Source organism: Bradyrhizobium sp. STM 3557 (assembly GCF_045571465.1).
Lineage (GTDB): Bacteria > Pseudomonadota > Alphaproteobacteria > Rhizobiales > Xanthobacteraceae > Bradyrhizobium.
Genome location: NZ_CP120697.1, coordinates 7,018,967 through 7,133,767, shown reverse-complemented (window position 1 = coordinate 7,133,767; position 114,801 = coordinate 7,018,967). Strand labels below are relative to the sequence as shown.

General features: G+C 60.6%; 105 protein-coding genes and 3 pseudogenes (2 of these 108 only partly in view). 58 read left to right on the top strand and 50 right to left on the bottom strand.

Translation table 11 applies throughout. From position 1 onward, the window contains the following. The 4 genes from P6U24_RS33005 to P6U24_RS32990 form a co-directional block, all read right to left on the bottom strand. Positions 1-5,641, bottom strand: the 5' portion of a protein-coding gene (locus P6U24_RS33005) for a DUF3320 domain-containing protein (RefSeq protein WP_407156581.1). The gene continues 335 nt to the left of window position 1, outside the view; the window shows 5,641 of its 5,976 coding nt (coding positions 1-5,641); its start codon is at positions 5,639-5,641; the stop codon falls past the left edge of the window. 677 nt (positions 5,642-6,318) lie between these two features. Then, entirely contained in the window at positions 6,319-9,615 is a 3,297-nt protein-coding gene (locus P6U24_RS33000) for a UvrD-helicase domain-containing protein (protein ID WP_407156580.1), read from the bottom strand. Next, positions 9,612-12,320: a PD-(D/E)XK nuclease family protein gene (locus P6U24_RS32995; protein ID WP_407156579.1), complete on the bottom strand. Its 2,709-nt coding sequence runs from the start codon at positions 12,318-12,320 to the stop codon at positions 9,612-9,614. The genes P6U24_RS33000 and P6U24_RS32995 overlap by 4 nt, the downstream gene beginning before the upstream one ends. Before the next feature lie 177 nt (positions 12,321-12,497). Next, a complete protein-coding gene (locus P6U24_RS32990; RefSeq protein ID WP_407156578.1) occupies positions 12,498-12,875 on the bottom strand; it encodes a hypothetical protein in 378 nt (125 codons plus the stop codon). Between the two features lie 169 nt (positions 12,876-13,044). Here P6U24_RS32990 and P6U24_RS32985 point away from each other — a divergent pair, with 169 nt between their 5' ends. Beyond that, positions 13,045-13,980: a Ku protein gene (locus P6U24_RS32985; protein ID WP_407156577.1), complete on the top strand. Its 936-nt coding sequence runs from the start codon at positions 13,045-13,047 to the stop codon at positions 13,978-13,980. Positions 13,981-14,401: 421 nt separating this feature from the next. On the opposite strand, the gene dinB is transcribed toward P6U24_RS32985, so the two are convergent. From dinB to P6U24_RS32965, 4 genes are all read right to left on the bottom strand, one after another. Continuing rightward, entirely contained in the window at positions 14,402-15,520 is a 1,119-nt protein-coding gene (gene dinB / locus P6U24_RS32980; protein WP_407156576.1) for a DNA polymerase IV, read from the bottom strand. A gap of 94 nt (positions 15,521-15,614) precedes the next feature. Next, positions 15,615-15,881, bottom strand: coding sequence for a hypothetical protein (locus P6U24_RS32975; protein WP_407156575.1), 267 nt, complete (start codon positions 15,879-15,881; stop codon positions 15,615-15,617). 133 nt (positions 15,882-16,014) lie between these two features. Next, positions 16,015-16,677 carry an SOS response-associated peptidase gene (locus P6U24_RS32970; RefSeq protein WP_407156574.1) on the bottom strand — a complete coding sequence of 221 codons (663 nt, stop codon included), beginning with the start codon at positions 16,675-16,677 and terminating at the stop codon, positions 16,015-16,017. 21 nt (positions 16,678-16,698) lie between these two features. Further along, positions 16,699-16,905, bottom strand: coding sequence for a hypothetical protein (locus P6U24_RS32965; RefSeq protein WP_407156573.1), 207 nt, complete (start codon positions 16,903-16,905; stop codon positions 16,699-16,701). Between the two features lie 113 nt (positions 16,906-17,018). Between P6U24_RS32965 and P6U24_RS32960 the strand changes: the two genes are divergently transcribed. From P6U24_RS32960 to P6U24_RS32925, 8 genes are all read left to right on the top strand, one after another. Then, complete coding sequence (locus P6U24_RS32960; RefSeq protein ID WP_407156572.1) at positions 17,019-17,513, top strand: hypothetical protein; 495 nt, start codon at positions 17,019-17,021, stop codon at positions 17,511-17,513. A gap of 24 nt (positions 17,514-17,537) precedes the next feature. Beyond that, positions 17,538-18,056, top strand: a complete 519-nt coding sequence (locus P6U24_RS32955) for a thermonuclease family protein (protein WP_407156571.1) — start codon at positions 17,538-17,540, stop codon at positions 18,054-18,056. Between the two features lie 733 nt (positions 18,057-18,789). Further along, positions 18,790-19,752 (top strand): ArdC family protein, encoded by a 963-nt coding sequence (locus tag P6U24_RS32950; protein WP_407156570.1) that lies wholly within the window; start codon positions 18,790-18,792, stop codon positions 19,750-19,752. 106 nt (positions 19,753-19,858) lie between these two features. Next, the gene (locus tag P6U24_RS32945) at positions 19,859-21,976 is read left to right on the top strand and encodes a ParB/RepB/Spo0J family partition protein (RefSeq protein ID WP_407156569.1); all 2,118 of its coding nucleotides are present in this window, start codon (positions 19,859-19,861) and stop codon (positions 21,974-21,976) included. A gap of 192 nt (positions 21,977-22,168) precedes the next feature. Beyond that, positions 22,169-26,494, top strand: a complete 4,326-nt coding sequence (locus tag P6U24_RS32940; RefSeq protein WP_407156568.1) for a strawberry notch-like NTP hydrolase domain-containing protein — start codon at positions 22,169-22,171, stop codon at positions 26,492-26,494. Further along, entirely contained in the window at positions 26,494-27,552 is a 1,059-nt protein-coding gene (locus P6U24_RS32935) for a toprim domain-containing protein (RefSeq protein ID WP_407156567.1), read from the top strand. Before P6U24_RS32940 ends, P6U24_RS32935 begins: the two co-directional genes overlap by 1 nt. Positions 27,553-27,895: 343 nt before the next feature. Then, positions 27,896-28,819 carry a DUF2493 domain-containing protein gene (locus P6U24_RS32930; RefSeq protein ID WP_407160672.1) on the top strand — a complete coding sequence of 308 codons (924 nt, stop codon included), beginning with the start codon at positions 27,896-27,898 and terminating at the stop codon, positions 28,817-28,819. A 145-nt stretch (positions 28,820-28,964) separates the two neighbouring features. Then, positions 28,965-29,144: a hypothetical protein gene (locus P6U24_RS32925; protein WP_407156566.1), complete on the top strand. Its 180-nt coding sequence runs from the start codon at positions 28,965-28,967 to the stop codon at positions 29,142-29,144. A 305-nt stretch (positions 29,145-29,449) separates the two neighbouring features. On the opposite strand, the pseudogene P6U24_RS32920 reads toward P6U24_RS32925, so the two are convergent. Continuing rightward, positions 29,450-29,555: pseudogene (locus P6U24_RS32920) on the bottom strand (DUF736 family protein); the annotation flags it as partial. A 428-nt stretch (positions 29,556-29,983) separates the two neighbouring features. On the opposite strand from P6U24_RS32920, the gene P6U24_RS32915 reads away from it, so the two are divergent. Next, positions 29,984-30,304, top strand: coding sequence for a DUF736 domain-containing protein (locus tag P6U24_RS32915; protein WP_407156565.1), 321 nt, complete (start codon positions 29,984-29,986; stop codon positions 30,302-30,304). Between the two features lie 105 nt (positions 30,305-30,409). Here the strand turns inward: P6U24_RS32915 and P6U24_RS32910 are convergent, their stop codons facing one another. Next, a complete protein-coding gene (locus tag P6U24_RS32910) occupies positions 30,410-30,637 on the bottom strand; it encodes a helix-turn-helix domain-containing protein (protein ID WP_407156564.1) in 228 nt (75 codons plus the stop codon). A gap of 216 nt (positions 30,638-30,853) precedes the next feature. On the opposite strand from P6U24_RS32910, the gene P6U24_RS32905 reads away from it, so the two are divergent. From P6U24_RS32905 to P6U24_RS32875, 7 genes are all read left to right on the top strand, one after another. Next, the gene (locus tag P6U24_RS32905) at positions 30,854-31,141 is read left to right on the top strand and encodes a DNA -binding domain-containing protein (RefSeq protein ID WP_407156563.1); all 288 of its coding nucleotides are present in this window, start codon (positions 30,854-30,856) and stop codon (positions 31,139-31,141) included. A gap of 138 nt (positions 31,142-31,279) precedes the next feature. Then, positions 31,280-31,471, top strand: coding sequence for a transcriptional regulator domain-containing protein (locus P6U24_RS32900; RefSeq protein WP_407156562.1), 192 nt, complete (start codon positions 31,280-31,282; stop codon positions 31,469-31,471). Beyond that, on the top strand, positions 31,431-32,051 hold the full coding sequence (locus tag P6U24_RS32895; RefSeq protein WP_407156561.1) for a DUF2285 domain-containing protein: 621 nt from the start codon (positions 31,431-31,433) through the stop codon (positions 32,049-32,051). The genes P6U24_RS32900 and P6U24_RS32895 overlap by 41 nt, the downstream gene beginning before the upstream one ends. A 133-nt stretch (positions 32,052-32,184) precedes the next feature. Next, a complete protein-coding gene (locus P6U24_RS32890; RefSeq protein WP_407156560.1) occupies positions 32,185-32,463 on the top strand; it encodes a helix-turn-helix transcriptional regulator in 279 nt (92 codons plus the stop codon). Between the two features lie 54 nt (positions 32,464-32,517). After that, positions 32,518-32,982 (top strand): DUF2840 domain-containing protein, encoded by a 465-nt coding sequence (locus tag P6U24_RS32885; protein WP_407156559.1) that lies wholly within the window; start codon positions 32,518-32,520, stop codon positions 32,980-32,982. Continuing rightward, on the top strand, positions 32,979-33,488 hold the full coding sequence (locus P6U24_RS32880) for a S26 family signal peptidase (protein WP_407156558.1): 510 nt from the start codon (positions 32,979-32,981) through the stop codon (positions 33,486-33,488). The genes P6U24_RS32885 and P6U24_RS32880 overlap by 4 nt, the downstream gene beginning before the upstream one ends. Before the next feature lie 2 nt (positions 33,489-33,490). Then, positions 33,491-34,243 carry a lytic transglycosylase domain-containing protein gene (locus tag P6U24_RS32875; protein ID WP_407156557.1) on the top strand — a complete coding sequence of 251 codons (753 nt, stop codon included), beginning with the start codon at positions 33,491-33,493 and terminating at the stop codon, positions 34,241-34,243. A gap of 235 nt (positions 34,244-34,478) precedes the next feature. Here P6U24_RS32875 and tnpC read toward each other — a convergent pair whose 3' ends face one another. From tnpC to tnpA, 3 genes are all read right to left on the bottom strand, one after another. After that, the gene (gene tnpC, locus P6U24_RS32870; RefSeq protein ID WP_407154078.1) at positions 34,479-36,008 is read right to left on the bottom strand and encodes an IS66 family transposase; all 1,530 of its coding nucleotides are present in this window, start codon (positions 36,006-36,008) and stop codon (positions 34,479-34,481) included. Positions 36,009-36,077: 69 nt separating this feature from the next. Continuing rightward, positions 36,078-36,431, bottom strand: coding sequence for an IS66 family insertion sequence element accessory protein TnpB (gene tnpB, locus P6U24_RS32865; protein WP_407154079.1), 354 nt, complete (start codon positions 36,429-36,431; stop codon positions 36,078-36,080). Next, complete coding sequence (gene tnpA, locus P6U24_RS32860) at positions 36,428-37,330, bottom strand: IS66-like element accessory protein TnpA (RefSeq protein WP_407154080.1); 903 nt, start codon at positions 37,328-37,330, stop codon at positions 36,428-36,430. The genes tnpB and tnpA overlap by 4 nt, the downstream gene beginning before the upstream one ends. 259 nt (positions 37,331-37,589) lie before the next feature. Between tnpA and P6U24_RS32855 the strand changes: the two genes are divergently transcribed. From P6U24_RS32855 to P6U24_RS32840, 4 genes are all read left to right on the top strand, one after another. Next, on the top strand, positions 37,590-39,317 hold the full coding sequence (locus P6U24_RS32855; RefSeq protein ID WP_407156556.1) for a relaxase/mobilization nuclease domain-containing protein: 1,728 nt from the start codon (positions 37,590-37,592) through the stop codon (positions 39,315-39,317). Positions 39,318-39,406: 89 nt separating this feature from the next. Continuing rightward, positions 39,407-41,383: a conjugal transfer protein TraG gene (locus P6U24_RS32850; RefSeq protein WP_407156555.1), complete on the top strand. Its 1,977-nt coding sequence runs from the start codon at positions 39,407-39,409 to the stop codon at positions 41,381-41,383. 9 nt (positions 41,384-41,392) lie between these two features. Beyond that, positions 41,393-41,803, top strand: coding sequence for a CopG family transcriptional regulator (locus tag P6U24_RS32845; RefSeq protein ID WP_407156554.1), 411 nt, complete (start codon positions 41,393-41,395; stop codon positions 41,801-41,803). Between the two features lie 372 nt (positions 41,804-42,175). Next, a complete protein-coding gene (locus P6U24_RS32840; protein ID WP_407156553.1) occupies positions 42,176-44,230 on the top strand; it encodes an MFS transporter in 2,055 nt (684 codons plus the stop codon). A gap of 68 nt (positions 44,231-44,298) precedes the next feature. Here the strand turns inward: P6U24_RS32840 and P6U24_RS32835 are convergent, their stop codons facing one another. Further along, positions 44,299-44,586 carry a multiprotein-bridging factor 1 family protein gene (locus P6U24_RS32835; protein WP_407156552.1) on the bottom strand — a complete coding sequence of 96 codons (288 nt, stop codon included), beginning with the start codon at positions 44,584-44,586 and terminating at the stop codon, positions 44,299-44,301. 208 nt (positions 44,587-44,794) lie between these two features. Here P6U24_RS32835 and P6U24_RS32830 point away from each other — a divergent pair, with 208 nt between their 5' ends. From P6U24_RS32830 to P6U24_RS32770, 13 genes are all read left to right on the top strand, one after another. Then, positions 44,795-45,316, top strand: coding sequence for a hypothetical protein (locus P6U24_RS32830; protein WP_407156551.1), 522 nt, complete (start codon positions 44,795-44,797; stop codon positions 45,314-45,316). Then, the gene (locus P6U24_RS32825) at positions 45,313-45,492 is read left to right on the top strand and encodes a hypothetical protein (protein WP_407156550.1); all 180 of its coding nucleotides are present in this window, start codon (positions 45,313-45,315) and stop codon (positions 45,490-45,492) included. The genes P6U24_RS32830 and P6U24_RS32825 overlap by 4 nt, the downstream gene beginning before the upstream one ends. A 461-nt stretch (positions 45,493-45,953) precedes the next feature. Then, entirely contained in the window at positions 45,954-46,874 is a 921-nt protein-coding gene (trbB, locus tag P6U24_RS32820) for a P-type conjugative transfer ATPase TrbB (RefSeq protein ID WP_407156549.1), read from the top strand. Further along, entirely contained in the window at positions 46,871-47,197 is a 327-nt protein-coding gene (locus P6U24_RS32815; RefSeq protein WP_407156548.1) for a TrbC/VirB2 family protein, read from the top strand. Before trbB ends, P6U24_RS32815 begins: the two co-directional genes overlap by 4 nt. Continuing rightward, complete coding sequence (locus tag P6U24_RS32810) at positions 47,197-47,460, top strand: VirB3 family type IV secretion system protein (protein WP_407156547.1); 264 nt, start codon at positions 47,197-47,199, stop codon at positions 47,458-47,460. Before P6U24_RS32815 ends, P6U24_RS32810 begins: the two co-directional genes overlap by 1 nt. Positions 47,461-47,468: 8 nt before the next feature. Continuing rightward, the gene (gene trbE / locus P6U24_RS32805) at positions 47,469-49,910 is read left to right on the top strand and encodes a conjugal transfer protein TrbE (RefSeq protein ID WP_407156546.1); all 2,442 of its coding nucleotides are present in this window, start codon (positions 47,469-47,471) and stop codon (positions 49,908-49,910) included. Continuing rightward, positions 49,907-50,641: a P-type conjugative transfer protein TrbJ gene (gene trbJ / locus P6U24_RS32800; protein WP_407156545.1), complete on the top strand. Its 735-nt coding sequence runs from the start codon at positions 49,907-49,909 to the stop codon at positions 50,639-50,641. Before trbE ends, trbJ begins: the two co-directional genes overlap by 4 nt. Next, positions 50,641-51,012, top strand: coding sequence for a putative entry exclusion protein TrbK-alt (trbK-alt, locus tag P6U24_RS32795; protein WP_407156544.1), 372 nt, complete (start codon positions 50,641-50,643; stop codon positions 51,010-51,012). The genes trbJ and trbK-alt overlap by 1 nt, the downstream gene beginning before the upstream one ends. Positions 51,013-51,015: 3 nt before the next feature. Next, positions 51,016-52,221 carry a P-type conjugative transfer protein TrbL gene (gene trbL / locus P6U24_RS32790; RefSeq protein WP_407156543.1) on the top strand — a complete coding sequence of 402 codons (1,206 nt, stop codon included), beginning with the start codon at positions 51,016-51,018 and terminating at the stop codon, positions 52,219-52,221. Then, a complete protein-coding gene (trbF, locus tag P6U24_RS32785) occupies positions 52,221-52,901 on the top strand; it encodes a conjugal transfer protein TrbF (protein ID WP_407156542.1) in 681 nt (226 codons plus the stop codon). Before trbL ends, trbF begins: the two co-directional genes overlap by 1 nt. 29 nt (positions 52,902-52,930) lie before the next feature. Beyond that, positions 52,931-53,884: a P-type conjugative transfer protein TrbG gene (trbG, locus tag P6U24_RS32780; protein ID WP_407160671.1), complete on the top strand. Its 954-nt coding sequence runs from the start codon at positions 52,931-52,933 to the stop codon at positions 53,882-53,884. Then, a complete protein-coding gene (locus P6U24_RS32775; protein WP_407156541.1) occupies positions 53,881-55,059 on the top strand; it encodes a TrbI/VirB10 family protein in 1,179 nt (392 codons plus the stop codon). Before trbG ends, P6U24_RS32775 begins: the two co-directional genes overlap by 4 nt. A 14-nt stretch (positions 55,060-55,073) precedes the next feature. Then, positions 55,074-55,313 carry a DUF2274 domain-containing protein gene (locus tag P6U24_RS32770; protein WP_407156540.1) on the top strand — a complete coding sequence of 80 codons (240 nt, stop codon included), beginning with the start codon at positions 55,074-55,076 and terminating at the stop codon, positions 55,311-55,313. Here the strand turns inward: P6U24_RS32770 and P6U24_RS32765 are convergent. Beyond that, on the bottom strand, positions 55,289-56,239 hold the full coding sequence (locus tag P6U24_RS32765; protein ID WP_407160670.1) for a LysR family transcriptional regulator: 951 nt from the start codon (positions 56,237-56,239) through the stop codon (positions 55,289-55,291). The two genes, P6U24_RS32770 and P6U24_RS32765, sit on opposite strands and share 25 nt — an antisense overlap. 1,146 nt (positions 56,240-57,385) lie before the next feature. Here P6U24_RS32765 and P6U24_RS32760 point away from each other — a divergent pair. The 3 genes from P6U24_RS32760 (at position 57,386) to P6U24_RS32750 (ending at position 60,898) form a co-directional block, all read left to right on the top strand. Further along, complete coding sequence (locus P6U24_RS32760; RefSeq protein ID WP_407156539.1) at positions 57,386-57,610, top strand: dodecin; 225 nt, start codon at positions 57,386-57,388, stop codon at positions 57,608-57,610. A 967-nt stretch (positions 57,611-58,577) separates the two neighbouring features. Then, positions 58,578-59,438 carry a hypothetical protein gene (locus tag P6U24_RS32755; RefSeq protein WP_407160669.1) on the top strand — a complete coding sequence of 287 codons (861 nt, stop codon included), beginning with the start codon at positions 58,578-58,580 and terminating at the stop codon, positions 59,436-59,438. Between the two features lie 986 nt (positions 59,439-60,424). After that, positions 60,425-60,898: a cytochrome b gene (locus P6U24_RS32750; RefSeq protein ID WP_407156538.1), complete on the top strand. Its 474-nt coding sequence runs from the start codon at positions 60,425-60,427 to the stop codon at positions 60,896-60,898. Positions 60,899-61,515: 617 nt separating this feature from the next. On the opposite strand, the gene P6U24_RS32745 is transcribed toward P6U24_RS32750, so the two are convergent. The 9 genes from P6U24_RS32745 to P6U24_RS32705 form a co-directional block, all read right to left on the bottom strand. After that, the gene (locus P6U24_RS32745) at positions 61,516-61,743 is read right to left on the bottom strand and encodes a hypothetical protein (RefSeq protein WP_407156537.1); all 228 of its coding nucleotides are present in this window, start codon (positions 61,741-61,743) and stop codon (positions 61,516-61,518) included. A gap of 48 nt (positions 61,744-61,791) precedes the next feature. Then, positions 61,792-61,938 (bottom strand): hypothetical protein, encoded by a 147-nt coding sequence (locus P6U24_RS32740; RefSeq protein WP_407156536.1) that lies wholly within the window; start codon positions 61,936-61,938, stop codon positions 61,792-61,794. Positions 61,939-62,455: 517 nt separating this feature from the next. Further along, entirely contained in the window at positions 62,456-62,782 is a 327-nt protein-coding gene (locus tag P6U24_RS32735) for a hypothetical protein (RefSeq protein WP_407156535.1), read from the bottom strand. A 591-nt stretch (positions 62,783-63,373) separates the two neighbouring features. Continuing rightward, a complete protein-coding gene (locus P6U24_RS32730; protein WP_407156534.1) occupies positions 63,374-63,793 on the bottom strand; it encodes a cupin domain-containing protein in 420 nt (139 codons plus the stop codon). A gap of 306 nt (positions 63,794-64,099) precedes the next feature. After that, entirely contained in the window at positions 64,100-65,362 is a 1,263-nt protein-coding gene (locus P6U24_RS32725; RefSeq protein WP_407156533.1) for an MFS transporter, read from the bottom strand. Between the two features lie 209 nt (positions 65,363-65,571). Next, complete coding sequence (locus tag P6U24_RS32720; RefSeq protein ID WP_407156532.1) at positions 65,572-65,976, bottom strand: YybH family protein; 405 nt, start codon at positions 65,974-65,976, stop codon at positions 65,572-65,574. Between the two features lie 225 nt (positions 65,977-66,201). Then, entirely contained in the window at positions 66,202-66,543 is a 342-nt protein-coding gene (locus P6U24_RS32715; RefSeq protein WP_407156531.1) for a hypothetical protein, read from the bottom strand. Positions 66,544-67,481: 938 nt separating this feature from the next. Continuing rightward, a complete protein-coding gene (locus P6U24_RS32710) occupies positions 67,482-68,462 on the bottom strand; it encodes a LysR family transcriptional regulator (RefSeq protein WP_407156530.1) in 981 nt (326 codons plus the stop codon). Between the two features lie 797 nt (positions 68,463-69,259). After that, positions 69,260-74,062 (bottom strand): AAA family ATPase, encoded by a 4,803-nt coding sequence (locus P6U24_RS32705; RefSeq protein WP_407160668.1) that lies wholly within the window; start codon positions 74,060-74,062, stop codon positions 69,260-69,262. Between the two features lie 164 nt (positions 74,063-74,226). Here P6U24_RS32705 and P6U24_RS32700 point away from each other — a divergent pair. After that, positions 74,227-74,383 (top strand): annotated as a pseudogene (locus P6U24_RS32700) (IS5/IS1182 family transposase); the annotation flags it as partial. Positions 74,384-74,486: 103 nt separating this feature from the next. On the opposite strand, the gene P6U24_RS32695 reads toward P6U24_RS32700, so the two are convergent. Beyond that, positions 74,487-74,894 carry a globin domain-containing protein gene (locus P6U24_RS32695; protein WP_407156529.1) on the bottom strand — a complete coding sequence of 136 codons (408 nt, stop codon included), beginning with the start codon at positions 74,892-74,894 and terminating at the stop codon, positions 74,487-74,489. Positions 74,895-75,116: 222 nt separating this feature from the next. Continuing rightward, positions 75,117-76,127, bottom strand: a complete 1,011-nt coding sequence (locus P6U24_RS32690; protein WP_407156528.1) for a helix-turn-helix domain-containing protein — start codon at positions 76,125-76,127, stop codon at positions 75,117-75,119. Between the two features lie 327 nt (positions 76,128-76,454). Here P6U24_RS32690 and P6U24_RS32685 point away from each other — a divergent pair, with 327 nt between their 5' ends. Both P6U24_RS32685 and P6U24_RS32680 read left to right on the top strand, forming a co-directional pair. Beyond that, a complete protein-coding gene (locus P6U24_RS32685; RefSeq protein ID WP_407156527.1) occupies positions 76,455-76,991 on the top strand; it encodes a PAS domain-containing protein in 537 nt (178 codons plus the stop codon). 329 nt (positions 76,992-77,320) lie between these two features. Next, complete coding sequence (locus tag P6U24_RS32680; protein ID WP_407156526.1) at positions 77,321-77,779, top strand: molybdopterin-dependent oxidoreductase; 459 nt, start codon at positions 77,321-77,323, stop codon at positions 77,777-77,779. A 45-nt stretch (positions 77,780-77,824) separates the two neighbouring features. Here the strand turns inward: P6U24_RS32680 and P6U24_RS32675 are convergent, their stop codons facing one another. The 3 genes from P6U24_RS32675 to P6U24_RS32665 form a co-directional block, all read right to left on the bottom strand. Then, positions 77,825-78,217 (bottom strand): response regulator transcription factor, encoded by a 393-nt coding sequence (locus P6U24_RS32675; RefSeq protein WP_407156525.1) that lies wholly within the window; start codon positions 78,215-78,217, stop codon positions 77,825-77,827. 346 nt (positions 78,218-78,563) lie between these two features. Then, complete coding sequence (locus P6U24_RS32670) at positions 78,564-79,220, bottom strand: response regulator transcription factor (protein WP_407156524.1); 657 nt, start codon at positions 79,218-79,220, stop codon at positions 78,564-78,566. A gap of 221 nt (positions 79,221-79,441) precedes the next feature. Then, on the bottom strand, positions 79,442-80,569 hold the full coding sequence (locus tag P6U24_RS32665; RefSeq protein ID WP_407156523.1) for a helix-turn-helix domain-containing protein: 1,128 nt from the start codon (positions 80,567-80,569) through the stop codon (positions 79,442-79,444). A 2,103-nt stretch (positions 80,570-82,672) separates the two neighbouring features. Between P6U24_RS32665 and P6U24_RS32660 the strand changes: the two genes are divergently transcribed. From P6U24_RS32660 to P6U24_RS32630, 7 genes are all read left to right on the top strand, one after another. After that, positions 82,673-83,446 carry a heme ABC transporter permease gene (locus P6U24_RS32660; RefSeq protein WP_407156522.1) on the top strand — a complete coding sequence of 258 codons (774 nt, stop codon included), beginning with the start codon at positions 82,673-82,675 and terminating at the stop codon, positions 83,444-83,446. A gap of 7 nt (positions 83,447-83,453) precedes the next feature. Next, positions 83,454-83,609 (top strand): heme exporter protein CcmD, encoded by a 156-nt coding sequence (ccmD, locus tag P6U24_RS32655; protein ID WP_407156521.1) that lies wholly within the window; start codon positions 83,454-83,456, stop codon positions 83,607-83,609. Further along, positions 83,606-84,229 carry a DsbE family thiol:disulfide interchange protein gene (locus P6U24_RS32650; protein WP_407156520.1) on the top strand — a complete coding sequence of 208 codons (624 nt, stop codon included), beginning with the start codon at positions 83,606-83,608 and terminating at the stop codon, positions 84,227-84,229. Before ccmD ends, P6U24_RS32650 begins: the two co-directional genes overlap by 4 nt. A gap of 214 nt (positions 84,230-84,443) precedes the next feature. Then, the gene (ccmI, locus tag P6U24_RS32645; protein ID WP_407156519.1) at positions 84,444-85,136 is read left to right on the top strand and encodes a c-type cytochrome biogenesis protein CcmI; all 693 of its coding nucleotides are present in this window, start codon (positions 84,444-84,446) and stop codon (positions 85,134-85,136) included. A 3-nt stretch (positions 85,137-85,139) separates the two neighbouring features. Next, positions 85,140-85,592, top strand: coding sequence for a cytochrome c maturation protein CcmE (gene ccmE / locus P6U24_RS32640; RefSeq protein WP_407156518.1), 453 nt, complete (start codon positions 85,140-85,142; stop codon positions 85,590-85,592). A 41-nt stretch (positions 85,593-85,633) separates the two neighbouring features. Then, positions 85,634-87,631 carry a heme lyase CcmF/NrfE family subunit gene (locus P6U24_RS32635; RefSeq protein ID WP_407156517.1) on the top strand — a complete coding sequence of 666 codons (1,998 nt, stop codon included), beginning with the start codon at positions 85,634-85,636 and terminating at the stop codon, positions 87,629-87,631. Further along, the gene (locus tag P6U24_RS32630; RefSeq protein ID WP_407156516.1) at positions 87,628-88,104 is read left to right on the top strand and encodes a cytochrome c-type biogenesis protein CcmH; all 477 of its coding nucleotides are present in this window, start codon (positions 87,628-87,630) and stop codon (positions 88,102-88,104) included. Before P6U24_RS32635 ends, P6U24_RS32630 begins: the two co-directional genes overlap by 4 nt. Positions 88,105-88,199: 95 nt before the next feature. Here P6U24_RS32630 and ccmB read toward each other — a convergent pair whose 3' ends face one another. The 5 genes from ccmB to P6U24_RS32605 all read right to left on the bottom strand — a co-directional run bounded on the left by ccmB (position 88,200) and on the right by P6U24_RS32605 (position 91,969). Next, entirely contained in the window at positions 88,200-88,862 is a 663-nt protein-coding gene (gene ccmB, locus P6U24_RS32625; RefSeq protein ID WP_407156515.1) for a heme exporter protein CcmB, read from the bottom strand. A gap of 130 nt (positions 88,863-88,992) precedes the next feature. Continuing rightward, the gene (ccmA, locus tag P6U24_RS32620; RefSeq protein ID WP_407156514.1) at positions 88,993-89,625 is read right to left on the bottom strand and encodes a heme ABC exporter ATP-binding protein CcmA; all 633 of its coding nucleotides are present in this window, start codon (positions 89,623-89,625) and stop codon (positions 88,993-88,995) included. Positions 89,626-89,977: 352 nt separating this feature from the next. After that, positions 89,978-91,327 (bottom strand): 5-aminolevulinate synthase, encoded by a 1,350-nt coding sequence (gene hemA / locus P6U24_RS32615; protein ID WP_407156513.1) that lies wholly within the window; start codon positions 91,325-91,327, stop codon positions 89,978-89,980. A gap of 167 nt (positions 91,328-91,494) precedes the next feature. After that, on the bottom strand, positions 91,495-91,647 hold the full coding sequence (locus P6U24_RS32610) for a hypothetical protein (protein WP_407156512.1): 153 nt from the start codon (positions 91,645-91,647) through the stop codon (positions 91,495-91,497). Further along, on the bottom strand, positions 91,637-91,969 hold the full coding sequence (locus P6U24_RS32605) for a hypothetical protein (protein WP_407156511.1): 333 nt from the start codon (positions 91,967-91,969) through the stop codon (positions 91,637-91,639). The genes P6U24_RS32610 and P6U24_RS32605 overlap by 11 nt, the downstream gene beginning before the upstream one ends. Positions 91,970-92,469: 500 nt before the next feature. On the opposite strand from P6U24_RS32605, the gene P6U24_RS32600 reads away from it, so the two are divergent. From P6U24_RS32600 to P6U24_RS32575, 6 genes are all read left to right on the top strand, one after another. After that, positions 92,470-93,141, top strand: a complete 672-nt coding sequence (locus P6U24_RS32600) for a cytochrome P460 family protein (protein WP_407156510.1) — start codon at positions 92,470-92,472, stop codon at positions 93,139-93,141. Positions 93,142-93,152: 11 nt separating this feature from the next. Next, a complete protein-coding gene (locus tag P6U24_RS32595) occupies positions 93,153-93,722 on the top strand; it encodes a cytochrome P460 family protein (RefSeq protein ID WP_407156509.1) in 570 nt (189 codons plus the stop codon). A 72-nt stretch (positions 93,723-93,794) separates the two neighbouring features. Then, a complete protein-coding gene (locus tag P6U24_RS32590; protein ID WP_407156508.1) occupies positions 93,795-94,889 on the top strand; it encodes a hypothetical protein in 1,095 nt (364 codons plus the stop codon). A 246-nt stretch (positions 94,890-95,135) separates the two neighbouring features. Further along, on the top strand, positions 95,136-95,681 hold the full coding sequence (locus tag P6U24_RS32585) for a carboxymuconolactone decarboxylase family protein (RefSeq protein ID WP_407156507.1): 546 nt from the start codon (positions 95,136-95,138) through the stop codon (positions 95,679-95,681). Between the two features lie 45 nt (positions 95,682-95,726). Next, a complete protein-coding gene (locus tag P6U24_RS32580; RefSeq protein ID WP_407156506.1) occupies positions 95,727-96,095 on the top strand; it encodes a hypothetical protein in 369 nt (122 codons plus the stop codon). Positions 96,096-96,809: 714 nt separating this feature from the next. Continuing rightward, the gene (locus tag P6U24_RS32575) at positions 96,810-97,043 is read left to right on the top strand and encodes a DUF6894 family protein (protein ID WP_407156505.1); all 234 of its coding nucleotides are present in this window, start codon (positions 96,810-96,812) and stop codon (positions 97,041-97,043) included. Between the two features lie 45 nt (positions 97,044-97,088). Here the strand turns inward: P6U24_RS32575 and bfr are convergent, their stop codons facing one another. The 4 genes from bfr to P6U24_RS32555 form a co-directional block, all read right to left on the bottom strand. Next, positions 97,089-97,577 carry a bacterioferritin gene (bfr, locus tag P6U24_RS32570; protein WP_407160667.1) on the bottom strand — a complete coding sequence of 163 codons (489 nt, stop codon included), beginning with the start codon at positions 97,575-97,577 and terminating at the stop codon, positions 97,089-97,091. Between the two features lie 124 nt (positions 97,578-97,701). Next, on the bottom strand, positions 97,702-97,965 hold the full coding sequence (locus P6U24_RS32565; RefSeq protein WP_407160666.1) for a bacterioferritin-associated ferredoxin: 264 nt from the start codon (positions 97,963-97,965) through the stop codon (positions 97,702-97,704). A gap of 156 nt (positions 97,966-98,121) precedes the next feature. Further along, entirely contained in the window at positions 98,122-98,991 is an 870-nt protein-coding gene (locus P6U24_RS32560; protein ID WP_407156504.1) for a caspase domain-containing protein, read from the bottom strand. 630 nt (positions 98,992-99,621) lie between these two features. After that, a complete protein-coding gene (locus P6U24_RS32555) occupies positions 99,622-99,933 on the bottom strand; it encodes a hypothetical protein (RefSeq protein ID WP_407156503.1) in 312 nt (103 codons plus the stop codon). A 509-nt stretch (positions 99,934-100,442) separates the two neighbouring features. Between P6U24_RS32555 and P6U24_RS32550 the strand changes: the two genes are divergently transcribed. Then, on the top strand, positions 100,443-101,507 hold the full coding sequence (locus P6U24_RS32550; RefSeq protein WP_407156502.1) for a sensor histidine kinase: 1,065 nt from the start codon (positions 100,443-100,445) through the stop codon (positions 101,505-101,507). A gap of 300 nt (positions 101,508-101,807) precedes the next feature. Further along, positions 101,808-102,041, top strand: a complete 234-nt coding sequence (locus P6U24_RS32545) for a DUF6894 family protein (protein WP_407156501.1) — start codon at positions 101,808-101,810, stop codon at positions 102,039-102,041. 790 nt (positions 102,042-102,831) lie between these two features. On the opposite strand, the gene hemC is transcribed toward P6U24_RS32545, so the two are convergent. The 7 genes and pseudogenes from hemC to P6U24_RS32510 form a co-directional block, all read right to left on the bottom strand. Next, the gene (hemC, locus tag P6U24_RS32540; RefSeq protein WP_407156500.1) at positions 102,832-103,722 is read right to left on the bottom strand and encodes a hydroxymethylbilane synthase; all 891 of its coding nucleotides are present in this window, start codon (positions 103,720-103,722) and stop codon (positions 102,832-102,834) included. A gap of 616 nt (positions 103,723-104,338) precedes the next feature. Next, positions 104,339-104,785, bottom strand: coding sequence for a cytochrome C (locus P6U24_RS32535; RefSeq protein ID WP_407156499.1), 447 nt, complete (start codon positions 104,783-104,785; stop codon positions 104,339-104,341). 13 nt (positions 104,786-104,798) lie between these two features. Further along, positions 104,799-105,041, bottom strand: a complete 243-nt coding sequence (locus tag P6U24_RS32530; RefSeq protein ID WP_407156498.1) for a hypothetical protein — start codon at positions 105,039-105,041, stop codon at positions 104,799-104,801. A 9-nt stretch (positions 105,042-105,050) separates the two neighbouring features. Next, positions 105,051-106,382 (bottom strand): c-type cytochrome, encoded by a 1,332-nt coding sequence (locus tag P6U24_RS32525; RefSeq protein ID WP_407156497.1) that lies wholly within the window; start codon positions 106,380-106,382, stop codon positions 105,051-105,053. Further along, positions 106,379-107,779 (bottom strand): cbb3-type cytochrome c oxidase subunit I, encoded by a 1,401-nt coding sequence (locus tag P6U24_RS32520; protein ID WP_407156496.1) that lies wholly within the window; start codon positions 107,777-107,779, stop codon positions 106,379-106,381. Before P6U24_RS32520 ends, P6U24_RS32525 begins: the two co-directional genes overlap by 4 nt. Next, a complete protein-coding gene (locus P6U24_RS32515) occupies positions 107,776-108,087 on the bottom strand; it encodes a hypothetical protein (protein WP_407156495.1) in 312 nt (103 codons plus the stop codon). Before P6U24_RS32515 ends, P6U24_RS32520 begins: the two co-directional genes overlap by 4 nt. Positions 108,088-108,381: 294 nt before the next feature. Then, positions 108,382-108,435: pseudogene (locus P6U24_RS32510) on the bottom strand (hypothetical protein); the annotation flags it as partial. 723 nt (positions 108,436-109,158) lie between these two features. Between P6U24_RS32510 and P6U24_RS32505 the strand changes: the two are divergent. After that, a complete protein-coding gene (locus tag P6U24_RS32505; protein WP_407156494.1) occupies positions 109,159-109,479 on the top strand; it encodes a hypothetical protein in 321 nt (106 codons plus the stop codon). A 19-nt stretch (positions 109,480-109,498) separates the two neighbouring features. Here the strand turns inward: P6U24_RS32505 and P6U24_RS32500 are convergent, their stop codons facing one another. Beyond that, entirely contained in the window at positions 109,499-109,876 is a 378-nt protein-coding gene (locus P6U24_RS32500) for a c-type cytochrome (RefSeq protein ID WP_407156493.1), read from the bottom strand. Between the two features lie 615 nt (positions 109,877-110,491). Between P6U24_RS32500 and P6U24_RS32495 the strand changes: the two genes are divergently transcribed. Next, a complete protein-coding gene (locus tag P6U24_RS32495) occupies positions 110,492-110,650 on the top strand; it encodes a hypothetical protein (protein WP_407156492.1) in 159 nt (52 codons plus the stop codon). 35 nt (positions 110,651-110,685) lie between these two features. On the opposite strand, the gene P6U24_RS32490 is transcribed toward P6U24_RS32495, so the two are convergent. The 3 genes from P6U24_RS32490 to P6U24_RS32480 form a co-directional block, all read right to left on the bottom strand. Continuing rightward, positions 110,686-111,108: a hypothetical protein gene (locus P6U24_RS32490; protein WP_407156491.1), complete on the bottom strand. Its 423-nt coding sequence runs from the start codon at positions 111,106-111,108 to the stop codon at positions 110,686-110,688. Between the two features lie 648 nt (positions 111,109-111,756). Then, complete coding sequence (locus tag P6U24_RS32485) at positions 111,757-113,046, bottom strand: tyrosine-type recombinase/integrase (protein ID WP_407156490.1); 1,290 nt, start codon at positions 113,044-113,046, stop codon at positions 111,757-111,759. A gap of 519 nt (positions 113,047-113,565) precedes the next feature. After that, complete coding sequence (locus P6U24_RS32480; protein ID WP_407156489.1) at positions 113,566-113,862, bottom strand: hypothetical protein; 297 nt, start codon at positions 113,860-113,862, stop codon at positions 113,566-113,568. A gap of 157 nt (positions 113,863-114,019) precedes the next feature. Between P6U24_RS32480 and P6U24_RS32475 the strand changes: the two genes are divergently transcribed. Next, a complete protein-coding gene (locus tag P6U24_RS32475) occupies positions 114,020-114,622 on the top strand; it encodes a TetR/AcrR family transcriptional regulator (protein ID WP_407156488.1) in 603 nt (200 codons plus the stop codon). A 134-nt stretch (positions 114,623-114,756) separates the two neighbouring features. Here P6U24_RS32475 and P6U24_RS32470 read toward each other — a convergent pair whose 3' ends face one another. Next, positions 114,757-114,801, bottom strand: the 3' end of a protein-coding gene (locus P6U24_RS32470; RefSeq protein ID WP_407156487.1) for an MFS transporter. The gene runs 1,374 nt beyond the window's last position; 45 of the gene's 1,419 nt are visible here — the last part of the coding sequence; its start codon lies off the right edge, out of view; its stop codon occupies positions 114,757-114,759.

Genomic DNA, 114,801 nt, shown 5'->3' with positions numbered 1-114,801 from the left:
CGTGTGCGCGTGCAAGCCGCTCGACCAAGACATCCAGATAAATGGGCCCCTCGATGGATACGACGTGGTCGACCATTTCGCGGAGCTTCGAGCGGTAGTCCACGTCGTAGAATCTCTCGCGCTCCGGAGAGACGGCATTGGCCGGATCGGCTTTCACGTAGGGAACCATCGCCGCCGGAGCCGATGTGTCGCTAGCCGGACCCTTCGCGTAGAGCTTCGCCGGTTGCTCGACAGAATTTGATTCTTCCGGAATTGGCGTTGCGGTGCCGTATCCGTCGTTCTGTCCGTTTCCGTTCTTCGGCTCGGCGGGAGGCCCGAACGGGATAACCTTTCGTTCTTCGTCGGGAATCGGTCCGGCGTCCACCTCGACCGGTGCTACCTCGGGTTGGAGCTCCGCCTCCGTGGCGACGCGCGAAGCTCGATCCTCGGCCAAATCGGCTTCCAGCCGTGCGTGGATCTTGTCGAGCGCCGAGCGGGCGTCCATCCACCATTCGGTACTCCAGATGCGGCGGATCCGCCACCCGAGATCGGCGAGGACCATCTGGCGTAGTCGGTCGCGGTCGCGTGCCGTCGCCGAGCGGTGGTAGGTCGCACCATCGCATTCGACCCCTGCGAGGTAACGTCCCGGGAAGTCCGGATGCACGATACCGAGATCGACCCGGAAGAATGATACGCCGACCTGCGGGTGAACGACCCAGCCCTTATCTTCGAGAGCCTTCATCACCGCATCTTCGAATGGCGAATCCGTGCCGCGACCTGTCGGTGCGAACGCTTCGGCGATCGCCCGGGCTCCCTGCTCGGCGAATTCGAGGAAGTGCTTGAAGTCGGTCACGCCGCGCGAGCCCGTCCGCCCGAGATCGATCTGTTCGGGACGCAGTGTCGCGAACACGAGAAGCTCACGGCGCGCGCGCGTCACGGCGACGTTCAGACGGCGGTGCCCGCCTTCGCCGTTGAGCGAGGAGACCTGTGCGGTCACGCGGCCGGTTTTGTCGGGGCCTACGGCGACCGAGAAGATGATGACGTCGCGCTCATCTCCCTGGACGTTCTCAATGTTCTTGATCAGCAGTGGCTCGGGCGTCTGCGACTTATCGAAATGCCGTTCGAGCTCGGGATCCGCGCGTCGCGCCTGGTCGAGGAGATTCTCGATGAGCTTCCGCTGCTCGCCGTTGAAGGTGACCACGCCGATCGAGTGGGTCGACGTCTTCAGGCGCCGGACGACCTCGGTCGCGACGGCCTCGGCTTCCTTGCGGTTGACCTTCGCACCGCCGCGCTCGTAGACGCCGCCCTGGACGTGCACGTACCGAACGGCGGTATCGCGCGTGACGGGGGAGGGAAAGGTGACGAGCTCGCCGCGGTAGTACTTCGCGTTCGAAAACGCGATCAGGCTCTCATGTCGGCTGCGGTAGTGCCACGACAAACGCATGCTCGGGAGGTTCGAGGCGAGGCACTCGTCCAGAATGCTCTGCTGGCTTTGAACGACGCTGCCGTCGTCATCCGCGTCGTCGCCGGCGCCGCGCTGCCCGACGTTCGTGGGCGGAAGCTGTTCGGGGTCGCCGACAATGACGACCTGGGTTCCGCGGGCGATCGCTCCGATCGCGTCCCAGACCGGGATCTGCGATGCCTCGTCGAAGATCACCACGTCGAACGGTTTCGCGTCAGCTGGCAGATACTGCGCGATCGAAAGCGGGCTCATCATCACGCAAGGTGCGAGCTGCGTGAGGGCGTTCGGAATGCGGCCGAAGAGCTGGCGGAGCGGCATCTGCCTCGCCTTCTTGCTGATCTCGCGTGCCAGCGTGCCCCACTCCGGATCCCTGCCGAAATTCGTCTGCGTGGGAACGGCGGAGCCGATGCGGGTCTTGACGATTTGGCGCGCGAGCTCGCCGACTTTGCGGTCCGCCGCGATGAAGGCCTCGATCGCCGCTTCGTGGCGGTCGGCGAGGAAGCCGCTGAGGATCTCATCCTCGTTCACGATGGTTTCGGCGACCCACCGTGCATAGGCGTATTCGAACGACCGAAGAAGCTGGCTGCCGGCGGTTTCTCCCGTTTCCGCCGACGCGACAAGGGGGCCGAGGCCGGCCGTTCGAGCCGTTTGCGCCGCGGACTGCCAAGCCGTCCATTGCGGCGCCTTGATGAGATGAGCCTTCCAACGCGAGGTCCGCTCGATGAGGGCCTCGATCCAGCCGGCCGCGAGCCCGACGATTTCTTCGGGCTTGTCGAGACCGATGCATACGCCGAGCTCCTTGGCGGCGGTGTGCATCTTCGGAAAGGTGTTGTACATGCGCTCAAAAGCGAGATGAGCGCTACCGCCCGCTTGGAAGCGCGCCGGGTCGCGGCCCAACATGGCGGTGATATTCCGGAGCAACGCTGCCGACGCTTCTTCGTCGTCGACGAATGCATCTACGGCTGTGCGGGCGTTGTTGGCCCAAACGATGAGCGCGTCGAAGCGCGAGACATTCGTTGCAGGCCCGTGCCAAAACCGCTCCATCCCGCCGAACATGGGCTTGAGATTTTCGATTTCGCGAACGAAGTCTGCAAGGTGGGCGAGAACGACCAGATCCTTGCCGATGTCGGCGGGCACGCCGCGAGTGCAGAAGGGCTGGAGCGCCGCACGCATCTTGTTCTTGCGGCTCGCCCGAACTACGAAGTTCGATGCGCACGCTTCCGCCCATTCCCGCTGGAGGCCGAGAATGTCGAGACCAACGACCTTCATGCTGTATTCGGCGGACAGGCCGCCTGCACAATCGCGCATGCGGCTGATCAGGTCGAGCATCATGGTCAATGCGCGGACGCGTTCGGTCCCATTGTCGGCCAGCAAAACGACGCCGTCGGCCGCGTCTGCATGCATGAGGACGCCAGCTAGGCGGATGAGTTGCGGTAGCTTGGAGTCGTCCCAATCGCCGTCCCGAAGATTGATCGACCGGGCGAGTCCTTGCGCCGCGGACTGAAGGTCTCTGAGCGACGCCTGGACACGATCGATAGTTCGCGCCAGGGTCGAAGCCCAGGCCGGAGTCCACCTTGTCTGCTCGATGCCGGACAGGGGATGCACGCACGGATCGCCGATCGCCTGCAGCGCCGTCCGCATCTCAGCGCAGCATTCACGCATCCTCGCGATCTCTTCGGGAGTGTGCACAGTACCGGCGGGCCACGTCAGACCGACGTCGGCGAGCGCATCGCGATCGGCGACCACGCGGCCGAACGCCTCGTAGGCCGTCATGCCGTTGGCACGACGGCGATGGAGTGCCGAGACGAGCTTGTTGAGCTGGTTGCGCTTCCTGGCGAGTTCGCTGGTAGCGCTCGCCCAATCGTCCTCGGTCGCCACGTCGCGCTCCCGCCAAGCCGTCGCGAGCTGTTCGAGTACGCTCGATTTCTGCGCCTTGGTGGAATGGACCTCGAGACAATAGTTGCCGAGCCCTATTGCCTGCATGCGGTGGCGGACGACTTCGAGCGCCGCGGTCTTTTGCGACACGAACAGGACGGTCTTGCCGTGTGCCAGACAGTTGGTGATCGCGTTGGCGATCGTCTGGCTCTTGCCGGTGCCGGGCGGTCCGAACAGGACGAAGTCGGCGCCCCGCTGCGCCGCTACCACGGCCGCCAACTGGGATGAGTCCGCCGAAAGGGGCGTGAAGAGATCACCCGGTTCGATGACCTGATCGATCGTGTTGGGAGACACGAAGCCGCCGCTTCCGCCCTCGTAGGTGTGGGTCGGCGTGTCGATCAGATGTCTGACGACGCGGTTGCGCTTCAGAAGATCTTGCCGGTCGACCAGGTCCTTCCACATCAGGTACTTGGTGAAGGACAGCGTAGCGAGCGCGACCTGCTCGGTCACCTCCCAGCCTCTGATCTGCTTCACGTGCCGGCGGACCGACGTCCAGATTTCCTTGAGATCGATACCGGAGGCGTCCTGCGGCAGTTCGCCGGCGAGTTCCGGCATCGACAAGTCGAAATCCTGCTTGAACATCTGAAGCAGGGTCGGATTGAACCGCGCTTCGTCTTCGTGCAGCGCGAGCTTGAAGCCGGATCGAACGCTCTTTCGCTCGAGCTGGACCGGGACAAGGACGAGCGGCGCGCGGTAGGGGCCGACCCCGTCCTGCGGCATCCAGTTCAGGAAGCCGAGGCAAAGATAGAGGACGTTGGCGCCGCCCTCTTCGAAAGCGAGGCGGGCCGCCCGATAGAGCTCGGTCAGCCGAGTCTCGATCTCGGTGTCCGGGACGGTGGTGTGAAGTTCGCCCCGCGCCATCGCGTCCAGCAGAAAGGCCCTGCGCACCTCCTCGTTACGCTGCGCCGCAAGCAGCGCGCCGTCGCGACCGTCGCTGCCGTCGAGCACGTTGGACTTGCCGACCATCTTGAAGCGTTGCCCTCCGGCGAGTGCATCTTCGAGCCCGGCGGGGTCGGGGCACTCGATCCCGATCACAGCTTTCGAATCCTTGAAATTCAGGAGCCGATTACGGAGGCTGAGGTCGAGCAGGTTCCGCTTCCAGGTCTCCAACCGATCGGCAGGCCGGTCCGTCGCGGGTTCGCGCCTGCAATCGAGCTCCTCCTCGAAGGGCGGAATCTCGCCGAGCTCCTGCGCGACCTTGACCGTGTCCTGCGGCTTGATCGCGGCCTCGTTCGCTCCGACAATGTCGAGCGGCCGGATCTTCGTGGCGCGCGCGCGACGCACGTCGATCGCGATTTCGAATGTCGATTGTGCGTCCTCCGCGATCAGTTTGTTGGCGGCCTCGACGGCCTGCTTAAAGCGAGCGGGATTCGCGCCGGTCATCAAGGTGGTCTCGACGAGCGCGAGCTCCTCGAGCTGGACGCGTTTTCGTAAGGCTTGGGGATCGTCGATGACGGCGCTCGAGAAATCCTCGTCGATCAGCCAGACGCCCGCGAAGGCATGTCCTTCGGTCAGCACGAGGAGGGGGTTGAGGCCGGCCTGTTCGAGGCAGGCCGCATACAGTAGCGTCAGATCGAGGCAGGTGCCGACCTGACGAACCACTACGTCGCCCGGGCCGCGGATCTGTTGTCCGCTCTGCTCGAAGCTCTTCGGGGGCAGGACGTAAGAGATCGAACGGGAGACGAGTGCGGCCCAGATGGCGTCGGCGATCTCCCAGGCGCGGGCCTTCCGGCCGCCCGCATAGCCGTCCATCGAGTCCTTGCGTCCGGCTGCGGCGAGCTTCCCGGAGGCTTCGTGCAGGATGACGTCGACGCTCGGATCCGTCGGTCGTACGAACGCAGCGAGGAGCTCGGGCGCCGAGTTGACGCCGCCCCAGAAGGAGGGCGGAAGGACGTTCACTTGGACGGCATGCTCAGCGACCGTCTCCCCACGCGCAACGACGCGGACGCGTATTTCGCCACGCTGAGATGTGTTGACTCCGGACAGGAACGCCGGATCGAGTTTCAGGTCCACCAGCCGCAAATGATGAGCCGTCTGTGGAGCGATACGGTCGATCCGCCAGACGCCAGGAAACATGAAAGGAGGTTCCGCAATCAGGTGGACGGTGATCTCGGGCAATTCATCGGTCGTGTCATTTTCGACGACGAGCTCGCGAATGATGGGAATGGCGTTTTGATAGAATGCGGCGTTGACGTTGTCGGACGCCGAACAGGATACCTTTACGAGCCCGGAAACGACAGGTTCATCCGATTTCTTATCGAGCACGGTCGCGCCTCACCATTGGCGCCGGACCTCGTCTCGGTGCTTCCGAGCCGCATCCGAAACGCCGGAATCAGCAGGGCACAACCGTGGCCTGCTCGCCGAGACAATTCACGTATTCACCGTCATTTGCAACCCGACGAAGCAAATCTCTCGAACGAGCGCACCCGCCATCCAGCGACGGCAGCTCTCGCCACCCGCGAGGCCTTCCGCCTCTCCTTCGCGGCCTTCGGCGACCACGGCGTTGTGCGTCGATGCCGTTTGTGCGGAGCTGGTGGCTGGTCGAGGGCGACGCTCTGAGCTCAGAACCCTGGCTTCATAGCGTCCGCGATTCTTGGAAGCCGTCCGCGCCGGCCCAGATCGCTTCCAGGATTTGCCACCTTAAGCGACGCCCCATCCAGAGACGGCCGCTCACGGGCTGAGCGGGCCGTGAGGAAGCCGGGTTTGAAGGGCGGCGAGCGATTCCGCCGCGCCCGCGACCGCATCTCGACACTCCGGCCAATGAGCGGATCTTGGAAGCGGCAGCGCATCCGCGTATGGCGCTCCAGCTCATTTGAAAGGCGTGATGAACGGGGACCTTCCTCGTTGCCCTCAGTGCAGCGATGAGAGTGAATGTCGCGCCAACGTGCTAGCCAGGGAAAGACCAATTGCGCCCAGCCACTCTCAGTGGACGGCGCAGTAAATCACCGGGATATCCATTCCACGCGACCGGAAGTCATGTAGACGATGGCGCCACGTCGAGCTCCGATCACCTGCAGATATTGACCAAGCTGCTGCCGATGGGCTGTCCGGTCTGAATCTTCAGGTGCGATGTCACTCTTCCAATCGAAAGCGATCTTGGCGCCGTCTTCGTCATCCGCTACCGCATCCACCCGACCGGCGATCAATTGATCCGAACTCGCCGGAGCAATGCCATAGATCGGCAATTCCGCCAGGAGGCGCGCACGATATGGCTTGATATCGGGAAGCTGGAGAGTGCGTAGCGCGGTGGTCGCAAGCTCCGTCGGATCGGGCCCGGGGCCGAATGATGACTCCGAGCGCAGTTGATCGCGCAGTAGCGCGGCCCTCGCGATTACCGTCTCCGCGTCTTCATCCAATTCGCCGGTCACCAGCTCTTCCATCAGCTTGTGCAAGAGGATGCCGCGGATTCGCCCGCCCTCGACAAGAGGAAGCGGGCGAAGAGGCCCTTCATCGCTTATTTCCGACTGTATCAATCCGGTGATCACATCTGGATCGCCGTCGCTTGGAGTGATCCAGCGAATGCGCGGCGAAGCCTCGAGCCGCGATTGCTCCTCCGCGAATGTTTCGGCGTTCTGGAGATTTTCGGTCGCGGTGGGCGAGACGATGCTGGCGCGCGGTAAGCGCGAGATATCCAGCTCCGGCACGGTGTCCAGCCTGAAATCCAGGAGCTTGGCCCAGGAGGCATCATTGCTCCAGGTGAAGTCCGGTATGATCAGCAACTCCATCGCTCGCGTGCACGCGACGTAGAGAAGGCGCAGATTCTCATTTCGCTTCTCGGCTTCTTCGGCCAGCAGGGCGTCGCCGAGGCCCGGAGGGACCACCTGCCCCAGAGCCCAGTGCAAGGTCTCGTCCCTTCGCCGATAGACGAACGTTTCGGCGCGGCGCGGCATCGACGCGCGATTGATCGGAATGACGACCGGCCACTCGAGCCCTTTTGAGCTGTGAACCGTGACGATTTCTATCGACTGACCGTCGGCCTCGACCATGCCCTCAGGGGATCCTGAACTACTCGACCATTCATCGTCGATGTCCCTGGCGAATTGAACGAAGCCGCGGACGCGATAACTGCGGGCGCGCTCGACCAAACCGTCGATGTTCGCGAGCGATCTGACGGCCTGATCGGCGCTGCGAGTCGCCACGATGGCGCGAATGCGCAGCCGTTCAATTGCTTCGGCTAGGATCAGAGCGGGTGTGGTGCCGTGAACTCGACGACGAAGATCCCGCAAGATTGTCAGCAGCTCGCGCGCAATGGGGTGCTCAATGCTGGCCGGATCGGTTCGCAAGGAGAGGCCGATGATCCGATCCTTTTCGTCCGGCGTCGCAAGGTGTGCGGTTATGTCCAACAACTCTTGTTCGGTAAGCCCAACCAGGGGACCGCGCAACAAGGCTCCGAGCGCCAACGTATCCCGGGGGTCCGCCAGCGCGCGGATCAACGCCACCAGGTCCTGAGCCTCCTGCCTCCGGAAGAGATTCTTGCCTGCCTGCGAGGCGAAGGGCAGGCCGGCTTCTTCGAGCGCTCTCTCATATCGCCACAGATCGGTCGAAACAGGAGCAAGCAGCGCGATGTAGCCTGGACTGAGACGCCTGGTTTCGCCATCGTTGAGCTTTACTTCGACGTTTCCGATCAAACGTGCGCAGACCTCGGCGATGGCACGGGCTTCCTCATCGCGGGAGCTGTCGACCCGCGTCTCTGGAGGGAGTTGCACGGAGATCTTGGCGACGCACGGAGGGCCGTCTTTTGCAGGGGGGCGTGTGCTGCGCAGGGCGACATAGCCGGCTTCCTGCGAAGACAGGCGTTCTTCGAAGCAAAGGTTTACGTGCTCGAGAATTTGACCGCGTGACCGGAAATTGGCGGTGAGCCGGAGAATATTGTTCGGAAACTGCTCCTCGATGGCTCTCCGTACAGTCAGATACGTTGCGAGATCGGCTCCCCGGAATCGATAGATCGCCTGCTTCGGATCTCCGACGAGAAATAAGTGTCCGGGCCTCAGCGATCTCAGGTGCCACGCCTGCGCATTGCCCTCGGTGCCGCAGAGGAGGAACATAATCTCCGCTTGGATCGGGTCGGTGTCCTGAAACTCGTCCACCAGTATTCGCGAGAACCGCCCGCCGGCAGTAATTCGTACGACCGGATAGTTGCGAAGCACGTCGCGGCACGTGAACAATAGATCGTCGAAGTCTAGAACGGCCGCCCGCTTCTTGAAGGCCTCATATTCCGACAACACCTCTCCAAGTTCTGCGGAGAGTGTACCGATCAGAGATGTGGCGATCCTGCCCATCAGCGCGCCGTATGCGTTGCGACATCTTGCGTAGTGCTCCTCTGCCTGGTCGGCCAGACGGTCACCGGCTTCTCGCCCGGCCGCTTTTCGCCATAGGGAACGCCGTCTGTATTCGCGCAGGTCGAATGCATCCTTGCGCATAATTGGAAGCCAAGCCGGGTGCGCCAAGTCCCAGAGACCTTCGAAGTCGGGCAGGGGATCGAACCGTCCTTGAAAATGCAAAGCCAGTGTCTCGAGTGCTACGATATCCGGGTCTGCCTCAGGCGGCACGTCGACGTGGTTGCACCAGCGGCGGAACTCCCGAACGCTCTCAGTGAATTCCAGGTCAGCTCTAGAATCGAGATCGGACGGCAACGGCTGCGCCGATCGATAGCGGCGCCGGAATCTAGCGAAGCTGCGCAGGAGCTCTTCGGCGCCGGTCGGATCTCTGCGCGCGATCGAGGCGACGCAATCGCCCGGTGAGGAAACCGGTTTGTCGAGCCGATTCCGCCACCATCGGTCAAAGATCGCGTCGAAGGCAAAGTCCGCCTGATCAGCGTCAAGCACCTCCGCACCTGGGTCAATTGCGGCTTCGACCGAGTAGGCGCGCAGCAGATCGTGGCAAAATCCATGAATCGTTCCGCAATTCAATTCATCGAGCCGATCGGATGCGGCGCGCAAGGCTGTTCTTTGATCTGCCGTAGGTCCGTTCGCCAGACTGAGCTTGAGTTCGTAAGGAACGTTGCCCGAGAGAATGCAGTCGAGGTACCACGCGATGCGCTGACGCAGTTCGCCGGCCGCAAGCTCCGTAAAGGTGATGGCTGCGATCGATTTAGGATCTACGCCAGCCGCGAGCAGCATCACCACGCGGCCCGCGAGAAGGGACGTCTTGCCGGTGCCCGCGGCTGCCTCAACCAACAGACAGGAGTCCAGGTCGGTCAAAGCCCGCAGACGTTCGGCGTCGTCGACCATGGCCGTCATGGTGCGCTCCAGAAGCGGGCGATACTTTCGCTCGCCTTGTTGTAGGCTATGAGCTTACGCCTCTCGTAACCGGGCGATGCCGGAAGCGCCAAGCGAAGTTCGTTTGATTTGTCGAACGACTGCCGACCCGGCACCGCCGCGCCACGTCGGAGCATTGCGACAGCGACGTTGATGAAGGCTGCGATCTGTTCGATTGCTGCATTGAGATCGTGAAGCCTCAAAGCCAGAGGCTCGCCCCGCAGATAAAGAAGCCTGGCGACGATCTGCGTTTCTTCCTGCAGCAACTGTCGGCAGGCGAGGCCGTACAGCGCGCGCTGAAGCTCGGCCCCGCCGTTGATCACGATGCGGCTGGCATTCCTGGGAGCTTCGCTTGTCTTATAATCCGTTACGCGGGCCGCGGAATGGTCCATTCGCAGGTCCAAGCGATCGATGGTGCCGCGCAGCTTTACGGGCGTGCCCGGCACAGTAACGGGAATCCTCGGGTCCCAAGGCAATTCCCGCTCGATTGCGAAGTCCTCGGATTGACCAAACGGAACCTCGGTCCAACTGCGCGTTCCAGTTTCCGTAATCTCCTTTCTCAACAGTCCGACCAACGCCAGGGAAGCCGCGAAATCGAGCGTGTTGTTCCACAACAGAGTAGGAGGCACGTGCCCCTCCAGCGGCCAGCTCTCGCGGACAACTTGGACGGCCTCCTTCAGCGCGTCCTCGATCTCTCCATCCGACGCGCGCGCATAGCCAGGCTGAGGTTCAAGCAAGTCGACCGCGCGCCGCAGCAGCTCATGCACCAGCTTGCCGAATTCGGCAGGTGCCATCGTGAGCGGCTGCTCCCGATCCTGGGGCGCCATCCAACCAAGCCCATAGCGCCAGACAAAGCCGAGTGGATCCCGCAGCAATCTCTGCAAGGATGTCGGGGACTGCACGCGTTCGATCGCCCTCAGGATGATCGGATGATCTGCGTCGAATTGGCCGTCGTTTCGCGTGAGTGAACCGAGGTGCCAATTGCGCCAACACCGATCTGCCGATGCGATTCGATCGATTTTGGCTGCGTCCTCCGGGCGCGCCATGAGCCGGTCCGCCTCGTTCCAGGCGTGCTCGGGGATGCGCGCCCTCGACAGCGAGCTTTCGGGGCGGTCCTGTAGGAGGGGGCTTCGTCCCACTCGGCTACCTTGCGCGCTTCGGCGACTGCGCGACAGCACGATCTCGCCGGACGCCGCTTCGAGGATGACCCGGAAATGTCTGCGGTCGGCCTTGGCGACAGGATCGATGTCGAGCTCATCAGCCGGCAGGACGTGATCGGGTAGGATGGAATCGTTGCCGGAGTGCCGAGGCCAATTCCGGTTCGTGAGTCCCAGCAGACGGACGTGGGTGCGCGGCGCAGCCGCCAAATCTCGTGCCGAACACCAGACGATCGAATCGGCGGCGTCGTTTTCGGACTCAAACCGTGCATTCTGCAAGGAGAGCTCAATTGCCTCAGGCGGCGCGGTCCGCAACGCCGATTCCCAAAGCTGCATTGCGCGTCCGCGCAGAAAGTTGTGGCCGGCCTCCCTCGCGGCGGAAATTCCCTTCGTGAGCAGCTCGACGAGTGGCAGGATCGCCTGCGCACCGCCCAACGAAGGGTCCTTTAGCACCATGGCGGAAATCGCGCGCCGCCAATCCTCCATGCGCGCCAAGGTCGCGCCCCGCGGGATCGAAGCCATCCACTGCTGAGGAAGCGCGTCGAGAAGATCGTGCTGGCCACCACACAGGGGAACCAGGCGACGCACGCGTTGTTGGTTCACGCCATGCAGGAGGACATCGGCCAACGCTGCGCACCGTTGGCCGTCGCGCGTCGACAGCGCAGGAATTCCGTGTGTGAAATGCAATCTCAATCCAGCATCAGCGGCCAATGCGCAGAAGTGGTCGTCCCAAGGCGTCGTACCGGCCGAGGCGATCGCGATCTCGTAGGGTTTTGCGGCGCCAGACACGATCAGGTGTCGTGCCCAGCGGAGGCTCTCGACCACCTCGTGATGCGGGTCGGCGCAGGAGACGGCGGAGGCTTCGCGTTCGGCACGGGTCTGTTCCGGCCGGACTACTGGTCCCGCGAACCAGTCGGTCTCGGCATGCGCGGGTGCATGCCATTCGACAGGTATCTCCTTCGAAAGCGCCTCTATCAAAGATCGCCAAATGGGCGCGATCCAGGAAAGCCCCTCGATGGTCAGTGGCCCGATCACGCGCTTCGCATGGTGAATCCGCCCGAGGGCTACACTTCGTAGATCGTGCGGCGTCAATGTCGCGTTCGGCAAGGATCGGCGGATGCGTTCCTCGATCAGCGCCAAGTCTGCGAGGCGGGCGTGGCCCGATCGTGCTTTCGACTGCAGATCGATATCCGCATCCCAGACCTTGCGCAGCGTCCGTGAAACCGCGCGATTCATGCCCGGCAGGTGTCTCACCGCATCGAGTTCGAGCAAACCGCCCTGGGCGAGCGCGCGTTGAACGGCAAGTTCGAGCGCCTCCGTCGCAAGTGGTGCGGTAAATCCGCCCGCGAGCCTGGCGGCGAGCTGCGGCAGTGTCAGGATTTGAAGGCCGCACTCGTTTGCGCGCGCCGCTCTTATACGCCGCGTTTGAAAGGCGAGATGGCCCTCAATTACAGAGGTCCGGATATTGAGCATATGATCGGCGATGTCGTTACGGGCCCCCATGTCATTCGAAGCCGCAAGCGTTTTCAAGACCGCGGCAATCCCACGAGCCGGCCCTCCCCAGAGGATCACGGCTAGATGCAATTTGAATTGGTAACTAGGCCGTATTGGAAGAGCCGCTTTGTACATTGCGCTCCTTGGCTCACGCCTTTCAGCCTTGCAGATTGGAGCGCAGCGTAGTGCTTCGGTGCGTTCTGTCGATGACGTTCAGGACGCATCGTAGAATGGCCAGCAGCCGTCTTCCTCATGACGTCCCGTCCGATGAGTGCACGTATCATCCAACAAGCGTCGCCCGACATCCTTCCAGACGGCGCGCTGGCCGTAGAGCCGGATAGCGTCGACCTTCTGAATCTCGACGATTCGGCTGCAGCGCCGGCAGCCTACCCTCAAAAGATGCTTGGAGATTTCGCTCAGCCGCAGCGCGGCGATAGAGGATCCGGATGACCGGATGTCGGCGCTCGCATTCTCCAACACCGCTTGCCAGTATTCTGTCGGCAGGTCGTTGTCCGGAGCCAAGGCAGGTGTCGGCGGGGCCTTCCTATCGAGAGCAGCGGCCATCTTCTCCATCTGTTTTGAAGTCGGCATGCGTCAACTGGCGGGGCGATCGGTCATGGCCCATTAGAACATAAGGAGAACAAATGTCGAGTCCGGCCTGGCCAAAAAATATGGCCTTATGAAGAGGTCGGCGGTGTCGGAACCATGATGGTCCATTCGTCTTTGAATCAGACCGCCCTGTTTTCGGAGTACTGCGTACATGGCCCTCCGCGCCAACTGGAAAGGCTTTCTGCGGCTGTCGCTCGTTACCTGTCCGGTTGCGCTCTATCCGGCAACCTCGGAGAGCGAGAAGATCTCGTTCAACCAGCTCAACAAGCAGACCGGCCATCGCATCAAATATGTAAAGGTGGATGCGGATACCGGCGAGGAGGTGCCGAACGAAGACATCGTCAAGGGATACGCGCTCGACAAGGAGACGTTCATTGAAGTGTCGAAAGAAGAGCTCGAGGAGCTCGCGCTCGAGTCGACAAGGACCATCGAGATCGACGAGTTCGTCGAGAAATCCGAAATCGATGCGCGCTACCTGATCCGCCCCTATTATCTGCGTCCCGACGGCAAGGTTGGTCATGACGCCTTCGCGGTCATCCGCGAAACCATCCGCGACATGAACAAGGTCGCGATCGGCCGGGTCGTGCTGACCAATCGCGAGCACATCATCGCACTTGAGCCGCTCGACAAGGGGCTCGTCGGCACGCTGCTGCGCTATCCATATGAGGTGCGCTCCGAAAGCGAATATTTCGGTGAAATCCGGGACGTCAAAGTCACCAAGGACATGCTCGACCTCGCCAAGCACATCGTGAACCAAAAGTCGGGCAGGTTTGAGCCCGAAAAGTTTGAGGATCACTACGAGACGGCGCTGGTCGATCTCATCAACCAGAAGCGCGCCGGCAACCCGATCAGGCCGAAGGAAAGGCCGAAGGGCGAGAACGTCGTCGATCTGATGGAGGCGCTCCGGCGTAGCGTCGGCGGACGCGCCGCTGAAACTGAAGCCAAGTCTCCCGGCAAGTCGGCCAAGAAGCCGCGTAAGGTAGCGGCTGGTCAGAAGGAGACGCTGATGCCGATCGAGGGCAAGAAGCAGGCGAAGGCGCCGGGTGCGAAGAAACCCGCGGCCAAGCCGCAGCGTCGGTCTGCTTAGGACCGAAGGGGCGCGTACGGCAAGCTCGGACCGGCTCTCGTGAACCGAGCCCTAAGGGGTCTCGGCCTGCCGGCCGATCCTCGCGCTCATTGTCGTGTTGCTCGCCGGAGGCACTCGCGGAGGGCTCGCCGCTTTGCGGCGATCGCAATCACTGCCCGTCGCACGGGTGCCTTGTTAACCGGCCTCGCAACTGCACTCGCTGTCGGGTCCCGCCGTTCCGGGGTCGCTATTACTGCCCCGAAAGCGGGTGCCATCCTTTCCGCCTCCGCTTCGCTTCGGCGACGCGTTCGCCGATGGGTGAATGCATCTCGGTCACCATGCAAAGCTAAGGAAAGCTAAGGAAGCATCCGAAGCCCTCCACAAACACTGACGGCAGCAATTCTTCAATGGTTGGGGAGGAACGATTCCGCGCGAGAAGCGGTCATTCCCGCCCGTCATGGCCATCGAAGATCAGCGGCAATTGATCCTCCGGTTCGGAATCAGCAAAGCCTGAAACAGAGATTCCGATTAGGCGTATCGTCTTCTTTGGCGGCATCAGCTGCTTCAGGAGCTCGAGAGCCAGGCTGCAGAGATCGTTTGCGCTGTCGATGAGACCCGCGGACCTGCTGCGGGTGATCAACTCGAAATCGGAAAACTTCACCTTGAGCGTCGCCGTCCGCCCTCGTACCCCCGTGGTCTCGCAGTGCTGCCAGACCTTCTCGATCAGCGGCTGTAGCTCTGCGGCCAGCGCTTCATAGTCGGCAAGATTCTGCGCGAACGTGGTCTCGGCGCCGACGGACTTTCGGACCCGGTTGGCGCGGACAGGCCGCTCGTCGATGCCGCGCGAGATCCAGTAGTAGTACGCGCCAGCTTTCCCGAAATTGGCGGTCATGAACTCGAGCGTCTGGTTGCGCATATCTATGCCAGTGAAGATGCCGAGGGCGTTCATCTTCGCGCTCGTCGCCGGGCCGATCCCATGGAATTTTCCGACAGCAAGGTCCTGAACAAAGCTCGGCCCCATCTTCGGCGTGATCACGAATTGACCGTTCGGCTTGCGTTGGTCCGAGGCAAGCGTTGCCAGGAACTTGTTGTAGGAAATGCCTGCAGATGCGGTCAGATCTGTCTCGCTCAGGATTTTCGCTCTGATCAATGTGGCGATCTCTGTTGCGACCGTGATGCCTTGGATGTTTGCGGTGACGTCCAGGTAGGCCTCATCAAGCGACAATGGCTCGATGATTTCCGTATGCTCGGCAAAGATCGTCCGTATGTGTCGCGAGATCTCCTTGTAGACCTCAAACCGCGGCTTCATGAAGATCAGCTCCAGGCATTGGCGCTTGGCGGTTATCGATGGCATCGCCGACTTAACCCCGAACTTGCGCGCCTCATAGCTCGCAGCCGCGACGACGCCGCGCTCCTTGGACCCGCCCACGGCGACTGGCTTGCCACGCAGGTCTGGATTTTCCCGCTGCTCGACCGATGTGTAGAAAGCGTCCATGTCGATGTGGATGATCTTGCGTCGCCGTGTTCCGGCGGTGCTGTGATCCTGATCCGGCGATCTCATGCACCAATGATACTCCGAATCCGCTGCTGCAGGGCGGCCTGTCGAGAAGCTCGCGGGCGCTAGGCTGTCCTCGCTGGCGCCGGTTCGCCGTTGCCTATACCTCCGGCCGGCATTCGGGGCAGGTGTCGCCTATTGAGTCCAAGACCTCGTTGATCGCGACGGCGGCCGCCTCGGGCGAAAGGCCAGGCAGTGGATTCTGGCAGCCAAACTCGAACGCTCGTTCTCGAGCGTGAGGATCCGCGCGATCCTGCATCCACCCGTGGTACTCACACTCGCGAATCGCGCCTGCCTCCTGCAGCATCACTGTCGCCCATCCGCGCAGCGTACGGATCGGCGTCCGCTTCTCCTTGGTCATCAGCATCGAGATCGCTCCTGGACGAGGGGCGAATCCTTGCGGCCCTCAAGTCGTTCCCGGCTGCTAACACAGGGCAGGGATTCCAAATTGCGGGAGCGAGCGGTTTTCCACGTGTTCCGCCGTCCTGTGCAAAAGCTGCCTACGCTGCGATCTTGTCTTCCTTGTCTGCGCCGCGCATGACGATCTTCAGCGCGTCGTCGGCCAGAGGCCGCTGCAGCGTCTTCGCCTCATCCCAAGGAGCGCGCATCCAGACGTCTCGCTCCTCTTCTGTGGTCAGGATCACCGGCATCGCCTTCGGATGGATCGGCGCGACGATAGCGTTCGGCGCGGTCGTGAGAAAGCCGTAGACGAGGTGCGGCCCGGCTATCGGCTTCGATTTCGTGCCGCGGTCGCCGTTGAACTCGGTCCAGATGCCGGCGAAGCAGAACAGCGGCCGCGCCTCGTTAAGCGCGAACCACACGACATCCTTTTTCTTGGTCTCCGGGTTCGTCTCGGGTGCGTACTCAGCGAAGCTGTTCGCCGGCACCAGGCAGCGGCTCTCCGGCTTCAGCCAACCGCGCCAGTGGGGAGAGGACGTGTTGCGAATATTCGTCACGGGCGGGCCGCCCGTCTTCGGCGGGGGCGGCATGCCCCAGCGCATCAGGAGCATCTCTTGAGCATCACCAGAATTGCGGACCACGGGTGCCGGATAATCCGGAAAAACACCGGGCATGGGTGGCAGGTTGCCGACGTAGCGGTTCATGCGTCTGAACAGGCCAGCGATCGCAGCCTGGTTGGTCGTGATCGAATATAGATTGCACATTTCAGCGTTCGCTTTCGAGGGTCATCCAGTGTAGCTCCGAAAGCGCCCGCGCATGTAGGCATGCGATACGGCCTTCTTCAAATCGGCTATCTCGGCTTCCAAAAGGTTGTTCGCGACGATCAGCGCACGAACTGCCGCGAGCGGATCGCCGTCGCAAACGGCGATTGCCTGATCGACGGCCGTCTCCAGCCCAGCATCCTGTTCGTTCGGCTGTGAGACCGAGGACATGGCCCTGTTCCAGGTTGACCGTGGATGTCCCATGTTCTTATTTTGTTCTTATGGAGTCAAGCCGCCGTTTTAAGCCGCCCTGGACCTTGGTCCGGGAGAATTCCGAGTGCTACGTGGTCAAGGACGCCAATGGCGTGACCTTGGCCTGGCTCTATTGCCATGATGATGAGCAGCGCTACAGTTTCGGGGTCAGCAAGCTATCCTCGGATGAGGCCCGCCGCATCGGCAAGGCGATCGCCCGCATTCCCGAATTCATGATGCCGCGCCAGGGCTTCTATCCGCGCGGTGGCGGACCGCGCTGGCGCGCCGACCGGCCATACCATGTTGCGCTGGAAGACCGTTACATCCGTGAGCACTGGGATGAGATCTACGCGCTCTGTCGATTGAACAGCCTGCCGTTCAACGCGACCGGCGAAATCATTCAAACTGACGGCGTCTGGAGGGTTTACGAGTTTACCTGGCAGTTGGATGCGATCCTGTTCTGGGAACGGTTCGAAGGACGCTGGCTGCGAGGTACGGAGTTTCACTACCCCGAGCGGCCCGAAAACCTGCCGTCACTAAAGCCGCTCGAGAACTGGCCGCAATTCAATCCGCGCAATGTGCGATAACCGCAGGTCACCGAGGCAATGATCATGCGCCGAACACTGGTATTGGCTCTGCTTCTGCTCTCGCGCAGCGCGCTCGCCGACGATTTTGTTGGTCAAGCCAGCGTCATTGATGGCGACACCCTGGAAATTCATGGAATCCGTATCCGGCTCTGGGGTATTGACGCGCCGGAAAGTAGCCAGCTCTGCCGCAGTGAGCGCAGTCTGCAATATCGTTGTGGCGCGCAGGCGGCAAACGACCTTGATGCGTTCATTGCCCGGCAGCCGGTCAACTGCTTGCCCGTCAGCCTCGATCAATATGGCCGCACGGTTGCGACCTGTTCGGTTGGTGGCACTGATCTCGGTGAATGGCTTGTGCGCAAGGGCTTGGCGTTGGACTGGCCACAATACTCGAAGGGCAGATATGGCCAAGCTCAGCGTGATGCCGCGCGCGCAGGTGACGGAATCTGGAAGGGCAGCTACGTCGAGCCATGGCTCTATCGCGCCTGCATCCGTGCGAACGGAAAGCCGGCCGCTTGTTCGGATGATGCCAACGCGCATCCCTGAAGCTTGAACGCATGCGGGCTGTGTTCAGAACTCGCAGAGCTCTAGGGCAACGGCTCTCACGGGCCTCTCCGTCTTTCGGGGGCGGGGGCTCGGCTTCGCTGACGGCCGTCCTGGCGTCGTCTCTCTGGGAACGCTGCCCGATTGATGATATCATCTTTCCATCACCGGGCGGTTCCACTTCAGGCGCCGGTGGCTGAGAGACCGATCGCGCTCCCGCCTAGAGGCAAGAGAGGGAGCATGGATCGCAGCATGCAGCTTAGGCATTTGGCGGAAGCCGAACGGCACATTGCATTGGGCATCCAACATATTTCTCATCAAGAGCTCCGTGTTGCAGAGTTCGATGTTCGCGGGGACGATTCAACGTTGGCGCGCTCCCTCTTGGAGACATTTCGTATCACACAGGCCCAACACATCGCGCACCGGGATCAGATCCTCAGAGAGCTGGGATTGTAAGAGCGACCAACTGGCCCCTCCGTTCCGGTCGGCGACGCTCTACCCGCAAGCGTTCGCTTGCGGCCGGAGGCGCGAAGCGTCTCCGCCCTTCGGGTAACGATCGTTGCCGCTTACTTGCCCCGGCTGATGCAGAGAAGCACCGCCGGCCTTGACCTCCGTCGCCGCCACGCTGCCTGGGCATCGCCACCTATGTATGTAGAGTGAGAGCGCCGGACTGGTTTGCCGTGACGGGTTTGTTGCCGCGAGAAAGGCTCGCGGTGCCCGTCGCGGAAGATCCGCGATGTCCAAACATGCTGTTCACGCGCGCACCGGAGAGAGCCGGGCGAACCTCTATGACGAAATCACCGACAAGATCATCGCCGAACTCGAGGCTGGCCGCGTGCCCTGGGTTCAGCCTTGGGGCACCGCTGCGGCAAAGGCCCGGCTGTCGATGCCGAAAAATGCTTCGACGGGTCGTTCGTACAGCGGCATCAACGTTCTGCTGCTCTGGGGAAGCACGATCGAGCACGGCTTTTCCGGACAAAGCTGGCTTACCTTTCGTCAGGCGCTCTCGCTTGGAGGCCACGTGCGCAAGGGGGAACGCGGCACGACGGTGGTCTACGCCGACCGTTTCGTGCCGAGCGACGAGAAGCGGCGTGCCGCGGAGACTGGCGAGGAAGCGCAGGCGATTCCATTCCTCAAATGCTTTACCGTCTTCAACTGCGACCAATGCGACGAGCTACCCGATGAGATCGCAACCGCGGCGCCTCCGCCGCCGCCAGACCTGATCGAACCCAGGGTTGAAGCCCTCATCAAGGCAACCGGCATCGATTTCCGCATCGGCGGTGATCGCGCGTTCTATGTACCGGCAGAAGATTATGTGCAGGTGCCGCCACCGCAAGCCTATTTCGAGCCGATCAACTGGCATCGCACCGCGCTGCATGAACTGGGGCATGCGACCGGGCATCGTTCACGCCTTAACCGCGACCAGAGCGGCTCCTTCGGCACCAAGAAATATGCCTTCGAGGAGTTGGTAGCTGAGCTTACCGCCGCGTTTGGCTGCGCATCTCTCGGGATCGTGCCGACCGTTCGCCACTCCGACTACATTGGCTCCTGGCTCGAAGTCCTGCGCGAAGACAATCGTGCCATCGTGCGTGCGGCGTCGCAGGCAAGCAAGGCGGCGGATTATCTGCTCGGCTTCATACCTGACACTGCTCCAGCCGCAGCCGTGGAGGCCCTGGTGGGCGATGACGAAGCGGCATGACGTCTAAGCTCCGCTGATCCGCGAGAGTGAGAGGAGGGGACGCTTTTCGCGACGGGTTGGAAGCCAAGAGAGAGAGTCTCCTGGCGGCCCATCATGGAGAGTGCAGATGACGAAAGTCCAGAAGATCACGCTGTCCCCCTCGCGCGACATTCCTTTCAACAAGCTGGTGCTGAGCCAGTCCAACGTGCGGCGGGTGAAGGCAGGCGTCTCGATCGAGCAGCTCGCTGAAAGCATCGCGCAGCGCACCTTGCTGCAAAGCCTGAACGTTCGGGCCGTTGTCGACGGCGAAGGCAACGAGACCGGCATGTTCGAGGTGCCGGCCGGCGGCCGGCGCTATCGCGCCCTCGAGCTTCTGGTGAAGCAGAAGCGCATGTCCAAGACACAAGCTGTTCCTTGCGTCGTGCGAGAGGGCGGTATCGCAGAGGATGATTCGCTCGCCGAGAATGATGAACGGGTCGGCCTGCATCCGCTGGACCAGTTCCGAGCGTTCAAGACTCTGAGCGATGCTGGCCTCAGCGAGGAGGATATCGCCGCGCGGCACTTTGTGACACCGGCGATAGTCAAGCAACGACTGCGGCTGGCATCGGTCTCACAGAGGCTGCACGAGGTCTATGCGGAAGACGGCATGACCCTCGAGCAGCTCATCGCCTTTTCGGTCACCGCCGACCATGCCAGGCAGGAGCAGGTTTGGGAAAACGTGAGCCGCTCGGGCTACGACGAACCATACCAGATCCGCCGCGCGCTCACGGAACATGCCGTCCGAGCCTCGGATCGGCGTGCCCGCTTCGTTGGCGTTGACGCCTACGAGCGGGCAGGCGGTGCGGTCGAGCGCGACCTTTTTCAACATGATGACGGCGGTTGGCTTCAGGATGTTGCCTTGCTTGATCGTCTCGTCACCGAGAAACTGACGGTGGAGGCCGAGACGATCGCCAGGGAAGGCTGGAAATGGATTTCGGTGGCGGTGGACTTCCCGTACGGTCACGCCGCAGGGCTGCGTGAGCTCGATGGTAAACCTGCGGATCTCACCGTCGAGGAGCAAGCAACCATCGATGCGCTCAATGCCGAGCAGGCCAAGTTGGAGCTCGACTACCAGGACGTCGACGAACTGCCCGACGACGTCGATCAGCGCCTTGGCCAAATCGAAGCAGCCCTGATGGCGTTCGAGCAGCGGTCGATCATCTATGATCCTATAGATATCGCCCGCGCCGGCGTCTTCGTCAGCATTGATTCCGAAGGAAGGCTTTCGGTGGACCACGGTTATGTCCGGCCCGAAGACGAAGCACCCCTGGCCGATGCGGAAGTCGGACAGGCCAACGATCTGCCGTCGAAGGATGACCAGGTTGCCAGTGGTCCTGCCGTGCAGCGGACGGCCATCTCGGTTGCAGGGACTGTCGCTGATGCCGAGGAAGATGACGAGGACATCACACGGCCGTTGCCGGACCGCCTCCTCACTGAACTGACGGCGCACCGTACGCTGGCATTGCGCGACGCGCTGGCGGAAAGCCCCGCGATCGCATTCCAGGCCGTGCTGCACAACTTCGTGCTGGCGGCCTTTTACCGGTTCGCTAGCTCCGGCAGCTGTCTTGAGATCGGACTTCGTACACCGACGTTTCCCACTTCTGCTCCGGGCTTGAGGGAAAGCGCGTCAGCGAAAGCCGTCGAAGCGCGGCATCAGTCCTGGAAAGCGCGGTTGCCCAAGGACGAGAAAGACCTCTGGGATGCGCTCACCGCCCTCGACGACACGGCTCAGGCGTCCCTGTTCGCCCACTGTGCGTCGCTTGCCGTCAACGCCCTCTATGAACCCGCGAACCGCTACAACACGGGACGGGTCTCCGCCCACGGAGTCCGCTCGCGTATCGACCAGGCCGATGTGCTGGCGCGCGCCGTCGGGCTCGACATGGCCCGGGCCGGTTGGAAGGCCACGGTCGACAACTATCTCGGCCGTGTCACCAAGCCGCGCATTCTTGACGCGGTTCGGGAAGCAAAAGGCGAGTCGTCGGCTCAACTCATCGACCATCTGAAGAAGGGCGATATGGCCAAGGAGGCCGCTCGTCTTCTCGACGGCTCCGGCTGGCTGCCGGAGCCGCTGCGCCTGGTCGACGTCGCATCAGAGCCGGCCGAGCAAGACGGTGAAGCGCGACCGTTGCCTGAATTCCTCTCCGACGATGAGGAGCGGGAAGTCGCAGCCGACGAAGATCGGCCACAACGTGATGCCGCCGAATAGCATCGTTTCGCGGGACGGCTCCGGTCGTCCCGCATTCATGGCAGCGGATGGGGACCGGCGTGCAGCGTCGGTCCCCGTTTGTTGGTGAGGAAACGAGAGGAAGAGCGGGGCCGGGAAGGGTTTGAGTCGCCGCGGTCTTGAGAGAGCGCCGGGCGGTTCAGCCCATTCCTGCTCTCCGAAAGAAATCCTCCCATGACCGAATCTCTCCTCGGCGGCGCCAGCGCCGCGCCGGCCTCCATGCGTGCCACCGCAGCCGTCGCTTCCACGGTTGTCAGGGTTGCACGACGGCTCTGCAACGACCTCGAGCGCAGCCGCCGCATCGACGCTATCGCTCTACGCTCTGCCATGCAGGCAGCGTTTGGCGCCTCCGATGCAACCGGCGCCTGGAATTGGAAGACCGCCTACGACGCCTGCGAGGCCGCAACCGTCCTGTTCTTGCGACGGTATGGCGTCGCGATGCGCGCGAAGGCGACGTCGCCCACCGCCATGCTGCCGATGCTGGCGAGGATCACAAACCTCCTTCCCACCCATACGCGCAGGTCCGAGGAAAGCGAATCGCTCCAGCAGTTCTCGACCCCGATCGGGCTGGCATTCGTCGCCAGTGTCGCTGCCGCGGTCACTCCGGCGGACATCGTGCTGGAGCCATCGGCTGGCACGGGCCTTCTTGCCATCCCAGCTGAACTGGCCGGCGCATCCCTCGTCCTCAACGAGTTTGCGGACACCCGTGCTGGCATTCTTAAGCAGCTCTTTCCTGCCGTCTCCGCAACGCAATTTGACGGCGCCCACATCAACGACCACCTGGATGCCGGCATTGTGCCGAGCGTCGTGTTGATGAACCCGCCATTCTCGGCCGCGGTCCACGTCGATCGAAGAATGGCCGATGCCGCGCTCCGGCACGTCGCCTCGGCGCTTGCGCGTCTTTCTGATGGTGGGCGGCTGGTCGCCATCACCGGCGCAAACTTAACGCCAGACAACCCAGTGTGGACCGAGTCCTTCACACGTCTGCAGGCACAGGGCCAGGTCGTATTCTCGGCGGCGATCAACGGCGGTGTCTATACCAAGCACGGCACCACCATCGACACGCGGCTGACCGTTATCGATAAAGTGCCGGCCGGCGACATGGCGTCATTCCCGCCGTCTCCAGGTATGGCACCTGATCTGCCGACTTTGCTCGCCTGGGTCATTGAGCGCGTGCCGGCACGCCGCCCCCTTGTCGGCAAAGTAACATCCATGGTGCCGGCAATTGCCAGCGCTTCTCGAACTGTCCGCAACTACGCCGGCCAGCGTCAGCCAGAGGCCCGTTCGGCAGTCGACCTCAGGGCGACCGAAGTCGCCTACGAGCGGGTGGACTGGATGCCGAGCGACTGCAGCAATATCGGCGATGCGCTTTATGAGACCTATGCGCTGCAGTCGATCCGCATTCCCGGCGCGCAGGCACATCCGACCAAGCTTGTGCAGTCGGCGGCGATGGCATCTGTCGCCCCGCCGAAACCGTCCTACCGACCGCACCTGCCAGCCAATGTCATAGCTGATGGCGTCCTGTCGGATGCGCAACTCGAGAGCATCATCTACGCTGGCGAGGCGCACTCGGAGTTTCTTAGTGGTTCCTGGACGACCGATGCGACGTTTGACGTCGTGGCGGCAGCGCGTGACGATACGGAAAATGCAGTTCGGTTTCGTCGCGGCTGGTTTCTGGGGGATGGGACCGGAGCTGGCAAGGGCCGGCAGGTTGCTGGCATTCTGCTCGACAACTGGCTCAAGGGGCGTCGCCGTGCGGTCTGGATCAGCAAATCCGACAAGCTGATCGAGGATGCGCAGCGCGACTGGTCGGCGCTCGGCATGGAGCGCCTGCTGGTCACGCCGCTTTCCCGCTTCCGGCAGGGCACGCCGATCCGGCTCGGGGAAGGCGTCCTATTTACGACCTACGCTACGCTGCGCACCCACGAGCGCGGAGAAAAGCTTTCGCGCGTCCGGCAGATCATCGAATGGTTGGGCTCCGACTTCGACGGAGTGATCGTCTTCGACGAGAGCCACGCCATGCAAAACGCAGTGGGCGGCAAGGGCGAGCGGGGCGACCAGGCGGCCTCGCAGCAGGGGCGCGCGGGCCTACGGCTCCAGCATGCCCTGCCAAATGCCCGCGTGGTGTACGTCTCGGCGACCGATGCCACCACGGTGCAGAATCTCGCCTATGCGCAACGGCTGGGACTCTGGGGTGGTGATGACTTTCCATTCGCAACACCAGCTGAATTCGTCGAGGCGATTGAGGCGGGCGGTGTCGCAGCAATGGAGGTGCTGGCCCGGGACCTCAAGGCACTCGGTCTCTACGCCGCACGGTCTCTGTCCTATGAGGGCGTCGAATACGAGCTCGTCGAGCACCAACTCACGCCCGAGCAGATCCGCATCTACGACGCCTATGCAGATGCTTTCGGCATCATCCATAACAACCTCGACGCCGCTATGCGGGCCGCCAACATCACCGGCGCAACTGGCACCCTGAACGCCCAGGCGAAGTCGGCAGCACGTTCTGCCTTCGAGAGCGCCAAGCAGCGCTTCTTCGGTCACCTGCTGACCTCAATGAAGACGCCATCCTTGATCCGCTCGATCGAACGCGATCTCGATGCTGGGCATGCCGCCGTCATTCAGATCGTTTCGACCGGGGAAGCGCTGATGGAGCGCCGACTCGCCGAGATCCCGACCGAGGAATGGGGCGACGTTCAGGTAGATATCACGCCACGCGAATATGTACTCGACTATCTTGCCCATTCCTTTCCGGTCCAGCTCTACGAACCCTTCACCGACTCGGAGGGTAACCTCTGTTCCCGCCCGGTCTATCGTGATGGCCAGCCTGTCGAAAACCGTGAAGCCGTCGCGCGCCGCGACCGCCTCATCGAAAAGCTTGCATCGCTGTCACCGGTGCCCGGCGCACTCGATCAAATCGTCCAGCAGTTTGGGACGGACATGGTCGCCGAAGTCACCGGCCGCTCCCGCCGTGTCATCCGCAGGGGCAGTCGCCTAGTCGTCGAGAGCCGTGCCGCGTCGGCGAACCTCGCGGAGACCGCGGCATTCATGGATGACGCCAAGCGGATCCTCGTGTTCTCCGACGCCGGCGGCACCGGCAGGAGCTACCATGCCGAATTGTCGGCACGGAATCGCCGCTTGCGGGTTCACTATCTGCTCGAGCCTGGCTGGAAGGCCGATGCCGCCATCCAGGGGCTCGGCCGTACCAACCGCACCAACCAGGCGCAGCCGCCGCTGTTTCGGCCGATCGCAACTGATGTGAAGGCCGAAAAGCGCTTCCTCTCCACGATCGCGCGCCGGCTTGATACGCTCGGCGCCATCACCCGCGGTCAGCGCCAGACCGGAGGGCAGGGACTATTCCGGCCCGAGGATAACCTCGAAAGCCAATATGGCCGTGATGCGTTGCGCCAGCTCTACACGCTGCTGGGGCGGGGCAAGGTCGAGGGCTGCTCGCTCGAGGCCTTTGAAGGCGCCACCGGACTGAAGCTCGTGGATTCCAATGGGCTGAAGGACGAGCTTCCGCCGATCACGACGTTCCTCAACAGGCTGCTCGCCCTCACCATCGAGCTGCAGAACATTCTCTTCACGGCCTTCGAGCAGTTGCTTGCCGCTCGCATCGACGGCGCCATCGCTTCTGGCACCTACGACGTGGGGCTGGAAACGCTCCGCGCCGAAAGCTTTGTGGTTGCCGACCGCCGCACGATTTACGTTCATCCAACGACGGGTGCTGAGACCAAGCTTCTCACGATTATCCAGCGCGAGCGCAATCGTCCTGTCACCCTGGATGAAGCTCTCGGACGCCTTTCCGATCGTCGTGCCGTCCTGCTGATCAATGAACGGTCGGGTCGGTCCGCGGTGCAGCTAGCGGCGCCGAGCTTCATGTTGGACGACGGCGAGATCGAGCTTCGCACTCGCCTGATCCGCCCGATGGAGCAGCACAGCGTTCCTTTGAAGACGATGGCGGAAAGCCATTGGGTCGAAGCCGACCGCCAACGCTTTTCCGCGGCCTGGCGGGCGGAGCTCGCAGACATCCCCGAATTCTCGGAAAGCACGATCCATATCGCAGCGGGATTGCTGCTGCCGATCTGGAAACAGCTGCCGAACGAATCCACACGGGTCTACCGCCTTCAGACCGATGCCGGCGAAAGGATCATCGGTCGCAAGGTGTCGGCCAGCTGGGTCGCGAGCGTCCTCGAGGGCGACGCGCCCAAGCTGGCGTCGGACGCAGCGTTTGCTGCTCTGATTGAGGGCCGAACCGTCCTCGAGCTCGCCGAGGGCCTGCAGCTGCGCCGCGTTCGGGTCATGGGCGCACACCGCATCGAGCTCTCGGGATTCACCGACACGATGCGCGATCGGCTTCGCACCCATGGGCTCTTCACCGAGATCATCTCGTGGAAGCTGCGCATGTTCGTGCCAACAGATGAAAGCGGCATCGAGATCCTGTCGAAAGTGCTCGATCACTATCCGGTCGCGCGCATCACCGAGCGGGAGGCCGCATAATGTCCCGCGATGCGTCTGAATTAGCACGCCGCCTTGCGCGTGAGGCCGAGGCGGTGTGCCGACACTATCTCTCGAATGGCAAGCGCGAGGGGCGGTACTGGCTGGTCGGCGATGTCCAGAACACGCCGGGCCGCTCTCTGTTTGTGCGGCTGTATGAATCGCCAAAGGGCGCAGCAGGCAAATGGACTGACGCGGCGACAGGAGAACACGGCGACTTGCTGGATATCATTCGGGAGCGCTGCGGTTTCCGCACTTTCCGCGACGTTGCCGAGGAAGCGAGACGATTTCTGAAACTGCCGCGTCCGAACCGGGAGGTCGCGCCCACAGTCGCTCTCCCAGCGGTGCAGCGTGGATCGCGAGAGGCGGCAAGGCGGCTCTTTGCGATATCGCATCCGATCGAGAGTACTCTCGTGCAGCTATATCTGCGCCGTCGCGGCGTTGATGATGTGCATCACGGCGGCAGTCTGCGGTACCAGCCGCGTTGCTATTATCATCCGCCCAACCAGGATGCGCCCGAGATCTGGCCGGCGATGATCGCCTCCGTGACGGATCTCAAGGGGACAATCACCGGGGTGCACCGCACCTGGCTCGACCCTGAGGGATTCGAACCTCATCGGCTCGGTAAGGCGCCGATCGATACGCCGCGCCGCGCGATGGGTGATCTTCTCGGCAATGCGGTTCGTTTCGGCATGGCGGATGACGTGCTCGCAGCTGGCGAAGGCATCGAGACCATGCTGTCGCTACGTTGCGTCCTTCCGACCTTGCCGATGGCCGCTGCACTGTCGGCCAATCACCTCGCAGCCATGGCGCTGCCCTCGAACCTGCTTCGGCTCTATATCGCTCGCGATGCCGACGCCGCCGGCGATATGGTGCAAACAGTCCTGATCCAGCGTGCAAAAGCGGCCGGCATTGAAGCGGTCGTGTTGTCGCCCCGGTTGGGCGACTTCAACGAGGATCTGCACACCTTCGGAATCGACGCCCTTCGAGCATCGATCAGGGTCCAACTCGTACCGGAGGACATCGCGCGCTTTCTGCCGCCGACCGATGCCGTCGGATAGGCGTGAGCGGCACCTCCTGGCGTCGACGCTCGGTCGCGGCGGCCCAATGCCGGAGAGCCGCGACCACGGCCTTCTAGAGGGCGATCGGACGGCAGCCGGCTCGGGCCGGCAATGGCTGAGGACCGGCTATTTTCCGCCGGCCCTCACCACCCCACGCGACAAGTCGCGTGGGGTGGTGAGGGCCTTTGCATCGCGAAGCAAAATAGCCGCCCTTTTAGCCATCCTCCGCTGGCGCTGCGGCCCTCCGCGTTGCTCCGGGTGCAAGCCCGTTCCGCCCGCCGTCTGAGTGATCGCCACGAAGGCCGCGATGGGCGCGGCCGATCCGGCAAAAGGACGCCTCTCCATGACCGATCGTGACGACATCGAACCGCCGCACGCTTCATCTGCCACCGACCTCGTCCTCAACGAATTACAGCTCTTTGGCTATCGTCCATTCGACGACCAGCCCGATCCGAGACCGCTGCCCGAAGGCACGACGATCGCCGGCGCCGTTGCCGACATCTTCGATGCCCTGGTCGCCACACTCAACGACACCCGGCTCGAACCGGACCTTCCGGACCTGCTCTGGTCGACAGTCAACCTCTTTCACCGCGCCGCAGACCGAACTAATCGTCAGCTCGACGATAACGAACAGGCGCAACGCAAGAGCCAGCGCGAGCAAGACGGCTCGGAAGTGCGATCAGTCGAACTGGAGCGCTTGACGGCAGAAGGCATCACACTGATTGAACGCCGCAACTGCCTGGAATTCTTCCGCGACCAGGCCATCGAGCGCTTTGAGCTCCACACCGGCTCCGCCTGGCGTCCTCGATCGGGATCACTTGTCAACCATCGCACGCTCACCGCAGCCATGATCGACTCCCGGGACTTCATCGCAGCCAAGCGCCGGGCCGAGACTGAGGTCATGTTCCCATCTGGGCCAAAGATCGCACTCACCGGTGGTCTCGACTTCAACGATCACCGCCTGATCTGGGATCGCCTCGACAAGGTTTACGCCAAGCATCCCGACATGGTCCTTATCCATGGCGGCTCGCCAAAGGGTGCCGAACTGATCGCCTCCAAATGGGCGACCACCCGGAAGGTACCACAGGTCGCCTTCAAGCCGGACTGGACCAAGCACACCAAGGCAGCACCTTTCAAGCGCAATGACGCCATGCTCGAACTGCTGCCGATTGGCGTCATGCATTTCCCGGGCACGGGAATCCAGGACAACCTCGCCGACAAGGCGAAGCGGCTCGGTATCCCTGTTTGGAAATTCGGCGGCGCGTGAGCGCCGATCTGCCAGCGTCTACACCGCCAACAAGGTCGAGTTGCAGCGGCCGCAACTCCGCCTCGTTTCGCTCTCGTATCCAGATCTGCGCCGCGGTGGTGGTGGAAGGCGGGCCCATGACATCAATGCACATGGAGTCACCACCATGCTGGCCTTTCGCTTTCTCCTTAACATCGCTGGAATTTGCTTGTTCTGGTGGCTGATCTTCACGCTGGCCGTGTACGATTTGCCGTTCTTCGTAGCGATCAATGCCGGCATCTGGCATTCCACAGTGGCGCCGGTTTGCTCGCCACGCCACTTGTTGCCGTCTCCATCGGCGGCATGACGCTGGCAATCGCTCAAATCGCTTTCGCCATTACCCGGTCTCCTGATGTTGCGTGCCCTCATTGCGGCCGGGTTCGCCTTGCCGGCCACGCTTGCTGCTATCATGTCGTTCTTGCCATGGCGCAAATCGGAGTGCCTTCACCTATGGCGAGGGTCTTTGCTTGCCTCGGCGCGGCCTTTATCGGCGGCACAGCCTGAACGCGTTTGACTGTCTTTCCAGAGCCCGGCCCGCTCGAGCCGGGTAGGGCGGTCAGCGACGGCCCTCGCACAGTTCTTACGGCCGCCACGCGCGAGGGATGATATCTCTCCCTCATCATCGAACAGGTCAACGTAGATAAGCGCGTTGAAGGAGGGATCGTCGAGCTTGAGCGAAAGAACATTGGGTCTTTCCAGAGCGCTTCGACCAGCTGGCGATTGCTCCCGCTCCGTCTCAGACGTGGAAGGCCTTTCTTTGGAGGTGTCTCTCGGCGCCGATGCCGTTATTTCCCGCATTCTGTTTCTTTCTCTACGCTGAGCCGTTTCGACCCCTTGTGCGGCAGAACCGAGATCAGCCAACTCTTCTCCCAAGGCTGTGTTTCAGCACGCGACGCACCGGGCCTCCGTGATGGCTGGATCTGGCCGAAGAGCGGCTGCGCCTCGATCGTCTGAGCCGCAACGCTGTCGCATCGACTTTCTTCCCCTGGGCTTCGCCCATTCCTCGCGCGAGCCAAGAAAGTCGCTGCGACAACGTCCTCCGCTGCGCTTCGGCCCTTCGGGTGCGTCGCCGATCGTCCTCGGCCTCAAAGATCGCCATCGAGGCCGCGGTGGTCGCGGGCTCGAAACACAAACAGGAGAAGAGACATGGCTACCATCGGTTCGTTCAAGAAGGTCGGAAACGATTACCAGGGCGAAATCATCACCCTCAGCTTGCAGGCCAAGGGCGTTCGCATCGTCGCCGAGAACAGTGCCTCCAACGACAAGGCTCCGAGCCACCGCGTCTTCGTGGGGCGAGCCGAGATCGGCGCCGCCTGGTCGAAGCGCTCCGAGGAAGGCCGCGACTATCTCTCGCTCAAGCTCGACGACCCCTCCTTCAACGCCCCGATCTACGCGAACCTGTTCGACGACGAGGGTGGCGAAGGCTTCACCCTGCTGTGGTCGCGGCCGCGCAAGAACGGCGAGTAAGAGCGCCTTCGCAAAGCCCCGCCCGGGAAAGCGGGCGGGGCCTCTTTGCTGCTTCAAACAGCGAACGGCCGTGCCGGTTGAAGAACGAAGCGCGCTGACCAGCGCCTACGACTTGGTCGCCCGCCCAGCGCGGCGGAGCAGGTCTCCAGGCTCGACTCCCAATGCTTCCGCAATTTGCCCGAGTACCGTGACGCTTGCCGACACATCGCCACGCTCGATCGCGCCGACGTAACGAGCGCTTAGGCCAGCGCGTTCAGCCAGCTCCTCTTGCGTCATTGCTAGATCATGGCGCTTACGACGCAGGTTCACTGCCATGATCTCCTTGAGATCCATGGTGGCATGCGAACCTGAGACGGAATGATCGTTCCAGGAACGATCGTTCCTATTCGTCGTAGAACATGTTATTGCACTTATTACGCCGTGGTGGCCCGCACTTATCAGTGTAGAAAAGGGCTACGGAAATCGTGCTGGCGACGCTGATCCAAATGAGGCTAAAGTAAGTCCTCCAGATCGACGGGGAATTAGAATCATTCGCTCTATGACGCGCTCATGAAAGAACCACCTGCAGATCCAGACGTTGCCGACCTTGCGCCAACGGATCCTGTGCTCACGGTCTACGACGAAGAGCATATCGTTACATATTTGCGCATGCTTGATGCAGACGCGGAGGGGGCCGACTGGCGCGAGGTGGCGCAAATCGTCCTCCACATCGATCCCGAACTGGAGCACGACCGCGCTAGACGTGCGTTCGACAGCCACCTGACCCGCGCAAAGTGGATGACGGAGCATGGATATCGCGATCTGCTCCGAGGCGGTGCCTCAAATCCGAACCTCTGAGCGCTTACATAGAATAATTTGCTCGCTGGCCGGTGGGTTCGATCTCGTGCATCACGCGATGCACGATCGGGGGCTAGCTACAACTCCTGCTCGTCTCGATTATTGCGCCGCAATCGAGCTGTGCAGTGGGACGCGTACATGTCGAAATTCAACTGGAGGTCGTCGGATGAGTTTTACAAGCGTGTTGAGGGGGCGGAAATAGCCGGCTTTGCCTGGGAGTGCTTGCGCCGCAATCCTGGTTACCAGCAGGCTCAGCGGACAGCGCCGTCGGCCGATACCAGCGCGAGCATTGGGTTTCGACGGCAATGGGGGTTGGTTTTTCGCAGCTGATCCCGGTCAATCCTATCTCGAGCAGACGATCTTCTGGGCACCAGAAGTCCTGGCGACGGTCATACCTGTACGTCCCGCGCTGATCGCCGGCCCGTATTCGCCCGTCCGCCTGGACCTTCGCAACCTGGACGGTGGTCAGTTGCGCCAAGGCCCTGACGGCTGGCACGCGGTCATGCATCTGCGCGGTGTAGAGCACCGCATCTGGTGCAAAGAGGCGCCGCTCGTCTCTGCTGCCTACACTGTTGAATATCCGTTCGACCGGGACTTCGAATTCAGGGTCGATGCGGGGAGGCGTTTGTGGCGAGGCCTGAATGGCAGACCGCAAGGAAAGCCGCTCCATGCGCTCTCAGTCTACCGCCGCCGGCGGCTCGCGCTTGCGTTGCGCGCGCTGGACGCGCGGACGGACGGTGCCACCTATCGCGAGATCGCTGACGTCCTGCTGCCCGCTCACCGCATCGTCAAGCGGGACTGGCGAACGCACGACACGCGCAATCGGATCATCCGCCTGGTCAAGACCGGTTTAGCCTTGGTGCAGGGCGGCTACCGTGCGCTGCTGAAACCTCCCTCGCGAAAGAAGTAGAGCGATCATTTGGGGGTATCGAAATTACACCCCCTCATGTTCGGCATCCCCCTTCGAGGTTCTTCTCCGTCATCGTCGCCGTCAGCGCGCCACCAAACCCGTTGGCGCTCCACACGGCCACGGAGCCTGTCAGATGTCCGATCTGAATCTCGCTACATCGCCACGCTATCTACGAACCTCCGAAGCAGCGCGATACCTCAGCCTTTCACCCCGCACCCTCGAGAAACACCGGACCTACGGAACCGGTCCTGCCTACCGGAAAATTGGCGGCCGCGTCGTCTACGCCGTCGCCGACCTCAAAGCCTGGGCAGACATCGGCACGAGAACGTCAACCAGCGATCCAGGCACAGGCACCGTCCTGCCGGCCAAGCGGCACGCTCCCATCCCTTATGCAGGAAAAGAGCGGCGCTGACCCATGAAGAAACACGCACATAATCCCGAGATCCATTCAACGAAGAAGGTCGGCATGAGCGACCTTACGACCGTTGAGATCTTGTGGCTCGAAAAACGCATCGAGAACCGCGTTCGCTTTGGCCGATCCGTTGCGGAGAAGATCATCGACCGCAATCGACGCGTGCTGTCGTTCGCCCCCGGCAGCATCTTCGCGTTCGTGCGTTGGACGTCCAACGACTTTGGGACGATGCTATCGCGCATCGATATCCTGCGCGCGGCGACGCCAGGACAGCGCTATTCCACCGTGCCCTGGATCACGCCGGGCGGTGAGAGCCTGTTGCGGCTTTCCGGCTGGCCGAAGGTCGAACGGGTGCTGCAGACGATCGATATCGTCGAGGCGCTCGGCATCGATCCGGCCGACGCAGCACCTGAGTACTGGCACCACGTTCATAACCGATTGTCGGTCAACGAAACACCTCGGCCATACACCCGGTCCCGTCACCTAGCCTGGCTCCATCGGAGGAGGGTGTCGTCATGAACGCTCGGTGTGCGGCGATTGTCACGACAATTGTAACAGCAGGTCTTCTCCTTGCGACGCTCGACGGGGCGACGCCGCACTACGTATGGAACGCGTCAAACAGCGTTCCGATCGGTCTTTATCGCGTTCGGCCAGCAACCAGGTTGATTGTCTCCGAACTGGTTGCCATCCAGCCACCCGAGCTTCTTGCCGCGTTCCTTGATCTCAATGGTTATCTCCCGGTCGGCGTCCCCATGCTCAAGCGCGTGTTGGCGCTTCCTGGACAAACCGTCTGCAGGACCGGCCTGACGGTTACCGTCGATGGCATCGATGTGGGGCAGGCACACGAACGCGACACGCGAGGTCGTCCGCTTCCGGCTTGGCATGGATGCCGTGTGATCGCATATGGCGATGTCTTTGTCATGAACTGGCAGTCCCCGGACTCGCTCGACGGTCGGTACTTTGGACCGCTTCCCGCGTCCGCGGTGATCGGCAGAGCGATACCCGTCTGGACCGACCAGGAGTGATCATGCACAGCATTCTCGCTCCCTCGGCCGATCGCAATTCCTCAGAACCGCCTCTGATCTGTCCTTACCGACCATGCTCAAAAGTCGAACGACGTTCGCTAGGTCGGCAATGGAAAAGCTGTCGCTGTGAGCTGGCGAGCTCGATTGCATGGCTCTGCTCGCTTCGATCTGGTGCGCAGATCATCGCGGTGATCACGCAGTTCGTATGCTTGATCGCGACCCCGATGCTGTTTGAATCCAGCGCGGGTGCACAAACCGCGCTGCGTCCTCAATCCATTGACCGATTCGCCGACTTCGTCGCGGAAGCATCCGCTCGCTTTGCCGTGCCCGTGCGCTGGATCCGTGCCGTTATCCAAATCGAAAGCGCAGGCGACGAGCATGCAGTCTCGTCCCGCGGCGCGATGGGCTTGATGCAGCTCATGCCCGGCACGTGGCTCGAGCTCAGCGTTCGCTACGGTCTCGGTCTCGATCCCTTTGATCCGCGTGGCAACATCTTGGCAGGCACTGCCTACCTGAAGGAGCTGTACGATCGCTTCGGATCGGCAGGCTTCCTTGCGGCCTATCATGCGGGGCCGACACGATATGAACAGCACCTGGCGACAGGCCAACCGCTTCCAGCGGAAACGGTGTCCTACGTCGCGGCCGTCACGCCGTTGCTCGGTAACGAGCAGGGTGAACACGCGGCATTTCACATCAGACGAGCGGTTCCTTGGCGGGAAGCTCCGCTGTTTGTTGAGCGTGGCGAAGCGCGGTGACTGACCTTGGGTTCGCAGTCGCAGTGCTGAAACCGTGCAATTCATCGGTCAGCCCTCAGCCATGTTTTTGCATCGAAACGGCTATCCGCTGATCTGTTCATACGCCAATCAGGTGAGGACCAATCGCGATGACTGGAATTGCATCTTGTTGGAAGCGCGGCGCGCTCTTGGATGTCTGCAGCTCGCGAATTGGGCGCTGGAGAGGAGCGGTAAGCGTCCGGCTGCTGCACTTCTCTCAGCTCTTGACAGGATTTGCGGCTTTCCAAGCCCACGGCAGCAGGTCATCGAGGCGATTGACCGGGTATCCGTCGATCATGCGCGAGAGCACGTCATGCAGATAGGCGTAGGGCTCGACATCGTTCAGCTTGCAGGTTTCGACCAGCGTGCACAGCACGGCCCATCTGTGTCCGCCTCCATCGCTGCCAGCGAACAGATGGTTCTTGCGGCCGAGTGCAACAGGCCTGATTGCGCGCTCAACCGGGTTGGTATCGAGCTCGATGTGACCATCATGCAGGAAGCGCGTCAAACCGTCCCATCGCGAGAGCGCGTAGCGGATCGCTTCAGCAAGCGCGCTTCGGCCCGGCACGAGAGGAAGCTGCGCTTCGAACCAGAGCCGCATGGCATCGATAGCGGGCTTAGAGCGAGTCCGGCGCGCTGCGAGCCGGTACGCAGGCGACTGACCGCGAACATCCGCTTCTACGCCATAGAGCTCCGCAATCCGCCGCAGCGCCTCGGTCGCGATCGGAGCATTGGTGGCCTGCGCCACCTCATAGAAGCGTCGCCGTGTATGGCTCCAGCATGCGGCGAGCACAACGTTGCCTTTTCCTGTCAGGGGCTCGAAGCCGGCGTAGCCGTCGACGTGGAGCACGCCCTTGAAGTTTGCCAGATGAGAAGCTGGCCGCTCAGCTCTGCGGTCTGGCGCGAACAGATAGACCGCCGCCGGCGGCTCCGGTCCGCCCCAGCCGCGTTGCTCGCGGGCATAGACCCAGAGTCGTCCCGTCTTCGTTCGCCCACGTCCGGGGTCGAGCACCGGTACGGGCGTATCATCGGCAAACAGATGGTCGGAGGCAAACACGTTCTTGCACAAACGCTCGTGCAATGCCTCGAGCCACCAGCAGGCGCCGCCGACCCATCCAGCGAGCGTCGATCGCGGGAGATCGACGCCGTGGCGTGCGAAGATCTGCGACTGCCGATAGAGCGGCGTGTGGTCGCAATATTTGCTGACCAGCACCTGGGCAAGCAACGCCGGCGTTGCCAGGCCGCTGGCGATCACCCGCTCAGGGGCCGGTGCCTGAACGATCGTCTCGCAAGCACGGCAAGCATACTTGGGACGGGTAGTTCGTACCACGCGCAGTTGAGCCGGTATCCAATCCAGCATCTCGCTCACGCTCTCTCCGACCACATGCAGCGCGCCGCCGCAACACGCGCAGGTCATGTCGTCGATGTCGAGCCGCACGTTCTCGCGCGGGAGATGATCGGGCAGAGGCTTGCGATGGGAAGACCGTTCGTTTGGTTGCTTATCAGCCGGCGGATGGCTCTCCTCCTTGCCGGCCAAATCGGCTTCGATCTCTTCAAGTCCAAGCGCAAGCTGATCCGGATCGATGCGTTCGGAACGTCGGCCGAACTGCGCGCGCTGCAACTGCTTGATGATGGACTTGAGGCGCTCGATCTCGGTGTCGCGATGTTCAAGACCGCCGGCGATATCGCGAACGAGGCGATGCAGAAGTACTGTATCTGTCGGGAGATTGTTCAAATCGAGCTGCATGTTCGATACTACTCGAACACGCTGATTCGAAGAACTGCCGTCGCTCTATTTGATGCAGTGTTTTGCGAGTTATCCCGCAAGAAGCGGGCGCCAGAAGCGCTCTGGTGTGCGCCAGTCGATACCCTCAAGCAGCATTGCGAGCTGCGCCGGCGTCAGCATCACCGTGCCGCCGGGCTCGGTTGCGCGCGGCCACATGAACTGCGCGCGTTCGATGCGCTTGGTGAAGAGGCACAGCCCTGTCCCATCCCAGAACAGGATCTTCAAGAGCGAAGCATTCTTGCCGCGGAAGACGAACAGATGGCCCGAGAACGGGTCCTTCTTCAGGTGTTCCTGCACCAATGTCGAGAGTCCATCGAGTCCCTTGCGCATGTCGGTGTAACCAAGCGCCAGGTGCACTTGCACGCCCGCCGGGATGACGATCATGACGCCTTCTCCTTGCGGGCGAGCTGCCGCTTCACTTCCGCCGGACTGCTGCCCACTGGTGCAAAGACACGGCGTCCGTTTTCCAATTCGACTGCGATCATCCCGTCCGGCGGCTGCACGAGGTCGCACAACGCCGCGAGCGCCGGCACCTCGTTCGCCGTGCCTTTGGTCAGCGCGACAGTTGCCAATCGCGGCGCCTTCTTAGCCGCCAGGCCGAACTGCACCCGCCAGCGGAAGACCATGCTGGTGGCGACGCCGTGCCGACGGCAAACCTGCGACACGCTGACACCTGGTTTCTCCGTCTCCTGCACGATCGCGCGCTTCTGTTCGTCGCTGAAGCGGCGCCGGTTGGACCGACCGTCCGCCTCTTGCGGTGTCAAGCGGTATTTGCGCCGTACGCAACTAGCAGCGCTGCTTAATTGAGCCCGGGCACTCGGATGAAGCAGAGATCGCCAGTCCATTTCCTCGCCGGAATCGGCAAAGCGATTGCGCCAAATGCGCAGTGCGTAAGGAGAAAGTCCGAGCGCCGCGGCATACTCCGCATTCCCCAAGCCGCTCCAGTTCATCGCCTCAACGTGCATGCCCCAGAACGCCCGAACAGCAATTGTGTCGCTATCCGTACGCATGTTGTAGCGATAGGTGAATGTTTTCCGGCGGGGCTTCGATCGCGCTTTCTTGCCCTGTCGTTCGAGCTGTTTGGTGCGCAAATTCTGCAGGCGTTTCTTGCGTTTGCGCAGATCTTCCGAGCTCAGCAGATGACGCGCCCATCTCTTGAACGACGTCGTCGAAATTTCGCGTCGGCGGCAATATTCCTCGACGCTTTGATGCCCGGCGTACCAGGTCGCAACGTGGTTCGACCAGTACGGGTTGTTGGCCTTTGCCCAGGAACGATGACCCACCGCCGGAGATCCTCCACCTCACGAAGGAGCCCCACATCATTCGCCATTGCACATAATCAATCTATGTGCGGAGATCGGACGGTTACGCGAGAGAACCGTGGAGGGCAGGATAAAGCGCACAAGGTGCGCGCGGTCGGTTGGGATGGGTGCAGCCTGAGAATTCCAGCGCTCCAGCAAACATTGCACAATATCGATCGCACCTTGCGATGTTCGACAAACCTTTATCACCGCTCGACTTTCGACACCCTGTGAGCCCAGGATGACTGGAAACGACGATTTTCGCGTCCGTCCGGGCCGCATCCGCTCGACGCGCGCGGCTCGCGCAAAGCCGTTCCTGGCACAGGCGCTGCAAGCCGCGCAGAAGGCCGGCGGTCTCTCGCGGGCCGGCCAGAGGCGCGGCAGCACGTTTGGGCGTGGCCGCGCCGCGAGCTTGGCCGCGTCGCGGCTCCTGGGCAGCCGCGCCCGTGGCGCCGTCGTCAAAGCACGGGTCGTGCGGCGTACTCGTTCCCCCGGGGCGCTGCGCGCCCATATCGGATATCTCCAGCGCGATGGGGTGACCCGCGACGGGTCGCAGGGCCAATTGTTCGATGCGGCCCGCGATGAGGCGGACGGCCGAGCCTTCACTGAGCGCTGCAACGACGACCGGCATCATTTCCGGTTCATCGTCTCGCCCGATGATGCCGGAGAGCTCTCGAGCTTGCGGACCTTCACCCGCGAGCTCATGGACCAGGCCTCGCGCGACCTCGGCACGCAACTCGATTGGGTTGCTATCGACCATTGGAACACGGAGCACCCGCACGTCCATATCCTCGTGAGAGGTCGCGCCGATGACGGCCAGGACCTCGTCATCAGCCGCGATTATATTTCGACGGGCTTGCGTGCCCGCGCCGGCGATCTCGTCACCCGCGAGCTCGGCCCGCGATCGGAGCTTGAGGTCCGTCGTGGTCTTGAGAATGAGACGACGGCCGAACGCTGGACACGGATCGATCGGGTGCTGGCCCGGGAAGCGGGAGCGGCGGACGGGGTCATTGATGTCAGGCCGAGCCGGGATGCCGCGGTCGATCCGCTGCGGGAGCTTAGAATTGGCCGGATGCGGACCTTGCAGCGGTTGGGTCTGGCTGAACCTGCGGGGCCAGCACGCTGGGTGCTTGCGGCTGACGCAGAGCAGCGCCTACGGGAGCTGGGCGAGCGCGGCGATATCATCAAGCGGCTGCACAAGAGCCTCACGAAGGATGGCGCCACACGCGCCCCGTCATCCTGGGCGCTCGAAGGCGAACGCCATGGCGAGCCCGTGATCGGCCGCCTCATCGCCCGCGGTTTGGATGACGAGCTGAGGGGCTCGGCATTCGCTATCGTCGACGGCATCGACGGGCGCGTGCATCATCTCAAGCTCCCCGACATCGAATCGGCCGGGGATGGTCCGATCGGCGGCATCGTGGAGCTCCGCCGTTTCGAGGATGTAAAGGGCCGTCAGCGTATCGCGCTCGCGGTCCGCTCGGATCTCAGTCTCGACCAGCAGGTGGCAGCGGAAGGAGCGACCTGGCTCGACCGCCGGCTGGTCGCCCGGGAAGGTGCAGAGCTCTCGCGTGCCGGTTTCGGCGGCGAGGTTCGTGCTGCGCTCGATCGCCGGATCGATACCTTGGCGGAGCAGGGGCTCGCCCGCCGTGACGGAGACAAGGTCACCATCGGGCGCAACCTTGTCGCTACGCTGCGCAGCCGAGAGCTCGGCGCGGTCGGACGGCGTCTCGCCTCAGAAACGGGACTGTCGCATCTGCCCGCTGAGGCAGGGCAGGCCGTTACCGGAGTTTATAGCCGTCGGCTGTCGCTTGCTTCCGGTCGCTTCGCGATGATCGACAATGGCTTGGGTTTTCAGCTTGTCCCCTGGATACCGTCCCTGGAACGTGAGTTCGGCAGGCATGTCAAGGGCATTGCCGGTCCCGGTGGCGTTGAATGGAGTTTGGGACGCAAGCGCGACCTCTCGCTCTGACCATCCGATTTCTACGCCACGGTGCGTGCGATCACGATAGCGACCGGATCGCTGTTGAATGTCAGCTCGACTTGCGCATCCCTCGACGCATGTCCGCAACCAAAATCCTCTGGGGCCAGCTCCTCATTGCGCCGCTGCTCGTGCTCGCCTTTCTCTGGGCGGCCACCGAGTGGACCGCCTGGCAACTCGGCTTTCAGTCGCAGCTCGGGCCGGCCTGGTTCATGGTCGGGCCCTGGCCCATGTATCAACCACTGGCTCTCTTCATCTGGTGGTTCAAGTTCGACGCTTATGCGCCAACGATTTTCCTTCAGGGTGGGTGCGTCGCCGGAAGCGGCGGCATCGCAGCCATGGTCGTTACAATGATCCTCTCGGTCTGGCGTGCGAAAGAAGCTCAGCACGTCACGACTTATGGTTCAGCGCAGTGGGCCGATCCAAGAGAGGTGCGCCGTGCCGGCCTTCTTGGACCCGATGGCGTCGTGCTCGGTCGTTTGGGCGACCGCTACCTGCGGCACAACGGTCCCGAGCACGTGCTGTGTTTTGCGCCGACCAGGTCGGGAAAGGGCGTCGGTCTCGTCATTCCGACCCTGCTCACATGGCCGTATTCGACGATCGTTCACGACATCAAGGGCGAGAACTTCCAATTGACCGCCGGCTTTCGCGCCCAATTCGGGTCGGTGCTTCTGTTTAATCCGACCGATCCCGCGAGCGCCGCTTACAATCCATTGCTCGAGATCCGCAACGGAGATAACGAGGTACGCGATGCGCAGAATATCGCCGACATTCTCGTTGACCCCGAAGGCGCGCTGGAGCGGCGCAATCATTGGGAGAAAACCAGCCATTCTCTGCTTGTCGGTGCCATTCTCCACGTCCTCTACGCTGAGGCCGACAAGACGCTGGCGGGGGTCGCCAATTTTCTGTCGGATCCGTCACGCCCCATCGAGGCAACTCTGAACGCCATGTTGGCCACACCGCACCTTGGCGAGCGCGTCCATCCGGTGGTGGCCTCGGCGGCGCGCGAGCTGCTCAACAAGAGCGAGAACGAGCGATCGGGCGTGTTGTCGACGACCATGAGCTTCCTGGGGCTTTACCGCGACCCCGTGGTTGCCAAGGTGACGGGCCGAAGCGACTGGTGCATCCGTGATCTGGTTGATGGGGATCAACCCGTATCTCTGTATCTGGTGATCCCGCCCTCCGACATCGCCCGCACCAAGCCGCTGATGCGCCTCATCCTCAATCAGATTGGACGGCGGCTGACCGAAAGTCTGGATACCGACCGGCGGCGGCAGAAGCTGCTGCTGATGCTCGATGAGTTCGCAGCCCTCGGCCGCATGGACTTTTTCGAAAATCAGCTAACCTTCATGGCAGGCTACGGGATCCGAAGCTTCCTGATCACCCAGAGCCTGAACCAGCTTGAACGCGCCTATGGCCCGAACCACGCGATTTTGGACAATTGTCACATCCGGATCGCATTCTCGACCAATGACGAGCGCACCGCCAAGCGCGTATCGGACGCGCTCGGAACAGCAACCGAGATGCGCGCGATGAAGAATTATGCCGGCCATCGCCTCTCACCCTGGCTCGGCCATCTGATGGTGAGCCGCCAGGAGACGTCGCGTCCGTTGCTTACGCCCGGAGAGATTATGCAACTCTCTCCCAACGAGGCAATTGTGATGGTCTCCGGGCTGCATCCGATCCGCGCCCGCAAAGTCCGTTACTATGAAGACCCCCAATTCCAGCGCCGGATCTTGGAGGCATCACATACCACGCCGATCGGCCGGCCCCCGCGATCGGACGAATGGTCAGGACACGCGCCAATTCCTCCGTCGGTGAAATTGCTTGACGCTCTCAAGAACAAAGCAAGCGATCAGAATGGCGGCATCCGCCGCGAGCCGGAGTTGCCGCAGCAAGAAGAGGTGGTTGTGAAGGCGCCACTCGTGGAGAATGAATTTGATGCTGCACCGGACGAGGGTGATACTGAAGCCGTGCAAGCATCAGCGTTAAACCGATCAATGCAGGGCCTGGCACGCGCTGTCAGCCTGGATCCTGACGACGAGATGGGCCTGTAAGCGGGCAATATGAAAAAGACCCAGCTCAGCATCTACCTCGATCCAGAGATATTCGCGAGCCTGGAGGCCTACGCAACACATCAGGGCAAGCCGAAGTCACTGGTGGCCGAGGCCGCGATCGGGTCGTTTCTTTCACCTGACGATTCCGACCGGCGGGAGGCCGCGATCGCGAAACGCCTGGACCGGATCGTGCGGGTGCTCGAGCGGCTCGAACGCAATGATGGCATCACACTCGAGACCATAGCCCTGTTCATTCGCTTCTGGCTGACGTCAACGCCGGCTCTCCCAGAGCAGTCGAGCCCAGCAGCGCGTGCCAAAGGCGCCGAACGCTACGACCGCTTTGTCGAAGCACTCGGCCGGCGCCTCTCGAGCGGATCGACGGTCCTCAAGGAAGTCAGTATCGAATCGCCTGAAAAGTGAAGCGGCGCGAACCAAAGGTCAGGCCGGCTCTTCGCCAGGATGACGCGGTTTCACCCTGAAGAAGAGGTGCGCATCCAAATGGCTTCATTCGCGAAAACGATTGTGCAGCTATTTTGAGAAACGATCGCCTTCAGCTCTGGTGATCGCCTAGCGCGCAATGCGCCAAACAGATCTTCGCCTTCGCTGATACTCTGTTGCCGATCAACACGGTGCCGCATCTCTTTTCTTTTCTTACGCCAGAGCATGATCGGCAGTTCTGCTCTGTTGAGCCCAAGCTCAGCCTGCCTTTTCTGTAGTTCCCGTCAGATTGGCACCTCATCGATCGTTCCGCGAAGCCGCGGTCTCGATGATGAGGGTGTTGGGGAACATCAGATGCAACAACTCGCCGAATTGGGTGCCAAAGACGATCGCATTGACGCTCGACCTGCGCCCAAGCGCAAAACCTTTGCCCGTCGCAAAGTAACGGTCCGGCTTAGCGAAAGTGTCTGTGGCCGGCTTGACGTCGCAACCGACCGGCCGGGCATCGGCAAGAGCATGCTGGTTGAAGCTGCGCTCGAACATTTTATGAGCCCGGCGCCGTCGGTCGAAGCTCTGTTGCGCGAACGACTGGACGATGTGCACAGCAGGTTCGACCGCCTCGAGCGCGACATGCGGATGATCGCCGAGACCGTCGCGCTGCACGCCCGATACCAGTTGGCGGTGACGCCACCGGTGTCGCAAGAGCGGCAACAGGAGGCGATCCGCCTTGGTGACGAGCGGTTCAAAGTTTTGGCGCAGCAGGTCGATCGCCGCGTCCGGCAACGCCGGCCTCTCATGCAGGAGACAATCGAATCTCTGCATTCCCAAAGCCAGGGCGGAGTGGAGCACGAGACAGACGAGAGGGCTACCCAGACCGCGGAGCCGCAGCGGCACGATCAGAAAGCTGGCCCTGAATGCTCCGGCGTTGCCCAGGGCTTAAACCCTAGAGAGGAGGGGAACCGTTCGCGCGGTGACCGTGATCATGGCGCCAGTTCGCCGGACGCCCCGAGAGACTCACGACAAGATTCACGCCCGATACCGCCAAATTCCAATCCGAACCCGAGAGGCGAGTCTGAAGTGTCAAGAAAGGCGCCACTTTCTACATGGCGCATGATCCTCTCAGTATTTCTGCCCTTTGCCGCGGGCTATTACCTCGCATACCTGTTTCGGACGATCAATGCCGCGATCTCGCCGGCATTGGCCTCCGAGTTTGGCCTCGACGCCGCCGAGACCGGGCTGCTCGCGTCAGTCTATTTCCTGGTGTTTGGCTTGGCACAGATCCCTATAGGCGTCTTGTTGGATCGCCTCGGGCCGCGCCGGGTTCAAGGAGTGCTGCTGGTCATTGCCGCTGGCGGCGCCACGCTATTCGGTAACGCCTCGAGCTTCCCAGAGCTCCTCGTTGCGCGCGCCATGATTGGGCTCGGCGTCGCCGGCTCGCTGATGGCCGGACTCAAATCCATTGTCACGTGGTTTCCGAGAGAGCGTGTCGCGCTTGCCAACGGCTGGATGATCATGTTGGGCTCGCTTGGCGCGGTGACCGCGACCGCGCCAGCCGATTGGTTGCTGAATTACGTTGGTTGGCGCAGCCTGTTTGAAATTCTGACGATCGGGACTTTTGCGGTGAGTGGGCTCATTTACATCGTCGTTCCGGAGCGCTTCGTCGACCCGCAGATCGCCACCGCCGCCCGAAAGCCGCTGACCTTGTGGTCTGTCTATTCGGATCAACGCTTCCTGCGAATAGCACCGCTTTCTGCGACCTGCATCGGGTCGGCGTGGGCGCTGCAGTCATTGTGGGCTTCGGCCTGGCTCACGGACGTGGAAGGGCTCGACGGGAAGAGCCGGGTCTCTCATATGCTCTTCATGGCTGTTGGCCTTAGTCTCGGAGCCCTCCTGTTGGGTGCGATCGCTGATCGCTTGCGCAAACTCAACATAAGGACCGAAGTCATTTTGGCTGGTGTGGGGGTGCTGTTCACGCTGGCCGAACTCGCTCTGGTCCTGCGCATTCCGCTGCCATCGCTTTTGCCTTGGTTCACCGTGTCCATGGCCGGCGCCGCAACTGTCCTGAGCTTCGCGGCGGTGGCCGACTATTTCCCAAGGGAATTTGCCGCGCGCAGCAATGGCGCCTTGAACCTCCTGCACTTTGGCTGGGCGTTCACGATTCAATACGGTATTGGGTTCGTGGTCGGGCAATGGCCGGCTCAGGGTGGACACTATCCAGCCGTGGCCTATCAGACCGCATTCGGTCTTTGCGTTGTATTTCAGGCCGCCGCCCTGGTGTGGTTTGCGTTACCATGGATAAGGACGTGGGGTCGGAATGCCTTCGGAGCGCCCTCTGGAAGCCTCGCTGGATCCGGCGTCTCTTCTGTTGACGAGCCGATCCTTGAGCCGTGCGCAGGAGGCGATTGGTAAGAAAAATGTCCGCTGCTTGAATGCGATTTAGCTAGCCCGCCGCGCGTCAAGCCAGTCGCAGCCATTCATCATTTTGCTGCCGTCGAGGTCAAACGAACACCCGGCTGACCACCGTTCATGAACTCGATCCCTGCGGCTTCCAGGGCACGCCGAATCGCCGTGGCGGTCACACCGTGTGCACGTAGAGTCCCGCGCTGGCTCTCCAACCGTTTGATGGTCGCAAGAGAGACGCCGGAAGCCTCGGCGAGATGTCGCTGTTCCCATCGAAGGAGTGCCCGAGCTGCCCGAACGAGTTCGCTGGTCAGCTCGACCAATTCGATACCTTTATCACCATTTAATGCTTCAGGTATTGACATTGCCTCCGGACCGTAGTACCTCAGGGCTCACAATCAGGAACCAAGTCCGCCAAACCTTCGATCTGGCACGCGGATGACCTGGGTAACGACCGATCGCTCCGCAGCCCTGGGAACGCCGAGGGCGGCCGCGAGAATCGTCGCCGCCCCAATGTCGCTCGGGCAGCCATACTTCAGGGGTGGCGCAGCATGCAAGCATGCGGAAGAACAGATGGGTGAAATCCGCACCGAGCTTGATCCGCATGCACAAGGTATTGAAGACGCCAAGTCCGGATCATCCGCAGCGTTGGTGCCTCCCGCAGCCGACGCCGCACTCATTGCGCTCGAGCGGCAGTTCAGCGCAGCTTTCGCAGAATTGCTGGCGCTTGAGCGGTTGCGCAATGATCGAAATCCCCCAGGCGGGAAGAGCACCAGCGACGAGTTTGTGACCCGCCAGATCGAAATGATCCTGGCCCGTCTCGACCCCATCGAACGGGCGATCATGCAGACGCAAGCGCGCACGATCGCCGGGTTGGGCGTGAAAGCACGTCATGCGGCCCATGTCATGTCCCAGTACTGGGAAGACCCTCTTGAGCAGATCGATTGGGATGCGCAGGCGGCCCGCCTACTCATCGATGCGGTCTGCGACGTTGCGCGGACGCCACTGCCATTTCGCCATGCGAGCGACAACGATGATCGCGCGACACATCGAATGTCTCTGCAAGGCGCGGCGGAAATGGAAGAAGGCGAATGAGCATCGTATCGATCATGGCCGCGATCCTCGAGGATGAATTGCGAGAGCACGGCATTCTCAAGCTGACCCAGCTCGATTGCGAGACAATGGTCCAAAACATGATCGAACGTACGGCCGAGCTTGCGGTAGACATCAAACAGTATTGTCTGGAGCCAAACCCGAACGACGGAACCTGATAGTCTGCTCAGAACCTGACCAAGCTGCACGCGCTTCTTTCGACGCCGATATCGGGCGTCTAAAGCCCGCTCCGAACCGGCGGTTTTGACCCGAATCGGAAGGACAAATCCCACAAAGTCCATCCGTGCTGAAGCAAACGGTGCGAAGGAAAACTTGATGCTTAGGGTCTCTGATCCCTGTGCGGGCAGAACGGACTTGTGGGTAGCGACCTGCGCGGCGATGGGAGATTCTTGCTGGTCTCGGCGTCCCCTTTCTGCATTGGCGATTGACGATACCGAATACTCCTTGTCATTTCTATTTATACGCCAAGCTACGATCGCGATGAGCGCCTTGTTGCGGTAGCTCGCTTATTGCCTTTTCTGATCATCCCCATCTGAGGTCGCTCGGGACGGCCTCGTTAGCGGGGACGGCAGTGGTAAATCATCCGATACAATCGGAAGCGGTTTCGCGTGGTGCGCGCATGCTGCGTACTGCGTTTGGTTCAGCTATCGCCCGCTTTCTTGAAGATTCGAACGTTGTCGAGGTGATGCTCAACCCCGATGGGCGATTGTGGATCGACCGCCTATCTGGCGGTTTGGCAGACACAGGGCAATTCGTGTCGGCCCAGGATGGGGAGCGCATTGTCCGATTGGTCGCCCATCATGTGGGCGCTGAGGTTCACGTGGGATGCCCGCGCGTCTCAGCTGAATTACCCGAGACGGGGGAGCGCTTTGAGGGTTTGTTGCCGCCGGTGGTCGCGGCCCCGTCCTTCGCTATTCGCAAACCAGCAGTCGCCGTGTTCACGCTGGACGACTATGTCGCCAAAGGAGTCATGATCTCGTGCCAAGCGGACGCTTTGCGGCGCGCGGTTGTAGCCCGCAAGAACATCCTCGTGGCGGGCGGCACCTCAAGCGGCAAGACGACGCTGACGAATGCGCTTCTGGCAGAGGTCGCCAAGAGCTCGGATCGGGTCGTTCTCATCGAAGACACACGAGAGCTTCAGTGCACGGCGCAAAATCTCGTGGCGTTGCGCACGAAGGAGGGCGTGATCTCGTTATCGGACCTTGTCCGATCATCGCTGCGCCTCCGCCCCGATCGGATTCCGATCGGCGAAGTGCGCGGTCCGGAGGCTCTCGATTTGCTCAAGGCCTGGGGCACGGGTCATCCCGGGGGCATCGGCACCATCCACGCCGGCAGCGCGATCGGGGCTTTGCGCCGGCTCGAGCAACTCATCCAGGAAGCCGTTGTCACCGTGCCGCGCGCCCTGATCGCGGAAACCATCAACGTCATCGCTGTGCTTTCCGGCCGCGGCAACGAACGCCGGCTCGCCGAGCTCGCCAGTGTCGAGGGTCTCGGCGCTTCGGGCGACTACGTTCTTTCAGCCATAGGGGACGCATCATGAAGTGCGATCAATCGGGCAGGCGAGGGATTGTAGGGGCGGCCACGTTCGCAATCGCCTGCCTTACCATCACTTCAGCATCGGCCGCCGGCTCCAACATGCCGTGGGAGCAGCCGCTCAACCAGATCCTGCAATCGGTTGAGGGCCCCGTCGCCAAGATCATCGGGGTCATCATCATCATCGTCACCGGCCTATCGCTCGCACTCGGCGATACGTCCGGCGGCTTCCGCAGGCTGATCCAGATCGTGTTCGGCCTGTCGATCGCCTTTGCCGCATCGAGCTTCTTCCTGTCGTTTTTCTCATTCGGCGGTGGAGTGATGATCTGATGGACCGACAGATTCCGGGCTTCGAAGCACCAGTCCATCGTGCGTTGACCGAGCCGATCCTGATGGGCGGGGCGCCACGCTCGATCGCCATCGTCAACGGCACGCTCGCGGCTGCCCTCGGCATCGGTCTGCGCCTCTGGCTCGCGGGCCTCCTGCTCTGGTTCGTCGGGCACATGGTCGCGGTCTGGGCGGCCAAGCGAGACCCTGACTTTGTCGAGGTCGTCCGTCGTCATCTCCGCATCCCCGGTCATCTCAACACCTGAGCTCTCCCATGATGAATCTCGCCGAATACCGCCGTTCCAATACCCGGCTCGCCGACTTCCTGCCGTGGGCGGCTCTTGTCGACGAGGGCATCGTCCTCAACAAGGACGGGTCCTTTCAGCGCACGGCGAAGTTTCGGGGGCCGGACCTCGATAGCGCCGTGCCGGCCGAGCTTGTTGCCGTTGCTGGCCGACTCAACAACGCGCTGCGCCGGCTTGAATCCGGGTGGGCGATCTTTATCGAGGCGCAACGTCATTCGGCAGGTGCCTATCCGCCCAACACGTTTCCAGATGTCGCATCCGCGCTGGTCGACGCAGAGCGAAGGGCGCAATTCGAGGACGCCGGCGGACACTACGAGTCGAGCTATTTTTTGACATTTCTCTATCTGCCGCCGGTTGAAGGAACGGCGAAAGCCGAACGACTGCTCTACGAGGGCAGCAACCGAACCGTCGATGCCGATGCGCGCGAGATTCTCCGTGGTTTTGTGGACCGGACCAATCGTGTGTTGCAGCTGGTGGAAGGCTTCATGCCGGAGTGCGCCTGGCTCGATGACGAGGCGACTCTGACTTACTTGCATTCGACGGTCTCGACCAAGCGGCACCGGGTCAGGGTCCCCGAAATCCCCATGTACATCGACGCACTGCTCGCCGATCAGCCGTTGACCGGCGGCCTCGAGCCGATGCTCGGGTCGGCGCATCTGCGAGTCCTGACCGTGGTTGGGTTTCCGACGGCGACGACGCCCGGAATTCTCGATGACCTGAACCGCCTTCCGTTCGCCTATCGCTGGTCGACCCGCGCGATCATGCTCGACAAGACCGATGCAACAAAACTCCTGACCAGGATCAGGCGGCAGTGGTTTGCCAAACGGAAGTCGGTGGCCGCGATCCTGAAGGAGGTCATGACCAACGAGGCTTCTGCTCTTCTTGATACTGATGCCCACAACAAGGCCTTGGATGCGGATGCAGCGCTCCAGGAATTGGGTTCTGATCAGATTGGAGAAGCTTTCGTCACCGCGACAATCTCAGTCTGGGATGGCGATCCGGCCACCGCCGACGAGAAGCTCCGCCTTGTCGAAAAGATCATCCAGGGGCGCGATTTCACCTGCATGATCGAGAGGGTCAATGCGGTCGAGGCCTGGCTTGGCAGCATCCCGGGCCATGTCTATGCCAACGTCCGTCAGCCGCCAATCTCGACTTTAAATCTGGCGCACATGATCCCGCTGTCCGCGGTGTGGGCCGGGGAGGCGAGGGACCATCATTTCAAGGCTCCGCCTTTGTTCCTGGCCAAAACGGAGGGCTCGACCCCGTTTCGCTTTTCACTTCATGTCGGGGACGTGGGGCATGCGCTGGTGGTCGGGCCGACCGGTGCCGGCAAATCGGTGCTGCTGGCGTTGATGGCGCTGCAATTTCGCCGATATCCCGAATCCCAGATTTTTGCGTTCGATTTCGGAGGATCGATCCGTGCGGCCGCGATCGCCATGGGTGGCGATTGGCATGATCTCGGCGGTGCTGTCACTGGGGAGACTTCGGAGCTCGTCTCCTTGCAGCCGCTTGCAGGGATCGACGATGTCGGCGAGCGCGCCTGGGCGACTGACTGGATCTGCTCAATCCTAAGCCGTGAGCGCATCGAGGTTACCCCAGAAGCCAAGGAGCACATCTGGTCGGCGTTGAGCTCGCTAGCTTCTGCTCCCGTCGAAGAGCGCACGCTGACCGGTCTCTCCGTTCTGCTCCAGTCGAACGTCCTGAAGCGGGCCCTGCAGCCCTATTGCATCGGTGGACCCTACGATCGCTTGCTCGATGCCGAAAACGAATGCCTGGGCGAGACATCGGTGCAGGCTTTCGAGACCGATGGCCTGATCGGCACCGCGGTCGCGCCAGCTGTTCTCGCCTACCTGTTTCACCGGATCGAGAGCCGCTTCGATGGCCGGCCGACCCTGCTTATTATCGATGAAGGCTGGCTGGCTCTTGACGACGCAGATTTCGCCGGGCGGCTGCGCGAGTGGCTGAAGACCCTGCGCAAGAAGAATGCCTCTGTCATCTTCGCCACCCAATCGCTCGCGGATATCGACGGCTCAGCGATCGCGCCAGCCATCATCGAGAGCTGTCCGACACGGATCTTGCTCCCGAACGACCGCGCCATCGAGCCGCAGATCATGGCAGTCTACCGTCGCTTTGGGCTGAACGACCGCCAGATCGAGATCCTGGCTCGCGCCATACCGAAGCGCGATTACTACTGCCAGTCACGCCGCGGCAATCGCCTGTTCGAACTTGGTCTCGGCGAGGTAGCGCTCGCCTTCACCGCCGCTTCCTCAAAGGCCGATCAGGCGCTGATCGAGCAAGTCCTTGCCGAACACGGCCACGATGGCTTCGCGTCCGGGTGGTTGAAGGCACGCGATATCGCCTGGGCGACCGACCTCATCCCTCATCTCGCTGAATTGGAGGCGTCCAAATGAGTCGCCTCCGTCGTCTTGCCTCCACCGGCGTCATTGCGGTCACCCTCGCTGTCGGCCTCACACCTTCCTCGGCGCAGTTGGTCGTGTTCGACCCCAACAATTATGCGCAGAATGTACTGACCGCTGCTCGAACCTTGCAGCAGATCAACAACCAGATCGTGTCTCTGCAAAATCAGGCGCAGATGCTGATCAACCAGGCGAAGAATCTGGCCTCGCTGCCGTTTTCGTCGTTGTCAAAGCTGGAGCAATCGATCCTGCGAACCCAGCAGCTTCTTAGCCAGGCTCAGCGGATCGCCTATGACATCCAGCAGATCGATCGCGCTTTCTCCACGACCTATGCGTCGGCATCATCGAGCGCTTCGGACCAGGCGTTGATCGCGAACGCGCAAAGCCGTTGGCAGAATGCAATGGCGGGCTTGCAGGATGCCTTGCGGACGCAGGCCACGGTCGTCGGCAACCTCGACACCAACCGCACCCAGATGTCCGCCCTTGTCACCGCGAGCCAGGGGGCGACCGGTGCGCTGCAAGCAACCCAGGCCGGCAATCAGCTCTTGGCGCTGCAGGCCCAGCAGCTCGCTGATCTCACGGCGGTCATCGCGGCCCATGCGCGCGCACAAAATCTGGAGTCCGCGCAGCATGCGGCCGCCCAGGACCAGGGCAGGGAGCAACTGCGGCGTTTCCTGACCCAAGGCGCCGGCTATCAACCCACAACCGTGCAGATGTTTCACTGATGAAAACGAAAATGGTCCAACGAATTCCAACCTTCGCAGCCGTCGTGCTTGTTCTCCTTGCCGTTGCCGCCTGCGCGTTTCGGCTACGAGGCGACGACGAGCAGACAAACCAACCTGCGTCCGCCGACCTGGAATTCGTTCCATTGTCGAAGTTTACGGAATGCCGCTCCGTAACCAACGGGGAGAATGACGCTCTGTCCGAGTGTCTGAAAGCCTGGGATGAGAACCATGGCCAGTTTCTGGAGCAGAAGCCTTCAGCAACGTCCGATACTAGGGCAGCCCATGCGGGCTCTTCGTTGTTCGTTGCCCCGAAGGACGACGACCGTCTGCCATCTGACGGCTCTTCGATCGAGCAAACGGGGAAGGAGTGACCAATGGGCGGCACGGGAATCATTGATCAGTTGCTGGAGACGTTCACCCGGTACATCGATTCCGGTTTTGGCTTGCTCGGCGGCGATATCGGATTTCTTGCCACGACGCTGGCAGCGATCGATGTGACGCTGGCAGGCCTGTTCTGGGCATGGGGGGCGGACGAGGACATCCTGTCTCGCCTCGTCAGGAAAACACTCTTTGTCGGTGTCTTCGCGTTCCTGATCGGCAATTGGAGCAACCTTGCGCGCATCGTCTTCGAGAGCTTTGCAGGCCTAGGGCTGAAAGCTTCCGGCACCGGCCTTTCCACGGCCGACTTCTTGCGGCCAGGAAGAATCGCCCAAGTCGGACTCGACGCTGGACGGCCCATCCTCGATTCGATCTCGGGCCTGATGGGCTATGTCAGCTTCTTCGAGAATTTCATCCAGATCTCAGTGCTGTTGTTTGCCTGGATTGTGGTGCTGTTGGCCTTCTTTATTCTGGCCATCCAGCTCTTCATTACTCTGATCGAGTTCAAGCTGACGACGCTGGCGGGCTTCGTGCTGATCCCGTTCGCCCTGTTCGGCAAGACCGCCTTTGCCGCCGAGCGCGTGCTCGGTAACGTGATTTCGTCGGGCGTCAAGGTTCTGGTGCTGGCCGTCATCGTTGGTATCGGCTCGACGCTGTTTGCGCAGTTCACGGCAGGTTTTGGCGGCAATCAGCCGACCATCGATAACGCTATGGCGCTCGTGCTCGGGGCCCTTGCCCTTCTCGGCCTCGGCATCTTTGGACCGGGAATCGCCAACGGCATCGTGTCAGGCGGACCGCAGCTCGGTGCCGGCGCGGCGGTCGGCACCAGCTTGGCCGCAGGGGGCGCCGTCATTGCAGGCGCTGGGCTCGCGGCCGGTGGCGTCGGAATGGCCGGTGGCGCGCTCCTCGGCGGAGCCCGTGGGTTAGCCACAGCGGCGAGCGCAACGGCAAGTGCCTACCGAGCCGGAGGACTGTCGGGTGTCGCCAGTGCAGGCGGCTCGGCGGTTGTCAGTCCGTTGCGCCGCATGGCTGCCAGCTTCGCAAGCGGCTCGTCAACGGGTGACGCAGCGCCGGCCTGGGCACGTCGCATGAAACGTGTGCAGACGATTAATCAAGGGGCATCCGCCGCCACCCATGCCGTCCGCAGCGGTGATAGCGACGGTAGCGGAGCCTCGGTTGATCTGTCCGAGGGAGGGCACTGATGTTCAAGCGGCCATCCGCACACTATGGCAGCACACCGCAGCCCGTGACGCCCTACCAGAAGGCAGCACAAGTCTGGGACGAGCGCATCGGTTCGGCCCGCGTCCAGGCCAGGAATTGGCGGCTGACGGCGTTTGGATGCCTGTTGCTGGCCGGTGGGCTCGCCGCGGCTCTCGTCTGGCAATCCGCCCAAGGCACGATCACGCCGTGGGTGGTGCAGGTTGATCATCTAGGTCAAGCCCAGGCGGTTGCGCCGGCAAGTTCTGTCTATCAGCCGACCGATCCGCAAATCGCGTTTCATCTCGCGCGATTTATCGAAGATGTGCGGGGCCTGCCGACCGACGCCATCGTGCTGCGGCAGGACTGGCTGCGAGCCTACGACTTCACGACCGATCGCGGGGCGGTGGCATTAAATGATTACGCGCGCACCAACGACCCCTTTGCCAAGCTCGGCAATACACAGGTTGCAGTCGAGATCTCCAGCGTTATCCGTGCCTCGCCGCAAAGCTTTCGGGTGGCATGGACTGAGCGTCGCTACGATAACGGTCAGCTCGCCGCGACTGAGCGCTGGAGCGCGATCCTTTCCGTGATCATCGAAACCCCGCGCGATGTCGATCGGTTGCGCAAGAATCCGCTCGGCGTCTATGTGAATTCCATCAACTGGTCGAAGGAGCTCGGCTAGTGAGCAAGCCTGCACTTTTGTCGGTTGGTCTGAAGCGCAAGTGCGGTTCCGTTGGCCTCGCCGTTCTCGTCACGGCCGCGCTCTCCAGCTGCACAACGTTCAAGCCCCCACAGATCAGTTATGACGACAATGTACCAACGTCTCCCGATCTACCAATGACAGCAAACGAACACGCGCGTCCGCTGCACGTCCCGCCACCTTGGATAGCTACCCGTGGCGGTAAGAAGGGAGATGCAGAAGCCAACGAGCCAGCGGACCGGATCGCGACAGCCAATGATGTCGCGCGGGTCGAGCCGCGGCGGGGAGGGTACTTCAACGCTGTCCAGGTGTTTCCTTACAGCCCCGGCGCGCTCTATCAGATCTATGCCTCGCCGGGCCAGATTACGGATATCGCGCTCGAGCCGGGCGAGCAACTGACCGGGTCCGGACCACTTGCTGCCGGCGACACCGTGCGCTGGATCGTCGGCGATACGGAAAGCGGCAATGGAGATACCAGGCGCGTCCACATCATGGTCAAGCCGACGCGGACCGCCATCGAGACCAATCTCGTCGTCAACACCGACCGGCGGACTTACCTCATTGAGCTGCGCTCCCGCGAAAAGCCATACATGCCGTCTGTCGCCTGGTTCTATCCGGAAGACAGACCCGGGCGCTTCAAGACTTTGCCGTTGACCCCGCTCATCCCGGAGATGGAGCAGCGCCGCCACCGCTACGTCATTGAGGGCGACAGCCCGCCCTGGCGGCCGGTCAATGCGTATGATGATGGTCGAAAGATCTATATCGAATTCTCGCCCGGGATCGCACAGGGCGAAATGCCGCCGCTGTTCGTCGTCGGCCAGGACGGCAAACCTGAGCTCGTCAACTATCGCGTCTACAAAAATATCCTGATTGCGGACCGCCTGTTCGCTGCGGCCGAACTGCGCCTCGGCGGAGAGAAGCAGCAGATAGTCCGGATTGTGCGGAACGACGGGGGCCGATCGTGACGGACAATGGCCCAAGCGGGAGCGTCAGTCGTTCATCCGGACCAAGATCGTCATCGACTGATCACACGAAGGCCGTACGATTGGGGGCAGAGTTCCCAAAGATCACGCGGCTCTCCCGTAAAGTGCTTGCCGGCGGCAGCGCACTGGCTTTGCTGCTCATCGCCGGCGCGGCGCTATGGGCGTTGGGCAACCGGCCGCACGACCCTGCACCGAGCGAGCTCTACAGCACAGATCATCACAACGTAGCAGACGGTCTGACGAAGTTGCCGCAGGACTATGGCGACGTTTCCCATGACGCCACCCGACCTGTGCCGCCATTGCCGAGCGACACGGGGCGCGCCAGCGCAACGGTGCAATCAGCAATCGGCCTTGATGCTGAGCAACAACGTGCCAACCAGGAAACCGAGGCGGCTCGGACCAGCAAAGTATTTGCATCGACGACCGTGCCGACGACGTCGCCGCATGCTGCATCTCAGGAACCGGCCACCAACGCCGCGGCACCATCTCCAGACGAAACCTTCACTCAGAACGGGCAAGATCGCAAACTGTTGTTCGTCAATGCTCCAGTCGATCGGCGGACCACGGCGCCCGACAGGCTTTCGCGTCCAGCATCTCCGTATGTCGTGCAAGCAGGGACCATCATTCCTGCGGCGCTCATGACCGGGATCCGCTCTGACCTCCCTGGCCAAATCACCGCGCAAGTGACAGAGGCGGTCTATGATACTCCCTCCGGCCGCGCAAAACTTATCCCACAGGGAGCCAGACTCATCGGCGTCTATGACAGCCAGGTCGCATTTGGCCAATCGCGGGTGCTGTTGGTGTGGACGCGCCTGATCATGCCGGACGGTCGATCGATTGTACTGGAACGGCAACAGGGCGCGGACGCAGGCGGGTATTCCGGTCTCGAGGATGAGGTCGACAATCACTGGGCAGAGCTGTTCAAGGCGGCGCTGCTGTCAACTACCCTTGGCGTTGGAGCGGAGCTTGGCTCTGGTGCGGATAGCGGCAGTAACACGGATATTATTCAGGCGCTCCGCTTGAGCGGGGCGAATTCCTTGAACCAGACCGGACAACAAGTCGTTCGAAGGAACCTCAATATTCAACCGACCCTGACGATCAGACCGGGCTTCCCGATACGCGTTATCGTCAATCGTGACCTGGTGATTGAACCATGAGGCGAGTAATACACGTGGTTAAGCTCAAGATCGCGGCCATTGAAGATGACAGGCCGGTTAGTCTGACGGTCAGGATGCCCGCCAGCACTCATCGCGAGCTGATCGCCTATGCCGAAATTCTGAAGCTCGAAAGCGGCAAGCCGGTCGATCCGACGTCGCTGATCGTGCCCATGCTGACGCGATTCATGGCGACCGATCGGGCGTTCGCCCGAGCCAGAAGAAAGCAACTTCAGAAGGGGAAGGATGCCGGATAGCGTTCAGCCAACAATTTGATGAAATCCCTGAGCGGAGGACTTTCGTTGTCCTCCCTCCACGCCGCGGCAAACTCCAGGCGGCTTGGTCCCACTCCGTCCCGGACTTCTCGATACGTCAACCCGGAGAGATTGGCGCCGATGTCCGATTCGAGCACAAGACTTAAGCCGAGCCCCATGGCGACCAGGCTCTTGATGACGCCGCGGCTGACGTCGTGCCGTTCGATCCGTAGGCGATCGCCTGTTGACGCAAGCTTTGTGGTCAAAAGTCCCTCCAACTCACGGCCCGGGTCATATTGACTCAGCAAGACGGTGTGGTTTTGCAGATCCGTCCAATAGACGACATCCTGCCCAGCAAGGGCATGGTCCTCGGGCAGAACGACCAGGATGCGCTCACTCCAAAGTGGCATCACCTTGCCGTAAAGGGATGGAGCGTCACCTGTTACAATGTGAATGTCGATAACTCCGTTGCGAAGCGCGGTCGCGAGCTGCGCTCTCGATCGCTCGATGGTGCCAAGCTGCACGTGCGGAAATCTCTTTCGAAATTCGAGCAACGTCGCACGAAGATTGCCAATCGTCAGTGACGTGCAGAATCCAACGGTGAGCCGCCCCGAGTCGCCACGTCCATTCGCTTGAGTCACCGCTACGATCAGATCCATCTGATCAAGCACTGATCGCGCCATACGGAGAAATTGATGCCCCGCATCGGTTGCCTGAACGCCGCCGCTCGTTCGCGCAAACACCGCTATCCCGAGCGTCTCTTCGAGTTGACGAATGGAACGGCTGATGGTGGATTGCTTCATCAGCAATGCTTCCGCGACTTGCCGAATGCTACCGAGATCCGCTGCTAACACGGCATATCTGAGCTGCCGAAGGTCAAGGCCCGAAATTACTCTTCTGCTGTGCGGCCTGACGTCTGAATAGCGCATAAAATTCACGTCGGTACCGTGGTGAAACCAAAACAGTTGCACCATGAGTTTGAGCGAATGAAGCTCGGTGCGTTGTGATGGCGGAGAACTGAAAACTCTAGCATACCCTAAGTCGCCTCCATGGTATTTAGATACCAAACATTAATCGGAAGTAAATTTCAGTGATGGCAGGCCGCTTTCAAGTTGCGCGGCATTTGTCAGAAGTGTCTTTGCGAGATCATTCAAATACGACTCTCGCGGATCGCCCGGTTGTTGGAGTGGGTCGTTTCAGCGCTACCAAGCGAATGATACGAAGAGATTAGTGTCCGCAATTCACGCAGGCATATTCTGGCGGATTACGCACTTCGCATGCTGATGTTCTGCTCCGTTCGACAGCCTGGTCCCGCTGGTCCGTATCGTGGTGGTGATTCTCGATAACGGTAGCGCGCGTTCGACGAGCGGGATGTGGAAACGAAGTCCTGATCGGACCACAAAGGTACCGCCAGACGAAAGCGGCGGGACTTTTATCTCCGACTTACGATGAACCGGCCACATCTCGGCTCAAAGGCCGAAGAATTTACAGCGCGAGTTTGTCTGCTTCGCTTCAGCGTTGCGAGCCACTCGTGGAAAGCCAACGTTGGCTGGACCGAATCCATATCGGCTCTCAGCGGTAGAACCAAAGTTGGTTGGGAATTGAGTCCACCGCCGCTTTTGACCCTGGCTATGTGAAAACGCCGCAGAGCCGGGTCGGTGGCGGTTGCTAATCCTCGAATTCGGGTGGATCGGAATTCGCACTCGTACCGACCTGATCGCCCGCTCATAGTCCCCTTCTTGGCGTGCTGGCGCCAAGCCAGCGCTGCGGAACGACATCTTCTCAGTCCGAAGGATGCCATCTGCCGCACTGCCAGTCCTCATTCAGCGAAACGACAGCGGTTGTGTCGCTCACCGCGCTATTGCTGTCATCTCTCGACCGGTTACGAGCTTTCGGCGCTTGCTTCCGCGCAGCGGGCTGAAGCTTAGCGATTTCGTGCTTTGCCCCCTTGCAAACATTCTGAAGGTGTAGAGTTCGATGCCCGCGGCCCACTCCAGCTTCCCTCGCAGAAGAACGGGAACTCGAACGCTTAAAACTCGTTCAGAAAAAACCTGGCTCACCCGCGGAGGTTCGCCATGCCAGCAACCGAGATGAAGGACCACGTATATAAGATTCTAGAGCTCGTAGGGTCTTCCGAAAAAAGTATCGAAGATGCCATTCAAAATGCCATCGCCCGCGCATCAAAGACCATTCGCGAGATGAAATGGTTCGAAGTCGTGCAAACGAGAGGCCATATCGAAAATGGGTCTATCCGACATTACCAGGTCACTTTGCGAGTTGGATTCACACTGGAGGAGTAGTAGCGCACCGCGACCTTTGTAACGTTCCTGGCAGATAACAGCGTCGTGCAGTTCGCTGGACGGAGCGGATATGGTGTCGATTCAATCCCCCTGCCGGGAACCGCGGACGAAGCGGTAGCTTGATCCGGATCAGGAGGCCAGCGAAGGTCCAATCATAAACGGACGAACCTGCCCAATGACCCAGAGCCTGCGCTTCGGCATTTTTTCTCGCGCCCTTCCATAAGCCCGACATGAACCCAATACTCGCATTGTTCAGCGGCTCGCGCGGAACGCGCGGGTCCACGAGTACGGACCAATCTTCCTGCCACCGATTGAACATGATGCGACCTTCTTTCATTCACACGTCCTATGGGTTTCATTCAGACATCTCGTACGTAGCCGCCTGATCGACCTGGTGTCACTGAACGTGTGCGAAGTTGCCTATCGGTCGCAAGAACCAAGTAGGCAGGCCCCCTAAACCTAGGTTTGCTCTCCCTCAACCAATGAACATTGTAAGTTGACCTACGTGTAATGGCACCATCCATTTCTCCTGACTACGATTCGGACGTGACCGGCTCGACGGGTCTCGAGCGACACGATAACAAGAGGAGTTCAGCGTGGACGCATCGGGATTGTCAGGTCTTGCTCGAAAGGCGGCCGAGTCAACCTCCGACTTTGCCGAGGTCGCGTGCAACCTGATTATGGACGTGCTCGACAGCTACCGGCCTGGCCTGCACTACATGCGTGGCCCGGCTCCGAAATGGGGCGCCAAGCATCGGTCCTGGCTAGGAGCTCGATGTCGCGCTGGATGCTCGTCGTCACCCAGGCAGCTGGGTCAGTCGAATGAAGTGACGAAATCATCCTCCTGAAAGGTGTTGCTCTCTTGCCGGCTCAATTGTCAATCTCCAGGACGGAAAGCTTGAATTTTGCCCGCACTTCCGATCTGACGTCTGCTCGCGCTCGTCGGGCAGAAATCCGAGGTTGGAGGCTGCTGGTTGGCGCCGCCCTTAGCATCGCTTTGGCGATCATCCTGAGCAATTCGGCGCATGCAGGCGGCGCCCTTGAAGCACGCAAATTGCCTATGAAGTTCAGCTGGATCACTTGCCAGCCCAATTGCGGAGGCTGGGTCAGCGCGGTTGGCATCGTGACCTCCGATACGCCAAGAGATTTTGATGAATTCGCCCGGGGCCGACAGCTTCGCGGCACGACCATCGTGCTGGATTCCAGCGGCGGTTCGGTCAACGACGCGATCGCGCTTGGACGTCGCTGGCGCAATCTTGGGGCACTCACCACCGTCGGCACCAGTCTGCAGACCAACACCGCGCAGGAGCTTCCTGCCAACACGGCGCCCGTGGCGTATTGCGAATCAATGTGCGTGTTCCTGCTTCTGGCAGGCAAGACACGTTACGTGCCTGAGAGTGCCCACGTTCGGGTGCATCAGATCTGGATGGGTGACCGCGCGAATGATGCGAAGGCCGCGGTCTACGCCGCAGATGATCTTATGATTGTGGAACGCGATATTGGGCGTCTCGCCAAATATACCTTCGACATGGGCGGCACGGGTGATCTGTTGTTGCTGTCCCTGAACGTACCGCCGTGGGAAGATCTGCACGAACTGTCTCGCGAAGAATTGCGCCTGACCAATCTCGTCACGACCGACATGATCGCTCAGTCGGACGTTCCCGAGGCGGCGATGGTTGAACTGGGATCCAGACCGGCACGAGATCGCTTCGCAAGCAGCGCTGTTGCGACCGAGATAAATTCAGCCCCAGCGAAATCAACCAAGGCGATTGCGGCTATGGGGCGGACCGGCGGTATGAGCGGTGCCGCCCAGCCTGGACAGGAGTAGCGGGTATCACCTCTGAGCGGCTATCGATGCTGTGGTCGCGGATTTTCCCCAGAGAATTCCAGACGCCGGCCCCGTTTGTCGGACGCTCATTCCAAATCGTTTCTGATGAACGAAGCCCCTGCTGCTAGACCCAGTTCGGGTCACAAGGGCGATCCACGATATTCGCCCGAAGGATCTCATACAGCGGCGAGGCTAAATTGATTTGTTTAGGGGGGCAGTATCTTTCCTTCTCACCGCGCGCAAACAGGTCACGTCTTCGCGGAGCTGACGGAAATCGTCGTCGGTCATGGACGACCGTAGGGCCTCAGGGGGGCTGCTTGGAGTGGATGCGCTTCATGACACTCGCCACCGCGATTGGGCGATCGGCCCCGTGGGGATGCTGGGGGCAGGGGACCGCACAGGGCCTTACGCGCGCGCTTCCCAGTGGGGTCGGGGCAGTTAACCGACGCTTCGCATTTAGTTTGGTTCCGAGCGGCGCGGTTATCAGCGACAGGACTTTGCCCAAGCGCGTGCGGCGCTGCCACTTTCTGCTGGTTTGAAGTTGAAGTGATATCAGAGAAGTAGCTCCATTCCAAAGTTATCTGTCATTTTTCGAAACTGGGCTTCGACCCGTTCCCGCCGCAAGACTGCGTCGTAAGTTGGATCCCCACTGTTGAGATAGGACATTGTCGAGGCCGTGATTGCGACCATGCTAGCAGCAGTGCAGATATCGGCTTCAGTCTCGCTGCATCGAAGTTCTATTTGGGTAGGTGGGAAAAACGTCACATCTGCTCCGCGCACCCAATTCAAGGACCCCTGGGCAATGGTGTCGTCATAAGATAAAGTTGAGCGCTGGGCCGGCTTATCAAGGGCTCAAATCGTTGACGACACGCGCCACAGTTCATCAGCCACTGCGGCGGGCTTAAGATCGGAGTTAGGTAATCGGTTTGCGCAGCACTTCCTCTCGCTACGGCGCCGCGGCCCGGACCCTCCATTGGCTGACCGCCATGCTGGTTCTTGCCGCCTTTGTGCTGAGCAAGAGCGACGGCAATTCGCTCTATTCCGCCGCCGCGGACGGGCTCCGCAGGATCCACGAGACGCTCGGAGTGCTCGTCTTCATCGTCGTCGTGCTGCGGCTGCTATGGCGGCTGATCGACTGCACCGCCCCGACGCCGCCCGTGCCGCGATGGATGGCTGCGGCCGCGAAGCTCGTCCACTTCGCGCTTTATGCGCTCCTCATCTTGATTCCGGCAACGGCGGTTATCGGGACCTGGCTCGAGGGGATTCCCATTACCCTTCCCGGATTTGACGTCGCCCCCCAGATCGCGAAGGCGCATGGATTGGGGCAGTTAATCATGGACATACACACCACGCTTGGGAACGCCATCCTCTGGGTTGCCGGCGTGCATGCAGCCGCCGCTCTCTTCCACCGTTTCTATCTGCGCGACGAAGTCTTTCAGTCGATGGTACCAGGCGCATGAATGGTTGTGCGACCTACTGCGCCGAGCTAAGGCATCCCCGAACTGACGCTACCATTTGCGACCGACATTAGCTGGCAATCCTGTCCATTGGTAGTTCCTAACCAGCGGTCCACCTTTGACTTCGTCGGTTGTATAAAATGGAAATGCAGCTGCCCGGGATATACGGACTTCAGCGGTGAAAATTTCGGAGCCGTGGTTGCCCTCCAGTGCTTGCCATCATACTGTCCGGCCCTTGCGGAACGTACGGCTGCTATTCTGTTACGGCTCCCGCCACATCTGAGAGCTAAGTTGCGCGAGGGTAACGCTGGTCCTCATGCTCTCGACCATATCCCGCTCACCTCATCCGAGACTATCACCTTCATGCGCCCATCGGAGAGGTGGTTCAACGAGCTTGCGGCGGCGGAAGATGCGGATTCGCGTAATCGTCGAGCGGCCCGTGTGAACGAGCGACATCACTCCGGGATTTTTGGAGACGCGTTTAGCGCCTAACCCACGCATTTTGGTGCGCTTTAATCACGCGCGGGGCAGACGCCACATGATCCCAATGCTGCGACTTGGCGTACAATTCCGCCTAGCCGGCAAGCGAGCGGCAGAGGTTCAATGTCGGCCCGAACAGTTCAACGCCAGAGCTTGATCAGCTGCGCAGCCACGCTCGGAAGATCTAACCCGATAGCTATCGGCACCGCCGACCAGCCGAGCACCGCCAGCTTGGGCGGCGGCGCATTGCTGGGTCCGGCAACAAGCGCTGCTGGACAACCAACGTTCTGCGCGCCGAGAGTGTCCCAAACATGGGTCGACACCATACAAATCTCAGCCGTCGACGCATATAGCTCCTCCGCGGCCATGTGATAGACCCTGCGGCGCCGGCTTATATCGACGCACAAGATCAACGCTCAGAAATTTTCGAAGTAGCCATCGATGCCGGCGTGCCTCAGCTGTATGATCTGGGCACCCTGCAGTGAGTTCGAGAGCGTGACAAGGCGGAAACCGGCGTCCTTCAATTGCTTGAGCCCGGCCGGCACATCGGGGTGCGCGGGCATCGTAGCGGCTCACAGTTCCAATTCGACGAGGTCGCCGTGCTGGACCGGGGATGCCGTGAATCGAGCCCATCGACTTCAGCACGGCCTCCGATAAATTAAAGAATGGTGTTTAGGGCCCCCTGCCAGGGTTATTGCTTCCGAGTACAGGATCAGCTGAGTACACCATTCATTCACTAGTTTGCCATCGCCGAAAAGCCGTTGAAACAGCGGCGCCAAGTGCTGGATGTTGAGCAGCGAATCATTGACCTCGAACGCAAGGATCGACGGTACCACAGCGCCGTTCTGGCTTTCTTGAGTGTCTGCAGCCGCCACCCGACAGCACTCGCCGTCATGCCCCCGATCGCGGCAGCTCCGAACCGTGCAAGTAGCTCGCATCGCAGCACCGAAAATCGAATATCGTTGGTCATGGGTTTGCGTCTTGCAGACGCTAAGATCGAACCCGAACCTCACAGAGTAGTCCGCGTGTCGAGGTGCGCTCGCCGGGCGCTCACCTCGGCGCAGTTGATAACGGAGGTCGTCAGCAGACCGCAGCGGCAAGAACCCAGCAGTGCCAGGCGGAAAGCCCAGTGAAATGGAAAGTCGAGGGGGCATTGATCGAGACCACATCCAATGCGCGGTCCACCAATAGATGCAGCCAGTCACGGATGACCCTGATGAACCCCGTTGGTTGGTCCGTGAGTGCGGGCAGCAGCAGCGCCGTGACGCGCGTCACCAGGGAAAGCCACAGCGCGACAGGACTGCTCTTGTCTAGCCTCAGCAGAAATGGCGCGACCATCGAGATGATGGCAGCAGGATAGTCCATTAGGTACGCAAGGACGGATTTTTTGATGATGCGGACGGACATGGCGTGACTCCTGCATGCTGAGCTGCGCAATCGAGTTCTTGGGACACCGAGGACGGAGGCTGGGCGCACGAACGGCGGATCGAGCGTGTTGTGATCGATGGGCCACCCTTGGTGCGACCAAATATGACGAGGTGTATGACGAGGGTATTTCTGTCTACGCGCCGTTAGAAATAGTCGGATCGTTATCATTTTCATTCTCTTCAGCGCCCGCGTCCAAAGGTGTCAGACCCAAACGACTCCCGGGCAGAAATATCTCGCTCCGAACGCCCGGTTCGAGGCGCCTCCTCTTCGATCTGGTGCGCAACGAAGACGCGTTTCGCTCCTGACCAATAGGGCGGTCCCGTAGTGCTTCCGGAAGCACCAAGCGAAGCCCGTGCTGCTCTACCAAGCGCGAAGTGCAACTTTCTCGATGAACAACGCATTGGCGGCCAGCAGCCCAGCCGCATGCTCGATGCGAAGACGTCTCAGGAAGGATCGGCTATTCACCAAACGCTGCTGCCCCTCAAGCGAAAGCATTGTCTGTTTGTTGATGTTCGTGTCCCTCGTAACCTCCTTGAGGGCGCTCGTTCGTATCAATGCGTATGAAGGTTCTTATTTGATCGGCATGGTAAGAGTGTTTTCATTGGTGTCGACGACGAAGACAGCGAGCAGCTTTGCTGGCTCGGTCGTGCTCGCGTTGCGGCTGATCGAATGGATAGCGCCGGGCGTTTCGGACCAGCTCTCGCCCGCCCGGTAGATGCGCGTCTCGCCGTCATTCACCTTCGACTCGATCGCGCCCGATATCACATAGGCGTAGATAAAAGCCGATTTCGCGTGGGTGTGTGGCACGGAGGCCGCGCCGGGCACGTAATCGACCTCCACGGCGATCAGCGTCTTGCCGGCAATATTGGGAATGGCCGCCTCGAAGTTCTTCTTGACGGTTTCCGCGTCGCCATCATGGGCGTAGATAGGGCCGGCCATCGAGAAGGCGAAGGCGGCGCAGGTGGCGGCGATGATGGTCTGGATCTTCATGGCTTTCTCGTTCTGGTTATAGGTTGGTCTTTCTTCTTCATTGTTTACTTACCCGCCTTGCCGGCCCGCTGATTGCGGACGCTGAACGCCTAGTCTCGCGGGATAAGTCGACGGGGCCCGGCTCGACGATAGATGCCGCGAGCGTGACGAGAGCACAAGCGATCGCGGTGAGAGCCATCGCAATGCAGAATTCTGAGAACAGCTCAGGACGCACTGCCTGCAGGCACGCCGAGCAGGGCGATGGCCAAGAAAAATCCGGCGCGACTAATCACCGAGACTAGCTCGAACTGTTCGCGCAGTGCGAGCTCATTGGCCAGCAGCTTGGAGTCGTGCTGCCGTGTCCGTTGGTCTCCCCCGCGCATCGTACAAGGCGGCAGCATCGTCGAGGGTCGAAGAGCTGTCAGAGCTGCCGTTCCCGGTCGCATCAGTGTTCGGATTGCGCGCACCGAGGATAGTGAACAGGGTGGCGCCGAGGGCAAGTACCCCATATCCGAAGGCGATCTGCGGTAGTGAGAACGTGTTGGAGAGTTTGCCCGAGATGAGGCTGGGGAAGGCGGCGCCGCTGTAGCAGATGAGGTAGACCGCGCTGAATATCGATGCCCGGTCGATTAGCGTACTGCCGTGCAGAAGCCCACGGGTAGTACCGCTGGTAGCGACGCCTTGGCCAACGCCGGCAACTATGCTCGCGATGATGAACAGCGCCAGTGTGCCGGCCGTGATTGCTGTGATGATGCCGATCATTCCGGCCAGGAAAATGATCATGCCGACGCGTTGGGCTACCAAAGGTGTGGATCGGCCGCCGATGGGAGCGCCGAGAACGCTCGGCGCCATATAGGCGGCGAACACTAGTCCAAGGATGAGCGGGCTGCGAGCGTGGAGTTGATCTTCGACAAGTGCAGGCACGAAGGCTTGGTAAAAGGCTCCGGTCGCCCAAGTGGCCAGCAACACCGCAGCCGCGACAGGAAGCAGATGCCTGACCTGGGCAGGTATGATGACCCTGGGCAGCAGTGACCGCCAAGCGGGCGGCGTCGGAGTTACAGTTTCTGGGCTGATGGCGAGGAGCACGGCGGACACTGATAAGAATCCGGCGCAAACGAGGTAGATGAGGTCGCGTGGCCAGGGACCGAACTGGACCAGGGCGCCGGAGGCAATGGCGCCGATGCTGAGGCCGAGCATTGGTCCCTGGCTGGAGGCGACGGAAGCCAACCATTCCGGCCTCGCGGGTGCAGCGTCGACTATGTAAGAGGTCAAGGTGCTGCTGGCCAAGCCGGTTCCGACGCCCATCAGGATGCGACCGGCGAGCAGGGTACTGATGTTGTGCACGTTCAGCAGCAGCAGACAGCCTAGCAGGAGCAGTCCGAGGCTGGCCATCGCGGTGAGCCGCCGGCCCAGATGATTGGATAACCGTCCCAGCACCAACAGACCCACCATGGTGCCGACCGTGTAGGTGACGATTGCCATCGAGATGCCGAAGTTGGTGAACCCGTCCTCCGCCCGGTAGATGTTGTACAGGGGGATCGGAGCGGCCGCCGCGGCAAACGAGGCGACCAGGGAGACTACGGCGGACAAGAACGAAAGCCGGAGTGTTGCGCCCCGTCGAGCCTGGTTGATCACTGTTGCCCCGTTTGCGTTGAGCCGTGCATCCGTGGTCTCTCGGAGATTTCGGGCCGCACAGCTCCGATCCCCGCGACCGGATAGTTTCACCTAGTGGCGATGATCGATCGTCGACACCAGAATGAAGAGTGGCTCCATCGCTGAGAGCTGCCGCGGCGCGCATTTTAGGCGGGCTGTCGCACTGCCGTCCCTTGATTATTGTCGATCAGGTACCGCCAGAGTCCATCCGTGCCGCGGCGCAGAATGTCGCTTGCCGAGCCTTCTAGGTGCACGTGCTTGCCATCGGGACCTGTGCCATCAATTGACCAGTCCAGCACGATCTGGGCGATATCGTCGGCGACGAATACATGGCGCGCCGTGGCCTTCAGCGGGAGCCCAAGGCTGAAATCGCGCTCGAGCTCGGCAGCGATCTCGGTGCGATCAGCGATCATTCGCCCGTCTTTAGCGATGAACACGGCTTCCGGAGCATACAAGTCCATCATCGCGCTGATGTTGCCGGAGTTAAATCGCTCAAGCAGCGAAGTGACCATGCCTTCGGGCTCAGTAGGGAGTGAATAGGACTCGGACATCGGGGGTGGTCTCCTGTTCGTGATGGTTGAACTGCGATGTCGCGATGATACGCATGTTGAGCCCGTTATTGATCGCAGCGCTGGACGAAGTTTTCCAATAGCCTATGCGCATAGTTTTCATGGCGACAGGGAATGGCGCGTCCCAGTCCTCAAATCCGTTTGTAAGTCGAGGTGAGTTGCGCAGGACGCTACTGCGTCATGCCGGGCCGCGAGCAGCGATAACGATCATCCATCGACTCTATGGGGACAGGTGATTTCCCTCGCAGGAAGGCGACCGCCATGGTTTGAGGCCGCATTTTGCTCAGGGCGCTTGGCCAGCTCCGCCTTGGCGTGAGCACCGGCAAGCGGCCGGTGAACTCGTCCCAGTCGGTGACGGGTTTGACCGGTTGCCCCACCGTCACGGGCGGCGGAGGCGCGCTTCGGCATAAGAGTTCGCCAGCCAGCCGAATGCGTGGTTGAAGATGTTCGCACGAGCTCCTGGATTTGGCCGTCGTTCAAGCCGGCGGCGGGGCTGTAGTACTTGGTGACGCTGCGGCTCAGGATACATTCGATGACGGCGTTGGTCATGGTTGTTCCGTTGGTCATCATGGTTCCTTGGATGAAGGGATGGGTTGAGCTACGAGGGTGTTTTCGCGTCTCTTTGCTGAACTTGCCGCGGCGATGAGGCGCGTTCGGCGTTCGATGAGGGCCAGGGCGATTTTCCGAATGCGAGGCCAGAACAAGTATGACCTCGCTTCCAGAACTGGTGTGGGGGCGGCGCCTTGACCGCGGATACATCTGCGCTCCACCGCGTTCGGGGTCGTCGCCCTCGCTCGAGCCACTTCGCTCATCTAGGCGAGACGGCAACAGTCGGGCCGACGGTCTTCGGGTGGTTTCTGGGGGCTCCTTGCCCGCGCGCGGCCCGGTGGCTCGGCGCAATGGCTTCATTCAATGTGGAGACGGCCGCGTGTTCGGCCGAACCAGTCGGGGTCAGGATTGGGACGCGGGGCCGGCGAAATTAGAAATTCCGTTTGGACGTGCATTTGACAAGCGCGGGTTATCATTGCCTAGAGGCGCCATGCGCGTGGGCCCCTCGGTCTGTGGTTAGCTATCGAGGCCGCGCCGTCCTCGGGCCGGAAGACTTGAAGAGGCACTTCCCGATGACCATTGTCGCATCGCCACCTCTCAGGGGGCGCTTCGGTCATCGACTGCACCTTTGCGTTCGTGTCGGAAGGAGGTTCGGCGAGCTACGCGCTCGCGTGCCCGACCTCGCGGTAGAACCGCTTAAGGTCGCTGAGCGCGCGCAACGACTGGAGAGATGCGTAGGGCCATTCCAAGTGCTCACGATGAATTCGGAGGGCTGTCGCGACGCACATGGCATCGCGCACGCCAAACGTTGTGGAATGCTGCAACTGGGTCATCGTGAGCTCTTGTTTTCGAGGCCGTCCGTTGCTTCGGGCTTAGCAACGACGGTTGGATGCCCGCCACAAGCTTGGGCTTGAGGAGGGGAGACCGGGGCCCCTGGTTTAGATCAAGGAGCCCGCACCTTGCGCGTCATCCTTGCGAACATTGTCGCTGTTCGAGGCAGGGAAAGATGCGCAGCGGAGTTGGTCCAGCGCGCTCGTCCAGTCGTGAACACGAGCAACCTTGATGAAGGCGTCAAGTGCCGGCGAATACTGCCTCCCGGCCACGGCCAAAAGCTGCACTTCGCGCCGGACGGGGTCGCCCTCAATTGGAATGGCGGCGAGCGACGGCAGCCTGGGAGCGTGCTCTGGGGCTAGGATGGCCCCAAAACCGGCGCATGCCATTTGCTGAAGATGCCTTTCCTGATCGCTTCTGTGCAGAACTTTAGGGCCTGGATGGTTGGCAAAGCAAGCCTGCTTGAAACGGCCTGCAACATCGCATCCGACCCTTTCGAGAAATACCACCTCGTGCAAGTCTTGAAGCCGGATAACGCTTTGCCTCGCCTTAGGATTGTTCCGGGACAGGACGAGCAGGTACCGCTCCTCGAACAGCCGCCAGCGATCGATACGCTCAGGTAGCTCCACGGCGTCACCGACGAGCGCGGCGTTGATCTCGCCATCCAAAAGCATCGCAACGAGCCCGTTAGCGTCCGCCTCGCGCAGATCGACGCGTAGGTCAGGGATGATCCTGGCGAGCTCCAACAGCAATTCGGTAATGAGCGCGGCGGAGACTGACGGCACCAGCCCAATCTTGAGCGGGGCAATTGTCTTCTTTTTATAGCCTCTCGCCTGAACCCGGACCGCCTCGGCGGCGGCAAATATTTGCTCCAGGGTTGGTAAAATCATCTTGCCCAGCTCGGTGAGCTGGGTGAGGTGACGCTCACGGTGAATCAATGCGCCACCGAGTTCTTGCTCCAGCTTGTGCACCGCCTTCGTCAGCGCCGGCTGCGTCACATTGCACTGCTCCGCAGCACGCGTGAAATTGAGCGTCCTTGCTAGAGCTAAGAAATATCGCACCTGATGAAACTGCAGCTGCATACTCATGCTCTAAAGATCGGCTGTGGTTCGGACCAGTCCGTTGCCATGGTGGGCAGCGGCGATGGTCAAGCGGTTTGTTGCGGCGCTACCGAACAAACGGGTGATGTGCGCCGGCTCGGAAATGTCGACCAGAGTCTTGCAACAAGTTTCCTCACAGACGCTGTTTTCCGTTAACGCGGGGGACCAAGACATGAGCTCAATGCAGCGGCCAAGACAGTGATTGTAATCGAAGCGCAATCGGATCCGCACTTTAGCGAGCGGTTCAGCGATTGGTCGCTGGGGACGTCGGCCCTACGGTCATGCTGATCTGCGGGTACTTTCGCGTCAGCTACGGCTCGTCGATCGAGTTCTTCGCAGGCCTTTCTACGCCGAGTGTCATCCGCTCCGACCCGCCAACCATGACGGACCGACTCTTCAATGTCCTGGCATAGCGAGTAGTGCCTGCTATTATTGCAGTGATAGCTGCCTCAAATCCCACTTTTACAGTTCTCCGTCACGTCCTGTGCCCGATGTCCTTGGTGACTAGAGATAGACCGGCTTGATAACGACGTTAAGCGCAGTTCTTGTTACGGCGTTCTCATTCTTGCGGGTTTGTTAAGTGTGGAGTTCATGGCGCTTGCGTCTATAGGTGGCCAACACCTCTCTGCGGTCTGGAAAGGCCGGGTTCGCTCCGCAAATTGACCTTCTTTCTTGACCGGCTATAGCCACCACAATCACCGTACCATGAGACCAGGAAAAGTGACGGTAGTCGTTCCCGTGCCGCTTCGCTGTCGGCCCGCTCGAGAATGTTCAATTCACGCTGCCTAATTTTGCTGTGCAGGCAGCGTAAATTGAAAGGTCGCGCCCCGAGGTTGGGCGGCTGTGGCCCACAGCCGTCCCCCATGCGCTTCAAGGATGGTGCGGCAGATCGATAGGCCCATCCCCAAGCCGCCGGGCTTTGTCGTGGTGAAGGCCTCGAAAATGCGATCGAGATCCGCTGAGCCCAGACCCGGACCGGAATCCTGCACCACGACGAGGATGCCGTCCGGCTCAGCCTTACGAGTGGTGATTACTAATTCTCGCGCTCCCGCGCTTACCGTGCCTAACGCTTCGACGGCGTTGATGATCAGGTTCATGATTACTTGTTGTAGCTGGACCCGATCTCCTTGAATGAGCGGCAAGGCGTCTAGGAGGTGAGATTGCACCGTAATCCCGTTCTTCACGACTTCGCCGCGGGTCAGGGCGAGGACTTCGAGGATTGCTCCATTGATGTCCACGTCTTCTTTCCGGAGAGGTGCTTTCTTGAAAAGCGCGCGCATCCTGCCCACGACCTCGCTGACGCGATTGCCGTTTGACAAGATCCGGTTGAGAGCCTGCCGAGCTTTCTCCAGATCTGCCGGTTCTTTGCTCAGCCAGTGCAACGCCGCGGAAGCATTGTTGAGCGTCGCGCCGATCGGCTGGTTGACTTCATGGGCAATCGAAGCCGAAAGCTGCCCCATTGTTGCGACCCTATTGGCGTGCACGAGCTCCATCTGCACCTTGCGGTAACGCCGCTCGCTTTCTCGCATTTCCTCCTCTGCCCGCTTGCGCTCGCTTAAGTCCACCACGAAGGCCACGCCCTGGTCGTGTCGCCCGCCTAACGTCGCGGCCCCGACCAGCACCGGCACGCGGTTGCCGCTTTTCACGAAGTACTCCTTCTCATAGGGTTGCGCCGTTCCGGTCGCCTCCAGCTGCGCCATTCGTCGGTCGTCGGCATCGCGCCATTCGGGGGGTGTCAGATCCCGCCAGCGCAGTCGACCGGAGACGAGATCGTCGCGTCCGTATCCGACGATGCGGAGAAAAGCTTCGTTCGCATCGATGATCCGATCTTCAAAATCCCATACGAACATGCCGATAATGTTAGCATCGACGAGTCGGCGGATCCTGGCCTCTCGTTCTGCTAGCTCGCGGTACAGGCTGGCGTTCTCTATTGAGATAGCGGCCTGGGAAGCGAGCAGTGTGAGGACCACCATTCGAGCAGGAGTAAACGCGGCAGTAGTAAGGTTGTTCTCCAAGTATAGCAGCCCAATCAGCCTGGCCTGCTTAAGGATCGGTAGGCAGAGCACGGACCGTGAGCGGTGGTCCCGAATATACGGATCTGTTGAAAACGGGTTCTGACTGGACGCATCATGCAGCAGAACGTTGTCTTTTGTCCGAAGCACGTAGTGGAATACAGAATTCGGTAGATCCGCAGCTGTAACGCGTGCCTGCTTCAGGACGACGTTCACGTTGTCACTGCTGGTTGTCGCCTCGGCTTCAATTTGATATTTGTCGCCTTGCGGAAGAAGCAATAGACCTCGATCGGCGCCAGCGTGCTCGATCGCCAAAATCATGAGCGTGTTTATCAACTTCTCGAAGACGATCTCACCTGACACGGCTTCCGAAACTCGGATTACAGTAGTCAAATCGAGCTGCTCGATTGGTGTCAGTATCGTCGACGTGGCATTCGGAATCGGCTTATCTAGCTTGAGGTACGGATAAAGCTCTTCGAGTTGGCGAACCTTTCCCTCGGCTCCCCACCGTACGTAGCAGGCCCGCGCGGCGCGCAAATAGGTCGTGGCGATCGTCTCGTAACCGCACTCTGCGTAGAAGCGCCCGGCAGTTTCGTTGGCAACTGCCTGGTTGTGCACGAACCCGTACTTGTGAGCCTCGCGGATGGCCTTGTCGTAGAGCTCCTTGGCGTTTAGCGTCCGGCGCTCAATGCGGGCGATCTCGGCGCCGACCAAGGCAGCGCGATCTTCGAAGGTTTCGGGATTGTCCGCCGCCCATATTTTGAGCTGCCGATAGTGGTCTAGCACAGCCTCGAGATGCGCAGGTCTCTGCTCCGGTGTGGCGTGATCCCAGACCGCTGCATGCGCCAGCGCTCCATAGAAACGATACTCCGCTGACTCGAACATGGCCGCCGACGTCCAAAGCAGCGGTTCCGCGTGCAGCGAGGCGTCCACCGCCGACGCAAGGTCTCCTGCGAAAAAGTGCGCCTGCAGCTTTCGCGTCCAGTAATAGAATTCGGCGAGTACCAGATCGGGGCTGGTGGCAAAACGGCGCTCGGCATCGAGTTCGCTGTATCCCTCATGATCCAGGCACCCGAACGTTGCAGTAAGCCCGCGCAAGGTGAGAATCAAACCGAGTTGTGCTTCGCAGCGCTCGATAACCAGGCCGAAACGCACACGCTTGGCAAACGCCAGGCCGTTCTCGCATTCCTTTTGCACTTCCGCGAGCGGATCTCCAGCGGCGAGGCCAACCGTGACTGTCAGCAGCTCGCACTCGGCTGTCAGGTACTCGATCGAGAAGATGAGCTGACGATTACGTTCCCAAGTCTCTTCTGCAAGAAGCGCTCTGCCGGCTCTAAGATAGTTGAGCGCCGAGTCGTATGCTGTCGAGAGTTTCGCGCGCCGACCTGCGATCAGATTCAGTTCTGCGACGCGCTCGCGATCCTCGACAAAGGTAAGGAGATGGGAGCCACGGTTAAGTTGATTAACGATCTCAAATATCGCCTCCTCACGTTTTTCAGCGGGCGTCCGCTCGGCGAGGCGTATTCCGATGCGCAAGTGAGCCTCGGCACGCAGCTCCTTCGGGATAAGCGAGTAGGCGGCTTCCTGTACGCGGTCGTGCAGGAAGCCATAGGAATTGTCCGCACGGAAGATGAGGCCCGATCGCACGGCTTCCCAGAGATGGTCGTGCATGTCCTCAGCCGAGCCCTGATACGCGATCCGCAGCATCTCGAACTCTGCACGGTTGCCCATGCAGGCGAATTGCTGCAGCACCTCCTGAGTTTCTGGCGGAAGCCGTTTCAACTTCTCGACCATCAGCTCTACAACATTATCGGTGAAGCCCTTGGCACGAATGCGGAGCAGGTCCCATACCCAATGCCGCGCGCGGTAATCGAACGTCAGCAGGCGATCGTCCGCCAGGGTAGAAATGAACTGGATTGCGAAGAACGGGTTGCCCGTGGTCTTTTCGTGGATCATGTCTGCCAGTGGTGTGACGTGCTCCGGTTGGCAGTGAAGGGAGTCCACAAGCAGTTTACCTAGATCGTCGCGACTGAGCGGTGTAAGGACGATGTCCTGTACTGCCGCTCCGGCCCGACGGATCGCTTCTAGCTTACGTACCAGCGGGTGGGTGGCATTGACCTCGTTGTCCCGATACGCACCAATGAGCAGTAGGTGATGCAAATCGTAGCGGGTCAGCAGATCTTCGAGGAGATCGAGCGTGGCGATATCGAGCCATTGCATGTCATCGAGAAAGAGCGCGAGCGGATGTTCAGGTCGCGCAAATACGCCGATGAACCGTCGAAATACGATCTGAAAACGCCTCTGCGCATCGTGCGGCGGCAATTCCGGCATCGGCGGCTGCTCGCCTATGACATGCCTCAATTCCGGGACGAGATCGACGAGAAGTGGTCCGTTAGGACCGAGCGCATCACGAAGTGCGTCCTGCCATTTGCGCAGGTCTTCCTCGTTTTGGCTGAGGAGCCGCCGGATGAGGCTCTGAAACGCTTGGGCCAGCGACGCATATGGAATGTCGCGCTTGTACTGGTCGGATTTGCCTGACGCAAACAAGCCGCGCGGCGGCACGAGTGGTTTGTGGAGCTCATTGACAACGGCGGACTTACCGATGCCGGAGTATCCGGAGACCAGCACCAGTTCCGCTCGGCCACCGCCAACGATGCGGTCGAAGGCGGTGAGCAGGGCGTCAACCTCCCGATCCCTCCCGTACAGCTTCTCGGGAATCATGAGGCGATCGGGGATATCGCGAGCGCCAGGAGTGAAGTCAGCGATCCAGCCCCGAGACTCCCATTCGGATAGGCAGCGCCGAAGATCGGTCTCAACTCCCACCGCTGTCTGATACCTCTCCTCCGCGGTCTTGGAGAGCAACTTCATCGTGATTGCGGAGATCGAGGCCGGCACGGCTTCCACCCGCTCAGTGGGTGCTACCGGTCGTTTCGCGATGTGGCAGTGCACCCATTCCATCGGGTCGGAGGCCGTGAATGGAAGACTCCCAGTTAGCATTTCGTAAAACGTCACTCCAAGCGAGTAAAGGTCGCTGCGAGAATCGATCGAACGGTTCATTCGTCCCGTCTGTTCGGGTGCCATGTAGGCAAGCGTTCCCGCAATGAACTCGGGAGGTTCGGGCGACTGGCGCTCGCGCGGAAGTTGGGTCGCAATCCCAAATCCGGTGAGCCACGCTTTGCCGGTGTCGTCGACGAGGACATTCGCAGGCTTGATATCCTTATGTATGAGGCCCTGCTGATGGACTTGACCGAGTGTTCTTGCCAATCCGATGGCGTTCCTAAGGAAGCGCGTCAGGTCGAGTGGTTGCCCCTGGTCACGCTCAAGAATCCGATCCAGCGGCTGACCGCCAGGGTCCTCGAGTAAGAGGATCATCCGTCCTTCACGACGAGTAATGGCCAGAGGCTTGGCAGCCCACGCGGGATCGAGTTCGGCTTCGAGCGAGTATTCGTGCATGAGCCGCCTGATACTCTGAGGCGACGGCTGTTCGAAGAGTGCGATCGCTAGGACCGACGAGGGGGCATCGTGCTTTCGGCCGCGGTAGAGGGTGAAGTCCGCGCTTTCCCGCAGGGGCACCAGCACGTACCCCGAGAGCTCCGGGATAGGTGACATTCTTGTTGCCACAGCATCACCACTTCAGCAAGCTGCCTAACCTTCACGCAGCGCTATCATAGCGCTACCCGGCTCTCGCGCGCATGCGTCAATCAGGCGGTCTTCGTCGTATGCGTACGATGCGCAATACGCCGGATCAACAGATATCGCTGACTGATCCGGATGCCCGTTCGATGGCCACCAGCGGACGCGGATCGGGTGTCGTCGGCTATAATGTCCAGGTCGCGGTGGACACCGCGACACCATCTGATTGTTACGCACGAGGTCATAAACGTCGGCCGACAACGGCCGGGCGCCGATCCTATCCGTTTGCCACAACCAAGACCCGGAACGGACATATGGGGATCACCGCTTCCAGAGAGGAAAAAAGGCGCTTAGTGCCAGGCGGGAGTCAGACGCCGGCCGCCGCCTTCATTTCACCCGCGAGTTCATCGTAGCAGACCGTCCACGCCTCACGAACGGCGGGCGTGAGATCCTCTCCAAGCGCCTGTTCGAGGGTCCAGAGCAACGCTTCCCGCACCGCGTCGTAGTCCGCGAGCTTAACCCCGTACTCGACATGGCGGAGGGCAAGGTCATGGATCGCGGGCGAAAGTTGATCCAGCGCGGGTAGATTGTAGACGACCATAGCGAGCATGGTCATTAGCTTGACGCCCTGAATACGCATGTTGTTTCTGAATAGCGGCCGGAAATTCGGATTGGTGGCGAATAGCCGCTCGTAGAATAACGCCCCGGCGACCTCAGGCATCGCCGCGAGGCGGGCAAAGGTGGTCTGAACAAGCTCCTGCTGCACAGCATCCACGATATCATTTCCTTTGCGTGCGGGCGCGGCTCACTCGGCTGCGTGCGACACATGATAGCAATCGGATGCGACACTCAGGCGCATAGAAGCGTCGTGCAACCTGACGCATCTCATTGGCGCGCGATTTCCATCGGTCATTCACACGGAAGCAGTTGCGAGGTCGTCTCATTTAGCGCCAAGCAACGTCTCATTTAGCGCCAAGCGGGAGATCGCCCCGAGCATTCACGATGTGTCCTTTCCTGTCGCGCGCTGGCCATTCACTCGTCCTTGCGATGCCGCACGCAGCATGGTGGGCGGGCTACCGAACTCGCTTGCGAACGCGCGATAAAACGTCGCCATACTGTTGAACCCCCAGCCAAAAGCTATATCGATCACCGATCGGCCGGTTCCCGTCGCGTCGGCGACGGCGTCGCGGCATCGGAGCAGTCGCTCGCGCGAAACGTATCGGGCGAAACTGACATTGTTTGCCTCGAACAGGCGATGCAACTGGCGCGCCGAGATGCCGAGAGCGGCCGCGGCGCTAGCGGCGGTCAGGGAAGGATCGGCGAGATGCAGGTCGACGTAACGCTTGGCGGCCGCGAGCCGCGCCGATTGTAGCGAATCCCGCCCCCGATTGATGCCTTCGTTGGAGATGTTACAGCTCAGTGCCACGAGACCGCAGAGATTGCGCAGCACGGCTTCACCGTGTTCGTTGGAGAGCAGCGGGGCTTGCGCCTTCGCCGCATCAATAGCTGCGCCGAGCAGCGAGCCGAGCGGCGAGGCACCGGCCAACCGAAACGGGCGTTCCAGTCGGCCTCCGGTTATAATCGGCGAGAGTGCAGCCCGCGGGATGATCAGCATGTCGAACGACGCTGGGCCTTTCCATTCCGCGTCGAATTGCCATTCGGTCGAGCTTATGCAGAAATCACCCGGCTCATGAATCAGGTCGACTGGCGTGCTGCGTGCCGCGGCCCTCCAGATGACCGGCGCGCGAAATCGGCGGACGAAGAACGCTTCGATCTTGTCCCTGGCAACGTCGGCCGCCGTCCGTTGGACCCTCTCAAGTCCCGAACTTATGTCGAGCAGCGCAAATTCGCCTGCAATCGATCCATTCGCTTCCGCGCGAAAGGCAGCGGGATCCGGAATCTCGCCCGGCGTGATGCTATGGGCCTGCTTCGCGAAATAGTCGCACCAGAACCTCACGCGGTCGCGCGGCGCAATATGGTCCGTGGAAAAATGGACTTGCCTGACCATCCCGTGGGCCGACCAAATGCCTTGGAAACCTAACCTTAGACCGGTTACATGGGCAAAGCGAGGGTGCCAGACTTTGGGGCTGCCACTTTTTAAGGCGGATGTAGAGAGTTCCTTTGCGTCTCGATTCCAGCGGGCGAGCTGATCACCGCACCCGCCTCTCCGCGGGCCTTAACTGAACAACAACCGAATGGCGATCGGCGCAAAATGAGACATCGTGCGGCGCACGGTGAGACGACGGTAGTGACCTGCGAGACTATGCTTACTCAAATTCGAGTGTAAGGCCGAATAGGTCCTATTAACAGTGTGAGTACGCAAAGGAGGTTGAAAATGGCAACCGACGCAACAAGCACGATGATTTTGGATGGCGACTTCGACAAAATCGACTTCCGAGGAGAAGTCGTCGACGGGCACCTCGTCACAAAAGGAATTCTTGCAGACCAAGCGGCAATAGATTCTATCCCAGTAGGGATATACGTTCTCGAAAAGGATGCCACTGTCGTCAAGTGCAACAAAGCTGCAATCGCGGGTTGGGGACGCACGCCGTCTCTGGGAACCTCGGAAAAGTATTGCGGGTCACACCTTCTGCGTTATCCTTCAGGAGAAGTAATGCCGCACGAACTTGCACCACCATCCGTGGTGATCAACAACGGCGCCACCGTTCGCAACGCCGATGTGATTTGCGAGCATCCCAACGGCAATCGTCTTCTGGCGCTCGTTAATGTCTTTCCGATTCGTGACAGCGACGACGAAGTGATCGGAGCCGTCAACATTTTCCGTCACAATACCAGCAAAACTGTCCCTGGCTTACTCTCGGAGCCTGCAAATAGTTCCGATTCCGAGATCGGTGAGGGGGAGGAGCAGTGACGCTCCTTTCGCCGCTTCGGGTTCCGTAGTTCTTCATAGGGACCTTCTCGGCATATGGCGCACCAGAAGCTCAATGTTTGTCCGCGCACCCGGCTGACCGCGTTTTCGGGCTCTGGAAATTACAAGTACGCTAACTAGGGCGCGCGGTGCTTTTGCGCGCGCCATACTTTGCGATGGAGCTAGCTGTGCGATCGAACGAGCGACGTGAACGAGAGCGTGAGTTGCGTGCCGCTGGACGGCTGCCCCCAGGACAGTCGCTTACGCTCGAGTGGCCGGTGAAGCATGTGGGCCCGGTGCCGATCTTTCGTCCCCGGACGTGGGATTTTCGAGTGTTCGGCCTCGTAGAGGAGCAACTGCGGCTTTCGTGGGAAGAACTTTCCAATTTGCCGCAGAGCGAAGTATTTGCGGACATGCACTGCGTCGTGCACTGGAGTCGGTTCGACAACCATTGGGAAGGATTGCTCGCCACAGAATTAATGAAGCGAGTGAAGCTGCGGCCAGAGGCGCGGCACGTGATGGTCCATGGCGAGAATAACCACACGGCAAACCTGCCAATCTCGGACTTTCTGCGCCCGACGACGATCTTCGCCCTGCGGCATAACGGGGCACTCCTTACGGCCGAGCATGGCTACCCGTTGCGCCTCGTGGTGCCAAACCTCTATGCGTATAAGAGCGTGAAGTGGGTACGCGGGATCGAGTTTTTGGATCGCGAATCGCCGGGCTTATGGGAATTTAACGGATATCACATCTACGGCGACCCATTCAAAGAGCAACGATCTTCGAGCTGAAACTCGGGACCGAACCTGGCCGAGCGCCGGCAGCTGATTTCGCGGTCATGATGGGTTTTCATCCGATTTTGCGCGCTGCAGAGCCGATTCGACGCATCCGAGCAGAACCTCTTCGTCGATGGGTTTGGTCAGGTAGCCAACGACGCCCTGACCCAGAGCTCGAGTTCGCGCGCTGTCATCGGGGTAAGCCGTGATCAGAATTGTCGGTATGTCATAGCCAGATCCTACCAAGCGGCTATGCAACTCAGTCCCAGTCATGCGCGGCATGTGCACATCAACGATCAAACAGGAGGTATGGCGGACGTTAGGAGACGCCAAGAAATCCATTGCGGATGCAAAGGCCTCAGTCGTGAAGCCCACTGCCTGCATGAGACCCGCTAATGCCTCGCGAGATTGCTCATCATCATCGATGATCGAAATCTGAATCTCGCTAGACATATCCCCGCCTTCTATGCTGGGGACGCGGACCGCCGCATTCGCGTTCCGTATCTCAAGAAGCGCACCGCGCGGCTATCCAATCATCGTACTGTAACGACAAGCGTTTGGACCCGCGATTATATTGTGGACGGGCGATGCGAGACCTCGGAATAATCGATGCTATACTTTGGAATAATTGATTCCAGAACTTCTGAATAGGTCAATCCGATTGGGCCACTTCCGAACGCGCGCGCTGATGCCAGGTCATTGCGCTCGACGCGGCGGCGGGGCGCTTCCGGCACCCGATCAAAAGCATCAGTTGGTTTGCGCCTAAGCAATTTTCGCTGATGGAGCCACCACGAAGCGACTAGGACCGTGGCGACTTTATACCAAGCGTCTCCGCTATTCTGACAAGCTCGGCTAGCGATTGCGCACCCATCTTCTGCATCACGTGGCCGCGGTGCGCCTTCACAGTGATCTCAGCTACGCCTAGCTGGAAAGCGATCTGCTTGTTCCTTAAGCCAGAGGTCACGAGAGCCAGCACCTCTCGCTCGCGCGGACTTAAACGTTCGAGACGCGATTTCAGGTCCGTAAGCCGCTGCTCGATCTTTCGCCGCGTCCGATCGCGCTCCAGCGCAATCGTCACCGCATCCAGCATGTCCTGATCGCGGAACGGCTTCGTCAGAAAATCGACAGCGCCTGCCTTCATCGCCTTAACCGACATCGGAATGTCGCCGTGGCCGGTCATGAAGATGATGGGAATGGAAGCGTTCATCTTCGACAGCTCGGTTTGGAAGTCGAGACCGCCCAAGCCCGGCAATCTAACGTCAAGTACAAGGCAGCTCGCCACGTTGGGTAATAATTCGCCTTCGAGCAGCTCCGCGGCCGACCCAAACAACTTGACCTTGAAGCCGACCGAGTTGAACAGATCCGCAAGTGAGTCGCGGAAGTCCTTGTCATCGTCAATGACGAGGATGGTTGGCTCATCGGCCACCGCACGCTTGGCAATAGAATGCTGCGCCACGAGATACTCTCCCGACACACGCGACGACTCGTGTACAAGTATCACCTTCAGAAAAGCCGTTCAACACATGAACCCGAGCGAGTTCCAGCATGGAACGGCACGCTAGCCGCGAAAAGTTCGCTAGGTCGATGGTCCTCGGGACGGTTGCTGTAAGCTTGCCCTTGAAATGTCGGCTCAGCTTGACGGCCCATTGATAGCAAAGTCGGTCGCAACTGCGCAGACTATTCAGACGTCATCGGAGGAGCGGCGCTTCGGCGGAAATCCGCGGGAGCAATTCCGGTCGCCTTTCGGAACGCCGTGGCAAACGCGTTACCACTGCTAAAGCCTACCGCCCGACCGATTTCTGTCATCGAGCCTGCGCGGTTTGCCAATAGCAACTTGGCGTGCTCAACGCGAGCGGTGGTCTGGTAACGATGGGGCGGCATTCCGAGCGATTGCTTGAACATCCGGCAGAAATGATACGGGCTCAGACGAACGAGCTGGGCCAAGGTGCCAATCGGTATCCGCTCATTGAGATGTTCCCGGATATAGGCCGTGACGAGCCGTTGCTGCCATGGTGCAAGGCCGCCGCGGAGTTGAGGTCGTATGCTGGGCGTTCCATGGACAAGATGCACGACTTCGTGCATCAGCAGAGTACCAAGAGTCCCGAAGTAGAGCGGGTCTCTTGCAGAGCTCTCGACGAATCTCTTCAGCTTGAGCGCGGTGTTCCATAGCGTTTCGTTTTCGAATAGTAGGCGTGGGGCGTCTGGCAATTCAGTGGTGCCGTCCTCAGAAATAGCCGTAAGCCTCTCCGGTTCGAAGTAGAAGTACATGAGCCGCATCTGCGATCCACGCGGCTCGTGCCAATCGTGGAACTCGCGGCCAGCCGGCACGAATGTCAGCTTCCGCTCGAGATTCCGGAGCGTTGATCGCGGCAAACCTTCCACAAATGTCTCTCCGTCGCGGCGCTCCGCCTTCTCGTACATCACGAGCATATGCATTCGAGACCGATAATAATGTTGGATTCGACTTCGGCTCCTGGATTGCACAGATTCGGCCACTATGCCGTGCCCTGTCACGGTGCGGCGCGCCACAGCCTCGAAAGGAGAGATTTCGACGACAGGAGAGGGTGCGTTCGCCAGGATGTGACCTTCGGATTGGCGAACCGGATCGAAAATGGGGGAGCCATGGTCGCCTCCAATGATCGAGGAGCGAGTTGTCGGAAGCAACGCTTGTGATTTTGAAAGTTGTTGCAGGTCTTCAGGGCCGTGCGCCGGTTGGCGTGGCCTCGATAAATCATCACGTAAGCGGACTTGCCGAAGTTCGGCTCCCAGCGTGAGGGACGAAAGTGGTGGGCGGGCTTCCGCCATAGCTCCTCCCGTTCGTGTGAATTTGAGTCGTGCTGTCGACTGGTCATCATTGGCTAGAGGGATGGGATCGAACTCCGGGTTCCTATTCAGCATTTCGTTCATCCATTCCGTTGTCGCGGTCGCGGTGCCCGTGCTGAGGTAGTAAGGCTCGGCGTCTAGCCGAGTGACAGCTTCTTTCGCCCGAAAGCTGCTGCAAGCGAAGCGAGATGAGCCTGCCCTGCGAAATGCACGTTCTCAATTGCACTCGCATTTGCAGGTCTGACAGGAAGGGCGAAAGAGGCTTAGACTTAGGCGGAGCAGGGGGGCGACTTTAGGATACCCGGTTCCGATCTATTTTTGCGCTGGGCGCAATATCGCCGATTCAGAATTCTGAAACATCGCGCATTGCGGACCCAATCTAGTTAGGTCTCGCTCAAAGCCCCGCGCGCATGTTACGAGCTGCGTAACATCTTAAGGGCGGAGGCTTGGCTCTGCCGATCCTGCCTGAAACGACTGCCCCACCGTCTGTATTCGGCCTGCGGCATTGGCTGACGCAAGTTTTTGGTGCAGCTCCGCTTATTTGCGCCGTTCAGTGGGCCTGAAGCAAATCGCACCTCTTGTGAGCGAGGCCTCCGCCGGACGAAAGCAGTCGCAGGATTGGCCCGAGCACCCTGACTCTTTCGTATCATCGTCCCGCCCCCTTTGGGGGCCCAAGCTCAACCTGCGATCAATTGAGCCTTCGGCGATAATCCTCTTAGTCTCGTGCATCCGAAATGCGCACAGGCCCAAAGGAGGAGAAAATGTCCTACCGCTTGGAAAGTCACGCGTCTGACAAGGACACGCGATGCGCAGTCTGTGAGCGAAAGTTTGGTCTCGTCCGGCATTATTCGTGGCGAACGCCGCTTTGCTCCAGGAAGTGCGTTGATCGCTTCAAGGCGCGCCGCCTAAGTGACCACAATTGGATGGGCTGGTTGGCAATCGCTTTCGACCAGGCGCCCGAAAACCGCGCGAGGACGTCATGACGGTTCAGATGTCACAACGAGGCAAGGAATACTTAAAGGCAGCGCAGACCTTGCTTCGCACTGCAGAGGCCATGACTGACGACGCGATTGCGGCTCGGCTTAAGGCTCTTGCAGACTACTATGAGCGGCGAGCCGAGAGGGTTTCGCTCGACGATGCAGCCAGAGCACTAGCTCGATCCGCGGAGCGCTGAATACGAGTGGTACTTGAGCGACGGGCGGTCCTGACCGGCTAGGGGGCGACCGGAGATCCAGGTTCTGCCGAAAGTCGACCCGAGCGTCATAGCTGCGCGAGCTGTACCGGCGCGCCAAAGGGTTGGTGTACCCGGCGCGCATCATTTAGAAAATGGGCGAGGTCCGCAGATGATCGTTTTCCCGCTCATGACCGTCTGGATGTGGTTTTGGGATGCCATCGCACTTCAGTCGTTGTGATTTTCACGATGGATTTTGGTCGAGTCGTCTTTTCCGGATTGCAATTTGCTTGGATAATCTGTTGGGACCTTCTGCTTCTCTCTTTGAATACGATGCGCGGCTCATGGAGAAATTCATGAATCGACCCCTTCCAGATCACACGTCGGCCATTCAGCACTTCGGGAGCAACTCGTTGCAACGACCCCGCGGCAGCATCTGAGCTCAATCCTCGTATGACGTATCTGACGTAATCGAGGACCGGGTCGGTCGGCTGTCGCACCGTGGGCGGTGCCGTTTCGCTAAGCGTGTTCATGGATATTGACGACGATAGCCGAAAATTCGACCGTCCGGTGCACCAGACCGTGGAGGAGACCAAACTGCTCGCGCGACAAGAGAAAGCGCTGTCGACGCAGGTCTCAGCCAACGAGCTTCGGAAAGAGTTGCAGTCGAGCTGTCGTCGGGAGCATCGGCCGCGATGATTGTCTTATCATCCACCACATCACGCGACGGAGATCTCAATTCAGGCGGCTAGTGGGTATCGAAACAATAACTGACGGTAATTTGCGAAGTCGTCTTCGGCGTGATGCAATACGCATGGGCTCGCGGACGCCTAATGGTGCGGTTCTTCGTAGTGAGCCGCGCTCGGAACTGAGCGAGTTCCCGCCTGCAGGTTGGCTTCGAGGAGATCGGAAATTTGAAGCTGAGCTTCACCGCCTACGGCAACCCCGGTCATTTCCTGCGCATCGCCGCAAAGCTGCTGCCTTGGTTTTGGGGGGCAACGGCCTTCGCCGGCGCACTTGGTTTATTTGGAACATTCGCAGCGCCACCCGACTACCAACAAGGCGAGACCGTGCGCATCATGTACATCCATGTCCCCGCTGCCTGGACCGCGGTGCTTGCCTACACACTCATGACGGTTTCTGCGCTCGGCTCCTTGGTGTGGCGCCATCCACTTGCCGATGCAACACAGAAGGCGGCCGCGCCGCTCGGCGCAGCTTTCACCTTCATCTGCCTCGTCACAGGCTCCCTCTGGGGCAAACCTATGTGGGGCACATATTGGGTCTGGGACGCACGGCTCACCTCCGTGTTGGTTCTTTTTCTCATCTATCTCGGTCTGATCGCGCTCTGGCAGACGATCGAGGACCCGAGTAGGGCGGCGCGAGCAGTGTCGATCATGACCTTAGTGGGATTCATCAACATCCCAATCGTGAAGTTCTCGGTTGATTGGTGGAACACTCTCCATCAGCCGGCGTCCGTATTTCGGATGGAAGGCTCGGCGATTGCTGGCTCGATGTTGTGGCCGCTAATCGTTATGGCGCTCGCATACACGCTTTTGTTTATGACTCTCCACGTAATGGCGATCCGTAACGAGATCATGCGTCGCCGCGTCCGGCGGCTTGCGATTGCGCTGGCGGCTGCGGGCGAACCGGCGATGGTTCACATGCTGCCTGCCGAAGTGGCGTCCTGAGCGAATCATGGTGCAGCATGGCGGATTCATCGTGGCGGCCTTTCTGATGACGGGCACAATTCTAGCCGGGATGATTGCGGCGGTCCTCATCGACTATCGCGTTCAGCGCCGTCTCTTGCGTCGCCTGCTACCTGATCACTCCGATCCGGGCGACCGCGTATGAACAACATCCCAAACTCGATTCAAGTCCCTGCGAGCGCCGTGGCCCGCCGACGCGTACTGGGCCGCCTGCGGGTGATTATCCCGCTTCTGGTCTTCTTCGGAATTGCGGCGTTACTCCTAGTTCGGCTCGGCGCCGGAGCCCCGTCGCTCGTGCGCTCCGCTCTGATCGGCAAACCGGCACCGCAGTTTGCGCTGGAGCCACTCGATGGGCTTTCAACGCTCGGTCCACCTGGCTTGTCGAACGCCGATCTGCGGAGGGGGCACGTGACAATCGTGAACGTGTTCGCGTCATGGTGTGTCGAGTGCCGGGAAGAACAAGGGGCGCTGATGGCATTGGCGAGGGATCGGACGCTGCAGCGGCAGGGGGTGAAGCTTACCGGCATCGACTACAAGGACGATCCCAGAAACGCGCTAGCCTATCTCGCTGCCAACGGGAATCCCTTCGCACAGGTCGGCACTGACCGGTCCGGCCGAACGGGGATCGATTTCGGCGTCTATGGCGTCCCCGAGACCTATGTGGTCAAGGGCGATGGCACAATAGCCTACAAGCTGGTTGGTGGCATCTCGGACGCGAGCCGACCTGCTTTGATGGCCGCAATCGCGGAGGCAGAGCGTCCATGACGACTACCTTGCAAGCTCCCCATCCGAGCGCGACAGATGCAAAAAAAGCGCCTTGCCTCAGCGGCGTGACGTTTCCGTCCACTTACATTGTTCAGGAGTGACCGATCGTACCATGGAAACGGCACAAGCAGAAATACCCCGTTTTTCTGAGGCGGCGGATGCCCGACGACGTGGTTCGTTAGGCAGCGGCGAAAACGGACGGAGGCCTTGAAACGTGCTCTGGGCCGTGCTTGCAATGATGACATCCTCGGTCGTGCTGGCGCTGGCCCGGCCGCTCTCTGAGCGGTGCGAGGGCTTTGGCGCTCACGATTCCGATGTGACCTTCTATCGCGGCCTTTTGGCCGAGGCAGATGATGACGTCCGCTGCGGACTGTTAGCACCCGCGGATGCCGCGGCGACGCGTGCCGAGATCGGGCGCCGGCTGCTCATGGCGCTAAACTCGCGATCAGAGGGCGGGCCGCGTGCGTCGCTGCGCCCGAGACGCGCCGTGGCGGTATTGGCAATCGTGCTAGTACTGCCACTCGTCGCGCTTGCGTCGTACCTCAAGGTCGGCGCTCCCGGCCTGCCTGACATGCCGATCGCATCGAGGCGGACGGGTGGGGACTTCGCGCTCGCTGCCGCGGTTCCTGACATCCCCGCCGCCCAGGCCGGGGCTCACATTGAAGCGCTTCCTCGGGAGCAGCGGAGCAACGCGATCCGCGGGATGGTAGGAGAGCTCGCCGAAAAGCTCTCGAAGAACGGCCATGACCTTCAGGGATGGCTTCAACTGATAAGATCTTACGTCGTGTTGGGTGAACGCCAGAACGCCAAGGCGGCCATCGCAAGCGCACGTGCCCAGCTAGCGGGCGAGGCGCAAGCTTCGGTGCGCATCGACGAGCTCGTCAGCCAGCTTGGTTTGAAGGAGTAGAGTTTGACCAGAAAGGGCAGGCGCCTGGCTATTATCAGCGTAGCAGGGTTCACTTTGGCCGTCGCGGCAGGGCTCATCCTGTTTGCTCTGCGTGACAGTATCGTGTTCTTTTACGGGCCGACCGAGATGGCTGAAAGGGCGCCGCCGCGAGGAACGCGTCTGCGCATCGGCGGGCTGGTAGAACGCGGCTCGCTTACCCACGAAGGATCGTCGACTGTCGTCTTCGCGGTGACCGACCTGAAGCACGACATCAAGGTTAGCTACACCGGATTGCTACCGGATCTCTTTCGTGAAGGACAGGGCGTCGTGGCCGAGGGCACGGTGGAAGGACCGGACCTCTTTCATGCCGATACTGTGCTCGCCAAACACGACGAGCGATACATGCCAAAGGACGTAGCCGATAAACTCAAACAACAAGGCACTTGGCGCGACGGAAGATCCGCGCGCGCGCAATAGCGTCGCGCCCCACGAACATCGCAGTCAATGGGACCGAAAAGATGGTCGTCGAAACCGGACATTATGCGCTCGCTCTGGCTCTCGCTATTGCGCTGCTTCAATCAGTTCTGCCGCTCTGGGGGACCGGCAGTGGCGATTCGAGACTCGCTTCTATTGCGGTCCCCGCCGCAGTCACCCAGTTCCTGTTGGTGGGCTACGCCTTTGCGGCACTGACTTATGCCCATGTGGTGTCCGACTTCAGTCTCGTGACAGTCGCCGAGAACTCGCTCACGACCAAACCGCTGATCTACAAGATCGCCGGCGTGTGGGGAAATCACGAAGGATCCATGTTGCTTTGGGTTCTGATCCTCGCGGCCTTCGGAGCCGCAGTGGCGACTCTCGAGCGCGGCATGCCAAAGGGATTGCGCGCCAATACCCTAGCGGTCCAAGGCTGGATCTCCCTTGCCTTCCTCTGCTTCATCCTGTTCACCTCGGATCCCTTCGTGCGACGGTTTCCTCCGCCCTTTGAGGGCCAGGACCTCAATCCGCTACTTCAAGACCCGGGCCTGGCGATACATCCGCCGCTCCTTTACCTCGGTTATGTCGGTTCCTCGATCGTGTTCTCGTTTGCCATGGCGGCGCTGATCAGCGGCCGACTAGACGCCGCTTGGGCCCGCTACGTTCGGCCGTGGATACTGATTGCCTGGATCTTTCTGACGCTTGGCATCGCAATGGGCTCGTACTGGGCCTATTACACCCTAGGCTGGGGCGGGTTCTGGTTCTGGGATCCGGTCGAAAACGCGTCGCTGATGCCCTGGCTTGCGGGTACCGCGCTCCTGCATTCGGCTGCCGTCATGGAGAAACGCGAAGCCCTCAAGATATGGACACTGTTCCTGGCGATACTTACGTTCTCACTATCGCTGCTCGGCACATTCCTGGTGCGCTCAGGGGTACTGACGTCTGTTCATTCCTTTGCCAGCGACCCAGCGCGCGGCGTCTTAATCCTGGTCATCCTGACCATGTTCATCGGCGGCTCCCTCGCGCTCTATGCCTGGCGCGCGCCTTCCCTAAGCCAGCGTGGTCTGTTCGCGCCCGTCTCACGCGAGAGCGCGCTCGCAGTCAACAACCTGCTGATCACCGCCTGCTGCGCTACGGTCCTGACCGGCACGCTCTATCCGCTCGCGCTTGAGGCTCTGACCGGGGACAAGATCTCGGTTGGCGCACCGTTTTTCAATTTGACGCTCGGTCCGCTAGTCGCGCCGATCATTCTGCTGATTCCGCTCGGTCAGTCGCTCGCGTGGAAGCGTGGCGACCTGCTCGGCGCGGCGCAACGGGTGACTCTCGCGGCCTTGGGCGGTCTCGTGGTCGCTCTTGTGCTCGTTGCCGTCATCCGAGGAGGCCCCGTCCTCGCCGCAGTCGGTTTTGGCCTTGCCGTCTACCTCATCGTCGGTTCGTTTGCCGATGTGGCGTCCCGTATCTGGGCACGTGGGCTGCCCGCGCGGGTGATGCTGGCCCGCGCGATCGGGCTGCCGCGCTCCGCGTGGGGTGCGGCGATCGTTCACGCTGGCCTGGGCGTGACACTCATGGGCCTTGCGGCTACCAGTTGGGGCGTGGAGCGGATCGCGACCGTTAAGCTAGGCCAGGGGATCGATCTCGGCCCCTATCAAGTCATCCTCGAGAATCTTCGATCGCGACAAGGCCCGAACTATTCCGATGTCCTAGCCCATATGGTCATCAGCCGAGGCGGCGCGGCGGTGGCCATCGTCGAGCCCGCCAAGCGCAGCTTTCCCGCACGACAGACCACCGTCACCGAGGCAGGGATCGTGACGCTGGGTTTTGGCCAGATCTACATTTCGCTCGGGGACCGGCACGCGGACCATTCGATTGATGCGCGCATGTTCTGGAAGCCGCTTGTGACGGCCATCTGGATCGGAGCCGTGATCATGGCGTTCGGAGGGATTGTGTCGTTGTCCGATAGACGTCTCAGGATCGGCTTCGCGCGCCGCGCGGCTCGCGTCCGCGCCGCCGCGAACCTTGCAGCGCCGGAGCCCGCCGAATGACTTCGCCTCGTCGCATTCTCTTGGTTTCGGTCGTATTCGCAGGCCTCGCGCCCGGCTTGGCGAGGGCAGTGCAGCCAGACGAGATGCTGCCCGACCCGAAACTTGAGGCACGCGCGCGCGCCATTTCCGACGGGCTCCGCTGCCTGGTCTGCCAAAACCAGTCGATTGACGATTCGAAAGCGGAGCTCGCGCGGGATTTCCGACTGCTGGTCCGCGAACACCTTAGTCGCGGAGAGAGCGACGAGCAGGTCCGCGCCTTTCTGGTGGAGCGGTACGGGGACTTTATCCTGCTGAAACCTCCGCTCGACCTGGAAACCGCCTTTCTCTGGGGAATGCCGGCTTTGGTGCTCGCAGCGGGCGGCATCGCTCTCCTGTTCGGATTGCGCCGCCCGCAGTCCACGCCGGCGGCGCCCTTAAGCCAAGCCGAGCGGGATCAGCTCGCGGCCGTGTTGGACGCCGATACTCCGCTATAAGCATTTCATGATGGTCAGGCCGTGTTAGCTTCGGAGGCACGGAGCCGTTCCTCAGCGGCGACCCCGAAGCAAACCTTTTCCGCTGCAAGAGCTCGTCATTCTCCAGCGCCGCGAAGTGCTGCGGCCGCGGCAATTGGGGCGAGGGCCACGGATGAGAGTCCGAGCGCGCAAAGGACCAGGAACGGCGTCAGAAAGGGCACCGTGCCACTCTGGGCCGCGGAGACACCGAAGATCAGCACCGGTACGGCTAGCGGCACGACGAGGATCGACAGCAACAGACCGCCGCGCCGAAGCGTGACGGTAAGAGCTGCACCGATTGCTCCCAGAAAGGTGAAAGCCGGCGTACCAACCAACAACGTCACCGCCACCACCCTGAGCGCCGGGCCGTCCAAATCCAACATCAGGCCAAACAAAGGCGAGAGCAAAGCGAGCGGCAGCCCCGTGGCAAACCAGTGGGCCACGCACTTCACCAGAACAATGAGTTCTAAGGGCGCCGGCGACAGCAACATCTGATCCAGCGAACCGTCCTCGTGATCCGCCTGGAACAGACGGTCAAGGCCCAATAGACTCGCGAGGAGCGCCGCTATCCACAGTATTGCGGGACCGATGCGCGACAGCAAGTGCAGGTCAGGTCCGATTGCGAAAGGTACGACCGTCACGAGACTGAGGAAGAAGACCAGGCCGAGAATCCCGCCTCCACCGATGCGGCGCGCTAGCATGAGATCGCGAAGAAAGACGGTGAGGAGAATACGGATCATGGCCCCAATCCGGCGTCGCCATCGCGTCGAGCCCGCTTCCGGGAAATCGGAGGGGTGGCGTGACCTCTTCTCTCCCGACCTCGAGACAGACGGGTACGGAGGTGCCGGCCACACCCCAACGGGACGACCCTCACCTCGCTCCGAGCCTGACCTGGATTGTTCCTGGCAGACCGAGTGGTTCGTGGGTCGCGACAAGCATCAATCCTCCGCTGCCGAGATGGTCGGCGACAATAGCCTTCAGCAAGGCGCGTGCGTGCCGGTCGAGCGCGGTTAGCGGCTCGTCGAGCAGCCATAGAGGCCGATCGGCTATCAGCAGCCGAGCCAATGCGACACGGCGACGCTGCCCCGCGGAGAGGTAGCCCACAGGCAGATCGAGAACGTGCGCTAACTCCATACGGTCCAGCGCTTCTAGCGGGGCTAGCCGGCCTCGCCCCAGCATTCCCAGCCCGATCTCGAGGTTCTCGCGGGCGCTCAACGCCGATTTCAGCCCATCGAGATGGCCCACATAGTGGAGGCGCTCGGCCAGAAGCGTCGAATCCGAGACCTCGGATTCCACCCATGACATGCGGCCGGATCTCAATGGCAAGAAACCGGCGATCGCGCGCAAGAGTGTGGATTTGCCTACGCCGTTGGGCCCCGTTAGTTCGGCGATTTCGCCCGAGCGCAGTCGCAAAGACACCCGGCCGAACACGACGCGCCCGCCGCGAGCGACCGACAGATCCTCGATCAGGAGATGGCACCGCTGGGTGATATCCGTTTCCATTTCCGGTTGCCCATTGTCTCGTCCGAACTGTTTTCGAACACTCGGTGGGGGGCTTATCGAAATGAACGATTCTGGATCAACGTGTTCGAGAGAACGGCGGCGCCGTCGTGGAGAACCGCCCAAGAAGATGAGGACGTTCAGTTCTTCGGGGCTACCAACTAGAAGGATCCGAGCCCGATTGTGATCGTCGGCAGCAAGATGTGTCACGCGATCCCCATTTGGCTGCCTCGGCCGCAACCTCGGGCACGCGACGCGTTTCCAGCATGGTCTGCGCGCGCGGGGTAGCCGACGCCCCTTCCATGCATAATCCGGGGGGAGGCGGTTGCGAAGGGGGCGATCCCAAGCACGGCTCTCAGGCAAGAGAGAGGGTGTCCCAGGTCTCAACGAGCGCAGCTACGAGTTCCGCTATGTGGGTATCCCCGTGATACGGTGACGGCGTGATGCGCAGCCGCTCCGTCCCGCGGGGCACGGTCGGATAGTTGATCGGCTGGATATAGACGGCGTGGCGTTCTAGAAGGCGATCGGCCGCCGCCTTGCACAATTCCGCATCGCCGACAATCACAGGCACGATGTGGGTTTCGGTCGGGAGGACCGGAAGCCCGGCGGTTTGGAGCGCCTGCTTCGTTGCAGCGGATTGCCGTTGGTGTGCTTCGCGCTCGGCAGATGAGTGCTTCAGGTAACGAACCGACGCGCCGGCTGCGGCGGCAATCGGGGGAGGGAGTGCTGTCGTGAAGATGAATCCGGGCGCGAAGCTGCGCACGGCGTCGCAGATCAATCGCGATGCCGCGATATAGCCTCCAACACAGCCGAATCCTTTGGCGAGGGTACCTTCGATCACGGTCAAGCGCTGCACCACACCATCACGCTCGCTGATCCCGCCCCCGCGAGGGCCGTAGAGGCCGACCGCGTGAACCTCATCGAGGTAGGTCATCGCGCCATACCGGTCTGCAAGGTCGCAGATGGCGCCGATCGGCGCCACATCGCCATCCATCGAGTACACGGACTCGAACACGACAAGCTTGGGGCGGTCTCCTGCCTCGCGCAGCAACGCCTCAAGGTGACCAAGATCGTTGTGGCGGAAAATCCGCTTTTCGCAACTTGATTGACGGATGCCTTCGATAATCGAATTGTGGTTGAATGCATCAGATAACAGCACGCAGTCCGGGATCAACTTACCGATCGTCGATATGCTGGCCTGGTTCGATACGTAGCCGGAGGTGAAGACGAGGCTCGCTTCCTTGCCATGCAGATCAGCAAGCTCGCGTTCTAAATCAACCAAGGGCGAATTATTTCCGGCGATGTTGCGCGTTCCACCCGCTCCTGCGCCGCAGCGGTGTGCCGTTTCGCTCAGCGCGCTCACGACCTCCGGATGCTGTCCCATGCCGAGATAGTCATTCGAGCACCAAACTGTGATCTCCGTTACGGTTCCGTCAGACCGGCGCAGCTTGGCGGATGGGAAGCGGCCGGAGATTCGTTCAATGTCGGCGAAGACGCGATAACGCTGCTCCTCGTGCAGGCGCTCAAGAGCGTCGTGGAAATGGCGTTTGTACGCTTCGGCTGCATCGGCTGTAGCGACCGTCCTGTTGGGCGAGGTCAACGCTCTTTGCCACGGCATTATATCCACACTCGAATGTCTATTACCGACGCTTCCGTGCGTCGAATACGTTGCTTGGCAGCTTGCCGATAGGTCCAGATCGTCCATCTCAATCTCTCCTGACCGTCGCTCGACCGTAGCTCATCACGCAGAGCACTTCGCACCCGTCTTAGTTATGATTTGCATGACCCCCAGTTATGGTCGTGCGCTGCCTGAGGAAGCTCACATCAGGCCTACGTCTGGCTCCCCTTCGGGAGACCTAGGCCCGTTCCGGTTCAACTACCAGCGATGGGCTTTTCCGTCATCTCCATGACGTAGTCGTTGGCTTTTTGCATCGCGCGGAAGTCACTACCAAACATCAGCGTTGATGCGTTCTTCACGATCGCGCGCAATAGCGAGGCGCGGGCGCTGCCCGACTTAGAGGTCACTTCGCGCTAGCCGAGCAGTGTTGTATTCTTCTGGCGCGTCGGCGCGCTGTGAAGCAATCAGCCGTCCCTTTGGTCGCGGCCTTCGCACCTGTTCCAGCGACGGCTCCGGCCGAACAAAGCGGATATTCTCGGCGATGCTGCCGGAGAGGATAACCAGATCCTGAGGAACGAGGGCCGGCAGAGATCGACGGAACCGAGCGTCGCGCCAGCGGTCGGCCGGGAAACGGGTCGTTTCAAAATTTGTTCTGAGCGAATCTTTCTGTGTCACGGCCTGGGCTTTGAAGGCTTGGATGGTGCGCACGGCGCCCAGATGCAACGCCATCGCTGTCGCGAGATTGTCCTGGACGCCGAAGAAGCATCAGTCCAGGTGAGATCGACTACACCGGCCGGATCAGTAAGATCCGATAGTCGGTTCCGCGGATTAGATTGGCCAGCCTCATCCTCTTGCGTGAGCCGGTTACGGAAGCGAAGCATTCAAGGGATGGAAGCTGGTAGTGAGGCGACGCACGAGGCAGAGTCGATCGGACAGCGGCTTTCGATGTAGGTGCCGCCTGTTCGTGACGACGCAGCCGGTAAACTGTGGCCGGCCAATCACTCCTCAATCGGGCGTGCCTAGCGAGAGGCCAGAAGTTTCCCGTGGCCGAACATCGACAGTTCGAGAGGGCGTCATTCCCGACGGGTATCAATTGCATGCCCCGTTGTTGCTTTCGCATGTATGTGCCCACGCTTAGTCTGACCTGTGCGTAGTTAATGACACCGCCTGCGCACGAACGCCGTCATCACCTCATTGGGTAACATACAGCTGGTCAGAGGAGAGAGATCATGAGACGCACAGCATTAGCAATTTCCACCATCCTCGGGGCTGGCGCTTTAGCAACCGCAGTCTTCGCGCAGCAACCACAGCTTCCACCACCCGACGATTGGCACGCCACCGGCCGGTATCTTCCTGAATACACGAAAGATGGCGACCTTATTCTGCCAAAGAACTTTCACGAATGGGTTTATGTCGGTTCGCCACTGACACCTAACTTTTTGAACCCCCCTCAAGCAAACTTCCCCGAATTTCATAACGTATATATCGAGCCTGGCTCTTACGAAATCTACAAGAAAACGGGCGTCTTCCCTGAAGGAACTATCTTCGTGAAAGAACTTCAGCTCATGCAGCCGGCTACTCATCCGGATGGCTCGAGAACCGAGCCATCGGGGAAAGGATTCTTCCCGGGCGCCTTTAACGGAGCTGATGTGACTGTCAAGGACACCGAGAGATATAAGGCTACCGATGGCTGGGGTTATTACAACTTCAACCACCATGAGCCCAAGGCGGCCACCGCCAAAGTCCGGCCGATCGAGGAATGCGCCTACTGCCACATTGCCAGTGCGAAACGCGATGATGTGTGGACACAGTTCTACGCGTTGCTCGACCAGGTGCCGGTGCCGGCCGGCCAGAATCCTTCAAAAATGCCGCCCAGCGAGAATCCTTCCATAAAGAAGTAGGGAGAACTGTGATGAAATGTCTCGGAAGTGCGGCTGTGGCGTCCGCGTCCTTCATCGTCGTGACCGTCGCTTGCCTTGTCTCACAGCCCGTAGCTAGCCAGTCCGCCGCGGCGCAGGAACAACTTGTTGACTCGGCGGGCAACATGCATATCCCGAAGAACTACCGAACCACCTACGAATACCTCGGGAGCTGGTCCGTCGCGGGTGACAAAGGCGCCAAGGAGATTCACGTCGTGTACGCTTCGCCTGGAACCGCGGCGGCCTATCGCGCGATGGGCAAATTTCCCGAAGGGGCGATCCTCGTAAAGGAAGTCTACGGCGCGGCCACTTCGGAAATGACGACTGGGACGGTCAGCCATCAAGAAAGTCTCAAAGGCTGGTTCATGATGGTGAAGGACAGTAAGAACAGTTACCCCGATAACAAGCTGTGGGGCAATGGTTGGGGTTGGTCGTGGTTCGACGCGGGTGACCCGGTGAAAACGACCTCAACGAACTTTCGCTCAGATTGCCTAGGCTGCCACATCCCTGCCAAGGCGACTGATTGGATCTATGTGCAGGGCTATCCCGGTCTGAAGAAATGACGGCGCACTAGCCAGACCTGGCTTGAATGTTGCGCGGGTAGAACCGGGCCAGATGCAAAAAAAGGTAGGGTCATGAAGACGAGCAAAAAGCTCAGTAGATACGCTCGTGGATCGATGATGATCTTTGTGGTGTCGCTTTCGACACCTCAAGGGTGTCTAGCGGCCAATCCGGCCGCCGACAAAAAAATCACCAAGCAATTCCTTACGTCAGGTCAAGTGGATCTTGCACGGGAGGTGGTGACGCTGCCGCTCCATCGCGGCCGTCTTGCCTCGGGAGAGACTGTTTGGTTCGTGCTTACTGACGTAAGTGATTTCGCTACTTCGAAAAAGATGGGGCTCACATGGGCGCCGAGTCTCGCTAAGGCCAAAGACCTGACGAGCACACGAGTTGCGGAAATGGACGACTCGGGTAGCTTCACGTTCAAATCTGGCCGGGTCGATTTCTCACCATCCCAGATGCTAGTGGCGGGCGAGGCGCCGAATTTTTTTCCGCCTAAAGCGGCCCGAGCCGGATCTGTCGGGGATGCGCACTACAGCCCGTTGGTTCGGGTGACGAACAATAAGGACATTGTTTTTAATGCTCCGGTCATCGCGTTCAATGTCGGACCGGAGAAAATCGCGTTCTGCAACGGCAGTCCTGATTACTCTGTCGTGACCGACTCCGTGGCGAGCATCTGTCCTGATAAGGGCACCGTTGATTTGAAACTCCGGTTCGGCTTCGCGAACGGCAAACACCTGCGTTATCTTAGTTTTGACGCCAACTCGGAGGAGTCGGCGACCCTCGAGTCGTCCACCTTTGCGCCAGCGGAAAGCGACATTCTTCAGAGCGGCGCGATTGAGGTGATCTATACGATTGTGAACGGCAAAATGGGTGCGAAAGATCCGAACCGCCAGGGGCTCGACAGCGCCATCAACGGAGAGGGGCCCTCGCTCGACATCCTCGCGCACTTCACGGAAATCAGCGCCGGATACTCTCCGATGTGGGACGTAAGGCTGGCCGAGTGGACTCAGGAGGCTATCTCGACGGATCAAAGGAAGCTGATCACTGACGGCGACGATCTCGAAGCCAAAAGTGCGTCAGGCTTACTGGTGAGCCCCGCAGGCGGGCCGGTGAAGACGGCGGGGAATTTGGTGAATTGCCCGGTCGTAGGCTTTACCAACGAATAATCCCGTCGACACATAGCTGCGCTTCCCTTGTCACATGGGGAGCGCAATCGCTCTCTCAGCCACTGAAGCTTCCCTCCGACGTGCTGCCGTCATCGATTGCATGATCAAGAAGCCTGATCGTCGCGGCACGACGCGTCATAGTCTTCGAGGCAGTGCCGTCGCCGCCACTCCCTGAGGCGGGTCAGCGAACGGCCTGCATCGTCATCAACCTAAATAATCGTTTGCGGTCTGCAGCAGGAGGATCAAATGCCGCGTATTGCCATTCCGAAGTGCGACGACGCCCCCGCGGAATCCAAGCCGATCCTCGAGAACGTAGATAAGACGCTGGGCTTCGTGCCAAACCTGCATCGCCTCATGTCGATCAGCCCGAACGCGATCTCAGGCTGGGCTGCCCTGATGGGATCGCTTGCGAAGACGCTGGACGTCAAGACGAGAGACGGGATCGCGCTGGCGGTGTCGGAGGCGGACGGGTGCGACTACTGCCTGGCCGCTCACAGCTTCACCGCGGGCAAACTGGCCAGAATGCCCGCGGACGAAATCGAGCTGAACAGGGAGGGCCGCTCAAGCGATCCCAAGCGCCAGGCCGCGGTCGCCTTTGCGAAAGCGCTCATCGAGACGCGCGGCAAAGTTTCCGACGCCCAGTTTGCGGCAGTCAGGAATGCGGGCTGGACAGACGCCAACATCATCGAGATGATCGCGCTGACTGCCCAGTTCCTGTTGACCAACTTCATGAACAATGCGGTGCAGACCCCGATCGATTTTCCCGAAGTCAGTCCTGCGAAGCCAACCTAGCACTAGGTGCGCTCCTTTGGAGAGGGGGAGGGGCCGCCGAATCCTATGTCTCGGCGGTTCCCGCGGTGTGGTGTCAAGCTCGTCTACGAACGGCCCGAGGCCTCAGACGACACGATGGTGCTCGTCGACCGCATCTGGCCGCGCAGGCTCACGAATGAGCATGCGAGCGCCGACGTGTGGCTGAAGGACATCGCCCCGAGAGCGCTGGCCTCAGGAGCGGGTTTGGCCATGACCCGAACCGCTGGCGCGAGCTTCACAAGCGATACTCGAGGAGCTTCGCGCCATCACCTCGCGGTCGAGCACGTGACGGATCTTGTATTGTCGGGCAAGTCACGCCGCTCTCGGCACACACGACACCGAGCGCAACAACGCCATGGCGTTTGTGACTATCTCGCGTCACACTTGTCGGGGTAGATGTTCGGGATCGCAAGTTGTCGCCATTGAGCGAAAAACGCGCCAGCACGAGTGACAGTCCGGGGAAGCTCCGGGATCCTGTAATATCTTCCGCGCGATCCGACAAGGACATACGTGCCGCTACCGCGTCATCCTTCGGCAAAGCTGGCGCGCGCGTTTGGCGGATTGCCAGCTGCCTTTGACCATGGTTGCGGGCAGTGCGGCGCCGGTTGGGACCTGACACAGACCTGGGCGTTGCGCGTTCGGTCGGTGCTTCAGGCGCTGAATAGGTTCGGTGCCTTTCCTGAAGCGGCCATGCCCTGTCCTGATCCTGCTCCAACTTCGCCATTGCGATATACCATGCGTATGTGGCGCCGTACGACTCAATCAGATCCTACTTTCGAATTATTCACCCAGACTATGAGATCAGAATGTGAGCCCCTCGTACACTCGCGCGAACCACGAACCACCTCATGCGACGCATCATTGTGCAATCTCGTCAAAAACTAGGACGGGAGGACGATGTCCATAGGCGATGGGCGACAAGCGGAAAAGGCGGCTCTACTATCACGCCAGTCTCAGCGAGATAGTCCTTCACTGCGCGTTGAGCCGGCTCTCGCAATCGCGTTCCTGTGGAACCGCATCCTCAAAAATCGCAAGTCTTCATATAAGCAGGCCGGTGGGGATGGTGAACCAGTGTATCCGTCCCGAGCGTCACATCGCAGGAGGCTGAACATGCCCCATGTCTATTTTCACTGCTCAAACTTGAACGAAGCTCTGATTGATCGCTACGGCGCTGTAGTAGACGACCTCGCGGAAGCACGTGATCACGCGGCCCGTGTCGTGCGATCCCTTACCAAGGCGCGCAGCCTCGAAGATTGGCGCGGCTGGGTCCTGCACGTCAATGACGATCTGGGTGATGAGCTCTTCGTTGTTCCCTTCGCTTTCATGCTCGGGAAGCCGCATTGAAGTCGCGGTGCTGGCAGTTCAGTCAGCGAATTGCAGCGCGAAAGTTCAGTGCTCTTCAGTCTCAAGCCCACCGACATGCTTCTGGGTGTAAAGCTCGAGTCCGATCCGGTCGATCAAATCAAGCTGCGTCTCGAGGAAATCGACGTGATGTTCCTCGTCCATCATCAGGTTCTCGAACAGGTCGCGGGTAACATAATCCTTCACGGAATGACAATGCGTCGCCGCCTCTTGGTAGAGCGCACGCGCGCTCATCTCGGCGGCGAGGTCGCAATCGATGATTTCCTTGACGTTCTGGCCGATCCGCAAGGGATCGAGCGTCTGCATGTTGGGAAAGCCTTCAAGGAAGATTATCCGGTCGGTGATGCGATCGGCATGCTGCATCTCCTCGATCGACTCTTTGCGCCAGACCCTGGCCATGTCCGAGAGGCCCCAATTGGCCAGCAGCCGGTAATGCAACCAATACTGGTTGATGGCAGTGAGCTCGTGACGCAGTCCCTTGTTAAGATACTCGATGACTTTGGGGTCGCCCTGCATGATGAGCTCCAACGCTTGAGGCCGGGTCTTGGCCTTCGTTAGTTTAGAACGATTCTGAGGAAGAACAAGCAGGCATCCCCCGCGTACGAAGCCAAGGGACACCTATCCAGCAAACCCAGGGAACTTAGAACGCTGTTGGCGCGAAGTTGGGCTCATCCTGCGCATCATCCGTGATCCGGCGGTGCGGGCAGCCGGCCGGACAGGCTAGTGCACATTCCCTGGAGGCTTCGTCGATGATCGTCTTGATGGTACGCCCGCAGCGGCCGCATTCGACGCTGCAGCCAAGGCAGTCATAGATCTGCTTGGCATTGCGCAGCGCGTCATCGGCCGTGTTCACGGCTTGTCGAATATCATGGTCGCTGACGACATTGCAGGAACAGACGATCATGAAACGCGAAAAAACCTTCAGCGATGCGACGTCATCGATACGGGACGGCACCATGGCGCGTTGGAGGTTCGAAACAAAGCTTAGATGACGAGTGGCGCCCTCCATGGAAGCCGGTCTTGACCTTTGATCTTTGGAGGTCAGCAAGAATCTGTTTGATCACTCGCGGCGACCGTTAGCTGCGGAGCCGACGGAGGAAACAGGAGCGCCGCTCTGTGCCGGCCAAAGATCAACGCTTTCGGTTAGCGTAGATGACACAGCTGGGATCTGCTGGCCCTGAGTAGCAGCCACTACTAGGTCTCGGGTGTTGTTGAAGACCTCCTCAATCCTCTTAGATGGGTCCATCTGCGTAAGAAGAGCGGTCATCAGCGGGCTATGTAATTCATTCGCGTCTTCGACGACATGGCCAGGCTCTGCTGAGCTCAGGATGAGCGCGTTCTCACTCGTTCGAATGGTTGCGAGTCCGTGTGAGTACGCCCGGAAGCGTCGCTCGTAAGGATTGCGGCGTGAAGCCTCGATGACTGCGAGCCTGACGCGTGCTCCGGAAGTCTTCAGTTGCGAAAGGAGATGGTCAATGCTTACGCCCTGTCGACGGACGTCTTCTTCACTCCAGATCGTCGCGTCGACCGGGATTAAGTAATTCTGTCCGTCAGATTGGACGCCGTAACCGCCGAAATAGACTAACACAATTGAGTTCAAATGTACTCTTGCCCTTAGATGATCGATTGCGCGGGTCATGTCGGTGCGCGTCGCATTGTCAATAGCGTCGACCAGAAAGCCATCCTTGCGAAGAGCATTTGTCAAAGCGTCCGCATCACGTATCATTTGGGAAAGAGGAGAGCCGGCATCGGGATAGGTGGAATTGCCAATCACCAGAGCTAGCCGATTAGCATCGAGGAGTGCGGGATCACCCGACCTGGTGGGGGCGCTCATGGGCCGAGGCGTCTCCAACCGCATTGTCTTGTCGAGGCCGGTTGAGAGCAAGGCGAGCAGGACTGCAACGCCGACCAATATCTTGGGAATTGCCATTTCATTATGGTCTCCAATTCGTCGAGGAAACGGTGCTCCCCGTAAGATGGCTTGGCTCTTCCAGCATTCGCGCGGCAGTCGCCCGGTCGCGTGCCGCCGTTGCGTCCTTCAATTGCGTCGCGCCGTCCAGTAGCCTGAGCATCTTGCCCTTCCTGAGTGGCCGCTCCAGGTCCCCCGACCGGACGTTGCGAACAATTTGCCCGCACCCGTGGCATATTTGTCTTGGACCATCACCGAAGCGCGAACCACACCGGATCTTGCGACGTAACCTCGAAATCGCACGAGATTCGGATGCGTGACGTTTCCGTTGGTCACATTGACAGTAAAGTTGTAACTAGAATCGCAGGTTCCTCTTTGCGTCACGAAGACGAGATCCCAAGAGCCGTCGAAGGCCGAGCGCCCGTATGCTGCCGGCGCAAAGACAACGAAGCAGCTCGCTGTCGCGATCAGAAGGGAACGCGTTGTCATAATGGTTCTTTCAACTAGTTGAGGCGGACATCAACCGGGCGACGGCTGCTGCCGAAACTCTCGAAAATGAGTGAGGTGCGTATGACCGAAGGACGCCAAATCTCTCAAATACATGTTGGCTAGCGGCGGCTTGAGAGAGCCGCGCGCTGCCAAGCGTTGGCCTTACCACCAGCCGTAAGAGAAGCCGGGACGGTAATAGGTGGGATAGCTCCAATATGAATTGTAGGTCGGATAGTCCCAGTACGAATTGTAGGTGGGATAGCCCCAGTACGAATCATGGGTGGGATAGCCCCGGTACGAAGGGTAGGGGGGACCCCGCCGCACCTGATAGCGCACGTCCGTCGTCACGGCTGGTACCGCGGCCTTGATCGAGGTGCCATTGATCGGCGCAGCAGACGAGTTGGCCGTGGCGGTCACTGCGATAGGAACAGCAATCGCAAGCGCAATCGCGAGGCTGCGGACTTGAATCGTCATAGTAGCTCCTGTTCGGTTTTAACCACCCCACGAGAATGACCTGTGCAACGCCAGCAAGGGAAATGACCTCTCGCCATAGAGTCGATAGACGATCATTATTATCGCCACGCCGCGTACCACCACGGCGCCGTCCTTGATCATGACGCCGCTCCAGCGGTGAATTTGTCGTGCGCCGCGTTGCCCACCGGATGAGAGACCGAGGGGCAAGACAGGGAAAGACATCGCACATTTCTCAGATGGCAGGATGCCTCCCAACAGTCGAAGAAACCATATCGGCCCGAGCTCTTCGCCGAGCTTTGGGATCCAATGGACCCCGCTTGGTGCGCTCGATGTTGTGGTTCATACCAAATGCCGGCGAGCTCCGATAACGGTCGGCTATCGACTCCATGGCGAGAGGTGATTTTCCTTTTGACCCTCATGGATTCAATCTTCGAGCCATCGTCGGCAGCCCTCGTGTACGGGCCGAAGTCGGCGTTCCGTTGAACGATCATGGGGGCAGCAGGTCCGACATGCAGATCAAAGAGACAATCGGCCTTTCATTCGGCGGCTCTGTCGAACATCCGTCGCCGGAGGATGTCGTCGTGCTCGTGGACGGCGCCGGTGTCGCATTTGGAGTGCAGCGTGCGTTCAGCGCAAGATTGAGTGACATGCGCGATAGCGGTAACGGCCTCGTCGCCTCCAGGTACCTGGAAATCCCGCTCGTCGGGTCCGACGGCGAGGTCTCGGGGATTTTGTGCTACACTAGCCCGCCGTCCGACACGCGAGGCGCGGCCGCCGCTGGCGGGCAGGCGAGCGTGAGGGCGATAGCGGACCCGGCACAGTTCGTCCACGACACCAACAACCTTCTCGCCGTTATCGGGAGCGGCCTCCGGCTGCTCGAGTGCCAGAGCGATGCTGCGTACCGAAAGGCGATTGTCGAAAAAATGCGAGAGGCGATCACGCGAGGCGCGTTGCTTACCCGGCAGCTCCTTGACGTTGCGCGACCGGGCCCAACGTCGATCGACGGGTTTGTCGCAGGCTGTCGCCTCGCAGCCATGGCGGGCTCGCTTGATCAGGCATCGAGTCCGGACATCACGGTCCGCACCGAGACCGTCCCTGACTTATGGGCCTTCAATGCCGACCCGGAAGAGCTGTACTTCGCTTTGCTGAACCTCTGCCGAAACTCGGCCGATGCTATGCCGGACAGCGGCGTAATCACTGTCACCGTGCGCAATGTCGAAGCTTCCTGCGACGCGGTTCAGGAATTCGTCGAGATCATCGTCGCCGACAAGGGGGAGGGGATGCCCGAGGACGTCCTCTCGCAGGCGTTCACCCCGTACTACTTGGCAAAGGCCGCGGGCAGCGGCACCGGCCTCGGGCTCCCCCAGGTCCGGCGCTTCGCTGAAGGGCGAGGCGGCGCAGTCAGTATAGAGAGCAAGCGGGGTATAGGCACGCTGGTGCGCCTCCTACTCCCGCGCGCCCATGCAGCCGGGCGTCCCGGCGGTATCGCCGGCAAGGAGATCGCGTACACGCCGTCGTCCGGCGGCGACGTATTTCACCTCGTCAACCCAGCGACGGCTGCGTCGAAGACCTAGCCGGCGCGAACACCTGGAGACCGGTTCAGCGATGGAGCTCATGATCCCGCTTGGCCGCCTCGACCGGGCGGTCGACCACGAGACCGACCACGCGATCTTGGCGGCCCTGCAGTGCGGACACGCGTAGCTACCGTACTCGGCAAGCGTGATCTCCGCACAGTGGGGCCGAGCACGTGCGCGAACAGGAGATCTTGCGCTGAGTCTACCTACCAGTACGACAGTAACAGCAGTCGGTGACGGCGACGAAACCAGCAACACTGAGGTATCGTGGCGAACCGTTGCATTTGAAGGAGGTTGAACATGACCCAGGTATATTTCCACTGCTCGAACACGAAGAAGGTCTTCGTCGATCGCCGCGGCGCCATTTTGGACGATCTTGCTGAGGCTCGCGATCATGCGACCCGTCTCGTGCGATCGTTAACCGGCGAGCGCAGCCTCGAGGATTGGCGTGACTGGGTCTTGCATGTCAGCGACGACCAGGGCGATGAGCTCTTCGTTGTGCCCTTCACTTTCGTGCTCGGCGAGCCGAACTAAGGTCCCATGCTCGGCGCGATCCTTCGGGCAGAGGCGCACATGTCCCACTTAGAAAACAGGCGGCTGGAGCTCCGCGAAGATTCTCTTCAGCTTGCCGCGAAGATATCGCCAGATTCCAGCGAAGTAGGTGTCATCGCCCTAATCGGGCCGACCGTCGGTGCGCATAGCATCTCGTTGGATCAAGCTGGCCTGGATGGCTGCTCATTTCACGATCATTGCCCGTGACCGCGGTGGAGGGTGTGGCGAAGCTGCCGCAAAGGGCCTGCCGCACGCGGCACGGATCCTAGATCGTTGGCATCTCATTGAGGATACCAGGCGGGCCGCCGTCCGCAAATCGATGCGCCAGGTCCGCCCTGCAAACGCCGCGACAGCAATCGATCACAAACTGCTCACGGCGACCGAGCGTCTGCAGTATGATGAAGAATACCTTTCGCGTGCAGCATCGCTATCACCTACCCCCGATCCGGGTGCGTGTTATTGCCGGCTTCCGCAGGTAACTCCGGCCGGGTGTAAGGATTACGCTTTGATTTCGGGCCACGCCAAAGGCCAAGTCCTGGGCGCTGCGCGGCCTCGACCCATCCAGCTCGGCGCGGCGAGGGGGACCATGCGCTTAAGCCGATATGCGGCTGGACACGACCACCCAGCTTTGCGCTTCGGGCCGTTGCGGCAGTTTTCGGGCTTTGCAACTGGTCTCGCTCAAATTGCCTGCGGAGTTCTGGCGCTTTGCCATCTATGTTGGCTTCCTAAGAAAACAAAGTCGTTATGCGAGGTAGCGAATTCAGATTGACGTTTACTCTTCCGCGATATGGGGCGCAGCCTTCAGTATCTCCTCCGCACCTTGCTGAAGAAGTTTATGCCCGAGACTTCTGCCTATTGCCTCGGCCTGATCGGCCAGACCCACGCTTTCATCGACAATCTTCGTTTGTCCATCTGGATGAGTCACCTGTCCTCGAAGTGTAAATGTCCCGGCGTGCCAGCTGGAAGAGACCCCGACGGGTAGGCTACAACCCGCATCGAGACTTCTCATCAATGCGCGTTCTGCATCCACTTCTGTGCGCGCTTGCCGGTCCTCAATCTTTTGAAGCAGCGCTATGAGTGCTGTATCCTCTTCTCGAGCTTCGGCCGCGAGAGCGCCTTGGCCGACTGCATATGGGAAAACATTCGCGTCGAAAATCTGTGAGGCCTCATGTAGCAATCCGAACCGGGACAAGCCCGCCGCCGCCAATAGAGTCGCGTCTATTCCCTCTCGGTTTTTTGCTTTACGCAGCCTTGAAGAAACGTTCCCTCGGAGAGGTCGAATATCCAGACCACCGCATAGAGCGAGAAGTTGAGCTTTGCGACGAATTGAACCAGTGCCGACACGCAGCCCTTGTCGTAGCTGATCCAGTGTAACGCCACAAATGGCGTCGCGAGGATCCTCTCTTTTGGGAACGGCCGCCAATACCAAGCCGGGCTGCAATCTTGTCGGAAGATCTTTGAGGGAATGAACGACCAGGTCAACTTCGTTGCGCAGAAGCGTGTCTTCGCTCTCCTTCGTGAAAGCTCCGATGCCGCCAATCTGCTGAAACCCCGAACGTCGATCTCTATCTCCAACCGAGCTAAGGAAGACCATCCGTAGCTCAGCAGCCGGCTCGACGCTACGAATAAGATCGGCGATGTGATTGGCTTGCCAGCGGGCCAAATCACTTCGCCTGGTACCAAGCCGAATTTCCACGATCAAACCTGTTGCTTTTTGAGTGGTTCGTCGATCTCTAGTGCTCCGTCACCAACGATCGGCACCTGCTCGTTTGGCCGCACGGCAGAACTTTGGTGCGGTGGTCTTTGCATGAGCATCTTCCCTCGGACCTAATTTCATCAATTCACACTCGCCCGAAACGGAGAAGCAGCCAATAAATCGCAACTTTAATGAGCGGCTGGACCAAACAGAGAACGAAGAGTGCCGTTTCGACGAGAATGGAGTGTGCAACCTGCGGCTGCGAGCGCGCCGGATACGTCCATGCATCGTTTCAAGTCCAAAGAGTCGAGGTGAAACGCCGCACGGTGAGCTGCCAACAGCCGCGTTCATAACGAAAAGATAAGGGTCGCAGAGCGGTGATCGAAATATCATGTGCGACGGCATCACGCTAACCTCAGGGAAGCCTCCGTCGTCGAGAGCCAAAGCCCCCCGATCAGATCGCGTCGCTTTCTGATCGCCTCCACGCCGTGTGTCATGAACGCGTATATTCGTCTGAGTTGTGGATATCCAGAGAGGTCAGCAGCCACAGTTCATCATTGAGCTCGGTTGATCTCGGGGCGAACTATTCGAATGGATTCATTGACGTGGAATAGGTTGGCGTTTTCGCGTAATCCTCCGGAACGTTCCAAAGAGTTGCGACATACCAGGCGGTCCAAGCAGCCACCAGCAGGCTCAGCACCCACACCCAAACCGGGATAGGCGAGGGCGATTCCGCCCGGTGCGGCTCGAACGGCTCTTCTGCTCCAAACGCGTTCACCTTGAAGCGCACCGTACCGTGAACAACCGTCCCATCGCCAAGTCCTGTGATCGTAATCCCGGGGCCATTGCGGACCTGGAATCGAAGGCGTCGGACGCCGACTTGGCCGGTGGCGTCTTGCGCTTCGATGCGCAGACCGTGCTCGCCGTCGGCAAGGGTCTTGGTGTCGAGCGCTATCTCGGTCGGCGGCCGCTGATCGGTGACCGGATCGGGCGTGTCGTCGAGGTAGATGCGGATGCGCGGATCGGGCACGTGTTGCGTTCCTCTAACGGTCGGCGTCCAGGACGCGATATTTTGGATGGTCGGGGTCCCGTTCGCCGGGGTCGATGAGCATCCACAGCGCCGCCACGATGCAGCTGAGGGTCACGAGGCCAGCCCCACCCGCCACTAGCACGTTGCCGAGTAGTGGTCCGGCAAGACTATGCTCGCCGGCGCCACTAGCCGTCGCAGGCGCAGTGCAGAGGTAGCCAAGCGCCGAGAGAATCCAGGCGGTAATCGTGTCGGTCATTGTCGCCTCCTAATTCTTGGCGCGGAGCTTAGCGACATCGGCAGGCGTCACCAATAGCCCCTGGTTTCCCCATGAAGTGCGCTCGTGATTGATGATATCGGCGATCTGCTGATCAGAGAGTTTGTCAGCGAACGGCGGCATCTCCACCTCGTACTTCTGGCCGTTGATCGCCTTACCACTGAGCCCGCGCAGGGTGGTGGTGATGTGTTCGGCAGGGTCAGTGGCGTTAACGACCTGATCGCCCGCAAGTGGCGGAAAGGTGCCAGGCACCCCCTTGCCCTCGGCACCGTGACACGCGGCGCAGTTATCGGCGAATAGCTTTGATGCTTCCGCGGCATCGAACGCCGGCGCCTGGGCCACTACCGGCGAGGCCTGTGCCGGCCGCGCTGCCTGCTGCTGAGGTGGCTCGTTGGCGCGCGCTGCGACGACATCAGCCGCGCTGATCAATGCACCACGATTGCCCCAAGAGGAGCGCTCGTGGTCGATGATATCGGCGATTTGCTGATCGGACAATTGATCGGCGAACGCCGGCATCTGCGCTTCATAGTTTTGGCCGTTGATCACCTGTCCGCTAAGTCCATGCAGCACAGCGCGAATGTGTACCGTAGGATTGGCGGCGTTAACCACGGGATCCCCGGCGAGTGGCGGAAACGTTCCTGGCACACCCTCGCCTTTCGCGCCGTGGCAGGATGCGCAGTTGTCGGCGAACAATGCTGCACCCTTCGTAGCATCAAACCCTTGGGGCCCGCCTGAACGACCCGAAGGCGGGGCGCCGGGCTCGGTCGGGGCGAGCACGGGCTGCTTCAGCGATAACAGATAAGCGACCAGCGCCTTGCCGTCGTCGCTGGGGATGACGGCAGCACCGCCTGGCGCGAACTGCGGCGGTAACGGCACCGCTTTCTCTCCGGGAGGTAACTTGTCCACGACCCTGAACAGCCAGGGAAAGGCCGGCATGATCGATTGCGGCACCACTGCGCGCGGCTGGTAGAGATGGATGTACTGCCATATGCTACTCGATTGCCGCGTGCCGATATTGCTGAGGTCCGGACCGTTGCGCTCCGAACCCAGCAATTCCGTGGTCTGGTAGGCATAGTCGCCCGGCGCAGACGGACGGCCAAAGGGTTTATCTCCGGAGATCGGGCGTACTTGCTGGGTATGGCAATAGAAGCAGCCTTCCGAGACATAGACATCACGACCTCGCGCCTCAAGCGGGGTCAGCGGCTTAAGTCCCGGGGTCGGAGGCACCTTCGACAGCCACATTCCTGGCAGCACGCCCATAAGGATCGCCAATCCAACGTAGATCAGCGTTGAACCGCCCGAAATCGCCAATGACCTGTTCATGCCGGCACCGCCTTCGCTGCGGCAATCTCGGCGTAGGACCGACCGTAGGTCATTGTCCAGACATTGAAAGCGAAGACGAGATGGCCGGCGAACATCAGCGAGCCGCCGACGGACCGCCACAACCAATATGGCGCTGCATCCTCCACCGACTGGATGAAGGTGAGCCCTCGAAACCAATCGAGCCCCTGAATGGTGCCGGCGGCCGACAGCGCCACAACGTAAATAGCAACACCGATGGCAGACAGCCAGAAATGGATGCCCATGGCCAGGTTGTAGGGATACTTGCCGGTGGCGCGCGGCAACAGTGCATAGATCCCACCCCAGATCGCGAAGGTGATGAAGCCATACATCGTCAGGTGTGAGTGCCCTACGGTGTAATTGGTCAGATGCCAGAGCTGCTGCAGCGAGCGGAATGCCTCCAATGTGCCTTGCGCCGAGCCCAGCAGATAGCCGTAGACGCCGACTAGGATGAACATCGCGGGCGAGCGATATACCCATTCGTGACGCCCCCGGAAAGTGAGAAGGAAGTTCGCGCTGCCGCTCAGCACCGGGACCAGCATGGCCACGCTGAAGACGATGGCCGTGGTCTGCAGCCACCAGGGCAGCGGACTGAATTCAAAATGGTGAGCGCCGATGATCGGATAAAAGATGAGATTGGTCCAGAATGCAAAGACGCCGAGCGAATACGAATAGATCGGCCGATTCAAGAGCTTCGGCAGCGCATAGTAGGACACACCGAGCGATAGGGGCGTGAACCACAGTCCGACCGCGTTGTGCATGAAGAAGGCCTGTACCGCGACTTGACCCAGTCCGAACTGGTACCATGGCAGCATCGACACCACGACCATAACAAGCGTCCACAGCGTACCCCCGATGGTATACCAGTTAGAAATATAGATGTGCTCGCCGTCCCGGTGCTCGACAGTGGCAATCATGTTCCAGACCGCGGTGATCAAACCAAGTCCGAAGATTACGCGAACCCACCACAGCCATTCGCGATACTCCTGGCCGTAGTTGAAGCCGAGATCGAGTGTGATCGTGCCCAGCACCGCGGCGAGATTGAGGAGCGCAAGACTGATCCATGCAAGGCGCTCGCTGTAGAGCCGCGCGCCCGAGCTGCGTGCGCCGACGAACAGCGCAAGCCCGATCAGCGCCTGGCTCGCCCAGGCATAGAATGTTCCGTTGGTGTGGATCGCGCGCAGCCGTCCGAACGACAGCGCCGGCGTGGTCGCGAAATCCGGATAGGCGAATTTGAAGCTGACCAGGAGTCCCACGGCCGTGGTGAGTACGAGCCAGATTGTCGCCGACGCCACGTAAGCGGCGAATATCCGCGCAAGAACGGGGTCATCCGGAGCGGCTGTGCGAAGTGGAATGGCTGCGGCGCTGTCTGACATCATCCGCCTCTCTGTCTTCTCGACGAGGTCGTCCAGCGATGCCCCGAGGCGCGCCAAAAGCTTGAGGGCATCGGGGTAGTCACCCGCATCTTCTTTTCCATCAGCGAGAATTCGGCCGGCTTGCCGGATTCATCGAGAGAAGCAGGCGCAATCAGGTTCGCCTTCTCGTCGCGGCTGAGTTGGCCGGAGACATGGATCGTGTCACCAAGTTCGATCGCCTGCGCGTACCCATCGGTATCTTCCCACGGCACACCGAAATAGGCGGCCTCCTTACCACTTGCTGCAGCTGCGTTTAGCTCTTTGCTGTGCATTATCGGGCCTCGTGTCTTTTCAATGTGGCATGCGTCTCGGTGGCGGCACTGAAAGTTCGGTACGAAGGTGCTTTGGAGAATGACGCTGCAACGCCGGCGAGGGAAATCACCTCTCGCCATAGAGTCGATAGACGATCGTAATTGCCGCCCCGCCGCGTGATGTCGCAGCGAGAACTGCCACCAGCCGCATCTACAGAGATTCGAGTTGCTGCCCTTGGACCAATCGAGGTTGCGCGTACTAACCCGCCGCCGTACTTCCGTCGAGCGCAAGCCTCCGCCCGATACGATCATATGCAGATGCGTATGGTGGGTGAGGGCCGAGCGCCAGGCATGGAGCGCGGCGGTGATACCGGTCCGCCCGCCGAGGCGCTCGGGATCGCTTTCTATCGCGAGCGTCGTGTCGCGGCCGCTTTCATCACAGGTTATAGATCACGCGCATGCTCAACTAGGAGATGGCGCGCAGCTCGCCGGACAGCGTGTAGACGACTTGAAGATACGGCACCTGAATCCGACTACTTCGCCAAGGGGCCTAATAACAGTCTGCGGCCACGACTCCCGGTCAGCCCCCGCGAGCGGACGTTTCCATCGGGCGAGCGCCATAAACCTTCGTATTGGATCCGCGCCCCCTTGAGATGCGCAACATTTACCTACGTTTAATTGAACCGCCGATCGCGATCGTCTTAGCTACGGATATGCGGTAGCGACCCCCTAAGCCGACCCCGCTATCGCTGCCCTCGTTGGGCGTTTCCTCCCCAGACTTGGGCCGCCTGCGGCAGCGCAGGCGGCCGTCCTTTTTGTATGTGCCCGTCAGGGTCGGCAGCAATTCCGCGCCAGCACAGATTCAACGGATGCGCAGCCTGGCTTGAAGCTTTTCTGTAGCGGGGCAAAATGGTCGGGAAGGCATCTGCGAGTCCGTTCATGGCCCGTTTCTGACCTGCCGGTCGACGACGAAGACATCGCTCACAGCGTTCAATCGGAAGCAAGCAATCGGTGAACCGATAGGCCGCTGTCGACCCTGGTTGTGTGAAACGCTGTGCTTCTATCGTGATTTCTCGTGAGTCTTAGGGGTCGATGGAGCGCTTCGTTGAAGAGGCGGACTGTGGGCCATGGACGCTATTGCCCGAATGCCTCGACGATTGTCTCGACGAGGGTGACCCAGTTCGCATGATCGATGGGTTTGTGGATGCGCTCGATCTGGCAGAGATGAACGTCCAGGGGGGCGAGCCGGGCGACCTGGGCGGCCATCGTACCATCCTCGTTCTTCTGAAGCTGTACGGTTATCTGAACCTGGTGCAGTCGAGCCGGCGGCTCGAACGAAAAGCCGGACGAACTGCGATCGTGGGCATGAAGGCGGTCGAAATGGTCGCGTTGTCAGCGCACGCGAATTGCTGACACCTCGCTCGACGCGCCGCTACTTCAACGTAGCAAGGTAAGCAACGAGGTCCGCCCGGTCCGTCGGGTCTTTGAGCCCTGCGTAGGGCATCCTGTTTCCGGGCACCACCTTCTGTGGCGATTCCAAATACTCATCAAGGATCTTCGCATCCCAGACAATGCCGGACTTCTTCATAGCGTCGCTGTAGCGGAAGCTGGGAACCGTACCCGCCTTCCTGCCGATGATTCCCGCCAGGCCCGGCCCGACGCGATCGGCATGATCCGTCGCATGGCATGCTGCACAAGGTTTGAAGATGGTCTTTCCGTGCTCCGCGTCCTGCGCGTATGCGGGATTCGCGGTTGCTCGGGCAAGTGCGAGCACCGCGATAAACGCACCAATCTTTCCTGCGCCTTGCATTGGGAACCTCCTTTTTAGATCGGGATCAGGGGGGCGCGGTTGCGCAGCGTAATCGTTGAGGTGGTCGCCAACTCCAAGCGTGAGTGCCCCAGCGGGCTTGTCGTCACTTTGGTCATTGGAGTTGCGGTCCACTTTTTTATCGCGGCATAGTCGCGTGATCATCCATTTGGGAGGTGTCCCCTCTATGCAGCAGAGCGTGGGGTCGCCTCATGCGGAGCGCAGTCAGCCTAACGCACGTTCGCGGTCGGGCCGGTCGAAGCCGCTCAGCTGATCGGAGCGAGCGCCGCCACAGTGGTGGCGAGCAGCGAGACGGCAACAGAGAGGCCGACGGTCCTCTGTAATTTCGTGGAGCTCCCTTGCTGCCTGCTCGCGGCACGGTGACTCGCCGCAACGGATTCATCACTATTTCAATCGCTGTGGAGTCGACCGCGTCTGCTCGGCCGGCCCAGTGGACCTCAGGATCGGGCGCAGCCGGCGAAATTAGAAATTCCGTTTGGATATGCATTCGATAAGCATGGGGTATCGTTGCCTAAAAGCGCTGAGCGCGTCGGCGGTCTGTCTTCGATCAGCGATCAAGGAGCACCGTACTCGGGGTGTTGGGCGTCGGAAAGCACGATGATCGCGAACAAAGACGAACGGCACTCGATCAAGGTGTTCGATCACTCGGTCAAGGGCGAGACCGATCGCTTTCGCCTATCGGTCCGTGAAAACCTGACAGGTCCCGGCGCCGAGAAAGGCGCGGAGCGGTTCGCTGATCAGTCGGGAAACACTTAGTTCGGCACGTTCGACCAGATCACCACGCTGCATGACTACTGCGAACAGACGCTGGCGACCGACCACAAGCTGAGATCATGCGTGTGAAGCGGTTGAGCGAGCAGCGCGCGTCGCGTGTATGAGGTGGGGCTAAGCCCCCGTAGATTGAAAATGCGGTTTGTTTGCAAGGTGTTAGCCGCTTCATAATCTAGCATCTCCTCGCCAAGCTGCCGCACACAGTCCCGCAAATTAATCGAGGTCTCACATCGATAATTGACGAAGACGCCATCATCACCGAACTGGCCGAGATCGAGCTCATGCTGCAGGACAAAAGACTCAGCGTGGATGCCCGCTTCGCGCTGATGGGGCGAGCCAAGCCTTGCGACACGTCCTCGATCCCGAAACCTGGCAAGCAGCCTCGCCAAACAGTCGATCAGCTCGACGCGCGGCCCGATGAAGCGGTAACGCCGTGTCGCCACTAGCGCGCCTGGCGCGTCGCATGTGCGCAGGGCGTTACTGCGTCAGATCCCGTGTGTGGCTCCTCCGTGCGCACGGGGCTGCGTAGCAGAAGCCTCGCCTTCCCGAAGTGCTCTATCGCCAGCAGGCGGAGTCCTCTGGCCTTCTCAGGATTACGCTCGACCGCAGCCATCCGGGCGGCAATTTCTGCCTGCTTGAAGTGATAATCTGGAGTCGCCAACGGATTTCCCCCACAGGCTCAGAAATCAGCTACAAACAGCACACAAGGCCGTGGTTCCTAATCGCAGGCACAAGTTCCTTTGTCGCGCTTTCCACGAAGCGTATCCGTCCAAAGGGGGCCGTCCCTTGCGTCCGATGGCGCACTGACCGACGCCGATTTTCAGGCCGCGCAGCACGACCCTTCAGCGCTAGGCGCGTTCTGATTCGCAATCAGCGGCAAGCCTGAGTAGCTTCGCTTGGTCGGTTGGTTGCGGAGTATTGCGTCATGGGATCGCCCGTCGATCTTTCCCGGGTCAGAGTGCCGGGACATCTATCTCGTCTTGGAGGATTTTGGTCATCTCGGCCGTGCCTAGCGCGAGACCGACGAGGCCGATGGCTGTAGTAGTGCGAGGACCGAGTCTGATTGAGTACCTCCGCGAGTTGACCTCTACTTAAGTTATCAGAGAGGGAAGGGCCTCTCGCTCCCGGACCTTCCTTTCAGGGTCGATTGTCTCGATACCCCGAACAATCCGGTCGACATGGCCGGCCCAAGCGGTAAGCGCAGCCCGCATTTCAGTTTCGTATCGGGCAAGGTTGTAAACGCCTGCCACTCCCGCCCGATGGCCGCTTACGTGGTTCAGCACCGCTTCGACAATATGAGGGAGTACTCCTAGGCGGTCGGCCATCACCGTCGCGGCTGTGCGCCGGAGATCGTGCAGCCACCATTCAGACATGGGAGCCGCTGGATCACCAGCTCTTGCCGTCTTTTGGCGCGTCCCGAGTAGCCGCTCATCGAGTGTGGCCTTCGATTTCGACCATCCGGAAAAGCCGCGGCGAACATCGCCTTTCCGGCGCGGCCCGTTTCCGAAAACATGTTCTCGCGTCTCTGAGCGAGGAGGTAGCAGCGACATAGCCGCCTCAGTCAGCGGAACCACGTGCTCGCGATGATTTTTTGTCCGGGAGCCGGGAATGGTCCAGAGACACCCGGCAGAGTCGATTTCGGCCCAACGCATTCCGCCAACTTCGTCTCTGCGCTGAGCCGTCAGGATGAGCAGCTTTACGATGCGTCCGTAGTCGTCGTCATCGAGACCCGCCCAGATCTCGGCGAGCTCGCCATCGGTCAGGGTCCGTTCCCGCGACCTGGATCCGGCCGGGCGATTGGTACCGAGGACCGGGTTCGCCGGAATCTCAAGACCCTCTCGAATGGCCCAATTGAACATGGCGGAAAGCGCCGAGCGTGCGCGGGCCGCTGTGACCGCTCCATTATCCGTCGCGACCTCGCCGATGCGAGTTGCAATGTGGCGGCGGCTGATTTGCGCCACCGGGAGCGAGTGGAGGGGCTTCCACGTGACAAGCAGGTAGCGCTCGATTTCTGAATGGGTCCGAGGGCGCTGCTTCTGTTTTGCGACCTTCAGGTACTCCTCCGTGACCTTCCGGAGCGTGTCTGCGGTCTGTAACGCCACAAGTTCGCGTTCGGCCGCAGGGTCCTTTCCCTCCGCAACCAGTCCCAGCAGGCGTTTTGCTTCCTTTCGAGCCTTCTCAGGCGTCCAGGGCGATCCATGGGGCCCAATTGTAAAGAAGCGTTGGCGCCCGAACGCGCGGAATTTGACGACGTACACCGGCGTGCCGCGCTGCCGTCGAACGCCAAATCCTCGTACCGCTTCTTTGTGATCCGCATCCCAAATGGTCTGTCCGGGGCCAAGCGATTGTACCGATCGAACAGTAATACCCAAATTCGCCATCGGTCGCCTCAGTTGCTAGCTACCACCTAGCAACCACCATAAAAGAAATTGAAGCGTAGATAGGGCAGCTACTGGCGAAAACGCCCCTTGAAATCATTGTACTTTTCGTACTTGCGGATATGCTGGCGTAAGCTCGGCGGGAGCAATATTCTGTCTGTGGAACAGGAGGTCGGTGGTTCGAGCCCACCCAACTGTACCAGCCAAATCAAACAGTTCAGAGAAACGAACGGCACCCATGCCGGCAGTGGCAATTGGCTAGGCGGCAATTTGCCCCGATGCAGCGCACGTCTGATCTTGAACCGGTTCACCACTAACCGAAGCGTCAGCCATTGTGCCTGCAGCGGAGTTGGCGTCTGTAACAGGCTTGGCAATCCACGAGCGACGGATGTCTGACTCGATGGAGTGGAGCTCCGCCGAAACCGCACGGTCGAGCCCCGCCTGCAGAACCGAAGGTAGCGAGCCTATCCAGCGTAAAGTTGTCGTCATGGTCTGGTCTTTCTCATTTGTGCAGCCGGACCGCTAACAGGCGGTGCAAAGGCTCGACGGCCGCGTGGAGATCGCCGAAAGGGGCGTTTTATTCGGAGCGCCATGCTGGAACGCAGCGCGGTCGGCCGATGCCAAAATACCTGCATTAACGCCTTCGTTCGGGGAGATCCGGTCGTGCCGGACGGCCAGCCGGCTTCCGATCGACGAAGCCAGCCCGTACAGCATGCTTCTGAGCGCAGCGGCATCGACGCCATCGGCCCGCATCAAGCCCTGGGTCAGGCTGTCGTCGAGCAGTTCGTCGATCGTCGGTTCCCTGAAGCAGATGATCATGGCTCGTCTCCGTCTGGCCGTCTTGACCGTCGGCACACCGGGTGTTACTAGTCAGTAACTAGAGGTGTTACAGGTCAGTAACATCCGAGTCAAGCTCTAAATCGGTAAGTCAAGCTCTAAATAGCGAGCTCTCAATTCGTGCTTCCCGGGGAACTCCATGGACGCAGCCGTCATCGCCAAGCCACGCGACCGCATTCTCGCCACCGCCAGAGATCTGTTCCGGAAACACGGGCTGCGCGGGGTCGGAGTCGATGCGATCGTCGAGGCGGCCGATACGAACAAGATGACGCTGTACCGGCATTTCGGCTCGAAGGACGACCTCGTCGTCGCATGCCTGCAGCAGATTGCGGAGGAGGCGACCGCATCGTGGGATCGCCTCGCAGCCGCTCATCCCGGTGATGCGATGGCCCAGCTTCGGACCTGGCTGCGGCAGAGCGCGAATTGTGGCGGAGCCGACGGGCGAGGGTGCTCGCTCGCGAACGCTGCAATCGAGCTGACTGACGATGACCACCCGGCGCGGAAGTTCATCGCCGGCTTCAAGCGGGACCAGCGCGATCGCCTGGCGAAGCTTTGCCGCGACGCGGGCATCGTTGCCGCCGACACGCTCGCCGACACGCTGTCGCTGATGGTTGAGGGCGCGCGCATCAGTCGCCAAACCATGGGACCGGATGGGCTGTCGTCAACCTTGGTGGCCTCCGGCGAGGCCGTCATTGCTTCGTTCGTCGGCGCACAGACCGAATCGGCTGACGCTCGAGCTTGATCCGGAAAAGTGGAAACCGGTTTTCCCTCGCGACAAACGCCGAAGGCGTTTGCGCGGAGATCATGCTCAATCAAAAAGATGAGATCATGATGCGATTGCTTCTAATCGCATCATGATCTCAGGCGAAAGCCCGTTCACGCTGACGGCTTGGGCGAACCGCTGGCCACGGTGATCGTAAG

Bases quoted from the DNA above. Each gene is read 5' to 3' on its own strand.
- P6U24_RS33000 (WP_407156580.1), bottom strand. From the start codon at position 9,615: ATGACGGCCATGGTCGACGACGCCGAACGTCTGCGGGCTTTGACCGAC.
- P6U24_RS32990 (WP_407156578.1), bottom strand. From the start codon at position 12,875: ATGCCGACTTCAAAACAGATGGAGAAGATGGCCGCTGCTCTCGATAGG.
- P6U24_RS32985 (WP_407156577.1), top strand. From the start codon at position 13,045: ATGGCCCTCCGCGCCAACTGGAAAGGCTTTCTGCGGCTGTCGCTCGTT.
- dinB (WP_407156576.1), bottom strand. From the start codon at position 15,520: ATGAGATCGCCGGATCAGGATCACAGCACCGCCGGAACACGGCGACGC.
- P6U24_RS32975 (WP_407156575.1), bottom strand. From the start codon at position 15,881: ATGCTGATGACCAAGGAGAAGCGGACGCCGATCCGTACGCTGCGCGGA.
- P6U24_RS32970 (WP_407156574.1), bottom strand. From the start codon at position 16,677: ATGTGCAATCTATATTCGATCACGACCAACCAGGCTGCGATCGCTGGC.
- P6U24_RS32965 (WP_407156573.1), bottom strand. From the start codon at position 16,905: ATGTCCTCGGTCTCACAGCCGAACGAACAGGATGCTGGGCTGGAGACG.
- P6U24_RS32955 (WP_407156571.1), top strand. From the start codon at position 17,538: ATGCGCCGAACACTGGTATTGGCTCTGCTTCTGCTCTCGCGCAGCGCG.
- P6U24_RS32950 (WP_407156570.1), top strand. From the start codon at position 18,790: ATGTCCAAACATGCTGTTCACGCGCGCACCGGAGAGAGCCGGGCGAAC.
- P6U24_RS32945 (WP_407156569.1), top strand. From the start codon at position 19,859: ATGACGAAAGTCCAGAAGATCACGCTGTCCCCCTCGCGCGACATTCCT.
- P6U24_RS32940 (WP_407156568.1), top strand. From the start codon at position 22,169: ATGACCGAATCTCTCCTCGGCGGCGCCAGCGCCGCGCCGGCCTCCATG.
- P6U24_RS32935 (WP_407156567.1), top strand. From the start codon at position 26,494: ATGTCCCGCGATGCGTCTGAATTAGCACGCCGCCTTGCGCGTGAGGCC.
- P6U24_RS32930 (WP_407160672.1), top strand. From the start codon at position 27,896: ATGACCGATCGTGACGACATCGAACCGCCGCACGCTTCATCTGCCACC.
- P6U24_RS32925 (WP_407156566.1), top strand. From the start codon at position 28,965: ATGCTGGCCTTTCGCTTTCTCCTTAACATCGCTGGAATTTGCTTGTTC.
- P6U24_RS32915 (WP_407156565.1), top strand. From the start codon at position 29,984: ATGGCTACCATCGGTTCGTTCAAGAAGGTCGGAAACGATTACCAGGGC.
- P6U24_RS32910 (WP_407156564.1), bottom strand. From the start codon at position 30,637: ATGGATCTCAAGGAGATCATGGCAGTGAACCTGCGTCGTAAGCGCCAT.
- P6U24_RS32905 (WP_407156563.1), top strand. From the start codon at position 30,854: ATGAAAGAACCACCTGCAGATCCAGACGTTGCCGACCTTGCGCCAACG.
- P6U24_RS32900 (WP_407156562.1), top strand. From the start codon at position 31,280: ATGTCGAAATTCAACTGGAGGTCGTCGGATGAGTTTTACAAGCGTGTT.
- P6U24_RS32890 (WP_407156560.1), top strand. From the start codon at position 32,185: ATGTCCGATCTGAATCTCGCTACATCGCCACGCTATCTACGAACCTCC.
- P6U24_RS32885 (WP_407156559.1), top strand. From the start codon at position 32,518: ATGAGCGACCTTACGACCGTTGAGATCTTGTGGCTCGAAAAACGCATC.
- P6U24_RS32880 (WP_407156558.1), top strand. From the start codon at position 32,979: ATGAACGCTCGGTGTGCGGCGATTGTCACGACAATTGTAACAGCAGGT.
- P6U24_RS32875 (WP_407156557.1), top strand. From the start codon at position 33,491: ATGCACAGCATTCTCGCTCCCTCGGCCGATCGCAATTCCTCAGAACCG.
- tnpC (WP_407154078.1), bottom strand. From the start codon at position 36,008: ATGCAGCTCGATTTGAACAATCTCCCGACAGATACAGTACTTCTGCAT.
- tnpB (WP_407154079.1), bottom strand. From the start codon at position 36,431: ATGATCGTCATCCCGGCGGGCGTGCAAGTGCACCTGGCGCTTGGTTAC.
- P6U24_RS32855 (WP_407156556.1), top strand. From the start codon at position 37,590: ATGACTGGAAACGACGATTTTCGCGTCCGTCCGGGCCGCATCCGCTCG.
- P6U24_RS32850 (WP_407156555.1), top strand. From the start codon at position 39,407: ATGTCCGCAACCAAAATCCTCTGGGGCCAGCTCCTCATTGCGCCGCTG.
- P6U24_RS32845 (WP_407156554.1), top strand. From the start codon at position 41,393: ATGAAAAAGACCCAGCTCAGCATCTACCTCGATCCAGAGATATTCGCG.
- P6U24_RS32840 (WP_407156553.1), top strand. From the start codon at position 42,176: ATGCAACAACTCGCCGAATTGGGTGCCAAAGACGATCGCATTGACGCT.
- P6U24_RS32835 (WP_407156552.1), bottom strand. From the start codon at position 44,586: ATGTCAATACCTGAAGCATTAAATGGTGATAAAGGTATCGAATTGGTC.
- P6U24_RS32830 (WP_407156551.1), top strand. From the start codon at position 44,795: ATGGGTGAAATCCGCACCGAGCTTGATCCGCATGCACAAGGTATTGAA.
- P6U24_RS32825 (WP_407156550.1), top strand. From the start codon at position 45,313: ATGAGCATCGTATCGATCATGGCCGCGATCCTCGAGGATGAATTGCGA.
- trbB (WP_407156549.1), top strand. From the start codon at position 45,954: ATGCTGCGTACTGCGTTTGGTTCAGCTATCGCCCGCTTTCTTGAAGAT.
- P6U24_RS32815 (WP_407156548.1), top strand. From the start codon at position 46,871: ATGAAGTGCGATCAATCGGGCAGGCGAGGGATTGTAGGGGCGGCCACG.
- P6U24_RS32810 (WP_407156547.1), top strand. From the start codon at position 47,197: ATGGACCGACAGATTCCGGGCTTCGAAGCACCAGTCCATCGTGCGTTG.
- trbE (WP_407156546.1), top strand. From the start codon at position 47,469: ATGATGAATCTCGCCGAATACCGCCGTTCCAATACCCGGCTCGCCGAC.
- trbJ (WP_407156545.1), top strand. From the start codon at position 49,907: ATGAGTCGCCTCCGTCGTCTTGCCTCCACCGGCGTCATTGCGGTCACC.
- trbK-alt (WP_407156544.1), top strand. From the start codon at position 50,641: ATGAAAACGAAAATGGTCCAACGAATTCCAACCTTCGCAGCCGTCGTG.
- trbL (WP_407156543.1), top strand. From the start codon at position 51,016: ATGGGCGGCACGGGAATCATTGATCAGTTGCTGGAGACGTTCACCCGG.
- trbF (WP_407156542.1), top strand. From the start codon at position 52,221: ATGTTCAAGCGGCCATCCGCACACTATGGCAGCACACCGCAGCCCGTG.
- P6U24_RS32765 (WP_407160670.1), bottom strand. From the start codon at position 56,239: ATGCGCTATTCAGACGTCAGGCCGCACAGCAGAAGAGTAATTTCGGGC.
- P6U24_RS32760 (WP_407156539.1), top strand. From the start codon at position 57,386: ATGCCAGCAACCGAGATGAAGGACCACGTATATAAGATTCTAGAGCTC.
- P6U24_RS32750 (WP_407156538.1), top strand. From the start codon at position 60,425: ATGCTGGTTCTTGCCGCCTTTGTGCTGAGCAAGAGCGACGGCAATTCG.
- P6U24_RS32745 (WP_407156537.1), bottom strand. From the start codon at position 61,743: ATGGCCGCGGAGGAGCTATATGCGTCGACGGCTGAGATTTGTATGGTG.
- P6U24_RS32740 (WP_407156536.1), bottom strand. From the start codon at position 61,938: ATGCCCGCGCACCCCGATGTGCCGGCCGGGCTCAAGCAATTGAAGGAC.
- P6U24_RS32735 (WP_407156535.1), bottom strand. From the start codon at position 62,782: ATGTCCGTCCGCATCATCAAAAAATCCGTCCTTGCGTACCTAATGGAC.
- P6U24_RS32730 (WP_407156534.1), bottom strand. From the start codon at position 63,793: ATGAAGATCCAGACCATCATCGCCGCCACCTGCGCCGCCTTCGCCTTC.
- P6U24_RS32720 (WP_407156532.1), bottom strand. From the start codon at position 65,976: ATGTCCGAGTCCTATTCACTCCCTACTGAGCCCGAAGGCATGGTCACT.
- P6U24_RS32715 (WP_407156531.1), bottom strand. From the start codon at position 66,543: ATGACCAACGCCGTCATCGAATGTATCCTGAGCCGCAGCGTCACCAAG.
- P6U24_RS32710 (WP_407156530.1), bottom strand. From the start codon at position 68,462: ATGAGTATGCAGCTGCAGTTTCATCAGGTGCGATATTTCTTAGCTCTA.
- P6U24_RS32690 (WP_407156528.1), bottom strand. From the start codon at position 76,127: ATGGTCAGGCAAGTCCATTTTTCCACGGACCATATTGCGCCGCGCGAC.
- P6U24_RS32685 (WP_407156527.1), top strand. From the start codon at position 76,455: ATGGCAACCGACGCAACAAGCACGATGATTTTGGATGGCGACTTCGAC.
- P6U24_RS32675 (WP_407156525.1), bottom strand. From the start codon at position 78,217: ATGTCTAGCGAGATTCAGATTTCGATCATCGATGATGATGAGCAATCT.
- P6U24_RS32665 (WP_407156523.1), bottom strand. From the start codon at position 80,569: ATGGCGGAAGCCCGCCCACCACTTTCGTCCCTCACGCTGGGAGCCGAA.
- ccmD (WP_407156521.1), top strand. From the start codon at position 83,454: ATGGTGCAGCATGGCGGATTCATCGTGGCGGCCTTTCTGATGACGGGC.
- P6U24_RS32650 (WP_407156520.1), top strand. From the start codon at position 83,606: ATGAACAACATCCCAAACTCGATTCAAGTCCCTGCGAGCGCCGTGGCC.
- P6U24_RS32635 (WP_407156517.1), top strand. From the start codon at position 85,634: ATGGTCGTCGAAACCGGACATTATGCGCTCGCTCTGGCTCTCGCTATT.
- P6U24_RS32630 (WP_407156516.1), top strand. From the start codon at position 87,628: ATGACTTCGCCTCGTCGCATTCTCTTGGTTTCGGTCGTATTCGCAGGC.
- ccmB (WP_407156515.1), bottom strand. From the start codon at position 88,862: ATGATCCGTATTCTCCTCACCGTCTTTCTTCGCGATCTCATGCTAGCG.
- ccmA (WP_407156514.1), bottom strand. From the start codon at position 89,625: ATGGAAACGGATATCACCCAGCGGTGCCATCTCCTGATCGAGGATCTG.
- hemA (WP_407156513.1), bottom strand. From the start codon at position 91,327: ATGGACGATCTGGACCTATCGGCAAGCTGCCAAGCAACGTATTCGACG.
- P6U24_RS32605 (WP_407156511.1), bottom strand. From the start codon at position 91,969: ATGGCGTTGCATCTGGGCGCCGTGCGCACCATCCAAGCCTTCAAAGCC.
- P6U24_RS32600 (WP_407156510.1), top strand. From the start codon at position 92,470: ATGAGACGCACAGCATTAGCAATTTCCACCATCCTCGGGGCTGGCGCT.
- P6U24_RS32595 (WP_407156509.1), top strand. From the start codon at position 93,153: ATGAAATGTCTCGGAAGTGCGGCTGTGGCGTCCGCGTCCTTCATCGTC.
- P6U24_RS32590 (WP_407156508.1), top strand. From the start codon at position 93,795: ATGAAGACGAGCAAAAAGCTCAGTAGATACGCTCGTGGATCGATGATG.
- P6U24_RS32585 (WP_407156507.1), top strand. From the start codon at position 95,136: ATGCCGCGTATTGCCATTCCGAAGTGCGACGACGCCCCCGCGGAATCC.
- P6U24_RS32580 (WP_407156506.1), top strand. From the start codon at position 95,727: ATGTCTCGGCGGTTCCCGCGGTGTGGTGTCAAGCTCGTCTACGAACGG.
- P6U24_RS32575 (WP_407156505.1), top strand. From the start codon at position 96,810: ATGCCCCATGTCTATTTTCACTGCTCAAACTTGAACGAAGCTCTGATT.
- bfr (WP_407160667.1), bottom strand. From the start codon at position 97,577: ATGCAGGGCGACCCCAAAGTCATCGAGTATCTTAACAAGGGACTGCGT.
- P6U24_RS32565 (WP_407160666.1), bottom strand. From the start codon at position 97,965: ATGATCGTCTGTTCCTGCAATGTCGTCAGCGACCATGATATTCGACAA.
- P6U24_RS32560 (WP_407156504.1), bottom strand. From the start codon at position 98,991: ATGGCAATTCCCAAGATATTGGTCGGCGTTGCAGTCCTGCTCGCCTTG.
- P6U24_RS32555 (WP_407156503.1), bottom strand. From the start codon at position 99,933: ATGACGATTCAAGTCCGCAGCCTCGCGATTGCGCTTGCGATTGCTGTT.
- P6U24_RS32550 (WP_407156502.1), top strand. From the start codon at position 100,443: ATGCAGATCAAAGAGACAATCGGCCTTTCATTCGGCGGCTCTGTCGAA.
- P6U24_RS32545 (WP_407156501.1), top strand. From the start codon at position 101,808: ATGACCCAGGTATATTTCCACTGCTCGAACACGAAGAAGGTCTTCGTC.
- P6U24_RS32530 (WP_407156498.1), bottom strand. From the start codon at position 105,041: ATGACCGACACGATTACCGCCTGGATTCTCTCGGCGCTTGGCTACCTC.
- P6U24_RS32525 (WP_407156497.1), bottom strand. From the start codon at position 106,382: ATGAACAGGTCATTGGCGATTTCGGGCGGTTCAACGCTGATCTACGTT.
- P6U24_RS32520 (WP_407156496.1), bottom strand. From the start codon at position 107,779: ATGATGTCAGACAGCGCCGCAGCCATTCCACTTCGCACAGCCGCTCCG.
- P6U24_RS32515 (WP_407156495.1), bottom strand. From the start codon at position 108,087: ATGCACAGCAAAGAGCTAAACGCAGCTGCAGCAAGTGGTAAGGAGGCC.
- P6U24_RS32505 (WP_407156494.1), top strand. From the start codon at position 109,159: ATGGAGCGCTTCGTTGAAGAGGCGGACTGTGGGCCATGGACGCTATTG.
- P6U24_RS32500 (WP_407156493.1), bottom strand. From the start codon at position 109,876: ATGCAAGGCGCAGGAAAGATTGGTGCGTTTATCGCGGTGCTCGCACTT.
- P6U24_RS32495 (WP_407156492.1), top strand. From the start codon at position 110,492: ATGATCGCGAACAAAGACGAACGGCACTCGATCAAGGTGTTCGATCAC.
- P6U24_RS32485 (WP_407156490.1), bottom strand. From the start codon at position 113,046: ATGGCGAATTTGGGTATTACTGTTCGATCGGTACAATCGCTTGGCCCC.
- P6U24_RS32480 (WP_407156489.1), bottom strand. From the start codon at position 113,862: ATGATCATCTGCTTCAGGGAACCGACGATCGACGAACTGCTCGACGAC.
- P6U24_RS32475 (WP_407156488.1), top strand. From the start codon at position 114,020: ATGGACGCAGCCGTCATCGCCAAGCCACGCGACCGCATTCTCGCCACC.